Genomic DNA, 88,459 nt, shown 5'->3' on the forward strand with positions numbered 1-88,459 from the left:
TGGTGCTGGGGCGGGCGGCATGAAATACCTGGTCCTGTTCGCTGTGCTGGCCGTGGTCTACGCGGTGTGGCGCGCGCAGCGCCGTGCGTCTGCGCCGCGGCAAGGCAACACCCAGCGCCCGTCCATCGCACCGCCACAGGACATGGTGCGCTGCGCCCACTGCAGCGTGCACCTGCCACGTGGCGATGCCGTGCCCGAGGGGGCGCATATGTACTGCAGCACCGCCCACCGGGACCGTGGGCCCGCCTGAGCCGATGCCCTCCAAGCTGGCAGCCGCCGCCTCTCCCCTGCCCTTTCATCGCCTGTGGAATGCCTTCCTCACAGCGCGCGTGATGGTGGCGCTGGCGCTGCTGCTGCTGCAGTTGCTGGGCATTGCACTCAACCAGGCCGGCGAACCGCTGCTGTTCAGCATCTGCCTGGGCTACCTGGTGGCCACGGTGGCGCTGCGGGTGTGGGGGCACGGCGCCGTCCCTGATCCGCGGCCCGGCATCCAGTGGTTGCCGTCCATCGGGCTGGATCTGTTGCTGGTCAGCGTGCTGCAGGCGCTGCAGCAGTCGGGCGGCTTGAATTTCACGCCGTTGTTCGGACTTCCGGTCCTGATGGCAGGCGTGCTGGGATCCTTGACACTGGCTCTGGCAACCACGGCCGGCGCCACGCTGCTGCTGCTGGCCTGGGCCTGGTGGCTGGGCACATACGGCGGCGCCGGAGACGGCACGCAGCGCTACCTGCAGGCGGCGTTGACAGGCACCGGCTACTTCATCGTCGCCTATCTGGTGCACCTGCTGGCCGCCAAGCTCACCAGCGAGCAGCAGATGGCCCGGCGCAGCCAGATGGATGCGCGCACCCACCGCGCGGTCAGTGCCCTGGTGATGCAGCACGTGGCCGATGGCGTGCTGGTGCTGGACCTGCATGGCCAGGTCCGCCTGGCCAACCCCGCGGCATTGCTGATGCTCGGCCACAAGATCTCCGGAGATTCCTCCCTGACGCTCACCCACACGGCGGCCTTCAAACCCCTCATGGACCTGGCGTGCGCCACTTTCCAGATGGAGCGTCCCCAGCATGCCGATGTCAACGTCCTGCACGATGGCCAGATCCCCATGGCCCTGCGCGTGCGCGCATGGCTCACCCACACGCAGGACACCCCGGACGACTCTCCGGGGGAGCCGCTGTGCGTAATGTTCCTGCACGACCTGCGCGAGATGGAAGCGCACTTGCGCACCGAGAAGCTGGCCGCCATGGGGCGGATGTCGGCCGCCGTGGCGCATGAGATCCGCAACCCGCTGGCAGCGATCGTGCAGGCCAACGAACTACTGGACGAAGACCTGGACGACCCCACACAGAAGCGCCTGACACACATGGTGCGCCAAAACGCCGACCGGCTGGTGCGCATCACCGAAGACGTACTGGACATTGCGCGCGTGCAGCACCAGATCCACCAGGCCAGCTCCTCCACCGTGGCACTGGATGCCATGGTGCAGCAGGTGTGGAACGACTGGACGGCGCAGGACCCCGCACGCCGCCAGGGGCAACTGGTACTGGACGCGGGCTCGGCGCAGGTGGAGTTCGACGCCGAGCACCTGCGGCGCGTGCTGGTGAACCTGCTGGACAACGCATTGCGCTACAAGGGCCCCGAACCCGATTCGCTATGCCTCGCGACGCGCGCCACCCCCGGCGGGAAGGCCGGCGTGCAGGTGTGGAGCGATGGCGCGCCGCTGGACAAATCGGTGGAGCGGCATCTGTTCGAGCCTTTCTTCTCATCCGAAAGCCGCTCCAGCGGGCTGGGCTTGTACATCTGCCGCGAGCTGTGCCAGCGCCACGGGGCGGCCATCGGCCACCAGCGCACCACACGCAGCCTGGCGCGCGGCGAGGTGGCGGGAAACGCCTTCACTGTGACCTTCCGCAGTCTTTCGCGCCCTGCGGACAGCGCATCACTGTTTGACACAATCGTGGTCTGACACGGCCCACAGACCATGAATGCATCCACCGCCTCCATTCTTGTCGTCGATGACGAACCCGATCTGCGCACCCTCTATGAGCTGACCCTGCTGCGCGAAGGCTACCGCGTGGAGACCGCCGCCAGCGTGGACGACGCGCGCCAACAGCTGCAGACGCAGAAGTTCGACGTCGTGATCACCGACATGCGGCTGCCCGACGGCTTCGGCATGGACTTGCTGCACGACCTGCGCAGCCAACAGCGGCGTGAACGCTGCGTGGTCATGACGGCCTATGGATCGGCCGAGAACGCGGTGGAGGCGCTGCGCGCGGGCGCGTTCGACTACCTGACCAAGCCCGTGGACCTGAAGCAATTCCGTGCCGTGGTGGCCTCGGCGGTGCAGGGTATTGGCGCCGTACTGGCGGCGCCCAAATCCACCCGCCCCGGCGCACGCAATGTCACGCAGTGGCCGGACATGCAAGATCCTGTGCTGGATCGCCTGATCGGCGACTCCGAAGCCATGCGCAATGTGAAGCAGCGCATCGCCAAGGTGGCGCGCAGCATGGCCCCCGTGCTGGTGCGTGGCGAGTCAGGCACGGGCAAGGAACTGGTGGCCCGCGCGCTGCATGCCAGCAGCCAGCGCTCCGAAGGCCCACTGATCGCCGTCAACTGCGGCGCAATTCCCGAGAACCTGCTGGAGGCAGAGTTCTTTGGCGCGCGCAAGGGTTCCTACACCGGCTCTACGCACGACCGGGAGGGCTACTTCCAGGCCGCCCGTGGAGGCACGCTGTTCCTTGACGAAATTGGCGACCTGCCGCTGCCCATGCAATCCAAACTGCTGCGTGCGATCCAGGAGCGCACGGTACGGCCCCTGGGCTCCACGCAGGAAGAAGCCGTGGACGTGCGCATCGTCAGCGCCACGCACCGAGACCTGGCCGCTGACGTGCAGGCGGGGCGCTTCCGCCAGGATCTGTATTACCGGCTGAATGTCATCGAACTGCTGATCCCACCGTTGCGCGAGCGGCGAGAGGACCTGCCCGCGCTGTGCGAGGCCTTGCTGGCCCGTATCGAGCAAGAATCGGGGGTGGCCGTTCCCCACCTGACAGAGGAAGCGCTGCAGTGCATTGCACAGCACCCGCTCACCGGCAATGTGCGCGAGCTGGAAAACCTGCTGCACCGCGCGGTAGCCCTCAGCGATGGCCATGAGCTGCACGTCGAAGGCGCGCCAGCCTCCACCGTGGAGGCACCGCCACCCCTACCGCAGCCCGTACCGTCCGCACCAGCCATCGCGCAGCCTGCTGAGCCGCACGCGCCCCCTCGTTGGTCCGGCATCAGCGAAGGCATGCCCCTGCCCAACGACCTGCAAGCCTGGCTCGACCAGCAGGAACGGGAAATACTCGTGCGCGCCCTGCGCGAGGCGGGTTTCAACCGCACGGCCACCGCAGCCCGCCTGGGCATCAGCCTGCGCCAGATCCGTTACCGGATTGCCCGGCTGCACATCGAGGTACCGCAAGACGGCGACAGCCATGGCGACGCGCAGCCCTGAGCGTGCGGCCCGGCGGCCCGCCTGGCACGGCGGCTGGTACGCGAATGCGAGACGCATGGACTCGCCCAACCACGGGCCACGCCCCCCGCAGGCCAGCGTGGACCTCATCGTGGTGCATTCCATCAGCCTTCCCCCCGGGCAGTTTGGCGGGGACCATGTCCACCGGCTTTTCATGAACCAGCTGGACTGGGACGCCCATCCTTATTTCCAGCAGATTCGCGGCCTGGAAGTGTCGACGCATTTCTTCATCACGCGCGCGGGTGTGCTGTGGCAGTTCGTGGACGTGGGCCGACGCGCCTGGCACGCGGGCCGTTCCCACTACCGGGGGCGCGATGCCTGCAACGACGACTCGATCGGCGTTGAGCTCGAGGGGCTGGAAGGTGGGAGCTTCGAGCAAGCGCAGTACGCCACCCTTGTGACCCTTTGCAAGGCGCTGCGGCAGCGCTACCCCGTGCGCTACATCGCAGGACATGAGCACATCGCCCCTGAACGCAAACACGACCCAGGCCCTGGGTTTGACTGGCGTGTACTTCGTGGAGCCTTCGCCGGCACGGGTGTTCTTTTTCCGCCAGGGTGTTGATCCTCCCAGGCACCTGGACGCATTGCCGCACTTTGCGCCTTCGCCTCGCCTTCACTGCTCAGGATGAAGTTGCACGCGCGTTTGCGCGCAAGATCGGCCGGCATGCCGCACCATGGCTCAAGCCGTCGGATGCGGGCCTGATCCTACGGGGGCTGCGACGGCAGTAGAAGGCCCAGGCGTTCAATCACGTCGAAACGATCTCGCCAGCCTCTTACGGGGATACACTACCCCTAGTGTCTTGAGCCATCAACACACACTAGATATAGTGTGCGGCGACAGTCTACGCCGCCGTCTCGCCGGCCGAAGGTGACTGCCGTCCGCCTGGCCATTTCTCCGAACACCTCCGAGGACCTCCATGCACGCTGCGCCCCTATCCGCTCCTGTTGACACCCCATCGCCTGCACGGGCCACCCCGTCAGCCACGCCGACCGGGGCCCATCCACTGATGCACTACCAGATCATCCGCCGCAACGGCGCCGTGGTGCCCTTCGAGCCGCAAAAAATCGCCGTGGCGATGATGAAAGCATTCCTGGCCGTTCACGGGGCACAGGGAGCGGCCTCGGCGAGCGTGCGCGAAGTGGTGGATCAGCTGACCCAGGCAGTCGTGCGCGCGCTGATGCGCTCGCGCCCCGCGGGAGGAACGTTCCACATTGAGGACGTGCAGGACCAGGTGGAGCTGGGCTTGATGCGAGGCAGCCATCATGAGGTGGCACGCGCCTACGTGCTCTACCGCGAGCGCCGCGCGCAAGAACGCGCACAGAAGAAGGAACAACTGCTACCCCAGATGCCGGCCCTGTATGTACAGGACCAAGGTCAGCGCGTGGAGCTTGACATTCTGCGCCTGCAGAGCCTGGTAGAAGCCGCATGCACGGGCCTGGGATCGGACGTCCAGGCCGCGCCCATCATCGCGGAGACCATGCGCAACCTGTACGACGGCGTACCCATGGACGAGGTGTACAAGGCATCCATCCTCGCGGCGCGCACCCTGATCGAGAAAGATCCCGGCTACACCTACGCGACGGCACGACTGTTGCTGCACACCATCGTGCGCGAGGTGTTAGGCCGCGACGTGAATCCCGCCGACATGGCCCTGGCCTACGCCGACAACTTTCCACAATTCATCCGCCAGGGCGTGGACAACGAGTTGCTCGACCCGCGCCTGATGGAATTCGACCTGCAGCGCCTGGGAAGCACACTGAAGGCCGAGCGCGACCTGCAGTTCGACTATCTTGGCCTACAGACGCTGTACGACCGCTACTTCCTGCATGTGCGCAAAACGCGCATCGAGCTGCCTCAGACCTTTTTCATGCGCGTGGCCATGGGCCTGGCGCTGCGCGAGGACGACCGCAACGCCCGTGCCATCGAGTTCTACGAACTGCTCAGCTCCTTCGATTTCATGAGCAGCACGCCCACGCTGTTCAACAGCGGCACATTGCGCTCGCAGCTATCCAGCTGCTACCTGACCACGGTGCCCGACGAGCTGGAGGGCATCTACGAATCCATCAAGGAAAACGCCCTGCTGTCCAAGTTCGCGGGCGGCCTGGGTAACGACTGGACACGCGTACGCGCCCTCGGTGCACGCATCAAGGGCACGAACGGCGAGTCGCAAGGCGTGGTGCCGTTCCTCAAGGTGGTCAACGACACGGCCGTGGCCGTGAACCAGGGCGGCAAGCGCAAGGGTGCCGTCTGCACCTACCTGGAAAGCTGGCACCTGGACATCGAAGAATTCCTGGAGCTGCGCAAGAACACCGGCGACGACCGGCGACGCACACACGACATGAACACGGCCAACTGGATTCCCGACCTGTTCATGAAACGCGTAATGGAAAAGGGCCTGTGGACACTGTTTTCCCCCTCGGATGTCCCTGATCTGCACGACCTGTACGGACAGGCCTTCGAAAAAGCCTACATCGCCTACGAGGCCAAGGCCGAGAGCGGCGAGCTGCCTCTGTTCAAACGCGTACCGGCCGTCGACCTCTGGCGCAAGATGCTTTCCATGCTGTTCGAGACCGGGCATCCCTGGATCACCTTCAAGGACCCGTGCAACATCCGCTCTCCCCAGCAGCATGTAGGCGTAGTGCACAGTTCCAATCTCTGTACCGAGATCACGCTCAACACCAGCGATGCCGAGACGGCCGTGTGCAACCTGGGATCGGTGAACCTCGCGCGCCATCTCAAGGACGGAGGCATCGACCACGACAAGCTGCGCAAAACCGTGAGCACGGCCATGCGCATGCTGGACAACGTGATTGACATCAACTACTACGCCGTACAGAAGGCCAAGGATTCCAACCTGCGCCACCGCCCCGTCGGCCTGGGCCTGATGGGGTTCCAGGACGCGCTGTATGAACTGCGCATCCCCTACGCAAGCGACGCCGCAGTGGAGTTTGCCGATACCTCCATGGAGGCTCTCTGCTATTACGCCTACTGGGCCTCAACCGATCTCGCCCAAGAACGGGGCCAATACTCCAGTTACCAGGGTTCTCTGTGGTCCCAGGGCATCCTGCCGCTGGATTCACTGCAGTTGCTGGAGCAGGAACGTGGCGGGTACGTGGAGGTGGACCGTACGACCCGTCTGGACTGGGACATGCTGCGCGCCAAGATCGCGCAAGACGGCATGCGCAACTCCAACTGCATCGCCATTGCGCCCACAGCCACCATCTCGAACATCGTTGGCGTGGACGCCTCCATTGAGCCCTCCTTCGGCAATCTCTCCGTCAAATCCAACCTCTCGGGAGAGTTCACGGTCATCAACCAGTACCTGGTGCGCGACCTGAAGCAGCTGGGCCTGTGGGACGACGTGATGCTCATGGACCTCAAGCACTTCAAGGGATCGCTGCACGCGATCGACCGCGTTCCCCTCACCGTCAAGGCACTGTATGCCACCGCCTTCGAAGTCGCTCCCACCTGGCTCGTCGAAGCGGCGGCGCGTCGACAGAAATGGATCGACCAGGCGCAGAGCCTGAACATCTATATGGCCGGCGCCTCAGGCAAGAAGCTCGACGAGACATACAAGCTTGCGTGGATACGCGGCCTGAAGACCACTTACTACCTGCGCACGCAGAGCGCGACGCATGTGGAGATGAGTACCGTGAACACACGCCAGCTCAATGCCGTCGCGTCCGGCGCAAGCGACACGGGGGAGGGAACGATGGCACCAAGCTCGGCACTGAACGCTGCCGTGGCCGCAGCGCAAGCGCAGGCTGCTGCCATCCCTGCGACCGACGTGAAGTTCTGCGCCATTGACGACCCCGGCTGCGAAGCCTGCCAGTAATGCCGTGCGCATGCGGGCGCAGCGTGACACATCGTCGCCTCGTTCGCATGTGTCGTGAAGCAACAGATCACGCCTGGCAACGCTTCGGTGCTTTTCATTTTGAAGCACTGCTTCCATAATCCGACCACTGGAAAACCTATGCTCACCTGGGACGACGAAGTCAAGCCCTCATCGCAAAAACTCTTGGACGGCAGTCACTCCAACGACCGCCCTGTGGAGCCTCCGCCAAACGGTTTCCAAGCACCCGTGTTGCAGTCCGTCGCCAGCACTTCGACGCGCACTGCCCCTACCGCGTCTGCAGCACCCCAACACCGCCGCGTGTCTGCGGTCGACAAACGCATCATCAACGGCCAGACCGACGTCAACCAGTTGGTGCCGTTCAAGTACAAGTGGGCGTGGGAGAAATACCTCGCCACCTGCGCCAATCACTGGATGCCGCAGGAAGTGAACATGACGCGGGACATCGCACTCTGGAAGGACCCGAACGGCCTGACCGAGGACGAGCGGCGCATCGTCAAGCGCAACCTGGGCTTCTTCGTCACGGCCGACTCGCTGGCCGCCAACAACATCGTGCTGGGCACCTACCGCCACATCACGGCGCCGGAATGCCGGCAGTTCCTGTTGCGCCAGGCGTTCGAGGAAGCCATCCACACCCATGCGTACCAGTACATCGTGGAGTCACTGGGCTTGGACGAAGGCGAGATTTTCAACGCCTACAACGAGGTCCAGTCCATCCGCGACAAGGACGAGTTCCTGATCCCCTTCATCGAAGCGATCATGGATCCGCGCTTCACGACCGGCACACCCGAGAGCGACCAGACACTACTCAAGTCGCTGATCGTTTTTGCGTGCCTGATGGAAGGTCTGTTCTTCTACGTGGGTTTCACGCAAATCCTGGCACTCGGCCGCCAGAACAAGATGACCGGCGCTGCCGAGCAGTACCAGTACATCCTGCGCGACGAGTCCATGCACTGCAACTTCGGCATCGACCTGATCAACCAGCTCAAGCTCGAAAACCCACATCTGTGGACGGCCGAGTTCAAGGACGAGATCAAGGCCCTGTTCATCAAGGCAGTGGAACTGGAATACCGTTATGCCGAAGACACCATGCCGCGTGGCGTGCTGGGTATGAACGCCTCCATGTTCAAAGGCTACCTGCGCTACATCGCGAACCGCCGCGCCACACAGATCGGGCTGGAAGCGCTCTTTCCGAATGAAGAAAATCCGTTCCCCTGGATGAGCGAGATGATTGATCTGAAGAAGGAACGCAACTTCTTCGAGACGCGCGTCATCGAGTACCAGTCGGGCGGCGCCTTGTCCTGGGACTGACATCTTCGTAGACCAGGCCATGATTTTTCAACCACGCTCCGCGCACACAGCACCGTTCGGCGCTGCGGCCTTGGGGCGTTTCCGCATTCGTGGTGACGCATATTCAGTCGTCGCCATGGATCGCTCCACGCCCAATGCAGGCGTGGGGTGCTCTTTGCAAATCGACCCAAGGAGAAAATGATGGCAACTGCGAAGAAACCCGCTGCAAAGAAAGCAGCTCCCGCTAAGAAGACGGCTCCAGCCAAGAAGGCAGCCGCTCCTGCCAAAAAGGCCGTAGCAGCCAAGAAGGCAGCACCCGCCAAGAAGGCAGCCGCTCCTGCCAAAAAGGCCGTAGCAGCCAAGAAGGCAGCACCCGCCAAGAAGGCAGCCGCTCCTGCCAAAAAGGCCGTAGCAGCCAAGAAGGCAGCGCCCGCCAAGAAGGCAGCCGCGCCCGCGAAGAAGGCTAAGGCTCCTGCCGCAGCGCCTGCTCCTGTCGCGCAAACAACGCTGAACCCGCAAGCCGCATGGCCCTTCCCTACGGGTGGCAAGCCATAAGGCTACGGGACAGTCCAGCCTACGACCCGGTGCTTGCACCGGGTTTTTTTATGGCAAAGCCGCAGTCAGAAACGCTGCTTCAATCCCGGCGCTCGCTCAGTCAGGTTGAAAGTCCAGCTGGTAATTCTGCGGGCCGCGTTGCGCGATCTTGAGCGCGCCCAGCCGGTTGCCCAACTGAGCGCAACGTGCCAGGGTCCACCCCTTCTCCAGGCCGTAGAGCAAACCGCCACGCCAGGCATCCCCGCAGCCCGTGGGGTCCACCACCTGCGCCGGTTGAACAGGGGGAACATGCGTCCTGACACCCTGTTCCCAAATTTCACATCCCTGTGCTCCCAGTGTGACGATCAGGCCGCGGACCCGATGCGAGATCTCTGCCAGGCTCCAGCCCGTACGGTCGCACAACATCTTGCCTTCGTAGTCATTGACGGCGATCCAGCTCGCCTGCTCGATGAATCGACGCAGGTCTGCGCCATCGAACATGGGCAACCCCTGTCCCGGATCGAACACGAACGGAATGCCGGCCTCGACGAATTGCGCCGCGTGCTGCAGCATGGCCTCACGGCCGTCCGGCGCGATGATGCCCACGTGCGCACCCGCCCCGGGCGGGATGCGGTGCAGGTGGGCCTGCATCATGGCACCGGGGTGGAACGCCGTGATCTGGTTGTTGTCCCGATCGGTCATGATCATCGCCTGGGCGGTGTATGTATCCTCCACGCGGCCGACAAAGCGGGTGTCGACGCCGAGTTGCTGCAGTCGCGCCAAGTATTCGCCGCCATCAGCGCCCAGCATGGCCATGGGCAGCGGGTTGCCTCCCAACAGCTTGAGGCTGTATGCGATATTGCCAGCGCATCCTCCAAAGTCGCGGCGCAATGTGGGAACGAGAAACGACACATTCAGGATATGCAGTTGCTCGGGCAATATTTGCTCTGCAAAACGCCCATCGAACGTCATGATGGTGTCGAAGGCCAGGGAACCGCAAATCAGCGCAGCCATAGGGTCAAAGCTCAAGAGTAAAAAATCAGGGATAGAAGGCCACCAGCCGATAGCCAGCCACCTGCGCAGCGCCCTGGATCACCTGCAACGGCAGTGCACCGCTCCACACGAAACCTGGTGCCAATTCCAGGGGGGCCCCCAGTTCGTCACGCAGCAATACGCGCCGCACAATGGGTTGGTCTTGCGCATCCGTCAGCGTGAGTTCCAGCGCCGGCATCGCAACGGCCTGGGTCGACGTATTCTTCACGCTCATCTGCAACTGGTACCCGGACGGATCGTGGCGCGCCTTCAGAAACGATGAGCTGTCGATGACCACGGCCGTGATGTGCCGTGGAGGTTGCAGCACGCACTGCAAGCGCCCGCACAGTCGTTCCATCCAGGCGCGGGCCACGGGATGACGCGATGCGATGTCGTCCCGTTCCTGGATGGTGATTTGGAGAAGCAAGGCCACCACCAACGTCAAGCCGACCAAGGACAGGCCCACACGCACGGAGGGCCTGCGCCAGAACGCGTTGCGCCGCGCAGCCTTCACGAAGCCAGGTTCAATGACGGGATCCGTGCGGTCGTCGGCGTGCCCTTCTTCCCGCTCCAGCGATGGCGCGCCTGCATCCTCCGATGGCGCCAGGGACTCCAGCGGTCCAGCCGGGCTGGGCGCCATCTCTAGTGATTCGATGGTTTCCTGCGCCGCCCTCCCCGCAGCGGACGTGCCCCCCTCCTCTGTGGGCATCGGTGAAACCAGAACGGCAGGGGCTTCCGCGGATTCGTGGCTGCTGGGTTCCTCCGATTCCGCATCCTCCTCAAGAGGCGCCGCCGGTAACTCGTAACCCCGCGGGAGCGTATGGACTGGCGGGGCGGGAATATCGCGCGCGGCTGGAGACAGGGGCGCCGCATCGGCATCCACCGGGGGCGCAGCCATTGCTTTCGGCGTCTTCGCAGGCGCTGCGCCCTCCGGATTCGCCAGCAGAAAGGCGGGGACCGGGGGCGGTGGGGGAACCCATGGTGGAGGTTCGCTTTCCGTACGCAGGCCTTCATCCGCCGCGGGAACCACTTCCTGCGGTGCGCACGCGGCCGCTGCAGACATCACCGGGTCCGGCGCAAGCGACGTTGGAGCCTCCACATGCCGCGCGCTGCCCCAGACCTGAATGCCTTCCGAGGCTTTACCGACGGGCTGTGGCGGAGGCTTGAGCGCATCCAGAAGCAGGTCGGAAAGCAACGGCTCCGCCTCCTGCACCTGCAAGTGCTGCGATGCATCGAACACCTCCTTGCAGTGCCCGCATCGCACCCAGCCTTCCGATATCCGCAGCTGATCGGCAACCACCCGAAAGGTGGTGGAGCAGTGGGGGCAGCGGGTGATCTGGCTCATCGGCTGTGGATTGTAGGGGCCCCTCTACGGCCCCGCGCAGCCCGCGCAGCCCGCGCGGTTAGCGACGCGCGGTCATCAGGATCCAGCCATCCTCACGGTCCGACACCTGCAGCTGCAGCCACGGCGCATAGGCCTCCTGCAGCTCCTGCGCCTGCCGCTCCAGGATGCCGGCCAGCACAAGGTGCCCGCCCTGCGCAACATGGCCGCTGAGCAAGGGCGCCAGCACCTTCAGCGGCGTCGCCAGAATATTCGCCAACACGGTCTGGTATTGCCCTTGCGCCCGCTCGGGCAGACCCGCGTTCACCTGCACGCCGTTGGCTTGCGCATTTTGTCGCGTGGATTCCACGGCTGCCGCGTCAATGTCCACCGCGTCGATCTCTGTGGCGCCAAATTTCGCGGCGCCGATCGCCAGGATGCCGGAGCCGCAGCCATAGTCGAGCACGCGCCCCAGCGCCTGCCCGGCCGCGTCGCCATGTTTGGCAATCCATCGCAGGCACATGCGCGTGGTTGGGTGGGTTCCCGTGCCAAAGGCCAGCCCTGGATCCAGGCGGATGCTACGGCGCGCAGCCGCGGGCATCTCGTGCCACGTCGGCACGATCCAGAAATCGGGCGTGATGTCCACCGGCGCGAACTGGGATTGCGTGAGCCGGACCCAGTCCTGCTCCTGCACCACACTCACCCCCTGCACGATGCAGCCCTCGAAGAAATCCTGGGCCTGCAACAGTTGCCGCGCCTCCTCGGCCGCCTCTTGCGTAGGAAACAGGGCAGTGATGCGGCTACGCTGCCAACCCTCACGCGGGGCCGGCATGCCAGGTTCTCCAAAAAGCGCCTGCTCGGCATCGGTGTGCGCGTCGGCATCTTCCACCGAGACGCTCAAGGCTTCCAGCGCATCGAGCGCGTCGCTCACGGTCTCCACCCGTTCCTCGGGACACAACAGGTTCAGCTCGAACATGGGATCAGCCTCCTTGCACGCGATCCATGAAAAAAGCTGGCATCCGTTTCCGGATGCCAGCGGGCAGGTCAGAAGTGCTGACGATCAGCGCTGGCGCTGCGACAGCCACTCCTCCAGGTAGTGGATGTTGGTGCCGCCCGCTACGAACTTGGCGTCCACCATGAGTTCGCGGTGCAGCGCCACGTTGGTATTGATGCCTTCGATCACCGTTTCCGACAGTGCCGTGCGCATGCGCGCCAGGGCTTGCTCGCGCGTATCGCCGTGCACGATGATCTTGCCGATCATGGAGTCGTAATTCGGCGGCACGTAGTAGTTCGTATAGGCGTGCGAGTCCACGCGCACGCCCGGGCCGCCAGGCGCGTGCCACATCGTGATGCGCCCCGGCGACGGGATGAACTTGTAGGGATCCTCAGCGTTCACCCGGCACTCGATCGCATGGCCATGGATCTGAACCTGGCGTTGGGTGAACGGCAGTTTTTCGCCCGCAGCTACCATGATTTGCGTGCGCACGATGTCCACGCCCGTGATCCACTCGGTCACCGGGTGCTCCACCTGCACGCGGGTGTTCATCTCGATGAAGTAGAACTCGCCGTTCTCGTACAGGAACTCGAACGTACCCGCACCGCGGTAGCCGATCTTCTTGCAGGCAGCCACGCAGCGTTCGCCAATCTTCTCGATCAGCTTGCGCGGAATACCCGGTGCCGGCGCTTCCTCGATCACCTTCTGGTGGCGACGCTGCATGGAGCAGTCGCGCTCGCCCAAGTACACGGCATTGCGGTACTTGTCGGCCAGTATCTGGATCTCTATATGGCGCGGGTTCTGGAGGAATTTCTCCATGTACACGGCCGGGTTGCCAAAGGCGGCCTGCGCCTCGGCCTTGGTCATCTGCACCGCGTTGACCAGCGCCGCCTCGGTGTGCACCACCCGCATGCCACGGCCGCCACCACCGCCAGCGGCCTTGATGATGACCGGGTAACCGATACTCTTGGCAATGCGGCGGATCTGCACCGGATCATCCGGCAACTCGCCATCGGAGCCCGGCACGCAGGGTACGCCCGCGCGGATCATGGCCTGCTTGGCCGACACCTTGTCACCCATCATGCGGATGGAGTCGGGCGTCGGGCCGATGAACTGGAACCCGCTCTTTTCCACCCGTTCGGCAAAATCGGCGTTCTCCGACAGGAAGCCATACCCCGGGTGAATGGCCTCGGCGTCCGTCACCTCGGCCGCCGAAATGATGGCAGGCATGTTGAGGTAGGACAGCGGCGAGGGCGCGGGGCCGATGCACACAGCCTCCTCCGCCAGCTTGACATATTTGGCGTCGCGGTCGGCCTCGGAATAGACCATCACGGCCTTCACGCCCAGTTCGTGGCAGGCACGCTGGATTCGCAGGGCAATCTCGCCGCGATTGGCGACCAAAATCTTCTTAAACATGGTTGGCCTCGCGGCTCAAGGCCGCATGCAGACAAAAACCCGCGCCAGCGCCTGGTGCTGCCATGCACGCGCAACGAGCGCATGCGGCGGGGGCTGAAGCGCTCATGCGCGGCTTACTCGATGACGAACAGCGGCTGCCCGTATTCCACCGCCTGCCCGTTCTCACCCAGGATGCGGGTCACCGTGCCCGACTTGTCGGCCTCGATCTCGTTCAGGATCTTCATGGCTTCGACGATGCACACCGTGTCACCTTCCTTGACCTTGCTGCCCACCTCGACAAACGGCTTCGCGCCCGGGCTGGACGCGCGATAGAACGTACCCACCATGGGCGACTTGACGATATGGCCAGAAGGGGCCGCCGCCGCGGGGGCAGGCAATTCAGCGACGGGCGCGGTGGGCGCGGCCGCTACGGGCGCGGCGGCCATGGGGGTTTGGACGGGAGCGGCGACGAACTGCTGCACCACGGCCCCGCCGCTCTTCACGATGCGGACCTTGCCCTCGGCTTCGGTGATCTCGAGTTCAGAAACATTCGACTCGGAGACCAGATCGATGAGGGTCTTGAGTTTTCGCAAATCCATGGGGGCTCCAACGGCTAGAAACGGAATGGGGAGCGAATTTACCCTAATTTCGGACTATTTCACCGAAACGACCCCAATTGCCACCATCTCCATTGAGGAAACACAGGCTCTCACAACGTTGTGGACCAGCCTTGAAGATCCTGCGCCGTCAGTTGGCCCATTTTACGCTTCAAAATGCTGCCATTTGCACCAAACAGTACGGTAAAGGGCAGCCCGCCCTTTTCGTTGCCTAGCCCGCGTGCCAGGTCGGTGCCGCCCAGCCCCCCCAAGGCGATTGGGAAATCGAGAGGCATGCGCTCTAGAAATTTGCGCACGTTGGAAGGCTGATCGATCGCCAAGCCCACAACCTGCCACCCTTTGGCGCGGTGTTCCCCATAAAAGGCATTGAGCAGCGGCAGTTCTTCCACGCACGGGGGGCACCAGGTGGCCCAAAAATTCAACAGCAGGGGGCGACCCCGCAAGGCGGCCATGGACAGCACTTCGCCCGCCGGGCCTTCAAACTGCGCGCCCCAGACGGCGTTGGACACGCCCTCCTGCACCGGGCCCGGCCGCAGCCGCCAGGCCGCCAGCCCCGCGCCCCCCAGGGCGGCAAGGGCACCGGCCCCCACCAGCAGCCAGCGGCGGCGGCGGAGCGGATGGGCGCTCGGCGCCTTTGCGGAATCGGCAGACGCCGAAGAGGAAAGAGTGGGCTCGTTCATGAAGACAGGGTGGAAGTAGGCATTTCCTGCAGCAACCGGCGCACGGCTTGCAGATCACCCCGGGGCGCGCGCCCCCGGGCGTCGGGGCGCAGCGCGCCACGCAGGTCGTCCAGGTCATAGATCAGCAGATGCACGCCGATCTCTTCGTGCAACGCGGCGGATCGGCTGCTCAGACTCAAGGCATCGACCGGCTCGCCCCGGAAACCCATGACGGTGCGCGGCTCGTAATTCACATGGTGGTCGATGAGGGCAATCTCGGCCGATTTGGGATCGTCGCAGAACAGCGCCAGGTAGATGTCGGACAGCCGTGTGGCCGTGCCGTGCCAGACCGCACCGCCCAGGTAGGGGCGGAAGTCCTGCATGCGTTGCATCCACACCAGCGCCAATTCGCGCAGCGCCCGCAATTCGGAGGGTTGGGTATCGGCGCAAAACAGGCCGATGTACTCCCGCACGGCGTCCTCGACGAGGTCGTTGTCGGGCAGCGGCGTGCGCTGGGGCAGCCCCAGTTCCTTGACCGCGCGGCGCTTGGCCGCCCCCCACTCCAGCCCCTCCTCGACCACCAGGCGGGCTGCGGCATTGGCGATTTCGATGGCAAGGGCGTTTTGCATGGCGGCACGGTCCAGAACGCAGGACGCCCATTGTCACCCCAATGCCCCGCAATACCGTTGACGCAACCGTGACGGCGCACCCGCCGCAGGGGCAATGCACCATGCATCCGCCATTTGCTCCTTATTCGATAGCTGTTCGCGCTTGATCAACGGGCGTTAGACCCATTTTTCTCATAAATCCTGGAGTTTCCACCGAGGTCCATAGAATCGGGAGCCATGCATATACACATCCTGGGCATCTGCGGCACGTTCATGGGCGGCCTGGCCGCGCTGGCGCGCGAGGCGGGCCACCGTGTCACCGGCTGCGACGCCGGCGTCTACCCTCCCATGAGCGACCAGTTGCGCGCCTTGGGAATAGAGTTGATCGAAGGCTATGGCGCCGACCAGCTCGCGCTGAAGCCTGACATGTTCGTGGTGGGCAACGTGGTCAGCCGCGCGCGGCTGGCGGACGGCACGCCGAAGTTTCCGCTGATGGAGGCCATCCTCGACGCGGGCGCGCCCTATACCAGCGGGCCGCAATGGCTGGCCGAGCATGTGCTGCAGGGCCGCCATGTGCTGGCCGTCGCCGGCACGCACGGCAAGACGACCACCACGTCCATGCTGGCCTGGATTCTGGAATGCGCGGGCCTGGCGCCCGGCTTCCTGGTGGGCGGTGTGCCGATGAACTTCGGCGTATCCGCGCGTCTGGGCGCACCCGTACGGCCCCTGGCCGGGCCAGGACCGCTCGCCACGGCGCCGCTGTTCGTGATCGAGGCGGATGAGTACGACACCGCGTTCTTCGACAAGCGCAGCAAATTCGTGCACTACCGCCCCCGCACCGCCGTGCTGAACAACCTGGAGTTCGATCACGCCGACATCTTTGACGACCTGGGCCAGATCGAACGGCAGTTCCACCACTTGGTGCGCACGGTGCCGCCCTCGGGCCGCGTGGTGGTCAATGGGCTGGAGGAGAGCCTGGCACGCGTACTGCACGCCGGCTGCTGGAGCGGCGTGGCCAACTTTGGCACCGCGGTGAGCGACTTCGGCGCGCAAGGCGAGCCGCACGATTTCGAGGTGCTGCAGCGGGGCAGCACAGTGGCACGCGTGCAGTGGTCGCTGACGGGCGTGCACAACCAGCTCAATGCCCTCGCTGCCATCGCGGCCGCCGAGCATGTGGGCGTGACGCCTGCCCAGGCGGCCGAGGCGCTGGCGCGCTTCGAGAACGTCAAGCGCCGCATGGAGCTGCGCGGCATGGTGCGGGGCATCGCTGTCTATGACGACTTTGCGCACCATCCCACGGCGCTGCGCACCACGCTGGACGGACTGCGCCGGCGCGTGGGCCCCAAGGGCGAAGGCCGCGGGCGCATCCTGGCGGTGTTCGAGCCGCGCAGCAACACCATGAAGCTGGGCACCATGAAGGCGCAGTTGCCCTGGGCGCTGGAGCCGGCCGACCTGGCCTTCTGCCATACCGCCGGCCTGGACTGGGACGCCGCTGCGGCGCTGGCCCCCATGGGTGTGCGCGCGCAGACGGCGGGCGACCTGACCACGCTGGTGGGCCAGATCCGCGCGGCGGTGCAGCCGGGCGACCACATCGTCTGCATGAGCAACGGCAGCTTTGGCGGAGTGCACGCCCAACTGCTCGCAGAACTATCAAAACAATAGCTGCTAGCGCTTGATTAATAAGCGCTAGCAGCCTTTTTGGCTTGAGACTTAGAAGCTGACAGCCATGCCCGGCACGTCCACGCGCACGACGGGCCTGGCAAGCGCAGCGACGGTGGCGCGGGCAAACTGGCCGGACCATGCAGGATCGGCCAGCAGCGTCGCCCCCGCGGCGCGGGCCACGGTCAGCACCTTGTCGGCCAGCAGCACCTTGCCGCTGGCGCGCAGCGGCTCGCATTCCAGGCGTAGAAATTCATCGTCCAGCCAGCGGCGCGCGTCCTCGTGCGACAGGGGCTGTCCCCCCTGCGCGTCCAGACGGAATTCCTGATCGGGGCTCAGGGTGACCAATACTTCGCTGTGCATGAGCTGTCTCGCCTCTTGATGGAATAGTGTTGACGGGTGAACGGGACGGCGCGGCCGCGCCATTCCCGTGCCGCGAGCTTACACCGCGCCCGCTTCAACGCGCGCGCCGCGCTTGCACGGCGGCCGCCAGCTCGGCCAGGCAGGCAACGGAGTCGTCCCAGCCCAAGCAGGCATCGGTGATGCTCTTGCCGTATTCCAGCGTCGTGGCATCGTCCTTGCCCGGCGTGAACTTCTGCGCTCCGGGCTGCAGGTGGCTTTCCACCATCACGCCGAACACGCTGCGCGAGCCGCCTGCGATCTGCGCGGCGATGTCGCGCGCCACATCGCGCTGCTTCTCGTGCTGCTTGCTGCTGTTGGCATGGCTGCAGTCCACCATCAGCGACGCCGGCAGGCCGGCGGCCTCCAGGTCCTTGCAGGCCGCGGCAACGCTGGCTGCGTCGTAGTTAGGCGCCTTGCCGCCGCGCAGGATCACGTGGCAATCCTTGTTGCCCGCGGTGTGCACGATGGCCACCTGGCCGTTCTTGTGCACCGACAGGAAGTGGTGGCCGTGGCTGGCGGACTGGATGGCATCGGTGGCGATGCGGATGTTGCCATCGGTGCCGTTCTTGAAGCCGATGGGGGCCGAAATGCCGGAGGCCAGTTCGCGGTGGACCTGGCTTTCGGTGGTGCGCGCCCCGATGGCGCCCCAGCTGATCAGGTCGCCGATGTACTGGGGCGAGATCACGTCCAGGAACTCGCTGCCCGCCGGCACGCCCAGGCGGTTGATGTCGATGAGCAGCTGGCGCGCGATGCGCAGGCCCTCGTCGATGCGGTAGCTGCCGTCCAGGTAGGGGTCGTTGATCAAGCCCTTCCAGCCCACGGTGGTGCGGGGCTTCTCGAAGTACACGCGCATGACCACTTCCAGCTGGTCCTTGTACTGCTCACGCACCGCCTTGAGCTTGCGCGCATAGTCCACCGCGGCGTGCGGGTCGTGGATCGAACAGGGGCCGATGATGACGAGCAGCCGGTCGTCCTCGCCGCTCATGATGCGCTGGATGCTGCGGCGTGTGTTGGCAATCAGCGACTCCACCTCCGACCCGCGGATCGGGAAGAAGCGAATCAGGTGGTCTGGAGGAGGAAGCACGGTGATGTCCTTGATGCGTTGGTCGTCGGTCTCGCTGGTTTTCTCGACGTTGGGATACCAGGCATCGCTGCTGGAGACATGGGCGTTCATGGGTGCTTCCTCTCGGGTGTGTGGGGGGGGGTGAAGATGGAAAACGGAGAACAGATAACAAAAAAAACCGCCGGGCTTTTCAGCTTCGGCGGTTTCTTAGAGAAGGGGGCTCAGTCTGGGTGCGCGCGTACCTCTCATCCGCCAGGGACAGAGAACCAAAAGTAAAAGTAAAACGCGCTGTGAACTGACATGCGGACCAATGTAGCACGTATTGCGGCACCGCAACATAGGCACCCTGTTGCCGTCGCGCTACAACCGCTTACGGATGCCGTCCCTCGAACCACCACCGGCGCAGGCGCGCCAGCAGTGGCGCACGCGGTGGAAGCTCCGCGGCAGGCCGGGTGTCGGGCGCCGATCGCTCCATGCAGGGGTCGCCCTGCATATAGATGTCGAGCACCAGCCGCGCCTCTCCCAGCGTGCGCCACGCCTGCCGCTCAAAAGTACTGAAGCGCTCGGCCTCAGATGGGCTACGCTGCTGCAAGGCCTGCTGCCATTGCGCCAGGGCATCGCGCAATTCGCGCAACGCGCGCTGGTAGACACCGAATTCATACAGCGCATGCCAGGCCGACCCCAGGCCTGTGAGGTGCAGCTGGTGGCGCCTTGCGCAATGCGCCAGCGCCTCGGCGCTGCGCCGCACGGACTCGGGCCCCAGCTGCCCCCGGCGCGCGCGCGTGGCGGCCTCGATATGCTGGGCCAGCTCGCCCAGGCTGTCGCGCAGCGCACGCGCGTCCTCGTCCGCCTCGCCGCCGTGCGGATTACGGTCCGGATCGGTGAAAGTCTGCGGGCGGCTGGAGAGTGGCGTGGGCATGGCACACAACCGGCCGCGGCGCTCAGGCCGTGCCGCCCACCGTCAGGCCATCGATGCGCATGGTGGGCTGGCCCACTCCCACGGGCACGCTCTGACCCTCCTTGCCGCAGGTGCCCACACCGCTGTCCAGGCGCATGTCGTTGCCGATCATGGTCACCTTCTTGAGCGACTCCGGGCCGCTGCCGACGATGGTCGCGCCCTTCACGGGGTACTGGATCTTGCCGTTTTCCACCCAGTAGGCCTCGCTCGCGGAGAACACGAACTTGCCACTGGTGATGTCCACCTGTCCGCCGCCGAAGTTGGTGGCGTACAGGCCCTTCTTGATGCTGGCGACGATCTCCTGCGGGTCCTTGTCGCCGCCCAGCATGTAGGTATTGGTCATGCGTGGCATGGGGATGTGGGCATAGCTCTCGCGCCGGCCGTTGCCCGTAGGCTTGACACCCATGAGGCGCGCATTCATCGCGTCCTGGATGTAGCCCTTCAATATGCCGTCCTCGATGAGCACGTTGCGCTGCGTGGCGTGACCCTCATCGTCCACGTTGAGCGAGCCGCGGCGGTCGGCCAGCGTGCCATCATCCAGCACGGTGACGCCCTTGGCCGCCACGCGCTGGCCGATGCGGCCGCTGAAGGCACTCGACCCCTTGCGGTTGAAGTCGCCCTCCAGCCCGTGGCCCACGGCCTCGTGCAGCAGCACACCGGGCCAACCGGGGCCCAGCACCACGGTCATCTCGCCCGCGGGCGCGGGGCGCGACTCCAGGTTGACCAACGCAGCATTCACGGCTTCATGGACATACTGCCCGATCTGCTCGTCGGTGAAATAGGCCAGACCGAAGCGCCCGCCCCCGCCGGCCGAGCCCACCTCGCGGCGGCCGTTCTGCTCGGCGATGACGGTGATCGACAGGCGCACCAGCGGGCGCACGTCGGCGGCCATCAGCCCATCGGCACGCGCCACCAGCACCACGTCGTACTCGCTGGCCAGGCCCGCCATGACCTGCACCACGCGCGGGTCCTTGGCGCGGGCACATTGCTCGGCGCGCTCCAGCAGGCGCACCTTGTCGGTGCTGTCCATCGAGGCGATGGGGTCGATGTGCGGGTACAGCGAACGGCTGTTTGCTATCTTTTTGGAAGCTACTCGCGCACGTCCCACCTTATCCGCAGCCGAAATGGACCGCACGGTACGGGCCGCGTCGAGCAGCGAGGCCTCGGAAATATCGTCCGAGTAGGCGAAGGCCGTCTTCTCGCCGCTCACCGCGCGCACGCCCACGCCCTGGTCGATGGAGAACGAGCCCGTCTTGACGATGCCCTCTTCCAGGCTCCAGCCTTCGCTGCGCGTGTACTGGAAGTACAGGTCGGCGTCGTCCACGCGGTGCGCGCGGATCTCCGCCAGGGCGCGGGAGAGGTGGGACTCGTCCAGGCCGAAGGGGGTGAGCAGCAGCTCACGGGCCAGGCCCAGGCGTTCGATGGTGGGTTCGCGGGAAATCATCGGCCGATTGTAGGCAGGCGCCCTAGACCCTGCGTGCACGCAGGTTCCCCCCGCAGCCCCGCTACCGCGCCCGCGGCGGCCCCTGCTCGGGCTGGTGCTGTGCGCGTGCCACCGACATCAGCACCCCCAGCGCAAGCCCCAGCGTGACCATGGCCGTGCCGCCGTAACTGACGAACGGCAGCGGCACCCCCACCACGGGCAGGATGCCGCTGACCATGCCCATGTTCACGAAGGCATAGGTGAAGAAGATCATCGCCACGGCACTCGCCATGAGGCGCCCGAACAGCGTATTGGCGTTGGCCGCAATCGCCAGCCCGCGCCACACCAGCAGCACAAAGCAGACGATCAGGGTGAGGTTGCCCACCAGGCCGAACTCCTCGGAGAACGCGGCGAAGATGAAGTCGGTCGTGCGCTCGGGGATGAACTCCAGGTGCGTCTGCGTGCCGGCCATGAAGCCCTTGCCCCACACGCCGCCCGAGCCGATGGCGATCATGCCCTGGATGATGTGAAAGCCCTTGCCCAGCGGATCGCGCGTGGGGTCCAGCAGCGTGCAGATGCGCTGTTGCTGATAGTCGTGCAGCACCGGCCAGCGCACGCCCTCGGCGCACAGTTGCGGCTCGAACCAGACGATGAGCGCAATGCCCACCGCGCCCAGCAGCACCGGCGGCACCACCAGCTTCCAGGGCAGGCCCGCAAAGAAAATCACCGACAGCCCCGCGGCCATCACCAGCAGCGAGGTGCCCAGGTCGGGCTGTTTCATGATCAGCCCCACGGGCACCATGAGCAGCGCCCCCGCCACCACGAAGTCCAGCGCACGCAGCTGGCCTTCGCGCTTTTGGAACCACCAGGCCAGCATCAGCGGGGTGGCGATCTTCAGCAGCTCGCTGGGCTGGATCACCACACCCACGTTGATCCAGCGCTGCGCCCCCTTCTTGGTGATGCCGAACAGCGCCACGCCCACCAGCAGCGCCACGCCCAGCGTGTACAACGGCACGGCCAGCATCATCAGCCGCTGCGGCGGCACCTGGGCCACCACGAACAGGATGCCCGCGGCCAGCAGCATGTTGCGGCCATGGTCGTAAAAGCGCGTGCCATGATCGAAACCCGACGAATACATGGCCACCAGGCCGATGGATGACAACGCCAGCAGCAGCGCGATGAGCGGCCAGTCAAAGCCGCGCAACAGCGGCAGGAGGCGTTGCGGCAGGGAAGGTTTGTCGAAAGCGGCGGCCATGGGGCGCGATTATCGGGTGCCAGGCCAAGCCCCCTGCGTGATTCCAGGACTAAGCATCAGTCGGCCTGGCGAAACGCCAGCACCAGCTGGTTGCGCAGCGTGCGCAGCTGCCCCTGCACCTTGTCGTCCACCACCAGGCCGCCAGGGCGCTCATGATCGGCATAGATCAGCGCAAAGGGACGCTGCTTGATCGACAGCGGCAGCAGCAGAAAGCTGGTGGCATCGAAGCTGCCGAGGAACCATGCCGGCAGACGCGCTCGCACACGCTCCTCGGTGGCGTCGGCAATCAGGGTATCGGCGCCCCGCTGGCACACGGCGGCAAACAGGTCATCCGCGTCCTTCAGGGGCACGGCCAGGGCGCGCACGGCGTCTGCGCTGCCTTCGCCCAGTCCGAAGCGCCCGGTCATGCGCTCGGTCTTGACCTCGCGCAGGCAGAACACGATGCGCCGCGCGCCCAGCGCACGCAGCATGGTTTCCAGCACCATGCGCACGATGTCATTCAGGCGGAAGTCCTCCACCATGGCGTTGCTGACCTCCTGGATGCCAGCGGCCAGCACCTCGGCCGCCTGGCTGGCGGAAGGCGCCGCATCAGTGGACTGCGCCAGCGTCAGAGGCAGGGTCTGCAGGGCGTCGTAATGCAGCTCATGGCCCGTGGCCGGGTCGGCCAATACCGGCGGCGCATCCAGGGCGGTGGGCGGAGCCAGCAGGCGCGCCGCGGGCGAGCCCTTGTCCACGCGCAAGTCCAGGGCGTCGGCCATGGCGATGAGCTGCTCGCGTGCCAGCACCGTGGCCTTGACGAACTCCTGCTGCGTCATCGAGAAAGCGACCGCATAGTGCGCCGCCAGCCGCTGCAGGCGGGCGCCCGCGGGTTCCGGCTCATGCTGCAGCATGATGGTGGCTGCCTCGTTCGCGGCACGTCCCACCCAGCGCAACCGCTCCACGCCCTCGGGCGGCGCTGCGGCGGCCGCCCCTGCGGTGGCCGTATGCAGCGCTGCAGGGAATCGGGCAGGCTCCACACACGCGCCACGCCGACACCCAGGTCTTCCAGGCTCAGTCCTAGCACCTGCAAAGCCGCGGCTTCATCGCCCCCCGACGGCCGGTCAGAGGCCACCAGCGCACGGATCCGGGCCGCCTCCTCCGGGAAATAAAACGAGCACAGCATGCGCCCCAGGCCCTGGAACATCGCGCCGAGAAACGCTTCCTCGCGCTGGTCGCTCGGCCCGCACAGCTGCGCCGCCACGGCGCCGGCCATCATGGTGCGCAAGAATTCCTCGCGCATCTGCTTGGCGTGCCCCCGGTCCTGCATGTGCTCCAGCAGCACCAGCGACAGCGCCATGTTGCGCACCGCATTGAAGCCCACCAGGCTCACCGCGCGCGAGACCGTGCCGATGCCGCCCCCCAGGTGGGAAAAGGGGGCGCTGTTGACCAATCGCAGCAGCTTGTTGGTGAGGGCAACGCTCTTGAGGATCTCGTTGGTCAGATCGGCAATGCTGTCGTCCTCCGAGTGGGTCATGCGCTGGATGCGCGCCACCGAATCGGACAGCGCCGGAAAGTCGCTCTTGTGGCGCATGCGCCGCAGCAGGAAGTCCAGCGCGGCATTGCTTGCCGCGGTAGGGGCGCTGACCGGCGCCGCCCAGGCACGCAAGGCATCGCACATCTCCTGCGCGCTGGCGTAGCGCTCGGCAGGGTCGCGCGCCAGGGCCCGGCGCAGGATGGAGCGCAGGCCATCGTCCACACCCGCCCCCAGATCGTCGGGCAGCTGCGGCGCGTGCCGGGCGACATGCGCGAGCGCCTGCGCCGGATCGCGCTCAGTAATCAAACGCCTGCCGGTGAGCAGTTCCACGAGCACCAGCGCAGCAGCGTAGATGTCCGATGCGGGCGCGGGCGCCGCGCCCGCCACCGCTTCTGGCGCCATGTAGGCCGGCGTGCCGCGCGCAACGGGGCCGCCCGCAGGGCTGGCCATGGCCGCGGCGATGCCGAAATCCATGATCCGCGCATGGCGCTGGGCATCCACCATCACGTTCGACGGCTTCAGGTCGCAGTGCACGATGCCGGCCTCATGCGCCGCCTGCAGTCCTTCGAGCAGGTCCACCATCAGCTCCACCGCGTCGTGCACCGCACAGCGGCCCTGATGCGCCAGATGCTCGGCCAGCGTGCAGCCTGGCACATATTCGAACACCAGGTAGGGCTGGCCTTCGTGCACGTCGGCCTCGAACACCGGCACGATGCGCGGGTGCGACAGCCGGCCCACATGGCGCGCCTCGCGCAGCCACTGCTCCTGCGCCTGCGCGTCGCCGCCGTCGGCCAGCCACTTGACCGCGACCTCGCGGTGCAGGCGCGTGTCCCGCGCCAGCCACACGGTCGCCTGCGCGCCCCGGCCCAGCACGTGCAGCAACTCGAATCGCCCCAGGCGCTGGCGAGCGGGCATGGCGCCCGCTGCAGCGCCCAGGGTGGCCGGACGGGAAACGGAATCGGGCATGGCGTAAGCTGGCTACAAGATCCACGCATCATCCACCAAAACCCGTTGCCGGACCGGCATTTGCCTTTCGACAGCGCCGACGCTGACAGCCATGCCCACCACCCACCTGCTGTACCTGCACGGCTTTCGCTCCTCGCCCCAGTCCACCAAGGCCCGTCAGGTGGCCGCGCACGTGGCGCAGCACCACCCAAGCGTGACGTTCTGGTGCCCACAGCTGCCCCCTTCGCCGCGCGCGGCGATGGCGCTGGTCGCAGGCGGCATCGCCACCTGGCCGCAGGGACCGGGCATGGCGGTGGTCGGCTCGTCGCTCGGCGGCTACTACGCCAGCTGGGTGGCGCAACAGGCGCGCTGCACCAGCGTGCTGCTCAACCCCGCCGTCCACCCCGCGCGCGACCTGGAACGCTACATCGGCGAGCAGACCGCGTGGCACAACCCCGAAGAGCGGTTCTTCTTCCGCCCCGAGTACATCGCCGAGCTGCAGGCGCTGGACGTGCGCCACCTGCCGCCCGCAGGGCCGGAGCTGCTGATCGCCGCGCAGGGTGACGAACTGCTGGACTGGCGCGAGATGGTCGCGCGCTACCCGCAAGCCACCCAGCGCGTACTGCCCGGCGGCGACCACGCGCTGAGCGACTTCGCCCCGCACCTGCCCGAGGTGCTGGCGTTCTGCGACCTGGCCTGATCAGCGCTCCAGCGGCGGGCCACCGGAAGGCTGGCCGCGCTGCCAGCGCCCGAAGTCGTACGGATAGGCGCGGCGGTAGCGGTCGGTGTGTAGCGCCACCTCGTCCTCGCGGCCCAGCAGCCGCGCGCTGGCGATGAGCTTCTCGATCACGCGCGGCTCGGGCGAGTAGTGCAGCAGTTGCAACGCCAGGGCATGCATCTCGGCCGCATTGGCGGGCGTGACCACCGCAGTGGTGAGTTGCGCGAACTGCGCTGGCGCGCGGAAGAACCACACCTGCCGCGCCGCGTCGGCAGCCGTTAGCGCGCGCAGCGCCGCGGGCCGCTCGGCCGTGGGACGGTACAGCGCGCTCACGCGCGCGTAGTCCCGTACCAGTACGAACCCCATGGCCGGTGCCGCCAGCAGTGCCACGCCCGCCACCACCGCACCCACGGGGCGCCAGCGCGCCGCATGCGACAGCCAGGGCGCCAGCAGCACCAGCACGGCCAGCGCGGTGGCCAGCTGAAACGGCCCGTACCACAGCGGGAACTCCAGCAGGCTGTGCACGCCCACAAGGGCCAGCACGCCCCAGGCCAGTTGGCGGTGGGGCTGCGCCTCTCGCCAGGGGCGCGCGCGCAGCGCAGCCCACAGCGGCACGCCGCACAGCAGCAGCGCGGCCGGCAGGCCCAGTTCCACCGCCAGATGCAGCGGCAGGTTGTGGGCATTGTCCAGCAGCACGCAAAAACGCTCTCCCGCAAACGGGTGGATGTAGTGCGCGTAGTCCAGCTCGCCCCAGCCCCAGCCGGCCCAGGGCCGCTGGGCGATCAGCTCCAGCACGTTGGACCACAGCGTAGCGCGGCCGACGCAGGTCTGGGAGCCATCGGCCATCCGCATGAACAGGCCGTCCATGCGCATGCCCGTCCACCGCAGCAGCAGCTGCGGCAAGCCCCACGCCGCCACCGCATAAACCGCCAGCCCCACGCCGGCCATGCCCAGCGCCAGTGCGCCGCTGCTGCGCCGCCACACGGCGAGCAGCGCCAATACCACCAGCCACTCCAGCGCCCCCGTGCGCGAGGCCGTGGCCGCGCCCGCAGTGGCCAGCAGCACCATGGCCCAGGGCACCGCGACCGCCGCCAGCACCGGCCAGCGCGCGCCGCGCCCTCCCAGCACCGGGTTGCCGTCCACCTGCTCCTGCAGGCGCGCCACCCACCACAGCAGCGCCCACACGCCCAGCGCCAGCAACGTGGCCTGCTGGTTGCGCTGGCGCAAGTTGCCGAAGGCCAGGCCCGGACTGGAGGCATGCACCCACGGCGCCCACCCCGGGTCGCCCATGAAGAACTGCACCAGGCCGATGGCCGCGGCCACCAGCGCCGCCAGCAGCAGACCCGCCGCCAGATGGGCGCCCAGGCGCGCGGCACTGGGACGCCAGGCGCCGCACCAGGCCAGCGCCGCCAGCAGCCAGGCGCAGGCGCCGCTGGCCAGCAGCGGCCAAAAGTTGGAATACGGAGCCTCGGTAATGCCAAAGACGAAGGGCAGCGCCATCGCCAGGACCGCCAGCGGCGCGAAATCAGGACGCATGGCGGGGTGGTGGTGCAAAGGCGATCGTGGGCGTCATGGTGGCACCCATCATAGGCGCCGCCATGGCACTAGGGCCTGTTCACACTATTTTTGCCAGATGCGTTGCGATCAAAAAGGGCCAGGCGCAAGGCGCCAAACGAAGCTGGGGTGCTACCCCAGCGAGGCTTGGCAACGCCGCGAATGGCCCTTTTTGATCGCAACCCGGAGGGAACGGAGTGAAAACCGCGCCATTCGTCGTTGCCCTCCTAGCCAAGGCCCCGGCCTTGGCGTCGTCACGCGCCTAGATTGGCGCGGTTTTCACGCCATTCGCACTGGCAAAAATAGTGTGAACAGGCCCTAGCCGCACTTCAAGCCAAAAATGCCTCCAGCGCTTTTGCAGCAAGCGCTGGTAGCTATCAAAGGCAGAGCAATGGATTACCTGGGCGTGCAGGCACTCCCCGGCTGCGTAGCCTGGCGCAGCCAGGCGATGAGCGCCGCACGCTCGCCATCGTCCTTCACGCCCGCGTAGCCCATGGACGTGCCGGGCACGGTGGCTGGCGGGTCCTTCAGGAAGCGCTGCAGCGTGCGCTCGTCCCAGACGATGCCGCTGGCCTTCATGGCCGGGGAGTAGCCGTCGAACCCCGGCGCCGTGCCCGCGCGGCGGCCGAACAGGCCGCAGTGCTGCGGTCCCGTGCGGTGGCCCTCGATGGCGTGGCACCCCGCGCAGCGCGCGTAGATCTGCTGGCCGCGCGCCAGCTGCGCTGCGTCAGGCGCCATGGGCTGGGGCGCGGCCAGCGCTGGCGTTGCCGGTGCGGGCACGGCGACCGCCATGCCCGCAGCACCAAGCGCCAATCCGCCCACCAATGCCCAGGCCCGCCTACGCCCACCCGCCTGGGCGCGGGTCACGACAGGAACGCCGAGGGCACCGGCGCCTCACCCAGGGCCTGGCGCAGCACGGCCCAGTGCATGGCCTCGTCGCCCAGGATGCTGGCGGCCACCTGCGCCAGGGCACGGTCGGCAAACAGCGGCACCGCACCCAGGTAGGCCGACACGGCGCCGCGCTCCAGTCCGGCGGCAAAGCGCAGCACGTCGGCTTCGGCCTTGAGCTTGTCGGTCGGAAAGCCGTACTGCGCCTTGGCCTGCACGGGCTTGCCGCCCATCTTCTGCACGGCGCCGGCGATCGCGTCGGCATGCTCCTTGTGGTGGCCCTGGAACTGCTGCGCCAGCGGCAGCACGCCGGAGGTGAGCAGACCGCTCTCGGCGCCCACCTGGTAGGCGGCCACGGCCTCGTACTCCGCCGCCAGCGCGGTGTTGAGGATGCGCACGTCGGCCTCGTGCTGCCGCGCATCGGTCTTGGCAGCGGCGGCCAGCGCGTCGCGCCCACCCAGCAACGCCACGGCCGAGGCCGAGAGCACGGCCGCGCCCAACGTGCGGCGGCGCGCGAGCAGTGCAGAAGTAGAAGAAGGAGGCAGGAAGAAGGAAGAGCGGTTCATGGTCATCTCCTTGAAGAAAGGGACAAGGGCCGCGCCGGCGGCGCGGGTAATCGGCGCGGCGCGCAGCGGCGCACGGGCCATAGGCGTGGGCGGGGTGGCGCCGGCCCGTCAGGCCAGCAGCCCGCGCCGCGCCAGTGCGTCCAGCACCTGCTGCACGACCTGGTCGCAGCGAGAGCCCGCAAACGGAAAGACGCTGTCGGCGCAGGCCTCCGCCCGCGCGCCCAGCGCGTCGCGCAACATGGCGCGCGAGCGCAGGTAGCGGGTACGCACCAGCTCTTCGCTGATGTCCAGGCAAAAGGCCGCCTCCTGCACGCTCATCTCCTGCACGGCACGCAGGATGAACACGCTGCGGTACAGCGGCGGCAGGCTGTGCACGGCCGACTCCAGCAGGGCGCGCAACTGGGCACGCGCAAGTGCCTGGTCGGGCGCGTCGTCGGGCGGGGCGAAATAGGACATGGCATCCTCCGGCTGCGGCTCCTGGTCGCTGGCCTGCGCGGGATCGATGGCCACGCTGCGCGCACGCCGGCGCAAGACGTCCAAGGCCGTGCGCAGGCAGATGCGCGCCAGCCAGGTGCCCAGCGCGGCATCGCCGCGGAAGGCCCGCAGCCGCGTGAAGGCGCGCAAATAGGCCTCCTGCACCACGTCCTGCGCCTCGGCGTCGTCATGCACCACGCCGCGCGCGGCGCGAAACATCAGCCGGTTGTGGCGCCGCATGATGGCGGCGAAGGCTCCCGCCTCGCCGGCGAGGGCGCGTGTCACCAAGGCCGCGTCCGCCGCACGGTCGGCGATGGGGATGGCAGTGACAACCGCCGCCTGCGGTAAGTCCTCGGATGGGTGCATGGCTCGCCTCGCTTTCGTTGAGACCCTTTGCCCATTGGACGCACGCCGAAGGCCTGGCGTGACAAACACCCGCAATCACCTGCCGCGAACAGGGGCGCTGCCCGCCGCCATGGGAAAATCGCGCCCCTATGCATGCACTGTTCGACGAAGCCGGCAAGTTCCTGGCCGGCCGCATCCTCTCCGAAGCCGAAAGCTCGGCACAGATTGAGCTCGACTCGGGTAAACGCGTCAAGGTCAAGGCCGCCAACATCCTGTTGAAGTTCGACAAGCCCGCCCCGGCCGAGCTGCTGGCGCAGGCGCGCGAGATCGCCGCCGGCGTGGAGCTTCCGCTGGCCTGGGAGTTCGCGCCCGAGGAGGAGTTCGGCTTCGCCGAGTTGGCGCGCGACTATTTTTCTGCCCAGGCGCCAGTGACCGAGCAAGCCGGCATGCTGGTGGCGCTGTTTGAGGCGCCGCACTACTTTCGCCGGGCGGGCAAGGGGCGTTTTCGCAAGGCGTCGGCCGAGGTGCTGCAGCAGGCCCTCGCCGCCATCGAGAAGAAGAAGCAGATCCAGGCGCAGATCGACGCCTGGGCCGCCGAACTCGTCGCCGGCACCTGCCCGCAGCCTGTGCGCGAGCAGCTCTACAAAATTCTGTTCCGCCCCGACAAGAACGCGCCCGAGTACAAGGCCGTGGTCGAGGCCAGCCGCAGCGCGCAGAAGGCTCCGCTGGACCTGTTGCAGGCCGCGGGTGCGATCGACTCCAGCTACCAGTTCCACTGGAAGCGCTTTTTGTTCGACAACTTCCCCAAGGGCACGGGCTTTCCCCAGCTGGCGGCACCCCAGCCGCCGGCCGACCTGCCGCTGGCGGATGTACAGGCCTATTCCATCGACGATTCGGCCACCACCGAGATCGACGACGCCCTGTCGGTGCAGGGCCTGGGCACCGGCACCGTGACGCTGGGCATCCACATTGCCGCGCCGGGCCTGGCGATCCAGCCCGGGGGCGACCTGGACAAGCTGGGGCGCACGCGCCTGTCCACCGTCTACATGCCAGGCTACAAGATCACCATGCTGCCGGGCGACGTGGTGCAGATCTACACGCTGGACGAGGGCCGCGCCAACCCGGCCGTGTCGCTGTATGTGACGATCGACGAGGCCACGCTGGCCATCACCGCCACCGAGACGCGCCTGGAGCGCGTGCCCGTGACGGTGAACCTGCGCCACGACCAGCTCGACCACATCGTGACGGAAGAGTGGTTGGCCGACCCAACCATTCAACATGAAAACACGCCACAGGCCTTGCTGGATCTGCGCGAGCAGCTCTCCTTTTTGCACCGCCTGGCGAAAAGCCTGAAGGCCCAGCGCGAGGTGGTGCGCGGCAAGCCCGAGACCTTCAACCGGCCGGACTACACCTTCCGCCTGAGCGCCGCCCGGCCGCCCGAAGGCGCGAACGCCCCCGCGGGGGGCAGCGCAGCCAGCGAAGCGGCAAGCGTGGGGGCCCACAAGCCCCGCAACGACGGCGCCGAGCCCGATGGCAGCGAACAGGTGCACATCACCACCCGCAAGCGCGGCGCGCCGCTGGACCTGATCGTGGCCGAGGCCGCCATCGTCGCCAACAGCACCTGGGGCAACATGCTGGCCGAGCACGGCGTGCCCGGCATCTACCGCAGCCAGGCGAGCCTGGCGCCCGGTGTGAAGGTGCGCATGTCCACCAAGGCGCTGCCGCACGCCGGCATCGGCGTGAAGAGCTACGCCTGGGCCACCTCGCCGCTGCGCCGCTACGTGGACCTGGTGAACCAGTGGCAGATCATTGCCTGCGCGCGCCACGGCAAGACCGCTGCACTGGCCGCACCGTTCAAGCCCAAGGACGCGGAGCTGTTCTCCATCATCAGCAGCTTCGATGCCGCCTACAGCGCCTACAACGGCTACCAGGCCGGCATGGAGCGCTTCTGGACGCTCAAGTACCTGCAGCAGAACCAGATCACCGAGCTGGACGCCACCGTGTTCAAGGAAGGGCCGAACGGCAGCTTCCTGGTGCGCGCCGACACCCTGCCACTGGTGCTGCCCGTGCTGGGCGCGCAGCAGCTGCCGCGCGGCGCACGCGTGCGCGTCAAGCTCGGCGAGATCGACGAGATCACGCTGGACGTGGCGGGCACCCTGGTGGCGCGCCTGGACGACCCGCTGGATGCCAGCGACGACGGCCCGGTGGACGAGGACGAGGGCGACGAGGAGGCCGTGGCCGGCCCGATCGCCATCGCGGTCGATGTCAACGAGGCCGAGGGCGAGGGCGCCGGCGGCACCGCTGATAATCGGGCGCCGTGACAACCGCTCCCTTGCTCCACCGCCATGCAGCGCGCCGCCCCACAGGGGCGCCGCGGCCTGCAGTGATGGCGGCCCGACGATGAAAATCTCCACCCTGCTTCAACGCCTGACGACGCTGCAGATCGCGCTGGGCGTCTCCATCGCCGTGCATGCCGCACTGCTCACGGTGCGCTTCGTGGACCCCGAGAGCTTCAACCGCGTGTTCCAGGACACGCCGCTGGAGGTGATCCTGGTTAACGCGCAGTCCAACGAGCGCCCCGACAAGGCGCAGGCCATCGCGCAGGCGTCGCTGGCCGGTGGCGGCGAGGCCGCCAAGGGACGCGCCACCAGCCCCCTGCCCTACTCGGCCCTCACCACGATCGGCGACGACCTGGAAGAAGCCCAGCGCAAGATGGACCAGATGCTGGAGCAGCAGACCCAGATGCTGGCCCAGCTGCGCAAGCAGCTCGCCGTGCTGCCCGAGCCCGACCCGCGCAAGCCCAGCCAGAGCACCGACAGCCAGGCCCAGGACGAAAAGCGCCGCCAGTTGGTGAAGCTGCTGGCCGAGATCGAAAAGCGCATCAACGAGGAAAACGCCCGCCCGCGCAAGCGCTACATCAGCCCCGCCACGCGCGAAGAGGTGTACGCCGTGTACTACGACGCGCTGCGCCGCAAGGTCGAGGACAAGGGCACGCAGAACTTCCCCGAGCAGGGCGGCAAGAAGCTCTACGGCGAGCTGATCATGATCCTGACCGTGAACCATGACGGCCGCGTGCTGGCCACCGAGGTGGTGCAGGGCTCGGGCAACCGCCTGCTGGACCGCCGCGCCGAGGCCATCGCCCGCGCCGCGGGGCCCTTTGGCCACTTCGGCCCGGCGATGCGCGCCAAGGCCGATCAGATCGCCGTGGTCTCGCGCTTCAAGTTCACGCGCGACCAGACCCTGGAAACCGACCTGCGCTGATGACCGCCGCCGCCGACCTCTACTGCGTGATGGGCAATCCCATCGCCCATAGCCGCTCGCCGTGGATCCACGCGCGCTTTGCCCAACTGACGGGCCAGTCGCTGCACTACGAGCGCCGCCTGGTTCCGCTGGACGGCTTCGCCCAGGCGCTGCAGAGCTTCGCCGCCGAAGGCGGGCGCGGCTGCAACATCACCGTGCCGTTCAAGCTGGAGGCCGCGCAGCTGGCCACCACGCGCAGCGAGCGCGTGCAGTTGGCCGGCGCGGCCAATACCCTCGTGTTCGACGGCGGCAGCATCCATGCCGACAACACCGACGGCCTGGGCCTGGTGGCCGACATCACGCAAGGCGCGGGCGTTCCGCTCGCCGGGCGCGACGTGTTGCTGGTGGGCGCGGGCGGCGCGGCCGCCGGCGTGCTGGGCCCGCTGCTGCGGCAGCACCCCCGGCGCATCGCCGTCGTGAACCGCACGCCCGCGCGCGCCCAGGCACTGGTGGACAGCCACGCCGCGCTCGCAGCGCTACAAAAAACAGAGCTACTGGCGCTGGACATGCAAGCGCCAGGGGCCGATTTCGATGTGATCATCAACGCCACGGCCAGCAGCCTGGAAGGCGGCCCGGTGCCCGTGCCCGCCAGCGTGCTGCGCCCCGGGAGCCTGGCCTACGACATGATGTACGGCCCCGCGGCGCAGCCCTTTCTGGACTGGGCCACGGGCCACGGCGCCACCGCGCGCGACGGGCTGGGCATGCTGGTGGAGCAGGCGGCCGAGGCGTTCCTGCTCTGGCGCGGCGTGCGCCCGCCGTCGGCCCCGGTGCTGCAGGAGCTGCGCGCGGCCATCGCCGCGGGGGCCTGAGGCATGCGGGGCGCACTGCGCTGGTGCATGCTGGTGCTGCTGGCACTGCTGGCGCTGCAGCTGTTCTTCGTAGCGCGCATCGCGGCCATGGCGGTGATCGACCCGGAATCCACCACCTTCCAGCGGTCCGAGGCCTGGGCGCAATGGTCCCAAGGCAGCGGCATGCGCTGGCGCCAGCAGTGGGTGCCGTACGCACAGATATCCGACCACCTCAAGCGCGCGGTGGTCGCATCGGAGGACGACAACTTCGTCAACCACGACGGCGTGGACTGGGATGCCATCGAAAAGGCCTGGGAGCGCAATGCGCGCATCGAGGCGCAGCTGGCCGCCCGGCCGTCGGCCACGGGCCGCGCGCCCAAGATCCGCGGCGGCTCCACCATCACCCAGCAACTGGCCAAGAACCTGCTGCTGTCGGGCGAGCGCAACCTGGTGCGCAAGGGGCAGGAATTCGTGCTCACCCTGGCGCTGGAGCAGCTCCTGCCCAAGCAGCGCATCCTGGAGATCTACCTGAACAACGTGGAATGGGGGGCAGGCGTGTTCGGCGCCGAGGCCGCCGCGCAGCGCTACTTCGGCAAGAGCGCGCGCCAGCTCACCGCGCCCGAGGCCGCGCGCCTGGCCGTGATGCTGCCGGCGCCCAAACGCTTCGAGAAGGCGCCCGGCTCGGCCTACCTGGCCGGGCGCACGCGCGCGCTGCTGGCGCGCATGGGGCGCAGCGAGTTGCCCTGAACCACATGTCATTCATACAAGCAAAATCGGCCTCAAAACCAATAGCAGCAAGCGCGAACAGCTATAAATTTAATAGTCCATGAGAATCCTTGGCATCGACCCCGGACTGCAGACCACGGGCTTCGGCGTGGTGGACGTGGACGGCCATCGCCTGCGCTACGTGGCCAGCGGCACCGTCCGCACCACGGGGCGCGCCACGGGCCTCGCGCTGGGGGATCTGCCGGGCCGCCTCAAGGTGCTGTTCGACGGCGTGAGCGAGGTGGCAGCGCGCTACCAGCCCAGCACAGCGGCGGTGGAAATCATCTTCGTCAACGTCAACCCGCAGTCCACGCTGCTGCTGGGCCAGGCGCGCGGCGCGGCGCTCACCGCGCTGGTGAATGCCAATCTGCCCGTGGCCGAATACACCGCGCTGCAGATGAAGAAGGCCGTGGTAGGCCACGGCCGCGCGGCCAAGTCGCAGGTGCAGGAGATGGTGCGCCGTCTGCTGGAGTTGCCCGGCCTGCCGGGCACCGATGCCGCCGACGCCCTGGGCCTGGCCATCACCCACGCGCACGCCGGCGCGGCCATGGCCCGCGTGGGCGAGGTCGCGCAGCTCACGCGGCGCCAGCACGCCATGTACAAGGCCGGGCGCAGTTACTGAACGACTGAACGCGGCCCTTGCCTCTGGGGCCTTTCCCTACGCAGCAAGCGCGGGCAAGCCAACGTCCTTCTCCGCCATTTCCCGAGCGGTGGTTGCGCGCGCCAACGCCACGGCCCCCGGCTGCGGCGCGCCGCCCTGCAGCTTGAAGCGGCTGACCGCCTCGGTCAGTCGGCCCGCCTGGTCGCGCAGCGACTGCGACGCGGCTGCGGACTCTTCCACCAGCGCGGCGTTCTGCTGCGTCATCTGATCCAGGTGGCTGACCGATTGGCCCACCTGGCCAATGCTGCCCGCCTGCTCGGCGGCCGCGCTGGTGATCTCGGCCACGATGTCGGAAACCCGGCGGACGCTGGCCACGATCTCGGTCATGGTCTCGCCCGCCTGCGCCACCAGGCGCGAGCCGCCCTCCACCCGCTCGACGGAGGCGCCGATCAGCGCCTTGATTTCCTTGGCGGCGTCGGCGCTGCGTTGCGCCAGGCTGCGCACCTCGCTGGCCACGACGGCAAAGCCCCGGCCCTGTTCACCGGCGCGCGCGGCCTCCACGGCGGCGTTGAGTGCCAGGATGTTGGTCTGGAACGCGATGGAGTCGATCACGCCCGTGATGTCGCCGATGCGCCGCGAGCTGTCGGAAATCTCGCCCATGGTCTGCACCACCTGCGCAACCACCGCGCCGCCGCGCACCGCCACCTCGGCCGCGTTGGCCGCGAGCCCGCTGGCCTGGCGGGACGATTCGGCACTGTGCTGCACCGTGCCGGTGAGCAACTCCATGGACGAGGCGGTCTGCTGCAGGCTGGCGGCGGTCTGCTCGGTGCGCTGGCTCAGGTCCTGGTTGCCCAGGGCGGTCTCGTCACTGGCCGTGGCGATGCTGCCCGCAGCCTGCTGCACCTGGCCCACCAGGGTGCGCAGCGCATCCTGCATGCGGCCCATGGCAGCGACGAGGCTGCCGATCTCGTCGCGCTGGCGGGACTGCACTGTATGCGACAGGTCACCCGCGGCAATGCGCTCGGCCAGCGCACGCGCCTGCTCCAGTGATTGCGTGATGGAACGCACGCTGAACAACGTCAGCGGCACCAGCACCGCCAACCCCAACAGCACGGCTGCAGCAATCAGCGTGGACATGGTGGCGGTGCGCTGGTCCAGGGCGGCGCGCGCCTCTTCCATATGGCCGCGCGCCTGCGTGGCCAGGCTGGCCAGCAGGGCATCGGTGGTGTCCATGTGGGCCTTGAAACGCTCGGCATACGCCCCCGCACCCGCGCCATCAAGCAGGGCGCGCTCGATCTGGTCGAAGATCGGCACGAGCCCGCCTTCGTACTGCCCGACCTCGGCCAGCGCTTTGTCCAGTGCGCCGGTGAATTCCACGTTGCCGGCCTGCACCTCGCGCACCTGCGCCATGCTCTTGCGCAGCGCATCCAATTGGCGGCTCCAGCCCTCACGCAGCGCCTGCACCTCCACGGCGTTGTTGAAGTTGATGATGATGTCCTTCTCGGCGCGGCGCAGGTGCCCCAAGCCGGTGCGAAGTTCGGCCATGTCGGTGAGCGTCTGCACCTGGCGCGCGAACAGCTCTTGCAGCGTGCTGCGCGAGCGGTCGAGCGCAACGTAGCCCAGAGCGCCCACTGCAGTCAGCAGGACCAGGGAAAAAGTCGTGGCGAAATACAGCCGCGCGCGAATGGAAAGCTGCCCCAGAACCCTCATGGCATTCCTTTGCTGAACATGATGACCGGCGTGTGCAAGTTCCACGCCATGGCAGAGATACCGCCTCGTGGGCGGACCGGAATGCAACTGTGTGTTGCAAGCGCTCAATCCCAAGGCAGGGTAATCACGGTCCCGTTGTCTCTGGTGAGATGGGGCTTAGGGAACGCGGCAAGGCATGCCTAGAAAACATATTGTCACAATCTTTGTCCATAGTGCGGTTCGGCCCTAAGGCTTTGGTCACCCCGAACACGCGCATGTCCTTCTCTTCTTCCCCTACCCGCTCTCTTTCCATCGGCCCGCTGGGTCGCCGGCTGCTGGGCCTGTTCATGACGGTGCTGGCGCTGAGTCTGGTCGGCTCGGCCATCGGCGTGTGGTCGCTGCGGCACATCGGCCAATCGACGGACGACATGGTTCAGCACAGCGTGGCCAACGAACGGCTGGTGGCCGACGCCTATCGGCTGCAGGCCATCAATGCCGAGCGCTACAAGGCCGTGGCCTTGAGTTCAGAACCCGAGGTGGGGCAAGCCATCGGCGCCGACATTGCCGCTACGCAGCAGCAGTACGACAGGCTGGTAGCCACCCTGGCACAGCGGCTGGCCGGCACAGCCGACGAGGAACTGCTGTCCCGCGTGAAGGCGCGGGCCGCCGACTTCCACGAGGCCCAGGCCGCACTGGTGCAGGCACGCGACTTCGGCCTCACGTCACGCATTCAGCAGGTGTATGGCGAGCGCTTCCTGCCCGCGTCCCAGGCATTGCTGGGGTCGCTGGATGCGCTCACGCAGTCGCAGCGCCAGTCCATCGACACGGCCGCCCTGGCCGTGGGCGGCTGGAGCCTGCGGGCGCGCTGGTCGCTGCTGGCGTTCGGCAGCCTGTCCCTGGTGCTGGGCACCCTGCTCGCGCTGTGGCTGGTGCGCAGCATCACGCGGCCCATTGCACTGGCCAGCGACACCGCGCAGCGTGTTGCGGGGCTGGACCTACGCCAGGACATCGTGGGCCACGACCGGGATGAAACCGGGCACATGCTGACGTCCCTGTCGGTCATGCAGTCCGCGCTGCGCAGCCTGGCGGGACAGGTGAGCACCTCTGTGCACAGCCTGCACACGGCTTCGTCCGAGATGGCCAACGGCAACGCCCACCTGTCCACCCGCACCGAGGAGGCCGCAGCCAGCCTGCAGGAAACGGCCGCCGCGCTGGAGCATGTGACACGCGCCGTTCAACAATCGGCCGAGACCGCCGAGCATGCCGAGGCACGCGCCGCACAGGCGGCAGCCACCGCGCACGAAGGCAGCAACGTGGTGACGCGCATGGAGCAGACCATGCAGCAAGTGGCCCACAGCGCGCACCAGATCGGCGACATCACGGGCATGATCGACTCGATCGCGTTCCAGACCAACATCCTGGCGTTGAACGCCGCGGTGGAAGCCGCACGTGCCGGCGAACAAGGCCGCGGTTTCGCGGTGGTGGCCAGCGAGGTGCGCAGCCTGGCGAACCGCTCGGCCGAAGCCGCGCGCGAGATCAAGGCATTGATCCAGGCATCCGTGCAGCAGGTGGATGCCGGCGCCACCCTGGCCGCTGATGCGGGGCGAACCATGGCGCAGGTGGTGGCGGCCATCCAGGACGCCGCGCGCACGATGGCCGACATACGCTCCAGCCACCATGCGCAGCAGCAGGACATCCTCTCCATCCACTCGGCCCTGTCGCGGCTGGACCAGATGACCCAGCAGAACGCGGCCCTGGTGGAAGAGTCCGCGGCCGCCACCGAGAGCTTGCGCGGCCAGGCCCATGAGCTGGCGGCGCAGGTCAGCCGCTTCCGCCTGCCGGGTGAACTGGCGCACGCACTGCCGTCGCCCATGCCCACCCGGCTGCTGGCCGCGGCCTGATACGGTCACTTGGAGCCGGCCGGGCATGACAGGCCGGCGGCTTTGCGTGGGTCAGTCGGCGCGGTGGATGGGCACGTAGAGCTCGCCGCCCGTGCGGTTGAACTCCTCGGCCTTGGACTGCAGGCCCTGTTGGGCGAATTCGCGCACTTCCTGCGTGATCTTCATCGAGCAGAACTTCGGCCCGCACATGGAGCAGAAGTGCGCCACCTTGGCGCTGTCCTTGGGCAGGGTCTCGTCGTGGTATTCCTTGGCCGTATCGGGGTCCAGGCCCAGGTTGAACTGGTCCTGCCAGCGGAAGTCGAACCGCGCCTGGCTGAGCGCATCGTCGCGCGCACGGGCACCCGGATGCCCCTTGGCGACGTCTGCCGCGTGGGCCGCGATCTTGTAGGCAATGATGCCCTGCTTCACGTCGTCACGGTCGGGCAGGCCCAGGTGCTCCTTGGGCGTCACGTAGCACAGCATGGCCGTGCCCATCCAGCCGATCATGGCGGCACCGATGGCGCTGGCGATGTGGTCGTAGCCGGGGGCGATGTCGATGGTCAGCGGGCCCAGGGTGTAGAACGGCGCCTCGTGGCAGGTCTTGAGCTGCTCCGTCATGTTGGCCTGGATCATGTGCATGGGCACGTGGCCGGGGCCTTCGATCATGGTCTGCACGTCGTGCTTCCAGGCAATCTGCGTCAGCTCGCCCAGCGTGTGCAGCTCGGCAAACTGGGCTTCGTCGTTGGCGTCCGAGGCGCAGCCGGGGCGCAGGCCATCACCCAGGCTGAACGACACGTCGTACGCCTTCATGATGTCGCAAATGTCCTCAAAGTGCGTGTAGAGGAAGCTCTCCTTGTGGTGCGCCATGCACCACTTGGCCATGATGGAGCCGCCACGGGACACGATGCCCGTGCGGCGCGCGGCGGTGAGCTGGATGTAGGCCAGGCGCACGCCCGCGTGGATGGTGAAATAGTCCACGCCCTGCTCGGCCTGCTCGATCAGCGTGTCGCGGAAGATCTCCCAGGTCAGGTCCTCGGCAATGCCACCGACCTTTTCCAGCGCCTGGTAGATAGGCACCGTGCCGATGGGCACGGGCGAGTTGCGCACGATCCAGTCGCGCGTGGTGTGGATGTTCTTGCCGGTGGACAGGTCCATCACGTTGTCGGCGCCCCAGCGGATGGCCCAGACGAGCTTCTCCACCTCTTCCTCGATGCTCGACGTGACGGCGGAGTTGCCGATGTTGGCGTTGATCTTCACCTTGAAGTTGCGCCCGATGGCCATGGGCTCCACTTCGGGGTGGTTGATGTTGGCGGGAATGATGGCGCGGCCACGGGCGACCTCGTCGCGCACGAACTCGGGCGTGATGATTTTCGGAATGCTCGCACCCAGCGGGTTGCCGGCCAGGCGCTGCTCGCGCGCGGTGTCCTGCATGTATTGCTGCATCCACTCACGGCGACCGTTCTCGCGCAAGGCCACGTATTCCATCTCGGGAGTGACGATGCCCTTCTTCGCGTAGTGCATCTGCGTGACGTTGGCGCCGCTCCTGGCGCGCAGCGGCTGGCGCTGCAGCGCCGCAGCCTCGGCGCGCAGCTGGGCCAGGCGGTCGCCATCCTCGGCCTTCTGGCCGTCGTCCAGCGCCTTGCGCACGCGACCCTCATAGCCCTCGGTGTCGCCGCGCGCGGCAATCCATTCGCCCCGCACGCTCTCCAAACCCTTGCGCACGTCGATCTGCACCGCAGGATCGGTATAGGGGCCGGACGTGTCGTACACGCTCACCACTTCGCCGTTGGTGAGCTGAATGTCGCGCACCGGCACGCGCAGCCCGGGCTGGCTGCCGGCGAGGTAGGACTTGGTGGAAGCGGGAAAGGGTTCGCGCGTGAGCGCAAGCAGGCTGGCGAACTTGTCGGGGGCATTCATGGCGGGCAGCTCCTTCATCGGCGGGATGGATGGAATTGCTCCGCTATCGATCGGATGGACGGACGGAGCACGACCCTTCTTGCGGGTGTACCCGTTTCCCCCTATCCGACTGCAGCTCTTCTTACGCTGGCATGAACCAGATCAAGTTCGCGGTTCCGGCGGTCAGGTCCGCCATCTCAGCACGCCGTTACGTGCACCCCGGAGCGGGGCCGAGTATAGGCGACTTGACCGCCAGCAAGGTGCCTTACAGCAGACGCTCGAGGATCAGCACCAGGAAGAACATGGACGCCGCGATCACGGTCCATTTGACGATGACCAGTCCAAAACGCTTGTAGCGCTGCTGTCCCGTAGCGGCAAAAAAGGCAAACGACACGCCGGCAGCCAGCAGCAGCAGAAGGACAGCCCATCGGAAGATCAACATGCACGCGTCCCCCGTCCATTACCAGGCACGCACCGGCTGTGTGAAACCTGCGGGCGCCTGGCGCTCATTCTCGAAGGTCACGATCTCCCACGCATCCTCGTGGGCCAGCAGTTCGCGCAACAGCAGGTTGTTCATGGCGTGGCCCGAGCGGAAGGCGCTATAGGCCGCCAGCAGCGGCTTGCCGACGAGGTACAGGTCACCCATGGCATCGAGGATCTTGTGGCGGGCGAACTCGGCGTCGTAGCGCAGACCATCGGCGTTGAGCACCTTGTAGTCGTCCATGACGATGGCGTTGTCCAGCCCGCCACCCAGCGCCAGGCCGCTGGAGCGCAGCATCTCCACGTCCTTCGTGAAGCCGAAGGTGCGGGCGCGCGCAATGTCGCGCGCGTAGTTGCCTTCGCCCAGATCGAACTCCGCGCTCTGCCCGGTGGAGTCCACGGCGGGGTGGGCGAAGTCGATGTCGAAGCGCAGCTTGAAGCCATGGTAGGGCTCCAGCCGCGCCCACTTGAGCTGCTGGCCCGTGCCTTCACGCACTTCCACGGGGCGCTTGACCCGTATGAAGCGCTTGGGCGCGTTCTGCAACTCCACCCCCGCGCTTTGCAGCAGGAACACGAAGGAAGCGGACGATCCGTCGAGGATCGGCACCTCCTCCGCCGTGATGTCGATGTAGAGGTTGTCCAGCCCCAGCCCTGCGCAGGCCGACATGAGGTGCTCCACGGTATGCACCTTCGCACCGCCGGCGCCAATGGTCGAGGCCATGCGCGTATCCACGACGGCCGTGGCGGTAATGGGAATGTCCACCGGCTCCGGCAGATCCACGCGGCGGAACACGATCCCCGTGTCCGGCTGTGCCGGGCGCAACGTCAACTCGACCCGCTGGCCGCTGTGCAGGCCTACGCCCACGGCGCGGGTCAGGGTCTTGATGGTGCGTTGCTGAAGCATCCGCCGATTCTAGGCCGCCAGACACGGGCCGGCAGTACCCCTTTTCTATGACGTTGATAGCAGCGAAACGTTCTGCCGCCTGCGCTGCGCGTCGATCTGCAGAAGCGCTGACATACGGACAACGAGCGCGTCGCCGAACAAAATTGGAACAAATGCGGTAATTATGTTAATAAATGTTTACAAAACTCGCCATTTTGGCGAATTTCGGAGAAAGCCCCCCATGACCAAGCTCAGCCTCAAGATGAAGATTCTTGCCATGCTGGGAACGGCGCTGCTCGCGCTGATCGTGATGTCGACCCTGTCGTTGCTGCAGGAGCGCAAGCTCATCATCGACGCCCGCAAGGAAACCCTGACCACCGCCGTGCAGACGGCGCACAGCATCGTCGCCGCTTACAAGGAAGCGGCCGACAAGGGCGCGATGAGCGTAGAGGACGCGCAGAAGGCCGCCAAGGAATCCCTGCGCCTGTCGCGCTACGGCGGTGCGGAAGGCAAGACCGAGTATTTCTACATCTGGACCATGGACAGCCGCGGCGTGATGCACCCCATCAAGCCCAAGTGGGAAGGCCAGGACATGGCCGGCAAGCTCAAGGACGGCGATGGCAACGACCTGCTCAAACAGATCACGGACGCACTGCAGCGCAGCAAGGATGGCAAGGCGTATGTCTCTGCCAGGTTCATGCGCCCTGGCGAGCAGACGCTCGCACCCAAGCTGCAGTACGCCGTGCGCATCGATGGATGGAACTGGATGGTGGGCTCCGGCTTGTACACCGACGATATCGATGCCGCAGTGCGCCAGGCGCTGCTGACCGACCTGCTGGTGGTCGCGCTCGTCACCCTTGCCGTGGGAATGGTCGGTTTTGCGGTGTTCCGCTCGGTGGTGCGCCAGATCGGCGGCGAACCTGCCCACGCCATGAGCGTCATGTCGGAAGTCGCGCAGGGCCATCTGGACACCGCCATCCCTCCCGCGCCCGCAGGATCGCTGATGGATGGGCTGTCGCAGATGGTGGCCTCGCTGCGCCGCCTCGTGGTCGAGGTGCGCAGCGCCTCAGACAGCATTGCCACCGCGGCCAGTGAGATCGCGCAGGGCAACAACGACCTGGCCCATCGCACCGAGGACACGGCCAGCAACCTGCAGGCCACGGCCAGCAGCATGGAAGAGCTCTCCAGCACGGTGCGCCAGACCTCCGACGCCACCCAGACCGCCAACCAATTGGCCGCATCGGCCGCGCAGGTGGCGGCACGCGGCGGGGACGTGGTATCCCAGGTGGTGAGCACCATGGAAGGCATCAACGCCAGCAGCGGCAAGATCAGCGACATCATCGGCGTGATCGACGGTATCGCCTTCCAGACCAACATCCTGGCGCTCAACGCTGCCGTGGAGGCCGCGCGCGCCGGCGAACAAGGCCGGGGCTTTGCCGTGGTGGCCGGAGAAGTCCGCACGCTCGCGCAGCGCAGTGCGCAAGCCGCCAAGGAGATCAAGGCGTTGATCAACGATTCGGTGGAAAAGGTCCGCTCCGGCACGACACTGGTGGACAGCGCCGGCAGCACCATGACCGAGATCGTCAGCAGCGTTCAGCGGGTGACGGACATCATTGGCGAAGTGCGCGCCGCCACCTCCGAGCAAAGCCAGGGCATTGCCCAGGTCAGCACCGCCATGCACCAGCTTGACCAGATGACGCAGCAGAACTCCGCGCTGGTGGAGGAATCCACCGCCGCGGCGGCCAGCCTGCGCGAGCAGGCCATGAAGCTGACCGACGTGGTGGCGCTGTTCCGCGTGCAGGCAGGCGAGGTACAGCGGCCCCGCCCCGCCACGGCGATCACGCGTGCTGCACCCCCGCGGCGCGCCCGGCCGCAAGCGCACCTCGCGCTCTGTCCACTCCCGCGGCACCCGCGCTACAGGCCAAGCCCGCCAAGGCGCCCGGCGCCGGCCCGGACGACGGCGACTGGGAATCGTTCTGACGCCGATCCGTGCGGCGCCCGCAGGCGCCAGCGCGCGCCGTGTAGCGCACGTCATGCGGATGCGCGACCGCACATGAAAAAGCCGCTGGCACGCCAGCGGCTTTTTCATTCAGGCACCTTGGTCGTGGCGCCGGTGGAGCTTCAGTCCGCCTGCTTGCGCAGGAAGGCCGGAATCTCCAGTTCATCCATGCCGCCCGAAGACAGCGCATCCACGCGCGCCGTGGCCACGGAACGGTTGGTGCGCCAGACGCTCGGCACGGCCATGCTGCCGTAGTCGGCCTGGGCCGCACCGCCCACCATGCCGGCGGAAACTCCGACCGCTGCGCCGGCCATCGGCATCTGGTACGCCACGTTGTCCGTGCCGGTGCGCAGGCTGCCCTGCACCACCTGCATGGGCTGGCGGCGCGCGTTCTGGCGCGACAGGCCCGTGGCCACCACGGTCACGCGGATCTCGTCGCCCAGCGTGTCGTCGTATGCCGCGCCGAAGATCACATGCGCGTCCGGCGAGGCGTAGGCGTTGATGGTGTTCATTGCCAGCCGCGATTCGGCCAGCTTGAGGCTGCCCTTGCTTGCCGTGACCAGCACCAGCACGCCCTTGGCGCCCGACAGGTCGATGCCTTCGAGCAGCGGGCAGGCGATGGCCTGCTCGGCCGCGATGCGCGCGCGATCCGGGCCGCTGGCCGTGGCCGTGCCCATCATCGCCTTGCCGGGTTCGCCCATCACGGTGCGCACGTCCTCGAAGTCCACGTTCACCTGGCCGTACTCGTTGATGATCTCGGCGATACCGCCGACCGCGTTCTTGAGCACATCGTTGGCGTGCGCGAAGGCTTCTTCCTGGGTGATGTCATCGCCCAGCACCTCCAGCAGCTTCTCGTTGAGCACGACGATCAGCGAGTCGACGTTGGCTTCGAGCTCGGCCAGTCCATCGTCGGCGTTCTTCATGCGGCGCCCGCCCTCCCAGTCGAAGGGCTTGGTGACCACGCCCACCGTAAGGATGCCCATCTCCTTGGCCACGCGCGCGATCACGGGCGCAGCGCCCGTGCCCGTGCCGCCGCCCATGCCGGCGGTAATGAACAGCATGTGCGAGCCCTGGATGGCCTGGCGGATGTCCTCCTGCGCAGCCTCGGCGGCCTCGCGGCCCTTGTCGGGCTTGCTGCCCGCGCCCAAGCCGCTTGCGCCCAGTTGGATGGTGCGATGCGCCGTGCTGCGGGTGAGCGCCTGCGCGTCGGTGTTGGCCGTGACGAACTCCACGCCCTGCACGTTGCGCGAGATCATGTGCTCGACGGCGTTGCCGCCGCCCCCGCCGACACCGATCACCTTGATCTGCGTGCCCTGGTTGAACTCTTCGGACTCGATCATTTCGATGGTCATGATGGTGCTCCTGAAACTTGGGTTGTGATTTGCAATTGCCGTAGGTTGGTGTTTGTTAGGGGACGGTCATTGCCGTCGGGCGGAGGCGCGGTACTTCGCCATCGCCCGCGGCGCCGCGGCGGCGGACTGGCGCGTGCCATCCAGAGCGGGGGGAAGGTCATGTCAGAAGTTCCCCACGATGAAGTCCTTGAACCGGCCGAACGCGGTCTTCACCGAGCCGCTCTTGGCTGCCACCTTGAAGCCGCGCAGGCGCGCCAGGCGCGCCTCTTCCAGCAGGCCCATGACCGTGGCGGCGCGCGGCTGGGCAATCATGTCGGCCAGCGCGCTGGAGTACTTCGGGATGCCGCGGCGCACGGGCTTGAGGAAGATGTCCTCGCCCAGCTCCACCATGCCCGGCATGACGGAGCTGCCGCCCGTGATCACGATGCCCGAGGACAGCACCTCCTCATAGCCGGACTCGCGGATCACCTGCTGCACCAGCGAGAAGATCTCCTCCACGCGCGGTTCGATCACACCCGCCAGCGCCTGCTTGGACAGCATGCGCGGGCTGCGGTCGCCCAGGCCCGGCACCTCGACCTGCGCCTCAGGGTCGGCGAGCAACTGCTTGGCGTAGCCGCTCTCCACCTTGATGTCCTCGGCGTCCTTGGTGGGTGTGCGCAGCGCCATCGCGATATCGCTGGTGATCAGGTCGCCCGCGATCGGGATCACCGCCGTGTGGCGGATCGCCCCCCCGGTGAAGATGGCCACATCGGTGGTGCCCGCGCCAATGTCCACCACGGCCACGCCCAGTTCGCGCTCGTCATCGGTAAGGACGGCCTGGCTGCTCGCCAGCGGGTTCAGCATCAGCTGCTCCACTTCCAGGCCGCAGCGGCGCACGCACTTGATGATGTTCTCGGCCGCGCTCTGCGCGCCGGTCACGATGTGGATCTTGGCCTCCAGGCGGATGCCGCTCATGCCGATGGGCTCTTTGACATCCTGCCCGTCGATCACGAACTCCTGCGGCTCCACCAGCAGCAGCCGCTGGTCGCTGGAGATGTTGATGGCCTTGGCCGTCTCCACCACGCGCGCCACGTCCGCCGGCGTGACCTCCTTGTCCTTCACGGCCACCATGCCGCTGGAGTTGAGGCCGCGGATATGGCTGCCCGTGATGCCGGTATAGACGCGCTGGATCTTGCAGTCGGCCATCAACTCGGCCTCCTTCAGCGCCTGCTGGATGCTCTGCACCGTGGCGTCGATGTTCACCACCACGCCGCGCTTCAAGCCGTTGCTGGGGGCTACGCCCAGGCCGGCCAGCTTCAGCTCGCCCCCGGGCAGCACTTCAGCGACGACTGCCATGACCTTGGCGGTGCCGATGTCCAGCCCCACGACCACGTCTTTGTATTCTCTTGCCATAGTTCTCTGTCCTGCCCTCAGTTGTTCTGCCCCGCCCTGCGCGCACGCGACGCCGCGCGCAGCGCAGCCGCCTTCTGTGCGTCCGTACTCACGGTGGTGACGCCGCGCAGGCGCAGCGCATAGCCGCTTTCATGCCGCAAGTCGGCGTACTCCAGCGCATCCACGCGACGCCCCTGCCGCTGCGCCACGTCCGGCAGCGTGTGCACCAAACGCGACACGCGCTGCATCAGCAATTGCGTCGAGCCACTCCCCAGCTCCAGCACCGCCCCGCTGTCCAGCGTGACCCGCCAGCCTCCATTCCCCGTGAGCTGCAACGAGTCGATGCCGGAACCCAGCGGCGCCAACGCGGGCGCCAGCTGGCGGTACATCTGCAGCAACTCCGCGGAGCGCTCGGGCGTGCCCATCAGGCGCGGCAGGTTGTCCTGCTCCAGGTCGCCCGCGTCGGCTTCAAAGACCTCGCCCCGGCTATTGACCAGGGTGTCGCTGCCTTCGGCCCCCCAGTAGGCGACCACGTCGTGCTCCTGCAGCTGCACGCGCAGTCCACTAGGGAACTCGCGGCGCACATAAGCCTGCCGCACCCAGGGCACCTGCTCGAAGGCGCGGCGCGCGGCCTGCAAGTCGATGGTGAAGAAGTTGCCCACGAGTTGCGGCGCAACGTTGGCACGCAGGCTCAACGCGCTGGTGTGCACGAGGTCGCCCTCCACCACGATGCGCCCGATCGAAAACGCAGGGTGGCGCAGCAGCCAGCCTCCGCCCACCGCCAGCACGGCCAGGGCGCAGCCCAGGAACAGGACCGTAGCGGTCATGTTCATGAGGCGAACGTCCAGCGGTGCGGGCAGCGTGTTGTTCATACCGGCTCCCGTCCTCCTGCCGCACCGGCCCGGCCCTGCAGCGCGTCCAGCGACGCGCTCGCCAGGATGCGCAGGCACAGGTCGGGGTAGCTGACGCCGCTGGCATTGGCCGACATCGGCACCAGCGAGTGGCCGGTCATGCCGGGCGAGGTGTTGATTTCCAGCAGGAAGGGCTTGCGGTCGCTCGCGCGGATCATGATGTCGGCGCGCGCCCAGCCGCGGCAACCCAGCGTACGGTAGGCCTGCACGACGATGCGCTGGATCTCGCGCTCCTCGGCCTCGGGCAGGCCGCTCGGGCAGTGGTACTGCGTGACGTCGGTGAAGTACTTGTTCTGGTAGTCGTAGTTGCCCTGGGGCGCCTCGATGCGGATCACCGGCAGCGCGCGCGCCTCGGCGCCTTGGCCCAGTATGGGACAGGTGGTCTCGTCACCATCGATGAACTGCTCGCACAGCACCTCGGGGTCATGCTGCGCGGCCAGCAGATACGCCTGTTCGCACTGCCCCAGCGAAGTGACCTTGGTCAGGCCGATGGTGGAGCCCTCGCGCGAGGGCTTGACGATCATCGGCGCGCCCAGCTCCTGGAAGGCCTGGGCCGTCTCCGCACTGCTGGACACCAGGCGCCAGTCTGGCGTGGGCAGGCCGTCCGCGCGCCAGATGCGCTTGGTCATGATCTTGTCCATGGCGACGCTGGACGCCATCACGCCGGGACCGGTGTACGGAATGCCCAGCAGCTCCAGCGCGCCCTGCACCGTACCGTCCTCGCCATGGCGGCCGTGCAGCGCGATGAAGCAGCGGCTGTAGCCGTGGGCCTTGAGCTCCGACAGATCACTGTGCGCGGGGTCGAACGCATGCGCGTCCACGCCGCGCGAGCGCAGCGCCTGCAGCACGCCGCCGCCCGACATCAGCGACACCTCACGCTCGGCCGACGTGCCCCCCATGAGCACGGCCACTTTGCCCAGCGCCTTCACATCAATCTTGGGGTCATTTTGGCTCATTGCGCCCGTCCTTCCTGCGCTAGCAGCTCATTTTTTTGTAGCAAATCAACCACCTTGGCGGGTACGCCACCGATCGAGCCCGCCCCCATGCACAGCACCACATCGCCATCCCGGGCGCCCGCGGCAATGCGCTGCGGCATGTCGGCCACGTTGTCGATGAACACCGGCTCCACCGTCCCGGCCACGCGCAGTGCGCGTGCCAGCGACCGGCCGTCGGCCGCCACGATGGGCGCCTCGCCCGCGGCATAGACCTCGGTCAGCAGCACCGCGTCGGCTGTGCCCAGCACCTTGACGAAGTCCTCGAAGCAGTCGCGCGTGCGGCTGTAGCGGTGCGGCTGGAAGGCCAGCACCAAGCGCCGCCCCGGATACGCCCCGCGCGCGGCCGCAAGCGTGGCCGCCATCTCCACCGGGTGGTGCCCGTAGTCCTCGATGAACGTGAAGTGCCCCCCACCCTGCGCGGGCAGGTCGCCGTGGCGCTGGAAGCGCCGCCCCACCCCGGTGAAACCAGCGAGTGCGCGCAGCAGGGCCTCGTCGGGCACGTTCAGCTCGGCCGCCACGGCGATCACCGCCAGGGCGTTGAGCACGTTGTGCTCGCCGGCCAGGTTGAGCACGACCTGCAGGTCCGGCAGCGTCACGCCGTTGCGCCGCTGCACGGTGAAATGCATCTGCGTGCCCACGGCACGCACATCCACGGCGCGCACCTCGGCATCTTCGGACAGGCCGTAGCTCGTCACCGGGCAGGTCACCAGCGGCAGGATGTCGCGCACCGCCGGGTTGTCGATGCACAGGATGGCCGTGCCGTAAAACGGCATGCGGTGCAGGAAGTCCACGAATGCCTGCTTGAGCCGGCCGAAGTCGTGGCCGTAGGTCTCCATGTGATCGGCATCGATGTTGGTGACCACCGCCATCACGGGCAGCAGGTTGAGGAACGAGCCATCCGACTCGTCGGCCTCGACCACGATGTACTCGCCCTGGCCCAGCTTGGCATTGGTGCCCGCGCTGTTCAGCCGCCCGCCGATCACGAAGGTCGGGTCCAGCCCCGCCTCCCCCAGCACGCTGGCCACCAGGCTGGTGGTGGTGGTCTTGCCGTGTGCGCCGGCAATGGCGATGCCCTTGCGCAGGCGCATCAGCTCGGTCAGCATCAACGCGCGCGGCACCACGGGTATCTTGCGCTCACGCGCGGCCAGCACCTCGGGGTTGTCGGCCTGCACAGCGGTGGAGGTCACCACGGCGTCCGCACCAGCGATGTGCGCCGCCGCGTGGCCCACATGGGTGGCCACGCCCAGTGACTGCAGGCGGCGCAGCGTGGGGCTGTCGGCCAGGTCGGAGCCGGAAACCACATAGCCCAGGTTGTGCAACACCTCGGCAATGCCGCACATGCCGGAGCCGCCGATGCCGACGAAGTGGATGTGGCGAATGGCCTGCTTCATCGTGCCAGCCTTTCACATGCCGCGACGATGTCGCGGGTTGCGTTGATCTTTCGCATCGTGCGTGCCTTTTGCGCCTTGGCCAGCAGGTCCTGGCGCTTCATGTTCTGCAGCATCTCGGCCAGGCCGTGGGCGGTCAGGTCGGCCTGCTGCACCAGCCAGCCCCCGCCCACCTTCACCAGGTACTGCGCGTTGGTGGTCTGGTGGTCGTCCACCGCGTGCGGGAATGGCACGAAGACCGCCGCAGCCCCCACGGCCGCAATCTCCGTCACCGTGCTGGCGCCCGCGCGGCACAGCACCAGGTCCGCTTCGGCGAACGCGGCTGCGGTGTCCTCGATGAACGGCGTGAGCGTGGCCTCGACGCCCGCCGCCGCGTAGCTGCGGCGCAGCGCCTCGATCTGGGACTCTCCGCTCTGGTGGGTGACGATGGGTCGGTCCTGCTCATGGATCCATGCCAGCGCCTGGGGCACGATGTCGTTGAGCGCCTTGGCGCCCAGACTGCCGCCCACCACCAGCAGGCGCAGCGGACCTTCGCGCCCGGCAAGGCGCCGCTCGGGACGGGGCTGGCGCGTAAAGGCGCGCCGCATGGGGTTGCCCACCCACTGCGCATCGGGCAGCACATTGGGAAAGGCCGTGTAGACCCGCGTGGCCAGCCGCGACAGCAGCTTGTTGGCCATGCCGGGCACTGAGTTCTGCTCGTGCAGCAGCAGCGGCTTGCGCGCCAGGCGCGCGGCAATGCCGCCAGGGAAGGTGACGTACCCGCCCAGGCCGATCACCACGTCCGGCTGCAGCCGACGCACGACCGCGCGCGCCTGCAGGCATGCGCGCGCCAGCCGCAGCGGCAAGGCCAGCAGCGTCTTCAGGCCCTTGCCGCGCACGCCGGAGAAATCGATGGGCTCGAACGCAAAACCGCGCGGCGGCACCAGGCGCTCTTCCATGCTGCCGGGCGTGCCCAGCCAATGCACCTGCCAGCCACGTTCGCGCAGCGCCTCGGCCAGTGCCAGGCCAGGAAAGATATGTCCACCCGTTCCACCGGCCATGACCAGCGCCGTGCGTTGGCGCGCGGGAAGGGAGTGCGCAGAGCGCTCCAGGACCTGCGTCGCGGGAAAGTTGGACTGAACGCCCTCGCGCCGTCCGGCCCGCGCGCGCGCGGATCGCCCACGGCGGGGGTGCTGGCTGTGGCCGAAACGTGACGTCATGTCGGCACTCCTGGTGCGCGGCGCGCGCGCAGGGGCATGGCAAGCCGGCAGTACCGACGCACTGCCACAAGCCCGAGGCGGTGAATAAGGTTCCTCATGCACGGCCTCCGCGCATGAGCAGCTTGTTTTCGTAATCCACACGCAGGACCACCGCGATGGCGACCAGGTTCATCAGGATGGCCGATCCGCCAAAGCTCATCAGCGGCAGCGTCAGCCCCTTGGTGGGCAGCGCCCCCAGGTTCACTCCCATGTTGATGAAGGCCTGAAAGCCCATCCATATCGCCACGCCCTGGGCTACGAGGCCCGAGAACACGCGGTCCAGCGCGATGGCCTGGCGGCCGATGTGCATGATGCGCCGCGTCATCCACAGGAAGGCGACGATCAGCGTGAGCACACCCACCAGGCCAAATTCTTCGCCGATCACCGCCAGCAGGAAGTCGGTATGCGCCTCGGGCAGCCAGTGCAGCTTCTCGACGCTGCCACCCAGCCCCACACCGAAGATCTCGCCGCGGCCAATGGCGATCAGCGCATGCGAGAGCTGGTAGCCCTTGCCCAGGGCGTGTTGCTCGCTGAACGGATCGAGGTAGGCAAACACGCGCTCGCGGCGCCAGGGTGAGCTGGCGATCATGATGGCGAAGGCCGCCACCAGCACACCCGCAATCAGGAAGAACATGCGCGCGTTCACGCCCCCCAGGAACAGGATGCCCATGGCGATCACCGCGATCACCATGAAGGCGCCCATGTCGGGCTCTGCCAGCAGCAGCGCACCCACCACCGCCACGGCGGCGGCCATGGGCAGCACGGCGCGAAAGAACCGCTCCTTGACCTCCATCTTGCGCACCATGTAGTCCGATGCGTAGATCAGCACCGCGAACTTCGCCAGCTCGGACGGCTGGAAGTTCATGAACCCCAGGCTGAGCCAGCGCCGCGCGCCGTTCACCATGGTGCCCACGTGCGGGATCAGCACCGCGATCAATAGCACGATGGAGGCCACGAACAACCACGGCGCCATGCGCTCCCAAGTGTCCATCGATACCTGGAACGCGATCAGTGCCGCGACGAACCCCACGCCGATGGCAATCGCGTGGCGCAGCAGGAAGTGCGTGGGCGCGATGTTGCCAAAGCGCGGGTTGTCCGGCATGGCGATCGAGGCCGAATACACCATCACCACGCTGAAGGCCAGCAGCAGGACCACCACCCACAACAGCGCCTGGTCGAAGCCCAGCACGCGTGCGGGCGTGGCGGCCGTGCGACGGTATTCGGTGCCGCCCACGCGCACGGGCAGGACGTCGGCGTTTGCGGCCGGCGCGGCACCCGCCCAGGCCCGCATGCGCTGCCACAACGAGGGACGGGAAGCGGCGGTCGCGGCGGTCATGCCGTCCCTCCTTCCAGCGTCTGGCCGGCGTCTTCGGCCAGCGCCTGCACGGCTTCGCAGAAAACGCGAGCGCGGTGCGCGTAATTGTCGAACATGTCCAGGCTGGCGCAGGCGGGCGACAGCAGCACGGCGTCGCCCACATGGGCGCGCTGTGTGGCCAACTGCACGGCCTCGGGCAGCGTGGCGGCGTCCTGCAGCGGCACGCCGCAGCCCTGCAGCGCGGCGCGGATCTGCGGCGCGTCGCGCCCGATCAACACCACCGCGCGCGCATAGCGCGCCACGGGCGCGGCCAGCGGCGAGAAGTCCTGACCCTTGCCGTCGCCACCCAGGATCACCACCAGGCGCCGGTCGGCGCCCAGTCCGGTCAGCGCAGCCACCGTGGCGCCCACGTTGGTGCCCTTGCTGTCGTCGAAGTACTCCACCTCGCGCACGATGCCCACGGGCTCCACGCGGTGCGGCTCACCGCGGTATTCGCGCAGGCCGTAGAGCATGGGCGCGAGCGGGCAACCCGCAGCCTGGGCCAGCGCCAGCGCAGCCAGGGCATTGATGGCGTTGTGCCGCCCGCGGATGCGCAGCGCGTCGGCGGGCATCAGGCGCTGGATGTGCAGCTCGGCGTCCTGCGCCTTGCCGCGCTTGGCCGTTTCGTCCGCTTCGTGTGCACGCACCAGCCAGGCCATGCCGCTGACCACCTCGATGCCGAAGTCCCCCGGGCGCTGCGGCATGTCGCCACCGAAGGTCACGTGTGCGCGCAACTGGGGCTTTTGCAGCTTCACGCGCACTGGCGGCGGCAGCAGGGCCATGACTTCCGCGTCCTCGCGGTTGAGCACCATGAGGCCGGTTTCGCCGAAGATGCGCCCCTTGGCCTGTGCGTAGGCCTGCAGGCTGCCGTGCCAGTCCAGGTGGTCCTGCGTGATGTTGAGCACGGCCGCGGCCGTGGGCTCGAAGCCCTGCACGCCATCGAGCTGAAAGCTCGACAGCTCCAGCACCCACACCTCGGGCAGCGTGCCCGCGTCGATGTGCTGCGCCAGCGTATCCAGCAGCGTGGGGCCGATGTTGCCGGCCACCGCCACGCGCTTGTCCGCGCACTCCACCAGCAGCCCCGTGAGCGAGGTCACGGTGGTCTTGCCATTGGTGCCAGTGATGGCCAGCACCGCGGGCGCGTAGCCCTGACCGGCGCGCAGCTCGCGCAGCGCCTGCGCATACAAACCCAATTCGCCTTCCACGCTTATCTGGCGGGCGCGAGCAGCTATAACAACAGGAGCAATCTCATTCGGACTCAGACCTGGCGAACGGTATACCGCGTGCAGCGCGCGCCCCTGCACCAGGGTCTCATCGAAGGCGCCGGCGATGAACTCCACCTGCGGCAGTTCTGCGCGCAGCACCGCCAGCTGCGGCGGACTGCTGCGCGTGTCGGCCACGGTGACCTGCGCACCACAGCGCACACACCAGCGCGCCATGGCCAGGCCCGAGGCGCCCAGACCCAGCACCAGCACCTGCTTGCCGGCAAGCGCGGGCGGCGCCTGCGGGGCCTCCTCGGACGCGACGGCAGGCTCCTCAACGGCGTGGTCCGCAGCCGGAGAACCGGGGGGGTCTTCAGCAGACGTGCCAGCGCCACCCTCCGCCGGAGCCGCGTCGGCAAAGATGCGCGCCACGAACTCGGCAGCGGCGGCCGCGGCTGACACCGCGGGTGCGGTGTAGTCATAGCGCGCCGCTGCATCTTGCGCGGGCGCTGGCAAGGGCGATAGATCCTGCGGCGGACTGTCGTGCGCCGCATCCTGCGGCAACGCGTCGTCCCGCTCCCCGGGCGTGGGCGTGGACGGGGGCGCCGGGGGCACAGTCGTCGCTGCGGCGCCGAATGCGTCGGGGTGCAGGGGATCGTGGTGGCCAGTGTTCATCGCAGCTTCAGCGTGGTCAGACCCACGAGGCACAACAGCATGGTGATGATCCAGAAGCGCACGACGACCTGCGTCTCCTTCCAGCCGCTCTTCTCAAAGTGGTGGTGCAGCGGCGCCATCTTGAGGAGGCGCCGGCCCTCGCCATACTTGCGCTTGGTGTACTTGAACCAGGTCACCTGCAGCATCACCGAAAGCGCTTCCACCACGAAGATGCCGCCCATGATGGCCAGCACGATCTCCTGGCGCACGATGACCGCGATCGTGCCCAGCGCAGCGCCCAAAGCCAGCGCGCCGACGTCGCCCATGAAAACCTGGGCGGGGTGGGTGTTGAACCACAGGAAGGCGAGGCCCGCGCCCGCCATGGCGGCGCAGAAGATCAACAGCTCGCCCGAGCCGGCGATATAAGGGAACAGCAGGTATTTCGCATAGCCCGCGTTACCGGTCACGTAGGCGAAGATGCCCAGCGAGGCGCCCACCATGATCACGGGCATGATGGCCAGGCCATCCAGGCCATCGGTCAGGTTCACGGCGTTGCTGGAGCCCACGATCACCAGGTAGGTCAGGATCACGAAGCCCAGCACCCCCAGCGGGTAGCTCACTTCCTTGAAGAACGGCACCAGCAGGCCTGCCTTGGGCGGCAGGTCCATCGAAAAGCCGGACTGCACCCAGGTGATGAACAGCTCGAACACCCGCGTGTTGGAGTTCTCGGAAATGCTGAATACGAGGTACAGCGCGGCCAGCAGCCCGATCACCGACTGCCAGAAATACTTCTCGCGCGAACGCATGCCCTCGGGGTCCTTGTTGACCACCTTGCGCCAGTCGTCCACCCAGCCAATGGCGCCAAACCCCAGCGTCACGGCCAGCACGATCCACACGAAACGGTTGGACAGGTCGAACCACAGCAGCGTGGAGATGGCAATGGAACCCAGAATCAACACGCCGCCCATGGTGGGCGTGCCGCTCTTGGACAGGTGCGTCTGCATGGCGTAGCCGCGGATCGGCTGGCCGATCTTGAGCGAGGTCAGCATACGGATGACCTTCGGCCCCGCGATCAGGCCGATGAGCAGCGCAGTCAGCGCCGCCATCACCGCCCGCAGCGTGAGGTACTGGAACACCCGCAGAAAGCTCAGCTCGGGCGACAGGCCTTGCAGCCATTGGGTCAGCATCAGCAGCATGCGGCTCCCCCTTGCGCGGCCGCGCCTGCGGCGCCGTCCTCATGCAGTGCCTGCAGCGCCTGCACGACCTGTTCCATCTTCATGAATCGCGATCCCTTCACCAGCACGCTGCCCACCGTGGGCAGGGCCTGCCCCACTGCGGCCTGCAGCGTGGCCATGTCCTTGAAATGCCGTGCGGCCGTCCCACAGGCCTGCACGGCGTGGGCGCTCAGGTCGCCCAGCGCAAACAGCTGCTCGATGCCGCGCTCACGGGCATGCGCGCCGGCCTCGGCGTGGAACTGCGGCCCCTGGTCGCCCACCTCGCCCATGTCTCCCAGCACCAGCAGGCGCGGGCCAGGCAGTGCGGCCAACACCTCGATGGCCGCGTGCACCGAGTCGGGGTTGGCGTTGTAGCTATCGTCCACCACCGTGATGGAACGCCCCCCGCAACGCACGGCCAGTGCGCGCGAGCGCCCGTTGACCGGCGCGAAAGCCGCCAACCCTTGCGCAATGCTCGCCAGAGGCACCCCCGCCGCCAGCGCGCAGGCCGTGGCGGCCAGGGCATTGGTGACGTTGTGGCGCCCTGCGATGGCCAGCCGCGTATCGAATGCGCCGTTGGGGGTGTCAATGCGCACCTGCCATGCGCCGTCGCCCCATTGCGCAGCGGCGCAACGCACCTCGCCCGCGGTCTCACCAAAGGTCAGGCAGTGCCGCGTGCCGGCCAGCTCGCGCCACAAGGGCGTGAAGGCATCTGCCGCCGGGAACGCAGCCGTGCCATCGGCCGGCAGGGCAGACAGCACGCTGCCGTTCTCGCGCGCCACGGCCTCGACCGTGTGCATGAATTCCAGGTGCTCGCGCTGGGCGTTGTTGACCAGGGCCACGGTGGGCCGGGCAATGTCCGCCAGATTCGCGATCTCGCCGGGATGGTTCATGCCCAACTCGACCACCGCAGCCTCGTGGCCCGGCCGCAGGCGCAGCAGCGTGAGGGGTACGCCCACGTCGTTATTGAAGTTGCCCTGCGTGGCCAGCGCAGCGTCGCCTTTCCAGGCCCGCAGCACCGCCGCGATCATTTGCGTGACCGTGGTCTTGCCGTTGCTGCCGGTCACGGCGATCAGCGGCAGATCCCGCTGCGCGCGCCAGCCAGCGGCCAGCGCACCCAGGGCGGCCAGGGTGTCGGGGACCTCGATGCCGGGCAGACCGGCGTCGGCCAGGCCCGCATGCGCAATAGCCGCCGCGGCGCCGGCCGTTCGCGCCTGGGACAGGAACTGGTGCGCATCGAAACGCTCACCCTTGAGCGCCACGAACAGGTCACCTGCGGCCAGCGTGCGTGTATCGGTGTGCACGCGCGCAAGCGGCGTGGCACCTTCGCCGACCAGTCGCGCACCAGGAATGCGGGCGCGCAGCAGATCAAACGCCTGGTACAGCGTCATCATGGGGGAGTTGTTCTGGTGGTGGCTCATGCCACGCCTCCTCGGCGCGCGAGCGCTGCACGCGCGTGCGCCATGTCGGAGAACGGCACACGCTGGCCCGCCGTCTCCTGGTAGTCCTCATGGCCCTTGCCGGCAATCAGCACCACATCGTTGGCGCCGGCATCGGCCAGCGCTTGCGCGATGGCCGCGGCGCGGTCGACCTCGGCACGCACGCTGGTGCCTGCAATCGTGCCCAGCAGGATCTGGTGGATGATGGATTGCGGCTCCTCACCCCGCGGGTTGTCGCTGGTGACGATGACCTCGTCGGCCTCGCGCTGTGCCACGGCTCCCATCAGCGGACGCTTGCCGGCGTCGCGATTGCCACCGCAGCCGAACACGCACCACAGCCGCCCTCCGCGCTGCGCCGCCACGGGCTTGAGCGCGGCCAGCGCCTGGTGCAGCGCATCGGGCGTGTGGGCATAGTCCACAGCCACCAGCGGCTGGCCAGCGGCCGCCAACTGCTCCATGCGCCCGGGCACGGGCCGCAGGCGCGCGCAGGCCTGGAGCGCCTGCGCCAGAGGCACCCCCAGCGCACGCATGCCTGCAATCACGCCCAACAGGTTGGACACGTTGTACAGGCCGATGACCTGCGTTTGCAGCACCTCCGTATGCGCGCCTTCGGCCACCGTGAAGGCCAGGCCGGCACCCGTGTGCACGATGTGCTTGGCCTGCAGGCGGGCGGGGCCCTGCAGAGAGACGCTCCACAGATCCAGGTCACTGCCCTGCAGCTCGGCATGCAGAGCGGCGCCCTGCGGGTCGTCCACATTGACTACGGATGCGCGCAGCCCCGGCCAGTCGAACAGTGCGCGCTTGGCCTGCCAGTAGGCGGCCATGCCCGGGTGGTAGTCCAGGTGGTCCTGCGTGAAGTTGGTGAACAGCGCCACGTGAATGCGTGTGCCGTCCAGGCGGTGCTCGGCCAGGCCGATAGACGATGCCTCGATGGCGCAGGCGCGATGGCCCGCTTCCGCAAACTGCGCAAAGGCGCGCTGCAGGCGCACCGGGTCGGGGGTCGTCATGCCCGTGGTCTGCAACGCTGGCGGCACGCCCATGCCCAAAGTACCCACCAGCGCGCATCCAGCAAGCGCTGGCAGCTCTTCTTTTGATAGTTGATTGAGCGCATCCGCCAGCCACCAGGCCGTGCTGGTCTTGCCGTTGGTGCCAGTCACGGCCAGCACCTGCAGGCGCTGGGTAGGGTGGCCGAACCATTCGGAGGCAATCATGCCGGTCGCGGCCTTGAGGCCGCGCAGCGCCGCGATGTGGTCTCCCGCGAGGGCGAAGGGCTCCACGCCCTCGCACTCCACCAAGCAGGCGGCAGCGCCGCGCGCCACGGCGTCGCCCACGTGGGCGCGCCCGTCCGTGGCCGCGCCGGGCCACGCGATGAACCCATCGCCCGGCTGGATCAGGCGGCTGTCCGTCTGCAGCGTGCCCGTGACGCGCTGGCGCAGCCAGTCCACGGCCTCCTGCAGGGTGGTGAGCGTGTGCAGTGCGTTCACAGCGATTCCTCCACACCGTTGGAGACGATGAGCGGCTTGACAGCCATGTCGGGCGCCACGCCCATCATGCGCAGGGTCTGCTGCACCACTTCACTGAACACCGGTGCCGCGACCGCACCGCCGTAGATCACGCCGTTGCTGGGCTCGTCGACCATCACGGCCACGATGATGCGCGGGTGATCGATGGGCGCAAGCCCGGTGAACCAGGCGCGGTACTTGCCCGAGGCGTAGCTCTTGCCCACCTGCTTGCGCGCCGTGCCGGACTTGCCGCCCACGGAATAGCCCACCGTCTGCGCCTTCTGGCCCGTGCCGCCGGGCCCCGCGGCCATCTGCAGCATCTTGCGCACCTGGTTGGCGGTGCGTTCGGAGAACACGGGCACGCCCACGGGCGCTTCGTGGGTCTTCAGCATGGTGGCGGGAATCACCTTGCCGCCGTTGGAAAACACGGTATAGGAGCGCGCCATCTGGAACAGGCTGGCCGACAGCCCGTAGCCGTAGGACATGGTGGCCTGCTCGATGGGCCGCCAGCTCTTGTAGGGGCGCAGCCGCCCGCTCGCCACCCCCGGAAAGGCGATCTGCGGCTTTTGCCCGAAGCCGACGGCAGAGAAGGTTTCCCACATTTCCTGCGCCGGCAGCTGCATCGCGATCTTCGTGGTACCCACGTTGCTGGACTTCTGGATCACGCCCTCCACGGTCAACAGCCCGTAGTTGTGCGTATCGCTGATCGTCGAGCCGGTGATGGTCAAGCGGCCTGGCGTGGTGTCCACGCTGGTTTCGGGCTTGAAGCGGCCGCTCTCCAGCGCCAGCCCCACCGTGATGGGCTTGATGGTGGAGCCGGGTTCGAACACGTCGGTGAGCGCGCGGTTGCGCAGTTGCTCGCCCGTCAGGTTCTGGCGCTTGTCGGGCACATAGCTGGGGTAGTTGGCCAAGGCCAGCACCTCGCCCGTGCGCGCATCCAGCACCACCACGCTGCCGGCCTTGGCCTTGTGCGCCTGCACGGTGTCGCGCAGCTTCTGGTAGGCGAAGAACTGCACCTTGCTGTCGATGGACAGCTGCATGTCCTTGCCATCCACGGGCGGCACTTCGGCGCCTACGCCCTCCACCACGCGGCCCAGGCGATCCTTGATGACGCGGCGCGACCCTGGCTTGCCCGCCAGATCCTTGTCGAAGGCCAGCTCCATGCCTTCCTGACCATGGTCTTCCACGTTCGTGAAGCCCACCACGTGCGCGGCGGCTTCGCCCTCGGGATACTGGCGCTTGTATTCCTTGCGCAGGTAGATGCCCTTCAGCCCCAGGGCGGTGACCTGCTGGCCCACGTCCCAGTCGAGCTGGCGCTTGATCCAGACGAAGGTCTTGTCCTCGTCGGCCAGCTTGCCCTGCAGCGTGGACAGCGGCATGTCCATGAGACGCGCCAGGTCCTTGAGCTTGGCGCGCACCTCGGGTTTGGCCATTTCCACATCTTCAGGGATGGCCCAGATGCTGGCCGCCGGAACGCTGGAAGCGAGGATGAGGCCATTGCGGTCGAGGATGCGGCCCCGGTTGGCCGGCAGCTCCAGCGTGCGCGCAAAACGTACCTCGCCCTGGCGCTGAAAGAAGTCGTTGCCAATCACCTGCACGTAGGCGGCGCGCCCCGCCAGGCCCACGAAACCCAGCGCCACCAGGGCGACGATGAACTTGCTGCGCCAGACAGGTGTCTTGCTGGCCAGCAGAGGGCTGGAGGTGTAGTTGACGCTGCGGCTGCTCACGGCGCGCGCCCCTCGCCAGCTGGCACGACGACGTTACCGCCGTCGGTCACGTATTCGGTAATGGCCGGCGTGGCGGTACGCATCTGCAGCCGGTCGCGCGCCAGGCGCTCCACGCGCAGCGGCGTGGCCTGCGCGCGCTTGTCCACCTGCAGACGCTGGTGCTCGGTCTCCAGGCGGCGCGACTCAGCCACCGCGCGATCGAGTTCGGTGAACAGCCTTCGCGACTGGTATTGCGTATGCACGAGGTATAGCGCGCTGGCCATCACCGCCAGCAGCAGCACAAGGCTGATGCGCGTCATCGCCCGCCTCCCGTGTGCCCTGCAACGCTCGAAGGACTGTGCCGCGAAGCGAGCCCGCCCCGTGCATGCGCGTGCAGCGTGGCCACATGGCGCATCCGCGCGTCGCTCATGCGGGCACCTCCGTGCGTTCCGCCACGCGCATCACGGCGCTGCGCGCACGCGCGTTGGCGGCCACCTCGTCCGTGCTCGGCTTGATGCGCTCCAGCGCCCTGAGCCGCATCGGCTGGGGCGGCGCGAACGGCGCACGGCGGTCGTAGACCTCCTTGGAGTGCTGTGCGATGAACTGCTTGACGATGCGGTCTTCCAGCGAGTGGAAGCTGATGACCACCAGCCGGCCACCGGGCCGCAGCACGTGCAGGCTGCCCTCTAGCGCCTGCTGCAGCTCCTCAAGCTCGGCGTTGATGAAAATCCGAAGAGCCTGAAATGCGCGCGTTGCAGGGTTCTGGCCCGGCTCGCGGGTCTTGACCGCGCCAGCCACGATGTCGGCCAGTTCGGCGGTGCTTGCAATGGGGCCGCGTTCCGTGCGCCGAGCAACAATCGCCTTTGCAATGGGGCCAGCAAACCGTTCTTCACCGTAGTCACGTATCACCTCCGCAATCTGTGCCGCTTCGGCATCTGCCAGCCACTCGGCCACGCTCTGGCCGCGCGTGGTGTCCATGCGCATGTCCAGCGGACCATCGAAACGAAAACTGAACCCGCGCTGGGGGTCGTCGATCTGCGGGGAGCTCACGCCCAGGTCCAGCAGCACACCGGACACGCTGGCGGCGGGCAGCTCCCCGAGATGGCTGAACCCCTGGTGCCGAATGGAAAAGCGCGCATCCGTGATGCGCGCCGCTGCTTGAATGGCTTCGGTGTCCTTGTCGAACGCCACCAGGCGGCCTTGCGGCCCCAACCGCTGCAGGATGAGCCGCGAATGCCCTCCCCTGCCAAAGGTGCCGTCCACGAAGGTGCCCGCAGGCGCATCGCCCTCGCCCAGCAAGGCGTGCACCGCCTCGTCGAGCAGGACCGTGGTGTGTTGCAGGGGCTGGTTCACACGCGGCCCCTAGAAAGAGAAATCCTTGAAGACATCGGGCATCTCGGCCTGCATGGCCGCGGCTTCCTTGGCCTCGTAGGTGGCCTTGTCCCACAGCTCAAAGTGGTTGCCCATGCCCAGCAGGATGGCGTCCTTGGACAGGCCGGCCGCCTCGCGCAATTCGGGCGAGACCAGCACCCGGCCGGTGCCGTCCATCTCCACGTCCATCGCGTTGCCGAGGAAGATGCGCTTCCACCATTGCGCGGACATGGGCAGCTGGGCAATGCGCTCGCGGAACTTCTCCCACTCGGGACGGGGGAAGACCATCAGGCAGCCATCGGGGTGCTTGGTGAGCGTGAGCTGGCCGCCCGCCTGCGCCGTGAGGGCGTCGCGATGCCGGGTCGGCACGGACAGCCGCCCCTTTGCATCCAGACTCAGCGATGACGCCCCTTGAAACACCGATGGAACCCCTTGCCCGCTACTGCCGCTTTCCACCCCGAGAGAGGGCGCAAAGGGCACTTTTCACCACTTAATTGCACTTTTTTGCACTGTAGCAGGAAAAGAACACCAGGCAAGAGGCGCCGCAACAAAATTTTGCAATGAAATCAAGGACTTAGCGCCGATTTCCAAGGTGAAAATCGGGCAAATGTCCTTATTGATTAAGCACTTAGCTGCAGGTATGCAAGTGGTTTATGAAGGCTTGACGCCCCGCGCAACCAGGCATCACAGGATGTATCGGGACAAGTCTTCGTCCTGGCTCAGCGACTGCAGCCGCGCATTCACGTAGCCGGCATCCACCACCACGGTCTGCCCCGAGAGGCGCGTGGCGTCATAACTCACCTCGTCCAGCAGCCGCTCCATCACCGTGGACAGGCGGCGCGCGCCGATGTTTTCGGTGCGCTCATTCACCTCGAAGGCAATGTGGGCCAGGCGGGTGATGCCCTCGGGCGTGAAATCCAGGGTGACGCCTTCCGTCTCCAGCAGCGCCTGGTACTGCTTGACCAGCGACGCGTGGGTCTGCGTGAGGATGGCTTCGAAGTCCTGCACCGACAGGGAGGTGAGTTCCACGCGGATCGGGAAGCGACCCTGCAGCTCGGGGATCAGGTCGCTCGGCTTGGCGAGGTGGAACGCCCCCGAGGCGATGAACAGGATGTGGTCGGTCTTGACCATGCCGTACTTGGTGGACACCGTGGTGCCTTCCACCAGCGGCAGCAGGTCGCGCTGCACGCCCTGGCGCGAGACGTCGGCGCCGCCGGCCTCCTGGCGCGACGCAACCTTGTCGATCTCGTCGATGAAAACAATACCGTTCTGCTCGGCGTTGGCCAGCGCCCGCGTCTTGACCTCTTCCTCATTGACCAGCTTGGCGGCCTCTTCCTCGACCAGCAGCTTCATGGCCTCGGCGATCTTGAGCTTGCGCGCGCGACGCCGCTCCTGGCCCATCTGGCTGAACATGCCACGCAGTTGCTCGGTCATCTCCTCCATGCCGGCCGGGCTCATGATTTCGAACTGCGGCCGCGCATCCGCCAGGTCGATTTCGATCTCCTTGTCGTCCAGCTGGCCCTCGCGCAGCTTCTTGCGGAACACCTGGCGGGCCGTGCTGTCACCCGCGGGCTCGCCGGTGCGCGCGGTATCGACGCTGGCGCCGCGCGCCGGAGGAATGAGCACGTCCAGGATGCGGTCCTCGGCGGCGTCTTCGGCACGCACGCGCACCTTCTTCATGTCGGCTTCGCGCGTCTGTTTCACGGCCACTTCCACCAGATCGCGGACGATGGAATCCACGTCCTTGCCCACGTAGCCCACCTCGGTGAACTTGGTGGCCTCGACCTTGATGAACGGCGCGTCCGCCAGGCGCGCCAGGCGCCGCGCGATCTCGGTCTTGCCCACGCCCGTGGGGCCGATCATGAGGATGTTCTTGGGCGTGATCTCGTGCCGCAGGCTGGCGTCCACCTGCTGGCGGCGCCAGCGGTTGCGCAGTGCAATGGCCACGGCGCGCTTGGCGCCGTTCTGGCCGACGATGTGGCGGTCGAGCTCGGAGACGATTTCCTGGGGAGTCATGGAGGACATGCTGCAGCCTGCCTGTCTTTATGAGTCAAATGAGCCGCTAGCGCTTGATAGACAAGCGCAAACAGCTACAAAAAAGATAGCCAACCACACGACGCCTACAACGTCTCGATGGTGTGGTGCATGTTGGTGTAGATGCACAGCTCACCAGCGATCTCCAGCGACTTCTTGACGATCTCGGCCGCGGGCAGGTCGGTGTTGCTCAAGAGCGCCTTGGCGGCCGAGTGGGCGTAGGCGCCGCCCGAGCCGATGGCGACGATGCCCTGCTCGGGCTCCAGCACGTCGCCGTTGCCGGTGATGATGAGGGACGCGGAATGGTCCGCCACGGCCAGCATGGCCTCCAGGCGGCGCAGCACGCGGTCGGTACGCCAATCCTTGGTGAGTTCGATGGCCGCGCGCGTCAGTTGGCCCTGGTGCTTTTCCAGCTTGGCCTCGAAACGCTCGAACAGCGTGAACGCATCGGCCGTGGCGCCGGCAAAGCCCGCCAGGACCCGCCCCTGGTAGAGCTTGCGCACCTTGCGCGCCGTGCCCTTGACAACGATGTTGCCCAGGGTGACCTGGCCGTCGCCGCCAAGGGCGACCTGGATGCCGTCTGCCGTCTGGCGCCGGACGCTGAGGATGGTGGTGCCGTGGTACTGTTCCATAGCTCGTGCATATGGGGGCGCCGCGCCGCCTTGCAAGCACGGCAGAGCACCTTCTCGGCAACGGCCTCGGAGTAGCAAATAGCCGGTGCGGCCTCAGTTCTTGCGGGGCACCACCCAGGCGTGCTCGTTCACGCCGATCACGTTGAAGAACACGGCGACCAACCGGTGCAGGTTGGTGAACTGCACCACATGCCCTTGCGCCTGCTGGGTGGCCGCCCAGTTCAGCACCGAGCCCACGGCAGCGAAATCGATGCGGATCAGCCGGTCGCAGGCCACGTTCAGCGGCACACCGGGGCGCACGAGAGGCTCCAGCGGCTCCAGGACGGAGGCCGCATCCCCCTCGATGTGGCCTTCGAGCGTGGCGGCAGGCCCCTCGTCCACGCCGCCCGGCTGCGACAGCGCGAACCCCGACGCGTACAGCGCGCTGTCGGCCGCGTCTGGCGTGGCCGGTGGCTGCGCACCGTCGTCGCCGCTGTAGCCGCAGCGCGGAGGTACCCACGATGGCGGCGAGACCTCGTAGGTGACGCAGTAGTCCAGCGCGACGAGTTCGAATTCATCGGGCAGCCCCATGAGCCGCAGTGCCGCCATGCGCAGCCGCCACCACTGTGGATCGGCGCCGCGGTCCCCCGACTGGGTGTGGGCCTGCAGGACCCCCTGCAGCGCGGCGGTGCCAACGAAGTGGATCTGCACATCCCGCTCCGCGCAGGCCTCGAACAGCTCGGCCAGCGCGGTGACCGCCGGCAGATCGATCGCGGTCAGCCGCGTCCAGTTCAGGGTCCAGGGCGGCGCGGAACGCGCCAGCGAGGCCTGCAGCGCCGCAATCGACTGCTGCGTGAGGGTGGATTGCGCACTCCAGCTCAGTTCCCTCTGCGGGATGGCGGGTGCACCCACGTCAGGCGTCATGGCCTTCAAACCCAGCTGTTCGGGCAACGAGAACCACAGCGGCGCCGAGCGACCGAAACGAGCGGCATAGTCAATGGCCAGCGCGTCGAAAGGCTCCTGCTGGCCCGTGGCCCGGTACAGGTCAAACAGGGTCATCCAGATGTCATGCTGCTGCTGGGGGTCACTGTGCTCGTGTTGGACCAGCACTTCCTTCAGGCCCGACTCCGCGCCGGCATAGTCGCCATTGGCAAAGCGGATCGCGGCCTCTTCCAGGTCGGGTTCGTGCACGAACTTCTCCGGTTGGGACGGCGCGGGTTGCGGCGCGTCCTCCGCGAGCGGCGGGGGTACGACCACCGGGCTCGCGTCGTGGAACATCGGCACGACGGCGGGCGCCTTGTCGAGCGTCGGCGGCAGGCTCATCGGCGCCGTCGGCGCAAAGGCGCGCGCAGGGTCGCCGGCCAGCCCGCTGGAGGCCAGCGCCGCCGCCATGGCCGCGGCCGCAGGCGACGGTTGTCCTGCGGTGGGTGCGGCGGCAAAAGCCGCGGCAGCCACCGGTGCGGGTCGCGGCGCGGGGGCTGCGGACGCTGCGGGCAGCGCCGCACCGTCAGGCGCGGGCGCCGCAGGGGTTGGGGCCGGGGTTTCGCCCGACCCTTTGCCTTTCCACCATTGCTGCGACATCTGCGCCTCGATCTCGTCGATCTTCTTGAGCGTGACGGCCCGCTCATCGGGCGAGGTCATGCTGGTCTGGAAGAACGACGTGCGCGCAGTGATGTCTTCAGGGCGCTGGCCGTGCAAGGCCTCGCGCTGGCGCAGCTTGCGCAGCTGATCGAACTCGCGGCGGCGCACGAAATCGTTGCGCCGCTTGCGCTCGATCATCTCCTTGAGCATCTGCTTGCTGTACTGGCTCTCGCGGTCCGCCTCGACCGCATCGAGATCGGACCAGTTGACGGTGGGATTGCGCACGAACCGCACCATCTTGGACAGCAGGCCGCCGGATGTGGTGGTGTCCTCCTTGCTCATGGATGCTAATGGGCGTGCGCAGTGCGGGCGTCTCGCGGTAATCGACCGCTGGATCAGTCGCCAAACATTTTCTGCTTGAGTTCGCGGCGCTGCTGCGCCTCCAGCGACAGCGTGGCCGTGGGGCGCGCCAGCAGGCGGCCTACGCCGATGGGCTCGCCCGTCTCGTCGCAATAACCGTAGTCGCCGACGTCGATGCGCGCGATGGACTGCTCGATCTTCTTGAGCAGCTTGCGCTCGCGGTCGCGCGTGCGCAGTTCCAGCGCGTGCTCTTCCTCGATCGTCGCGCGGTCGGCCGGATCAGGGACCACCACGGTGTCCTCGCGCAGGTGCTCGGTGGTTTCGCCCGCGTTGTGGTGCATGTTCTGCTTGAGCTGAGTCAGCTTGTGGCGGAAGAACGCCAGCTGCTTCTCATTCATGTACTCGCTCTCGGGCATGGCCAGCACTTCGGCATCCGTCAGGTCTTCGGCAGACTTGGTCTTCCAGTTGTTGGCCAGCTTGGGATCTTTCTTGGCGGCCGCCACAGGGGTTTGCAGGGTCGTAGGCATAGTTTGGGTAAAGCTGGCTTCGGGGGCGCCGGGCGCCGCCGCGGTGGCCTTGGATGGTACGGTCAATTGCCCGGAACCGGAAGGAGAAGGCCGGAGGCGCCGCGCGGTTACCGGCGCGGGTTCGTCGCCCGCGCGCTTGGCCTGGGCCGCAGCCTGGGCTTTGCTGGACTGGGCTTTCACTTCCTGTCTCCTCGCAGTTCGGGCTTTTTCCGCCTGCGTGCGGGGCCCAGGGCCCCTCGTGCAGCACGGTGCGAATGGCACGCGCCCCAGGGGGCGTTTTTGCCGGGGCGCGATTGTATAGACCTGCGCTGGCCGAGCGCAAAACGTTGTGGATACCACACAGGCGTAGTGCACTTTACCGCCAGCCACCACGGGTCTCACACCAGGCACTGCTCCAGCCCCTGTTGCAGGATGTCCTGCGGCAGGTCGATGCCGATGAACACCATCTTGCTCTGGCGCGCCTCGCCTTCGGCCCACTGGGGACCCAGGTCGCTGCCCATGAGCTGGTGCACGCCCTGGAAGATCACCTTGCGGTCGGTGCCTTTCATATTCAGCACGCCCTTGTAGCGCAGCATGCGCGGGCCGTAGATATTGACGATGGCGCCCAGGAAGTCCTCCAGCTTGGCCGGATCGAAGGCACGGTCGGCGCGGTAGACGAAGCTCTTAACGTCGTCGTCATGGTGGTGGTGATGCGGGTGCTTGCAGTGCTCGTCGTGCTTGTGCTCATGGCCATGGTCGTGGCCGCCGTGCGCATGGCCATGACCATGGTCGTGCTCGTGTTCGCAGTGCCCGTGGTCATGGTCGCAATGGCTGTGGTCGTGCGCGTCTTCTTCCTTCAAGAAGTCCGGGTCGATGTCCAGCTTGGCATTGAGATTGAAGCCACGCAGGTCCAGCACCTCGGCCAGCGGCACATCGCCAAAATGCACCGCGCGGATGGGCGCGCGCGGGTTCATGTGCTTGAGGCGGTGGATCAGGTCGTTCTTCTCCTCCTCGCTCACCAGGTCGGTCTTGGACAGGAAGATCTGGTCGGCAAAGCCCACCTGCCGGCGTGCTTCCTGGCGGTCGTCCAGCTGCTGCTGGGCGTGCTTGGCGTCCACCAAAGTAATGATGGAATCGATGAGATAGGTCTCGGCGATCTCATCGTCCATGAAAAAAGTCTGCGCCACGGGGCCGGGGTCGGCAAGCCCCGTGGTCTCGATCACCACGCGGTCGAACGCCACCAGCCCCTTGCGGCGCTTGGCGGCCAACAGCTGCAGGGTTTCGCGCAGATCCTCGCGGATGGTGCAGCAGATGCAGCCGTTGCTCATCTGCAGAATCTGCTCTTTGGACTCGGTCTTGAGGATGTCGGTGTCGATGTTTTCCTCGCCGAACTCGTTTTCGATCACGGCGATCTTCTGGCCGTGCATTTCGGACAGCACGCGCTTGAGCAGCGTGGTCTTGCCGGAGCCGAGGAAGCCGGTGAGGATGGTGACGGGAATCAGGGCCATGGGTCGCTTTCCGTGGAGTGCAAACGCAAAACGGCGGCCTGGACGACCGCCGCATGGGAATCGAATTTCAGTGTACAGAGCCTGTCAAGACCTTCGCGCCCACAGCGTCATGCCGGCTTGCGCATGACGGCCAGACCCTTGAGGTACTCGCCCTCGGGGAACTCCAGCGTCATCGGGTGGTCAGGCGCGCCGGCCAGGCGCCCCAGCACGTAGCCGTCCACGCCCGCATCCGCACCCGCCGAGGCCACGATCTTGTGAAACAGGTCGGCGCTGATGCCGCCCGAGCAGGAAAAGGTATACAGCACGCCGCCCGGCTCCAGCAGTTGCAGCGCAAGGCGGTTGATGTCCTTGTACGCGCGCGCCGCACGCTCGGCATGCGCCGCCGTGGGGGCGAACTTCGGCGGGTCGAGCACGATCGCGTCAAAGCGCCGCCCTTCGGCCAGGAAGCGGCGCAGGGATCCATTCACGTCGGCATCCAGAAATTCGGCCCGCGCCGCGTCGAACCCGTTCAATTGCACGTGCGCCCGCGCACGCTCCAGCGCGGGACCGGAAGAATCGATGGACGTGACCTGCCCCGCGCCGCCGGCCAGCGCCGCCACCGTGAAGCCGCCCGTATAGCAATAGCAATTGAGTACGCGCTGCAGGCCCAGGCGCTGCACCGTGCCAAAGAAATGGTGCCGGCTGTCGCGCTGGTCGAGGTAGAAGCCCGTCTTGTGCCCTTCGGCAATATCGAGCGTGAGCCGCCAGCCATGCTCGCGGATCGTCAGCTCTTGCGGCCCCTGCCCGCGCAGCCAGCCGGTGGCGGGCGCCAGGCCTTCCAACTGGCGCACGCTGGCGTCGGAGCGCTCGTACAGGCGCGGCAGGCCTGTCGCCTGAAGCAGCGCATCGGCGATGACGGCCTTCCAGCGCTCCGTGCCCGCGCTGGTGAACTGGGCCACCAGCGTGTCCTCGTAGCGGTCGACGATCAGCCCCGGCAGCCCATCGGATTCGCCATGGACCAGCCGCACGCCATTGCTTTCAATGGGGAAACGGTCTCTAGCGCTTATGGATCGGGCGCAAGCAGCTATAAAAAAAGAAGCATCGATGCGCTGCTTCTCGTCAAAGCTCCACACCCGGGCACGGATGCGCGACTGGGGGCTGAACGCCGCCCAGGCAAGAAACTGGCCCTCCGCCGACTCCACCCGCACCGTCTCGCCGCTGTCGCCGCCGCCCTTGGCGATGGCACCTTCAAAAATCCAGGGATGGCGGCGCTGCAGCGAACGCTCCTTGCCGGGTTTCAGTCGAATGGTTTTCATCCCCGGATTGTGCGCGCGCGGGTGAGCGCTTTTGTCGCACCCGGCCGGACGCAGAGCGTGCGGGACCAGGCTACCGCCCGCCGCCCGCCACCTAGGGCTTGCGCCGTGCGCGCGGGTGCGCCGCGTCGTACACCCGCGCCAGGTGTTGGAAGTCCAGCCGCGTGTAGACCTGGGTGGTGGTGATGTTGGCGTGGCCCAGCAGCTCCTGCACGGCGCGCAGGTCGCCGCTGGACTGCAGCAGGTGGCTGGCGAACGAGTGGCGCAGCATGTGCGGGTGCACGGGCGTGGTCAGGCCCGCCACCTGGCTGCGCTGGCGCAGGCGCGACCAGACGGACTGCGCCGTGAGCCGCGCGCCGCGCCGGCCGATGAACAGCGCCGGCTCCAGCCGCGCCGCGCCCGTGGCACCCAACGGCAGCGCGCGCTGCGCCAGCCAGGCCTGCAGCGCCGCGGCGGCGGCGCGGCCCACGGGCACGCTGCGGCGCTTGGAGCCCTTGCCGAACACATGCGCCTCGCCCGCCTGCAGGTCCACCCAGCCGCGCCCCTGCTGGTGCGCGGCGGGGCTGGGCGCCACGTCCAGGCCCACCAGTTCGCCCACGCGCAGGCCGCAGCCGTAGAGCAGCTCGACGATGGCCGCGTCGCGCGCCTCCAGCCAGGGGTCGGCGCCCGTCTCTTGGTGCTCGGCCAGGCGCACCGCTTCGTCCACGGGCAGGGCCTTGGGCAGGGGCTTGGGCGCCTTGGGCGCGCGCACGTCCTGCACGGGGTTGTGCGGCACCAGCCCCTGGCGCGCAGCCCAGGTGTAGAACCCCCGCCAGCCCGAGAGGATGAGCGCGATACCGCGCCCGCTGCGCCCGCTGGCATGCATCTGCGCCACGAAGCGGCGGATGTGCGCGCTGGTCAGGCGCAGCAGCGGCAGATCCACGCCCGCGGCCATGGCGGCCAGGCGCTGCAGGTCCAGCGTGTAGAGCGTGAGGGTGCGCGCGGCCAGGCGCTTTTCCACGCGCACATGCTCCAGGTACTGCAACGCCTCAGGCGGCAGGTGCAGGGCAACTGGCGTGTCGTTCATTTGCTACTGAATAAGGAGCTTCTTGCGCTTGATGCGTGGTGTTTTCAGGCAAAAAACCTACGCAAATCCTTATCCATCCAGCGCAAGCCGCTCACTTTTTCATCGCATGCGCGACAGCGCCGAGCTGGCCAGCTCGGCCATGCGCGAGAGAAATTCCGTGCCCATGGTGGCCTCGAAGCGGTGCGGGTCGTGCGAGCCCAGCACGATCAGGCCGAAGGCCGGCTGGTCGGCGCTGTCGATCGCGCCTTCGCGCAGCGGCAGCAGCGCCAGCGACTGCACCTCGCCCGCCTCGGGCAGCCAGGCCGTGGCCTCGAAACCCAGGTTGGGCCCGCAGAACGGCATGGTCAGCGACGAGGCGAACAGGCGCAGGTCCTCGCTCACCGGCTGGGTGGCGACGAGGCCCGCGTGCTCGGGCGCGACGTTCCACACCCGCAGCGCGACCTGTGGCACGTCGAACAGCGTGCGCAGGCCGTTCTCCACGGCGCGCGGCAGGCGGGCCGCATCGCGCACGGCGGCCACCTCGCGCGTCCACTGGTGGATCTTCTGGGTGATGGCGGCGTTCTCGGTGCCGTGGCGCACCATCTCCATCACGCGGTGTTCCAGGCCCTTGATCTTCTCGCGCAGCATCTCGGCCTGGCGCTCGTGCAGGCTCACGGCGCGCTGGCCGTGGGGGCTGGCGATGGTGACACTGGCCAGCAACTCGGCATGGCGCTCGAAGAAGCCCGGCGTGTTCGCCAGGAAGTGCGCAATGTCGTCTTCGGTGATGGGGGATACGGGAGAGGAAGAGGTCATAAAGCGTCCGGAATGTCGATCTCGCCTTCGAAGACGGTGGTAGCGGGGCCGGTCATGAACACGGGGTCTTGCAAGCCGCCGGCCCAGTCGATGGTGAGCAGGCCGCCCCGCGTGTGCACCTGCACGCGCGCATCCAGCAGCCCCAGGCGGATGCCGGCCACCACGGCGGCGCAGGCGCCCGTGCCGCAGGCCAGCGTCTCGCCCGCGCCGCGCTCGTACACGCGCAGGCGCACTTCACCACGGTTCACGATCTGCAGGTAGCCCGCGTTCACGCGCTGGGGAAAGCGCGGGTGGCTTTCGATCAAGGGGCCGGTCTGCGCCACGGGGGCAGTGTCCACATCGTCGACCAACTGGACGGCGTGCGGGTTGCCCATGGACACCACTGCTACTAATAGCGTAGCTGCTGACGCCTGTCCATCAAGCGCCAGGGGCCATTTTTGGCCTGAACCTTGCGACACGGGCGCGAGGCCCGTGGTGTCGAACGGCACGCGCGCCGGCTCCAGCTCGGGGCGGCCCATGTCCACCGTCACACGGCCGTCGGCGGTCAGGTGCGGGGCGATCACGCCGGCCATGGTCTGCACGCGGATCGTGTCCTGCGCGGTGAGGCCCTTGTCGCGCACATAGCGCGCGAAACAGCGCGCGCCGTTGCCGCACTGCTCCACCTGGCCGCCGTCGGCGTTGTGGATCACGTATTCGAAGTCGATACCCGCGCCGGGCGAGGGGCGCACGGTGAGGATCTGGTCGGCGCCCACGCCAAAGTGGCGGTCGGCCAGAAAGCGGTACTGCGCAGGCGTCAGGCCCAGCAGCCCCTGGGTCTCGTCGAGCACCACAAAGTCGTTGCCCGCGCCCTGCATCTTGGTAAAGCGGATGTGCATGGGGGCGGATTATCGGCGCAGCATGGCGCGGGGGCCGGTGCGGCCGGGGCAGGCCGCCGCCAGTGCGCGTCGCGCAGGTCGGGTTTCTTTACATAGGCCTGCCTGCGCGTCGCTCTGGCTTGCCAAAAATGCAAACAAATCAAGCACTTGGCAGCACCAGGGCGCGCCCGCACGCTTCTTGCTTTGGCGTGGGGGCGCGGCCTTTGCGTCACCTGCTGTTCAAAGAGCGCCGCCGCGGCACACCCCAACCCCATGCCGGTTCACCCGAGGAGTGAAAAATGAAAACACTACGCTCACTTTTGCTTTCTGCCATGCTGCTGCCGCTGGGCGCATCTGCCGCCGTCACGCTGGTTCAGACCAGCGACCCGGGCTACTACAACAACAGCATCGGCACGCTGCTGAACCTGTCCAACACAGGCACCGACACCTGCGCGGAACCCTTCCCCACCTCCAATGACTGCGCCGCCACCTACCCCACCGCGCCCAATCTGTCGGCCGCCAGCGGGGTGCTGGGTAACTGGCTCACGAATCCTTTGAGCCTGAACTCCAACTGGAGCAGCGCGCCCATTCCCATCCCGAACTCGTGGGCGGTCGGCACCGAGGTCGCCGCGATCTACCGGTTTGACACCCTGGGCGCCACCGGGGTCACCGCCAGCTTTGGCGTGGATAACGGCATTTTTCTGTGGCTGGACGGGGTGTACCTGTTTGGTGCGCGCGGCCCGGGTTCCGTCACGCCGGGCGAATACAGCCTATCCCTTGGCGACCTGACGGCTGGCTCGCACTTCCTGCAGATCCTGCTGGAGGACCACGGCTCGGTGAACGGCTACAACGTGCGCATCACGGCCGACACCTACATCCCTGGCACGCCCGGCAATGGCGTTCCCGAACCCGCGTCGCTTGCGCTGCTGGGCCTGGGCCTGGCCGGGCTGGGGCTGGCGCGGCGCAAGGGTCTGCGCACGGAAAGCTGCTCAGTGCAGCACTAGCACGTCGATGCGCGGCACCACGGCCAGCCGCGCCGGCAGGCCGATGGTGCCCACGCCCGTGGTCACAAACAACGGCCCTGCGGGCGTGGCATGCAGGCCTTCAAACCAGCCCTGCTCGCTCATGCCCGGCAGCACCCAGTGGCGCGTGAGCCAGGGCAGCGTGATCTGGCCACCGTGCGTGTGGCCGCTGAGGACCAGGCTGGCGCTGCCCGCCGGCAGCAGCGTCGCCGTGTCGGGCTGGTGCGCCAGCACCAGCCGGGGCGCCGTGGGTGAATCCGGCGGCAGCAGGCGGGCTGCCTCGCTGCGCGGATCGCCGCCCCAGCGGTCGCTCAGGCCCACCACATCCCAGCCGCGCCACCGCAGGCGCCGCCCGTCCAGCAGCTGCACGCCGTGGTTCTGCAAGGCCTGGCGCAGGGCCTGCGCCAGCGGCGGGCCGGGCGCTGCAGTGTCGTGGTTGCCCAGCACGCCCCATACCGGGTGGCGCAGCCGGGCAAACGGCTGCAGCGCGGCGTGCAGGTCGCGCGGCGGGTCGTAGGTCCAGTCGCCCGCCACCACCACCGCATCCACATCCAGCGCATTGAGCCGGTCCACCAGCCGCTGCACCTGCCAGTCGCGCACGAACAGCCCGGCATGCACGTCGGCCACCAGCGCCAGCCGCAGCGGCTGCGCCGGGGACTGCGCCAGCCCCGGCACCTGCACCCGGTGCTCACGCACGGTCAACAGGCGCGGCTCCAGCAGGCCGCTGTAGGCCACCAGCGTCAGCGCCGCCAGCCAGGCCAGCCCGCGCGGGCTGCGGCCTGCCGCGTGGCGCAGCCCCAGCAGCGCCGCGCCCCACCAGGGCAGCACCGCCCACACGGCCCAGAAAATCCACAGCTTGATCAGCACGGCGCCCTCGCGCCCGGGCTCCATCCAGCGCCCGTCCCGGTCGAGCCAGGCCAGCACCAGCGCCAACGCCAGCCACACCCAACCCACACCCCACAAGACGCGCCGCGCCTGCGTGAGGTGGTCGGCGCGTGGCGCTGAAGCGGACGGGCGGGTGCTTGGGATCGTGAGTGGCTGATTCATGGCGACGCGCATTGTGCCCAGCCCCGGCACGCCGCCCCACCACCGCGCCGCCCCGCACTGCCCATAATGCAAACCATGCCACGCACCAGCCAACAACTACACCCCCACCGCGAGCCGGTCACCCCTTTGCATGCAGCCACCGTGCTGCTGCTGCGCGACGCGCCCCACCCCAATGGCGGCAGCGCGCTAGAAGTTTTGATGACGCGCCGATCGGACAAAGCCAGCTTCGCGCCCGGCGCCTACGTCTTCCCTGGCGGCGGCATCGAGGCGCAGGACGCCGACCCCGCCGCCCATGCCCAGGCCGACCACCGCCCCGCGCAATGCGCCCAGCGCCTGACCGACGCCCTGGCCGCCATCCGCGAAAGTTTTGAAGAACTGGGCGTGCTGCTGGCGCGCCACGCCGATGGCCCCCGCCAAGGGCAGATGGCCGATGCAGCCGACATAGCCGCGCTGCAGCGCCACCCGGCCGCGCCCGCCACCTTTGCCAGCCAATGCGCCGCGCGCGGCCTGCGCCTGGCGGCCGACCGCGTGTACTGGCTGGCCCACTGGACGGCCGACCGCAATTTACCGAAGCGCTTCGCCGTGCCCTTTCTCGTCGCGCGCATGCCCGAGGGGCAGGAGCCCGTGGCCGACGAGTCCGAGCAGTTCGAGCCCGTGTGGGTGAGCCCGGCCGACGCGCTGGCGCGCCACGAGGCGGGGCAGTTCTTCATGATCTTCCCCACCATCCGCACGCTGCAGCGCCTGGCGCAGTTTGCGGACGTGGACGCCGTGCTCGCCGCCGTCGCGCACGAGCAGCCCCTGTGGGTCAGCAGCCCGCGCTCGGGCCTGCTGGGCGGCAAGGAGGCGCGCTTCATGGAGGACGAGGCGCCCTTTGGCGAGCTGGCGCTGGTCACGCCCACGGGCCGCGGCGAGCATGCGCTGGACTGGCAGAGCGAGACGCCCGTGCCGCTGCTGAAGAACGTGCAGCGCCTCACCGCCCCCAACCCCGGCGTGATGACCGGCCCCGGCACCAACAGCTACCTGGTGGGCGACCCGGCCACGGGCTACATCGCCATCGACCCCGGTCCGGCCGACACCGAGCACCTGGACAAGCTCTGGCGCGCCGCGGGCGGGGACATCCGCATGATCGTGTGCACCCATTCGCACCCCGACCACTCCCCCGGCGCCGCGCCGCTGCAGGCGATGTGCGTGCGCGCCGGGCGCGCCACACCGCCCATCCTGGGCCTGCCCTCGGCGCCCACGGCGCGTGCGGCCAGTCAATTCACGCCCGATCGCTCGCTACAAGATAGTGAGCTGCTCACGCTTGCTGGACAAGGGCCAGACGGCGAAATCACCCATACCCTGCAGGTCATCCACACGCCCGGCCACGCGGCCAACCATCTGTGCCTGCTGCTGCGCGAGGACGGGTTGCTGTTCTCGGGCGACCACATCCTGAACGGCAGCACCACGGTCATCGACCCGCCCGACGGCAACATGGCGGACTACCTGGATTCGCTGGACCGGCTGGACGCGCTGTGCGCCGAGCACGGCGCCGATTTCATCCTGCCCGCGCACGGCTACGTGCTGGGAGGCCCGGAAGATGGGGCGCGCACCGCCATCGCACGCCTGAAGGCCCACCGCCTGACGCGCGAAGCCAAGGTGCTGGCCGCCATGCAGGCCCAGCCCGAAGGCAGCATGGACGACTGGGTGCGCCTGGCCTACGACGACGTGCCGCCGCGCATGTGGCCCATCGCGCAGCGCTCGCTGCTCGCGCATGTGGAGCGCATCCGCATGCTGGAGCCCGGCAATGACTGAATCCAGCCATCCAACGAACACGGTGCGCCTGTCCAAGCGCGTGGCGCAGCAGTTCCAGTGCTCGCGCACCACGGCAGAGCAGTACATCGAGGGGGGATGGGTGTCGGTGGACGGCCAGGTGGTCGAGCTGCCCGGTGCGCGCGTGACGTCCGCGCAAAGCGTGGTGCTGGCGCCAGACGCCAACCCGATGGAGCTCACCCCCGTCACCCTGCTGCTGCACAAGCCGCCGGGCTACGAGGCGGGGCTGGGCCTGGTCACTGGCGCGACGCACGGCGCACCGGGCGCGCACGGCAGCCGCAGCCAGGGCGCGCCGCAAGCCGTCGCGCTGCTCAACGCGCAGTCGCACCTGCCCGAAGACGCCGCCGGCACGCGCGTGCTGCTGCGCCATTTCAAACAGCTCGAATGCTTCACGCCGCTGCCCACCGAGGCCAGCGGCCTGGTGGTCTACACGCAGGACCGGCGCGTGGCCCGCAAGCTGCAGGAAGACATCGAAACGCTGGAACAGGAGTGCATCGTGGAGGTGGCAGGCCAGATCGCGGACGGCGGACTGCAAAAGCTCTGCCACGGCCTGAGCTTCAACGGCCGGCCACTGCCGCCCATCAAGGTCAGCTGGCAAAGCGAGACACGCCTGCGCTTCGCGCTCAAGGGCATCCGCCCCGGCCAGATCCCGGCCATGTGCGAAGCCGTGGGCCTGTCCGTGCGGGCCATCAAGCGCATCCGCATCGGCCGCGTGCCCCTGGCCAAGGTGCCCCAGGGGCAGTGGCGCTACCTGCAACCGTGGGAGCGGTTCTGAGGTCCGTGGCCCAAGCCTGAATTGCTACTCTAAACATAGCTGCTAGCGCTTTATTGACAACCGATACAGCCATTCTTAACAAGAAGATACAGCACTCCTAGTGCTGCGCTACACTGCGCGCCAACAACCACCAGAGAGGGAAAAACCATGGACGTCCAGGTATCGTCCGAGCGCGCGCGGGCGCGCTCTGGGCTGCGCTCGTCCTTCGAGTCACAGGACATCGAGCCACACGCCATGCGCTTCACGGGCAGCGGCGGCGAATACTTCCGCGTGTGGATCGTGAACGTACTGCTGAGCATTCTGACGCTGGGCCTGTACACCCCCTGGGCGCGGCGGCGTACGGCTCAGTACTTCTACGGCCACACGCTGGTGGCAGGCAGCCCCCTGGAATTCACCGCGCAGCAGCGGCGCATGGTGGTGGGCTTCGTCGTGCTGCTGCTGCTCACGGTCGCCTACCAGTTGGCCGTCAACACGGGGCAGGACACGGCCGTGGGCCTTTTCATCCTGGGCGGCGCGGCCCTGTCGCCGCTGATCTGGGGCAGCGCCATGCGCTTTCGCCTGGCCAACACGCGCTGGCGCGGGCTGCGTCTGCAGTTCGCGGCGAGCTGGCGCGAGGTCTACACCGCCAGCTGGCCTGTGTTCGCTCTGGCACTGGTGTGGCTGGGCGTGTTCTGGGGCCTGCAGTCCCTGGCCCCGGCCGCGGTGGTGAACGAAGAAACCGGCCGCAAGCTGCCCGAGGTCACCGCGCCGCTGATAGGTCTGGTGGCGCTGGGCCTGCTGCTCACGGTGCTGTGCATCATCCGGCTGGAGTTCAACTACCGCAGCCTCCTGGTGCTGCGCTCACGCATCGGCAACGAGGCCGGCCGCTGGAAGCCCGTGTACATGGATTTCGTGAAGCTGTGGCTGGCCACGCTGGCGGTGTTTCTCGTCTCGCTGCTGGTGCTCGTCGCGCTGGTCGCGGGCCTCTTCACGGGCTCGCTCGGACTCGTGTCCAAGCTGGGCAAGGGCGGGATGGGGCTGGGCATCTTCGTGCTGATCATGGCGGCCTTCGTGGGCGCGCTGCTGGCGATGATGCTGGCCACCGCGCCGGCACGCGCCTATCGCGAGGCCGCGCTGTTTCGCCTGACCTGGAGCAACATCGGTGTGAGCCGCATCGCGCGCTTCAAGTGCAACCTCAGCACGGGCGGCTATGTGCTGCTGCGGCTGCGCAACATGCTGCTCACGGTACTGACGCTGGGGTTCTTCCGCCCATTCGCCATGGTGAGCGAATATCGCATGAAGCTCGAATCCGTCACCGTCCATGTCAAGGGCGGCGTGGACCAGGTGGCGGGGCGCCTGGGCCGGCAGCAGCCGGGCGGCATCGGCGATGCGCTGGCTGACGCGGCGGGCCTGGACCTGATCGGATGACCGGCCGCCCCAAAACACCTTCGCCCGGCGCCCCCTCGCGGAGACGCCATTGACGGGCATGGTGCTCGCCCATTGGTTCGACGGGCGCAGCAGCCGACCGCGCGCGGTGCAGGTGCGGCTGCTGCCCGCGCCCGACGGCCCCGCGCTGGAACTGCATGTGCCCGGTGCGCCGCCGCGCCGCTTTGCCCACCGCGCCGTGGCCTGGCCCGAGGCCTGGAACGCCCGGCGTCCGCAACCAAAACTCGTGGCCGATCTGGGCGACGACGGCAGCCTGGAGATCGACGACCCCGCCGGCTGGCAGGCCGCGCTGGATGCGGCCGGCCACCGGCCGGGGCTGGCGCAGCGCATGCAAACGCGCTGGGGCGTGTTTGCCGTCGTCCTGGTGCTGGCCGTGGCCGGGTTGTTCGCGTTCTACCGCCACGGCACGCCCTGGCTGGCCGCGCAGTTCACGCGCCATGTGCCACTGGCCTGGGAGGTGGCGCTGGCCCAGAGTGCGCTGGCGCAGATGGACGCGGGCACGCTCAAGCCCACCACGCTCACGCCTGCGCGCCAAGCCGCGCTGCGCGCACGTTTCGATGCGCTGCTGGCCGCTTCGCCCGCGGCGCTGCAGCGCTATGGCGGTTACGCGCCGCACTACACGCTCGCGTTCCGCTCCGGCCTGGGGCCCAATGCCTTCGCCTTGCCCGGCGGCACGGTGGTGATGACCGATGCGCTGGTGGAAACCGCCCGCGCGCAACGCCTGGACGACGACGCGCTGGTGGGCGTGCTGGCGCACGAGATCGGCCATGTGGCTCATCGGCATACCACGCGCATGCTCGTCGAGCAGGGGGTGCTGCAGGTGGGTCTGGGGCTGGCGCTGGGTGAGGTGTCCGGCCTGGTGGCCACGGGCAGTTCGTTGCTCACGGGCCTGGCCTACAGCCGCAGCCATGAGCGCGAGGCCGACTGCCACGCGCTCGCACTGATGCGCCATGCCGGCCTGCCCACCGCACCGATGGGCGACCTGCTGTTGGCCATGCTGCGGGACGAGGATTCCACAACCCCCTCCCCGCAGGCCGGCAAGGCCCCGTCCACGCCCGAGGACCCGCCGCAATCCCACGGCCTGTGGACGCTGCTGAGCACCCACCCGGACACGCTGGAGCGCGCCAACGCGCTGCGCGCCGGCCGTGCGCCGTATTGCTCCTGAGTGCTCCTGAAAAAAGAGCTGCCAGCGCTTGACTGGCAAGGGCTGGCAGCTGTTTTGGCATAAAAGTGTGAAGCGCGCCGATAAGCCGGATTCTGTGCACTGCGGTTGCCCGCAGCGTGACCGCCATTAATCTGGGCCGGGTGTCACCACCACGGCTCGGTGCTACCTACCCGCCAGCTCCGCGGAACCACGTCAACGCTGGCCTACTTGGTATTGCTGCGCGTAGAGATTGCCCGTTTCACCCCCAGTGGTCTGCCTTCGCAGGCACTCCCCCGGGACTCGTCTCTGTTGCTCTGATCCTCACCTCACGGTGGGCAGCCGTTAGCTGCTACGCTGTCCTGTGCAGTCCGGACGTTCCTCCAGTGCCTGGTTTCCCAGATTGCACCAGCGGCGGTCTGGCGTGCTTCACGGGCGCAATTATCCGCGTTTCTCCGCTGCGGCGCGCGGCCGCGCGCTCAATGCGCGGGCAATAACTGGAAGATGTTGTAGGCGATGAGCAGCAGCGCGCCCACGATGCCCACCATCATCAGCGCCGGGCCCCAGCGCGACTCGCGCGCCGAGAAACCGATCAGCATCAGCGCACAACTCGCGGTGAGCATGAGCATGGTGGTGTGCAGCAAGGTCATGGCGCAGGAGGGAAAGTGAAGACGAGACCATTGTCGCGCGCGCACCCGACCGATGGCACAGGCGGGCGCGCACGCGCCGGCAAATCTTGATGCACATCAATCGAGTCGACCCACAGGCGGACGATTCACGCCGGCGCCATATCCACAGCGGGAATATCCATATCGCGACGCCGCTGAACGACTCCCCCACAATGGACGCCTCTCCCGCTTTGCCGGATTCCCACCCTCTACCCTGGAGACACCATGCGAGTCGACAACATCCTGCACACCATCGGCAACACTCCCCACGTGCGCATCAATCGCCTGTTCGGCGCGGGTGCCAACGTGTGGGTGAAGTCCGAGCGCGCCAACCCCGGCGGTTCCATCAAGGACCGCATCGCCCTGGCGATGGTCGAGGCGGCCGAGCGCAGTGGCGCGCTGCAGCCAGGCGGCACCATCATCGAGCCCACCTCGGGCAACACCGGCATTGGCTTAGCGCTGGTAGCGGCCGTCAAGGGCTACCAGCTGGTGCTGGTGATGCCTGACAGCATGTCCATCGAACGCCGCCGCCTGATGTTGGCCTACGGCGCCCGCTTCGACCTCACGCCCAAGGAAAAGGGCATGAAAGGCGCCATCGCCCGCGCGCAGGAACTGGTGGCCGCGACACCCGGCAGTTGGATGCCCCAACAGTTCGAAAACCCGGCCAACGTCGAGGTGCACATGCGCACCACGGCGCAGGAAATCGCCGCCGACTTCCCCGACGGGCTGGACGCACTCGTCACCGGTGTGGGCACGGGCGGGCACATCACGGGCGTGGCGCGCGTGCTCAAGGCGCAGTTTCCGCAGCTCAAGGTGTTCGCGGTGGAGCCTTCGCAATCGCCCGTGCTGTCGGGCGGCCAGCCCGGCCCGCACCCCATCCAGGGCCTGGGCGCGGGCTTCGTGCCGCAGATCATGGACACCAGCCTGCTGGACGGCGTGATCCAGGTCGAGGCCGAGCCCGCGCGTGAATACGCCCGCCGCGCCGCGCGCGAGGAAGGTCTGCTGGTGGGCATTTCCTCCGGCGCCACACTGGCCGCCATTGCCCAGAAGCTGCCCGAGCTGCCCGCGGGCGCGCGGGTGCTGGGCTTCAACTACGACACCGGCGAACGCTATCTGTCGGTCGAGGGTTTCCTGCCCGCCTGACACGCCTGGCGCACCTTTTTGACAAGGCCCCGCAAGGGGCCTTTTTTATGCCTTGCCGCCAACGCAACGACGCGGCATGTTCACGCACCGGCATGGTCCACCGTCCTACAGCCGCGTGCCGGCCGCCAGGGAAACAATGCCCCATCGCCCTCCGCTGCCGCGCTGCGGTGCGCCCCCGGCAGCGGGCCGGCATTGGATTTCCCCATGACTCAGAACCCGCCCTCTTCCTCCCCCGTCGCGTTCAAGGTGCTGACCGTGAACGTGCACAAGGGGTTCACGTCCTTCAACCGCCGCTTCATGTTGCACGAGTTGCGCGAGGCGGTGCGCCAGGTATCGGCCGACCTCGTGTTCCTGCAGGAGGTGCTGGGCACGCACCAGCGCCATGCGGGGCGCGTGACCAATTTCCCACAGGAGCCGCACTACGAGTTCCTGGCCGACTCCATCTGGACGCAATACGCCTATGGCCGCAACGCGGTCTACACCGATGGCCACCACGGCAACGCGTTGCTGTCCAAGTTCCCGATCGTGCACTACGAGAACCACGACATCTCGGTCAGCGGCCCGGAACGCCGCGGCATGCTGCACTGCGTGCTGCAGCCGCCCCAGCATGCACGGCCGGTCCATGCCATCTGCGTACACCTGGGCCTGCAGGAGGCGCACCGCCAGCAGCAGTTGCGCCGCGTGTCGGCGCTGGTGCATTCGTTTCCCGCGCAGGACCCGGTGATCGTCGCGGGTGACTTCAACGACTGGCGTGGCCGCGCGCACGACGTGCTGCAGCGCGAAGCCGGCCTGCATGAAGTGTTCGTGCAAGCCTGCGGGCGTGCCGTGCGCACCTTTCCCGCATCGCTGCCGCTGCTGCCGCTGGACCGCATCTATGTGCGCGGCACCTCGGTGCACACGCCGATGAGCCTGCCGCGCAGGCCCTGGAACCGCCTGTCGGACCATGCGCCGCTGGCCGCGGAGATCCTCCTGTGATGCGCCCGCGCCCGTCCTCGCGCTGGATACCCGGCAACCACTTTCGCCTGCTGGAGAACGGCGAGGAGTTCTTCCCGCGCGTGTTCGAGGCCATTGCCCAGGCGCAGCGCGAGGTGATGGTGGAGACCTTCATCCTGTTCGACGACCACATCGGCCAGGGGCTGCACGCGGCGCTGCTGCAGGCGGCGCGGCGCGGCGTGTCGGTGAACCTGCTGGTGGACGGCTTTGGCTCGCCCGACCTGCCTGATCATTTTGTCGACAGCCTGGTGCAGGCGGGCGTGCGTTTTCGTGTGTTCGACCCAGGGCGGCGCCTTTTCGGCCAGCGCCTGAACCTGCTGCGGCGCATGCACCGCAAGATCGTGGTGGTGGACGGCACGCTGGGCTTCATCGGCGGCATCAACTACTCGGCGGACCATGTGGCGGACTTCGGCCCGCAGGCCAAGCAAGACTATGCCGTCGAGGTGCATGGCCCCATCGTGGCGCACATGCACCGCTTCACCCGCTCGGCGGTCCTGCCCCCGTCTGTCCAGCGCACCCACCGCCACGAACCGCTGCCGCAGCTGCCCGCAGCGGGCTCAGCCCACGCCATGTTCGTCACGCGCGACAACCACCGGCATACCAACGACATCGAGCGCCACTACCGTATCGCCCTGCGCGCCGCGCGCGAGCGCGTGGTGATCGCCAACGCGTATTTCTTCCCCGGCTACCGGCTGGTGCGCGAACTGCGCCGCGCCGCGCGGCGCGGGGTGGACGTGCGCCTGATCCTGCAGGGCGAACCCGACATGCCCATCGTGAAGACCGCGGCCGGCCTGCTGTACGACCACCTGCTGCGCGCGGGAGTACACATCTACGAGTACTGCGAGCGCCCGCTGCACGGCAAGGTGGCGCTGGTGGACCGCGAGTGGTCCACCGTGGGCTCCAGCAACCTCGACCCCCTCAGCCTGTCGCTCAACCTGGAGGCGAACGTCGTCATCCGCGATGCCTCCTTCAATGCGCTGCTGTATCAGCGCCTGTCGCGCCTGATGCAGCGGCACTGCCGCCAGGTGGAGCCCGCTCCGCGCGGCGCCTGGGAGGCACTGCGCCTGCTGCGCGGCTACTGCGTGTACCACCTCATGCGCTGGTTTCCCGCCTGGGCGGGCTGGCTGCCGCGACACGAGCCCGCCATCGCCGTCATGCAGGCCGAGCCGCCCGCTGAACAAACGGCGCGCGCGTCCTGAGGCAAGGCAGCCCATGCACGGCCCTGCCACTTCGCCTGTCCACACCGCGCACCGCCGTCGCCGCAGCGGGTGGCGCCGGTTACGGGGCTGGCGCTGGCTGGCCGGGCTCGCCATGGCAGCGGTGGCCGCCCTGGTGGTATGGCTGCTGGTGCGCCAGGGCCTGCAGGTGGACTGGCCCGGCGTGTGGCAGGCGCTGCGCGCGCTGCCTGTGCCCACGCTGGCTGCAGCGGCGGCCCTGGCCTGGGCCGGCCACCTGGTGTACGGGTGCTTCGACCTGTTCGGTCGCCACGTGGTACGCCACGGGCTGGGCGTCGCCCGCACCATGGGCGTCACGCTGATCGCCTACCCTTTCACCCTCAACCTGGGCTCGCTGATCGGCGGCGCTTCGGTGCGCTACCGGTTGTATTCGCGCCAGGGCCTGGATGTGGGCCAGATCGCGCAGGTGATCAGCCTGTCCATCGCCACCAACTGGCTGGGCTACTGCGTGCTGGCCTGTGCGCTGTTCTGGGCCTGGACACCGCCGCTGCCCGAGGGTTGGCGCATGGGCAGCGGCCAGCTCCCTTGGCTGGGCACGGTGCTGGCCTGCGTGGCGCTGGGCTACCTGGCGCTGTGCGCGCAGCGCGGCGGGCACCGACCGCTGATGCTGCGCGGGCGACGCCTGCCGCTACCGACCTGGCGCGTGGCGCTGCTGCAGTTGGTGCTGTCGTGCACCCACTGGGCGTTAATGGCCGCGTCCGTGTGGGTGCTGGCGCGCCAGCAGGTGCCCTACGCCGCGGCGCTGGCCACGGTGCTGCTGGGCGCGGTGGCCGGGCTGGTCTCGCGCATCCCCGCCGGCCTGGGTGTGCTGGAGGCCGTGGGCACGGCCGTGCTGGCCGTGCACCTGCCCGTGAGCCAGGCGCTGGCCGTGGTGCTGGCCTTCCGCGCGGTGTACTACTTCGCGCCGCTCGCGCCCGCGGCGCTGGCCCTGCTGGCGACCGAGCTGTGGTGGCGGCGACATCAGCCGACCACCAGTTCTCAAGAAAAACAGCCCCTAGCGCTTTTCAGACAAGCGCAAGCAGCTATTAATACAATAGCAAATTGAGTTCTCCGCACCGCTCATGGCCGTGCGGCGCTCCCTTATGATCGCCCTCCTCTTTGGCACCGCCCGATAGTCACGGGCCGCACCCCATGATTCGCCTCTCCGAAATCAAGCTGCCGCTGGCAGCCCTGCCCGCCGACGCCTACGACGCCGACACCCACCCCGAGGCCCTGCTGCGCGCCCAGGCCGCACAGGTGCTGGGCGTGCCCGAGTCCGCCATCGCCGCCCTGCACGTGCACAAGCGCAGCTTCGACGCGCGCAAGGCCGACCTGATGGCGGTGTACATCCTGGACCTGCAGCTCGCGGACGCGTCCCATGCCGGCGCCCTGCTGGCACGCCATGCCGGCCACCCGCACATCCAGCCCACGCCCGACATGGCCTGGCGCCCGGTGGGCTGCGCTGGCGAAGCGCCCGCACAGCGCCCGGTGGTGGTGGGCTTCGGGCCCTGCGGCATCTTCGCGGCGCTGGTGCTGGCACAGATGGGGTTCCGGCCCATCGTGCTGGAGCGCGGCAAGCCCGTGCGCGAGCGCACCAAAGACACCTGGGGCCTGTGGCGCAAGCGCGAACTGAACCCCGAGTCCAACGTGCAGTTCGGCGAAGGCGGCGCCGGCACCTTCAGCGACGGCAAGCTCTACAGCCAGATCAAGGACCCGCGTCACCTGGGCCGCAAGGTGATGGAGGAATTCGTCGCAGCGGGCGCCCCGCCCGAGATTCTGTACGTGGCCCACCCGCACATCGGCACCTTCAAGCTGGTGAAAGTGGTGGAGTCGCTGCGCGCACAGATCATCGCGCTGGGCGGCGAGGTGCGCTTCGAGCAGCGTGTGGACGACGTGATCATCGAAACCGACACCGCCGGCCGGCGCTACCTGCGCGGCCTGCGCGTGCGCGATCTGGCCAGCGGCGCAGTGCAGGAGCTGCGCGCCGATCACGTGGTCATGGCCCTGGGACACAGCGCGCGCGACAGCTTCGCCATGCTGCACACGCACGGTGTGGCCATGGAGGCCAAGCCGTTCTCCGTGGGCGTGCGCATCGAGCATCCGCAGAGCGTGATCGACCGCGCGCGCTGGGGCAAGCATGCGGGCCACCCGCTGCTGGGCGCGGCCGACTACAAGCTGGTGCACCACGCCAGCCAGGGGCGCACCGTGTACAGCTTCTGCATGTGCCCCGGCGGCACCGTGGTGGCCGCCACCAGCGAGCCCGGGCGCGTGGTCACCAACGGCATGAGCCAGTATTCGCGCGCCGAGCGCAACGCCAACGCCGGCATGGTGGTGGGCGTGGACCCGCAGGACTATCCGCGCGACCCCGCGGCCTTCGAGGCCGCGCTGGGCGCAGCCCACGGCGTGGACACGTTGCCCGCCGGGCAGGTGCACCCGCTGGCCGGTATCGTGCTGCAGCGCCAGCTGGAGTCGAACGCCTACCGCCTGGGCGGCGGCAACTACAACGCCCCGGCGCAGCGCGTGGGCGATTTTCTGGCGCGCCGCGCGTCCACCGCGCTGGGGGACGTGCAGCCCTCGTACAAGCCCGGCGTCACGCTGGTCGGCATGGACGACGCCCTGCCCGCCTTCGCCACCGAGGCCATGCGCGAGGCCCTGCCCGCCTTCGGCCGCAAGATCCGTGGCTACGACATGCACGACGCGGTGCTGACGGGCGTGGAAACGCGCACCTCGTCACCGCTGCGCATCGGCCGCGGCGACAACTTCCAGAGCCTGAACACCGCCGGCCTGTACCCCGCCGGCGAGGGCGCGGGCTACGCGGGCGGCATCCTCTCGGCCGGCGTGGACGGCATCAAGGTCGGCGAAGCCGTGGCCTGTGCCATGCTGGGTCTGCCGCTGCCCTCCTCGGGCACGCGCGGTTCGGGCGGCGCGGCCTGAGCCGGGGCCAGTTCACTGCGGCGGCGCCTTTCTCCAGACCGGCGGAAGGCTCCACGAATACCGCAACGCCAGCAGACGCACGGCCAGGCAGACCGACGCGGCAAACCAGGGCGTCAGCGTCACCCACCATTCCATGTGCTGCCCCATCACCTGGATCGCCGCCGCCAGCAATGCCGGAAGCGCGTAGATCTCCTTGTGCAGGATGATCGGTACGCGGTTGAGCAGCACGTCGCGCACCACGCCGCCGCCGACGGCCGTCACCATCCCCAGGAGGATGGGTGTGCGTGTGCAACTGTGCCGCATTCTGTCGCCGCACGACACCACCGTCCGCGGTCGATGCGCAAAACACTACTGGCAGCACACGAATGCCGCTGGGGGCAGGCGGCGCAGCGCGATGCGGCCGGAAATGCCCACTCCGACGCCAAGCTGGGGGATCAAGAAGGTCCCGCGGATCGTCGCTCAGGAGCCTGAGGAAGAACGAGAGGTTCGATCCCGCACGGCACCCCAGTGCCGTGCGGGTGCGCCCGGTTACAACCGAGAGGCCATCTCCGGCACGGCCTGGAACAGATCGGCCTCCAGCCCGTAGTCGGCCACCGCAAAGATCGGCGCCTCCGGGTCTTTGTTGATCGCCACGATCACCTTGCTGTCCTTCATCCCTGCCAGGTGCTGGATGGCCCCCGAGATCCCCGCCGCGATGTACAGCTGCGGCGCAACGATCTTGCCCGTTTGCCCCACCTGCAGGTCGTTCGGGGCGTAGCCCGCGTCCACCGCTGCGCGGCTGGCGCCAATGGCCGCGCCCAGCTTGTCCGCCAGCGGGGTCATGACTTCGTTGAACTTCTCGCTGCTGCCCAGCGCCCGGCCGCCCGAGACGATGATCTTGGCGGCGGTGAGCTCGGGGCGGTCGCTCTTGGTGACTTCGCGTCCTGCAAAGCTGCTCTTGCCGGCGTCGGCCACGGCGGCGGTGGTTTCCACCGCGGCGCTGCCACCCGTGGCGGGCGCCGCGTCAAAGCCGGTGCCGCGCACGGTGATGACCTTGACGCTGTCCGCGCTTTGCACGGTGGCGATGGCGTTGCCCGCGTAGATGGGGCGCTCGAAGGTGTCGGCGGAGATCACTTTGGTGATGTCGCTGATCTGCGCCACGTCCAGCTTGGCGGCCACGCGCGGGGCGACGTTCTTGCCGCTGGCGGTGGCCGGGAACAGGATGTGGCTGTAGTTGCCGGCAATCTGCAGCACCTGGGCGGCCAGGTTCTCGGCCAGGCCGTCCTTCAGGCTGGCGCCGTCGGCGTGCAGGACTTTGGCGACGCCTGCGATTTGGGAGGCGGCCTGGGCGGCGGCCTGCGCGCCTTCACCGGCTACGAGCACGTGCACGTCGCCCCCGCAGGCGAGTGCGGCGGTGACGGTGTTCAGGGTGGCGGCCTTGAGGCTGGCGTTGTCGTGTTCTGCAATGACGAGTACGGTCATGTTGTTTCTCCTGTCCTGCCTTTAGATGACCTTGGCTTCGTTCTTGAGCTTGTCCACCAGCGTGGCGACGTCGGGCACTTTCACGCCGGCGCCGCGCTTCGGGGGTTCGGCCACCTTGAGGGTCTTGAGGCGCGGGGCCACGTCCACGCCGAGGTCTTCGGGCTTGATGGTGTCCAGCGGCTTTTTCTTGGCCTTCATGATGTTGGGCAGCGTGACGTAGCGCGGCTCGTTCAGGCGCAGGTCGGTGGTGATGACGGCCGGGGTGGTCAGTTGCAGGGTTTCCAGGCCGCCGTCGACTTCGCGTGTGACGCTCACTTTGTCGCCGGCGACTTCGACTTTGCTGGCGAAGGTGGCCTGGGGCAGGTCGGCCAGGGCCGCCAGCATCTGGCCGGTCTGGTTGGCGTCGTCGTCGATGGCTTGCTTGCCCAGGATGATCAGGCCCGGTTGCTCTTTGTCCACCAGGGCCTTGAGCAGCTTGGCCACGGCCAGGGGTTGCAGCTCGGCATCGGTTTCCACCAGGATGCCGCGGTCGGCGCCAATGGCCATCGCCGTGCGCAGCGTTTCCTGGCATTGCGCCACGCCGCAGCTCACCGCGATCACTTCCGTGGCCACGCCTTTTTCTTTGAGCCGCACCGCCTCTTCCACGGCGATTTCGTCAAAGGGGTTCATGCTCATCTT

General features: G+C 67.7%; 76 protein-coding genes, 1 other RNA gene, 2 pseudogenes and 1 riboswitch (1 of these 80 cut by a window edge). Of the genes and pseudogenes, 27 read left to right on the forward strand and 52 right to left on the reverse strand.

Going from position 1 to position 88,459, the window contains the following annotated elements; translation table 11 throughout:
• The 8 genes and pseudogenes from ccsA to BV908_RS22950 all read left to right on the forward strand — a co-directional run.
• Window positions 1–23: the end of a cytochrome c biogenesis protein CcsA gene (ccsA, locus tag BV908_RS02965; RefSeq protein WP_011806722.1), read on the forward strand. 778 nt of this gene lie to the left of the window's left edge; only the last 23 of its 801 coding nucleotides appear in the window; its start codon lies off the left edge, out of view; its stop codon occupies window positions 21–23.
• Window positions 20–250, forward strand: coding sequence for a PP0621 family protein (locus tag BV908_RS02970; RefSeq protein WP_047350672.1), 231 nt, complete (start codon window positions 20–22; stop codon window positions 248–250). Before ccsA ends, BV908_RS02970 begins: the two co-directional genes overlap by 4 nt.
• A gap of 4 nt (window positions 251–254) precedes the next feature.
• On the forward strand, window positions 255–1,955 hold the full coding sequence (locus BV908_RS02975; protein ID WP_103737164.1) for a histidine kinase dimerization/phospho-acceptor domain-containing protein: 1,701 nt from the start codon (window positions 255–257) through the stop codon (window positions 1,953–1,955).
• Window positions 1,956–1,970: 15 nt separating this feature from the next.
• Window positions 1,971–3,479 carry a sigma-54 dependent transcriptional regulator gene (locus BV908_RS02980; protein ID WP_103737165.1) on the forward strand — a complete coding sequence of 503 codons (1,509 nt, stop codon included), beginning with the start codon at window positions 1,971–1,973 and terminating at the stop codon, window positions 3,477–3,479.
• Window positions 3,460–4,059 (forward strand): 1,6-anhydro-N-acetylmuramyl-L-alanine amidase AmpD, encoded by a 600-nt coding sequence (gene ampD / locus BV908_RS02985; RefSeq protein ID WP_103737166.1) that lies wholly within the window; start codon window positions 3,460–3,462, stop codon window positions 4,057–4,059. The genes BV908_RS02980 and ampD overlap by 20 nt, the downstream gene beginning before the upstream one ends.
• A gap of 355 nt (window positions 4,060–4,414) precedes the next feature.
• Window positions 4,415–7,333: a ribonucleoside-diphosphate reductase subunit alpha gene (locus BV908_RS02990; RefSeq protein ID WP_103737167.1), complete on the forward strand. Its 2,919-nt coding sequence runs from the start codon at window positions 4,415–4,417 to the stop codon at window positions 7,331–7,333.
• A gap of 138 nt (window positions 7,334–7,471) precedes the next feature.
• The gene (locus tag BV908_RS02995) at window positions 7,472–8,662 is read left to right on the forward strand and encodes a ribonucleotide-diphosphate reductase subunit beta (RefSeq protein WP_011806728.1); all 1,191 of its coding nucleotides are present in this window, start codon (window positions 7,472–7,474) and stop codon (window positions 8,660–8,662) included.
• A gap of 174 nt (window positions 8,663–8,836) precedes the next feature.
• Window positions 8,837–9,196 (forward strand): annotated as a pseudogene (locus BV908_RS22950) (histone); the annotation flags it as partial.
• A 96-nt stretch (window positions 9,197–9,292) separates the two neighbouring features.
• On the opposite strand, the gene BV908_RS03005 reads toward BV908_RS22950, so the two are convergent.
• The 7 genes from BV908_RS03005 to BV908_RS03035 all read right to left on the reverse strand — a co-directional run bounded on the left by BV908_RS03005 (window position 9,293) and on the right by BV908_RS03035 (window position 15,822).
• A complete protein-coding gene (locus BV908_RS03005; protein WP_047350669.1) occupies window positions 9,293–10,189 on the reverse strand; it encodes a carbohydrate kinase family protein in 897 nt (298 codons plus the stop codon).
• A gap of 25 nt (window positions 10,190–10,214) precedes the next feature.
• Window positions 10,215–11,552 (reverse strand): zinc-ribbon and DUF3426 domain-containing protein, encoded by a 1,338-nt coding sequence (locus tag BV908_RS03010; RefSeq protein ID WP_103737168.1) that lies wholly within the window; start codon window positions 11,550–11,552, stop codon window positions 10,215–10,217.
• Between the two features lie 58 nt (window positions 11,553–11,610).
• Complete coding sequence (gene prmA / locus BV908_RS03015; protein WP_011806732.1) at window positions 11,611–12,504, reverse strand: 50S ribosomal protein L11 methyltransferase; 894 nt, start codon at window positions 12,502–12,504, stop codon at window positions 11,611–11,613.
• A gap of 84 nt (window positions 12,505–12,588) precedes the next feature.
• Window positions 12,589–13,938, reverse strand: coding sequence for an acetyl-CoA carboxylase biotin carboxylase subunit (gene accC, locus BV908_RS03020; protein WP_011806733.1), 1,350 nt, complete (start codon window positions 13,936–13,938; stop codon window positions 12,589–12,591).
• A 113-nt stretch (window positions 13,939–14,051) separates the two neighbouring features.
• Window positions 14,052–14,516 (reverse strand): acetyl-CoA carboxylase biotin carboxyl carrier protein, encoded by a 465-nt coding sequence (accB, locus tag BV908_RS03025; RefSeq protein WP_011806734.1) that lies wholly within the window; start codon window positions 14,514–14,516, stop codon window positions 14,052–14,054.
• Between the two features lie 110 nt (window positions 14,517–14,626).
• The gene (locus BV908_RS03030) at window positions 14,627–15,214 is read right to left on the reverse strand and encodes a TlpA disulfide reductase family protein (RefSeq protein ID WP_103737169.1); all 588 of its coding nucleotides are present in this window, start codon (window positions 15,212–15,214) and stop codon (window positions 14,627–14,629) included.
• Window positions 15,211–15,822 (reverse strand): hypothetical protein, encoded by a 612-nt coding sequence (locus BV908_RS03035; protein WP_103737170.1) that lies wholly within the window; start codon window positions 15,820–15,822, stop codon window positions 15,211–15,213. Before BV908_RS03035 ends, BV908_RS03030 begins: the two co-directional genes overlap by 4 nt.
• Before the next feature lie 216 nt (window positions 15,823–16,038).
• Here BV908_RS03035 and mpl point away from each other — a divergent pair, with 216 nt between their 5' ends.
• The gene (gene mpl, locus BV908_RS03040; protein WP_103737171.1) at window positions 16,039–17,463 is read left to right on the forward strand and encodes a UDP-N-acetylmuramate:L-alanyl-gamma-D-glutamyl-meso-diaminopimelate ligase; all 1,425 of its coding nucleotides are present in this window, start codon (window positions 16,039–16,041) and stop codon (window positions 17,461–17,463) included.
• 48 nt (window positions 17,464–17,511) lie between these two features.
• On the opposite strand, the gene BV908_RS03045 is transcribed toward mpl, so the two are convergent.
• The 7 genes from BV908_RS03045 to BV908_RS22960 form a co-directional block, all read right to left on the reverse strand.
• Window positions 17,512–17,823: a hypothetical protein gene (locus tag BV908_RS03045; RefSeq protein ID WP_011806738.1), complete on the reverse strand. Its 312-nt coding sequence runs from the start codon at window positions 17,821–17,823 to the stop codon at window positions 17,512–17,514.
• A 94-nt stretch (window positions 17,824–17,917) separates the two neighbouring features.
• Complete coding sequence (locus BV908_RS03050) at window positions 17,918–19,036, reverse strand: 3-deoxy-7-phosphoheptulonate synthase (protein WP_103737172.1); 1,119 nt, start codon at window positions 19,034–19,036, stop codon at window positions 17,918–17,920.
• Window positions 19,037–19,295: 259 nt separating this feature from the next.
• A complete protein-coding gene (locus BV908_RS03055; RefSeq protein ID WP_047350662.1) occupies window positions 19,296–19,844 on the reverse strand; it encodes a hypothetical protein in 549 nt (182 codons plus the stop codon).
• A 22-nt stretch (window positions 19,845–19,866) separates the two neighbouring features.
• On the reverse strand, window positions 19,867–21,327 hold the full coding sequence (gene tldD / locus BV908_RS03060; RefSeq protein WP_103737173.1) for a metalloprotease TldD: 1,461 nt from the start codon (window positions 21,325–21,327) through the stop codon (window positions 19,867–19,869).
• 61 nt (window positions 21,328–21,388) lie between these two features.
• The gene (gene rodA, locus BV908_RS03065) at window positions 21,389–22,561 is read right to left on the reverse strand and encodes a rod shape-determining protein RodA (RefSeq protein ID WP_011806742.1); all 1,173 of its coding nucleotides are present in this window, start codon (window positions 22,559–22,561) and stop codon (window positions 21,389–21,391) included.
• Between the two features lie 56 nt (window positions 22,562–22,617).
• Window positions 22,618–23,451: a hypothetical protein gene (locus BV908_RS22955; RefSeq protein WP_348639057.1), complete on the reverse strand. Its 834-nt coding sequence runs from the start codon at window positions 23,449–23,451 to the stop codon at window positions 22,618–22,620.
• Complete coding sequence (locus BV908_RS22960; RefSeq protein ID WP_348639058.1) at window positions 23,373–25,040, reverse strand: HDOD domain-containing protein; 1,668 nt, start codon at window positions 25,038–25,040, stop codon at window positions 23,373–23,375. The genes BV908_RS22955 and BV908_RS22960 overlap by 79 nt, the downstream gene beginning before the upstream one ends.
• Window positions 25,041–25,131: 91 nt before the next feature.
• On the opposite strand from BV908_RS22960, the gene BV908_RS03075 reads away from it, so the two are divergent.
• A complete protein-coding gene (locus tag BV908_RS03075; protein WP_103737174.1) occupies window positions 25,132–25,719 on the forward strand; it encodes a YqiA/YcfP family alpha/beta fold hydrolase in 588 nt (195 codons plus the stop codon).
• On the opposite strand, the gene BV908_RS03080 is transcribed toward BV908_RS03075, so the two are convergent.
• The 4 genes from BV908_RS03080 to BV908_RS03095 form a co-directional block, all read right to left on the reverse strand.
• Complete coding sequence (locus BV908_RS03080; protein WP_103737175.1) at window positions 25,720–27,273, reverse strand: Wzy polymerase domain-containing protein; 1,554 nt, start codon at window positions 27,271–27,273, stop codon at window positions 25,720–25,722.
• Window positions 27,274–27,687: 414 nt separating this feature from the next.
• Window positions 27,688–28,083 (reverse strand): c-type cytochrome, encoded by a 396-nt coding sequence (locus BV908_RS03085; RefSeq protein WP_246867432.1) that lies wholly within the window; start codon window positions 28,081–28,083, stop codon window positions 27,688–27,690.
• Window positions 28,084–28,154: 71 nt separating this feature from the next.
• Window positions 28,155–28,745 carry a ferritin-like domain-containing protein gene (locus BV908_RS03090; RefSeq protein WP_103737216.1) on the reverse strand — a complete coding sequence of 197 codons (591 nt, stop codon included), beginning with the start codon at window positions 28,743–28,745 and terminating at the stop codon, window positions 28,155–28,157.
• Between the two features lie 108 nt (window positions 28,746–28,853).
• Window positions 28,854–29,585 (reverse strand): RNA polymerase sigma factor, encoded by a 732-nt coding sequence (locus BV908_RS03095; protein WP_103737176.1) that lies wholly within the window; start codon window positions 29,583–29,585, stop codon window positions 28,854–28,856.
• A 128-nt stretch (window positions 29,586–29,713) separates the two neighbouring features.
• On the opposite strand from BV908_RS03095, the gene BV908_RS03100 reads away from it, so the two are divergent.
• The 5 genes from BV908_RS03100 (at window position 29,714) to ruvC (ending at window position 35,039) form a co-directional block, all read left to right on the forward strand.
• Complete coding sequence (locus BV908_RS03100) at window positions 29,714–31,885, forward strand: RNB domain-containing ribonuclease (RefSeq protein ID WP_103737177.1); 2,172 nt, start codon at window positions 29,714–29,716, stop codon at window positions 31,883–31,885.
• A 79-nt stretch (window positions 31,886–31,964) separates the two neighbouring features.
• Complete coding sequence (locus BV908_RS03105; protein WP_015914250.1) at window positions 31,965–32,825, forward strand: TonB family protein; 861 nt, start codon at window positions 31,965–31,967, stop codon at window positions 32,823–32,825.
• Window positions 32,825–33,673 (forward strand): shikimate dehydrogenase, encoded by an 849-nt coding sequence (gene aroE, locus BV908_RS03110; RefSeq protein WP_011806750.1) that lies wholly within the window; start codon window positions 32,825–32,827, stop codon window positions 33,671–33,673. The genes BV908_RS03105 and aroE overlap by 1 nt, the downstream gene beginning before the upstream one ends.
• Before the next feature lie 3 nt (window positions 33,674–33,676).
• Window positions 33,677–34,399, forward strand: a complete 723-nt coding sequence (mtgA, locus tag BV908_RS03115; RefSeq protein WP_103737178.1) for a monofunctional biosynthetic peptidoglycan transglycosylase — start codon at window positions 33,677–33,679, stop codon at window positions 34,397–34,399.
• Window positions 34,400–34,478: 79 nt separating this feature from the next.
• Entirely contained in the window at window positions 34,479–35,039 is a 561-nt protein-coding gene (ruvC, locus tag BV908_RS03120) for a crossover junction endodeoxyribonuclease RuvC (RefSeq protein WP_011806752.1), read from the forward strand.
• Between the two features lie 36 nt (window positions 35,040–35,075).
• Here the strand turns inward: ruvC and BV908_RS03125 are convergent, their stop codons facing one another.
• Window positions 35,076–36,728: a methyl-accepting chemotaxis protein gene (locus tag BV908_RS03125; protein ID WP_103737179.1), complete on the reverse strand. Its 1,653-nt coding sequence runs from the start codon at window positions 36,726–36,728 to the stop codon at window positions 35,076–35,078.
• Window positions 36,729–36,982: 254 nt separating this feature from the next.
• Here BV908_RS03125 and BV908_RS03130 point away from each other — a divergent pair, with 254 nt between their 5' ends.
• A complete protein-coding gene (locus tag BV908_RS03130; protein WP_103737180.1) occupies window positions 36,983–38,608 on the forward strand; it encodes a methyl-accepting chemotaxis protein in 1,626 nt (541 codons plus the stop codon).
• Between the two features lie 51 nt (window positions 38,609–38,659).
• Here BV908_RS03130 and thiC read toward each other — a convergent pair whose 3' ends face one another.
• The 3 genes from thiC to lpxC form a co-directional block, all read right to left on the reverse strand.
• Window positions 38,660–40,504, reverse strand: a complete 1,845-nt coding sequence (gene thiC, locus BV908_RS03135) for a phosphomethylpyrimidine synthase ThiC (RefSeq protein WP_103737217.1) — start codon at window positions 40,502–40,504, stop codon at window positions 38,660–38,662.
• 101 nt (window positions 40,505–40,605) lie between these two features.
• Window positions 40,606–40,715: riboswitch (TPP riboswitch) on the reverse strand.
• A gap of 33 nt (window positions 40,716–40,748) precedes the next feature.
• Window positions 40,749–40,925 (reverse strand): hypothetical protein, encoded by a 177-nt coding sequence (locus tag BV908_RS22400; protein ID WP_011806756.1) that lies wholly within the window; start codon window positions 40,923–40,925, stop codon window positions 40,749–40,751.
• A gap of 18 nt (window positions 40,926–40,943) precedes the next feature.
• Window positions 40,944–41,867: a UDP-3-O-acyl-N-acetylglucosamine deacetylase gene (gene lpxC / locus BV908_RS03140; protein ID WP_015914257.1), complete on the reverse strand. Its 924-nt coding sequence runs from the start codon at window positions 41,865–41,867 to the stop codon at window positions 40,944–40,946.
• 289 nt (window positions 41,868–42,156) lie between these two features.
• On the opposite strand from lpxC, the pseudogene BV908_RS03145 reads away from it, so the two are divergent.
• Window positions 42,157–43,485 (forward strand): annotated as a pseudogene (locus BV908_RS03145) (methyl-accepting chemotaxis protein); the annotation flags it as partial.
• Between the two features lie 482 nt (window positions 43,486–43,967).
• On the opposite strand, the gene ftsZ reads toward BV908_RS03145, so the two are convergent.
• The 24 genes from ftsZ to dapF all read right to left on the reverse strand — a co-directional run bounded on the left by ftsZ (window position 43,968) and on the right by dapF (window position 72,167).
• Entirely contained in the window at window positions 43,968–45,197 is a 1,230-nt protein-coding gene (gene ftsZ, locus BV908_RS03150) for a cell division protein FtsZ (protein WP_011806759.1), read from the reverse strand.
• Window positions 45,198–45,359: 162 nt separating this feature from the next.
• Window positions 45,360–46,589, reverse strand: coding sequence for a cell division protein FtsA (ftsA, locus tag BV908_RS03155; RefSeq protein WP_015914259.1), 1,230 nt, complete (start codon window positions 46,587–46,589; stop codon window positions 45,360–45,362).
• Window positions 46,590–46,606: 17 nt separating this feature from the next.
• Window positions 46,607–47,440: a cell division protein FtsQ/DivIB gene (locus BV908_RS03160; protein ID WP_015914260.1), complete on the reverse strand. Its 834-nt coding sequence runs from the start codon at window positions 47,438–47,440 to the stop codon at window positions 46,607–46,609.
• Complete coding sequence (locus BV908_RS03165) at window positions 47,437–48,435, reverse strand: D-alanine--D-alanine ligase (protein ID WP_103737181.1); 999 nt, start codon at window positions 48,433–48,435, stop codon at window positions 47,437–47,439. The genes BV908_RS03160 and BV908_RS03165 overlap by 4 nt, the downstream gene beginning before the upstream one ends.
• Window positions 48,432–49,865: a UDP-N-acetylmuramate--L-alanine ligase gene (gene murC / locus BV908_RS03170; protein ID WP_103737182.1), complete on the reverse strand. Its 1,434-nt coding sequence runs from the start codon at window positions 49,863–49,865 to the stop codon at window positions 48,432–48,434. The genes BV908_RS03165 and murC overlap by 4 nt, the downstream gene beginning before the upstream one ends.
• Window positions 49,862–51,061, reverse strand: coding sequence for an undecaprenyldiphospho-muramoylpentapeptide beta-N-acetylglucosaminyltransferase (gene murG / locus BV908_RS03175; protein ID WP_011806764.1), 1,200 nt, complete (start codon window positions 51,059–51,061; stop codon window positions 49,862–49,864). The genes murC and murG overlap by 4 nt, the downstream gene beginning before the upstream one ends.
• 94 nt (window positions 51,062–51,155) lie before the next feature.
• Window positions 51,156–52,436 carry a putative lipid II flippase FtsW gene (gene ftsW / locus BV908_RS03180; protein ID WP_011806765.1) on the reverse strand — a complete coding sequence of 427 codons (1,281 nt, stop codon included), beginning with the start codon at window positions 52,434–52,436 and terminating at the stop codon, window positions 51,156–51,158.
• On the reverse strand, window positions 52,433–54,331 hold the full coding sequence (gene murD, locus BV908_RS03185; RefSeq protein ID WP_210433985.1) for a UDP-N-acetylmuramoyl-L-alanine--D-glutamate ligase: 1,899 nt from the start codon (window positions 54,329–54,331) through the stop codon (window positions 52,433–52,435). The genes ftsW and murD overlap by 4 nt, the downstream gene beginning before the upstream one ends.
• The gene (gene mraY, locus BV908_RS03190) at window positions 54,328–55,506 is read right to left on the reverse strand and encodes a phospho-N-acetylmuramoyl-pentapeptide-transferase (protein ID WP_088888341.1); all 1,179 of its coding nucleotides are present in this window, start codon (window positions 55,504–55,506) and stop codon (window positions 54,328–54,330) included. The genes murD and mraY overlap by 4 nt, the downstream gene beginning before the upstream one ends.
• Window positions 55,497–56,945 carry a UDP-N-acetylmuramoyl-tripeptide--D-alanyl-D-alanine ligase gene (murF, locus tag BV908_RS03195; protein WP_103737183.1) on the reverse strand — a complete coding sequence of 483 codons (1,449 nt, stop codon included), beginning with the start codon at window positions 56,943–56,945 and terminating at the stop codon, window positions 55,497–55,499. The genes mraY and murF overlap by 10 nt, the downstream gene beginning before the upstream one ends.
• Entirely contained in the window at window positions 56,942–58,447 is a 1,506-nt protein-coding gene (locus BV908_RS03200) for a UDP-N-acetylmuramoyl-L-alanyl-D-glutamate--2,6-diaminopimelate ligase (protein ID WP_015914266.1), read from the reverse strand. The genes murF and BV908_RS03200 overlap by 4 nt, the downstream gene beginning before the upstream one ends.
• The gene (locus BV908_RS03205) at window positions 58,444–60,192 is read right to left on the reverse strand and encodes a penicillin-binding protein 2 (protein WP_103737184.1); all 1,749 of its coding nucleotides are present in this window, start codon (window positions 60,190–60,192) and stop codon (window positions 58,444–58,446) included. The genes BV908_RS03200 and BV908_RS03205 overlap by 4 nt, the downstream gene beginning before the upstream one ends.
• Window positions 60,189–60,491, reverse strand: coding sequence for a cell division protein FtsL (ftsL, locus tag BV908_RS03210; protein WP_015914268.1), 303 nt, complete (start codon window positions 60,489–60,491; stop codon window positions 60,189–60,191). The genes BV908_RS03205 and ftsL overlap by 4 nt, the downstream gene beginning before the upstream one ends.
• A 106-nt stretch (window positions 60,492–60,597) precedes the next feature.
• Window positions 60,598–61,524: a 16S rRNA (cytosine(1402)-N(4))-methyltransferase RsmH gene (gene rsmH, locus BV908_RS03215; protein WP_103737185.1), complete on the reverse strand. Its 927-nt coding sequence runs from the start codon at window positions 61,522–61,524 to the stop codon at window positions 60,598–60,600.
• A gap of 9 nt (window positions 61,525–61,533) precedes the next feature.
• A complete protein-coding gene (gene mraZ / locus BV908_RS03220; protein WP_011806773.1) occupies window positions 61,534–61,962 on the reverse strand; it encodes a division/cell wall cluster transcriptional repressor MraZ in 429 nt (142 codons plus the stop codon).
• A gap of 264 nt (window positions 61,963–62,226) precedes the next feature.
• On the reverse strand, window positions 62,227–63,567 hold the full coding sequence (gene hslU, locus BV908_RS03225) for an ATP-dependent protease ATPase subunit HslU (RefSeq protein ID WP_088888335.1): 1,341 nt from the start codon (window positions 63,565–63,567) through the stop codon (window positions 62,227–62,229).
• A gap of 95 nt (window positions 63,568–63,662) precedes the next feature.
• The gene (gene hslV, locus BV908_RS03230; protein WP_015914271.1) at window positions 63,663–64,208 is read right to left on the reverse strand and encodes an ATP-dependent protease subunit HslV; all 546 of its coding nucleotides are present in this window, start codon (window positions 64,206–64,208) and stop codon (window positions 63,663–63,665) included.
• A gap of 93 nt (window positions 64,209–64,301) precedes the next feature.
• The gene (locus BV908_RS03235; RefSeq protein WP_103737186.1) at window positions 64,302–66,110 is read right to left on the reverse strand and encodes an STAS domain-containing protein; all 1,809 of its coding nucleotides are present in this window, start codon (window positions 66,108–66,110) and stop codon (window positions 64,302–64,304) included.
• A gap of 53 nt (window positions 66,111–66,163) precedes the next feature.
• Entirely contained in the window at window positions 66,164–67,009 is an 846-nt protein-coding gene (gene dksA / locus BV908_RS03240; RefSeq protein WP_348639059.1) for an RNA polymerase-binding protein DksA, read from the reverse strand.
• A 23-nt stretch (window positions 67,010–67,032) separates the two neighbouring features.
• Window positions 67,033–68,142, reverse strand: coding sequence for a GTP-binding protein (locus tag BV908_RS03245; protein ID WP_103737188.1), 1,110 nt, complete (start codon window positions 68,140–68,142; stop codon window positions 67,033–67,035).
• 107 nt (window positions 68,143–68,249) lie between these two features.
• Window positions 68,250–69,437: a class I SAM-dependent methyltransferase gene (locus BV908_RS03250; RefSeq protein ID WP_103737189.1), complete on the reverse strand. Its 1,188-nt coding sequence runs from the start codon at window positions 69,435–69,437 to the stop codon at window positions 68,250–68,252.
• A gap of 91 nt (window positions 69,438–69,528) precedes the next feature.
• On the reverse strand, window positions 69,529–70,500 hold the full coding sequence (locus tag BV908_RS03255; protein WP_103737190.1) for a tyrosine-type recombinase/integrase: 972 nt from the start codon (window positions 70,498–70,500) through the stop codon (window positions 69,529–69,531).
• A gap of 99 nt (window positions 70,501–70,599) precedes the next feature.
• On the reverse strand, window positions 70,600–71,292 hold the full coding sequence (locus BV908_RS03260; protein WP_011806781.1) for a DUF484 family protein: 693 nt from the start codon (window positions 71,290–71,292) through the stop codon (window positions 70,600–70,602).
• Complete coding sequence (gene dapF / locus BV908_RS03265; protein ID WP_103737191.1) at window positions 71,289–72,167, reverse strand: diaminopimelate epimerase; 879 nt, start codon at window positions 72,165–72,167, stop codon at window positions 71,289–71,291. The genes BV908_RS03260 and dapF overlap by 4 nt, the downstream gene beginning before the upstream one ends.
• Before the next feature lie 278 nt (window positions 72,168–72,445).
• On the opposite strand from dapF, the gene BV908_RS22595 reads away from it, so the two are divergent.
• Window positions 72,446–73,150, forward strand: coding sequence for a PEP-CTERM sorting domain-containing protein (locus BV908_RS22595; protein WP_246867434.1), 705 nt, complete (start codon window positions 72,446–72,448; stop codon window positions 73,148–73,150).
• Here BV908_RS22595 and BV908_RS03275 read toward each other — a convergent pair.
• Entirely contained in the window at window positions 73,136–74,215 is a 1,080-nt protein-coding gene (locus BV908_RS03275; protein WP_172751342.1) for a metallophosphoesterase, read from the reverse strand. The genes BV908_RS22595 and BV908_RS03275 overlap by 15 nt on opposite strands.
• A gap of 75 nt (window positions 74,216–74,290) precedes the next feature.
• Here BV908_RS03275 and BV908_RS03280 point away from each other — a divergent pair, with 75 nt between their 5' ends.
• The 4 genes from BV908_RS03280 to BV908_RS03295 all read left to right on the forward strand — a co-directional run bounded on the left by BV908_RS03280 (window position 74,291) and on the right by BV908_RS03295 (window position 79,392).
• Complete coding sequence (locus BV908_RS03280) at window positions 74,291–76,009, forward strand: MBL fold metallo-hydrolase (protein WP_103737193.1); 1,719 nt, start codon at window positions 74,291–74,293, stop codon at window positions 76,007–76,009.
• Window positions 76,002–76,802: an rRNA pseudouridine synthase gene (locus BV908_RS03285; protein WP_103737194.1), complete on the forward strand. Its 801-nt coding sequence runs from the start codon at window positions 76,002–76,004 to the stop codon at window positions 76,800–76,802. Before BV908_RS03280 ends, BV908_RS03285 begins: the two co-directional genes overlap by 8 nt.
• Before the next feature lie 147 nt (window positions 76,803–76,949).
• Window positions 76,950–78,209 (forward strand): YjgN family protein, encoded by a 1,260-nt coding sequence (locus BV908_RS03290; protein ID WP_103737195.1) that lies wholly within the window; start codon window positions 76,950–76,952, stop codon window positions 78,207–78,209.
• Between the two features lie 58 nt (window positions 78,210–78,267).
• Window positions 78,268–79,392 carry a M48 family metallopeptidase gene (locus tag BV908_RS03295; protein ID WP_103737196.1) on the forward strand — a complete coding sequence of 375 codons (1,125 nt, stop codon included), beginning with the start codon at window positions 78,268–78,270 and terminating at the stop codon, window positions 79,390–79,392.
• A 65-nt stretch (window positions 79,393–79,457) separates the two neighbouring features.
• Here BV908_RS03295 and rnpB read toward each other — a convergent pair.
• An RNA gene (gene rnpB / locus BV908_RS03300) (RNase P RNA component class A) lies at window positions 79,458–79,799 on the reverse strand.
• Between the two features lie 48 nt (window positions 79,800–79,847).
• Window positions 79,848–80,018, reverse strand: a complete 171-nt coding sequence (locus BV908_RS22405) for a hypothetical protein (RefSeq protein WP_015914283.1) — start codon at window positions 80,016–80,018, stop codon at window positions 79,848–79,850.
• Window positions 80,019–80,261: 243 nt separating this feature from the next.
• Here BV908_RS22405 and cysK point away from each other — a divergent pair, with 243 nt between their 5' ends.
• From cysK to BV908_RS03325, 5 genes are all read left to right on the forward strand, one after another.
• A complete protein-coding gene (gene cysK, locus BV908_RS03305) occupies window positions 80,262–81,179 on the forward strand; it encodes a cysteine synthase A (RefSeq protein ID WP_011806815.1) in 918 nt (305 codons plus the stop codon).
• Between the two features lie 204 nt (window positions 81,180–81,383).
• A complete protein-coding gene (locus BV908_RS03310; RefSeq protein ID WP_103737197.1) occupies window positions 81,384–82,154 on the forward strand; it encodes an endonuclease/exonuclease/phosphatase family protein in 771 nt (256 codons plus the stop codon).
• On the forward strand, window positions 82,154–83,371 hold the full coding sequence (clsB, locus tag BV908_RS03315; RefSeq protein ID WP_103737198.1) for a cardiolipin synthase ClsB: 1,218 nt from the start codon (window positions 82,154–82,156) through the stop codon (window positions 83,369–83,371). The genes BV908_RS03310 and clsB overlap by 1 nt, the downstream gene beginning before the upstream one ends.
• 13 nt (window positions 83,372–83,384) lie before the next feature.
• Window positions 83,385–84,452 (forward strand): YbhN family protein, encoded by a 1,068-nt coding sequence (locus BV908_RS03320; protein WP_103737199.1) that lies wholly within the window; start codon window positions 83,385–83,387, stop codon window positions 84,450–84,452.
• A gap of 86 nt (window positions 84,453–84,538) precedes the next feature.
• The gene (locus BV908_RS03325) at window positions 84,539–86,320 is read left to right on the forward strand and encodes an FAD-dependent protein (RefSeq protein WP_103737200.1); all 1,782 of its coding nucleotides are present in this window, start codon (window positions 84,539–84,541) and stop codon (window positions 86,318–86,320) included.
• A gap of 12 nt (window positions 86,321–86,332) precedes the next feature.
• On the opposite strand, the gene BV908_RS03330 is transcribed toward BV908_RS03325, so the two are convergent.
• From BV908_RS03330 to BV908_RS03340, 3 genes are all read right to left on the reverse strand, one after another.
• Entirely contained in the window at window positions 86,333–86,584 is a 252-nt protein-coding gene (locus tag BV908_RS03330; RefSeq protein ID WP_234305472.1) for a TRIC cation channel family protein, read from the reverse strand.
• Between the two features lie 264 nt (window positions 86,585–86,848).
• Window positions 86,849–87,781: an electron transfer flavoprotein subunit alpha/FixB family protein gene (locus BV908_RS03335; RefSeq protein ID WP_011806821.1), complete on the reverse strand. Its 933-nt coding sequence runs from the start codon at window positions 87,779–87,781 to the stop codon at window positions 86,849–86,851.
• Between the two features lie 21 nt (window positions 87,782–87,802).
• A partial coding sequence (locus tag BV908_RS03340; RefSeq protein WP_103737219.1) for an electron transfer flavoprotein subunit beta/FixA family protein occupies window positions 87,803–88,459 on the reverse strand: 657 nt, incomplete at its 5' end.

Origin of the sequence: Diaphorobacter sp. LR2014-1 (genome assembly GCF_002916785.1) — a bacterium.
Taxonomy (GTDB): domain Bacteria; phylum Pseudomonadota; class Gammaproteobacteria; order Burkholderiales; family Burkholderiaceae_C; genus Diaphorobacter; species Diaphorobacter nitroreducens.

What these genes read in the sequence shown, in the direction of transcription:
- tldD (WP_103737173.1), bottom strand. Translation starts at nt 21,327, where the DNA reads ATGATTTCCCGCGAACCCACCATCGAACGCCTGGGCCTGGCCCGTGAG.
- BV908_RS03285 (WP_103737194.1), top strand. Translation starts at nt 76,002, where the DNA reads ATGACTGAATCCAGCCATCCAACGAACACGGTGCGCCTGTCCAAGCGC.
- murD (WP_210433985.1), bottom strand. Translation starts at nt 54,331, where the DNA reads ATGAACACTGGCCACCACGATCCCCTGCACCCCGACGCATTCGGCGCC.
- BV908_RS03165 (WP_103737181.1), bottom strand. Translation starts at nt 48,435, where the DNA reads ATGAGCCAAAATGACCCCAAGATTGATGTGAAGGCGCTGGGCAAAGTG.
- BV908_RS03095 (WP_103737176.1), bottom strand. Translation starts at nt 29,585, where the DNA reads ATGCACCCATCCGAGGACTTACCGCAGGCGGCGGTTGTCACTGCCATC.
- aroE (WP_011806750.1), top strand. Translation starts at nt 32,825, where the DNA reads ATGACCGCCGCCGCCGACCTCTACTGCGTGATGGGCAATCCCATCGCC.
- BV908_RS02990 (WP_103737167.1), top strand. Translation starts at nt 4,415, where the DNA reads ATGCACGCTGCGCCCCTATCCGCTCCTGTTGACACCCCATCGCCTGCA.
- BV908_RS03245 (WP_103737188.1), bottom strand. Translation starts at nt 68,142, where the DNA reads ATGGCCCTGATTCCCGTCACCATCCTCACCGGCTTCCTCGGCTCCGGC.
- BV908_RS02980 (WP_103737165.1), top strand. Translation starts at nt 1,971, where the DNA reads ATGAATGCATCCACCGCCTCCATTCTTGTCGTCGATGACGAACCCGAT.
- BV908_RS03005 (WP_047350669.1), bottom strand. Translation starts at nt 10,189, where the DNA reads ATGGCTGCGCTGATTTGCGGTTCCCTGGCCTTCGACACCATCATGACG.
- thiC (WP_103737217.1), bottom strand. Translation starts at nt 40,504, where the DNA reads ATGAATGCCCCCGACAAGTTCGCCAGCCTGCTTGCGCTCACGCGCGAA.
- mtgA (WP_103737178.1), top strand. Translation starts at nt 33,677, where the DNA reads ATGCGGGGCGCACTGCGCTGGTGCATGCTGGTGCTGCTGGCACTGCTG.
- clsB (WP_103737198.1), top strand. Translation starts at nt 82,154, where the DNA reads ATGCGCCCGCGCCCGTCCTCGCGCTGGATACCCGGCAACCACTTTCGC.
- cysK (WP_011806815.1), top strand. Translation starts at nt 80,262, where the DNA reads ATGCGAGTCGACAACATCCTGCACACCATCGGCAACACTCCCCACGTG.
- ftsW (WP_011806765.1), bottom strand. Translation starts at nt 52,436, where the DNA reads ATGACCGCCGCGACCGCCGCTTCCCGTCCCTCGTTGTGGCAGCGCATG.
- BV908_RS02970 (WP_047350672.1), top strand. Translation starts at nt 20, where the DNA reads ATGAAATACCTGGTCCTGTTCGCTGTGCTGGCCGTGGTCTACGCGGTG.
- hslU (WP_088888335.1), bottom strand. Translation starts at nt 63,567, where the DNA reads ATGTCCTCCATGACTCCCCAGGAAATCGTCTCCGAGCTCGACCGCCAC.
- BV908_RS03010 (WP_103737168.1), bottom strand. Translation starts at nt 11,552, where the DNA reads ATGAGCCAGATCACCCGCTGCCCCCACTGCTCCACCACCTTTCGGGTG.
- BV908_RS03080 (WP_103737175.1), bottom strand. Translation starts at nt 27,273, where the DNA reads ATGCGTCCTGATTTCGCGCCGCTGGCGGTCCTGGCGATGGCGCTGCCC.
- BV908_RS03045 (WP_011806738.1), bottom strand. Translation starts at nt 17,823, where the DNA reads ATGCACAGCGAAGTATTGGTCACCCTGAGCCCCGATCAGGAATTCCGT.
- BV908_RS03275 (WP_172751342.1), bottom strand. Translation starts at nt 74,215, where the DNA reads ATGAATCAGCCACTCACGATCCCAAGCACCCGCCCGTCCGCTTCAGCG.
- BV908_RS03325 (WP_103737200.1), top strand. Translation starts at nt 84,539, where the DNA reads ATGATTCGCCTCTCCGAAATCAAGCTGCCGCTGGCAGCCCTGCCCGCC.
- mpl (WP_103737171.1), top strand. Translation starts at nt 16,039, where the DNA reads ATGCATATACACATCCTGGGCATCTGCGGCACGTTCATGGGCGGCCTG.
- BV908_RS03100 (WP_103737177.1), top strand. Translation starts at nt 29,714, where the DNA reads ATGCATGCACTGTTCGACGAAGCCGGCAAGTTCCTGGCCGGCCGCATC.
- accC (WP_011806733.1), bottom strand. Translation starts at nt 13,938, where the DNA reads ATGTTTAAGAAGATTTTGGTCGCCAATCGCGGCGAGATTGCCCTGCGA.
- rodA (WP_011806742.1), bottom strand. Translation starts at nt 22,561, where the DNA reads ATGGCCGCCGCTTTCGACAAACCTTCCCTGCCGCAACGCCTCCTGCCG.
- BV908_RS03255 (WP_103737190.1), bottom strand. Translation starts at nt 70,500, where the DNA reads ATGAACGACACGCCAGTTGCCCTGCACCTGCCGCCTGAGGCGTTGCAG.
- BV908_RS03260 (WP_011806781.1), bottom strand. Translation starts at nt 71,292, where the DNA reads ATGACCTCTTCCTCTCCCGTATCCCCCATCACCGAAGACGACATTGCG.
- ruvC (WP_011806752.1), top strand. Translation starts at nt 34,479, where the DNA reads ATGAGAATCCTTGGCATCGACCCCGGACTGCAGACCACGGGCTTCGGC.
- BV908_RS03030 (WP_103737169.1), bottom strand. Translation starts at nt 15,214, where the DNA reads ATGAACGAGCCCACTCTTTCCTCTTCGGCGTCTGCCGATTCCGCAAAG.
- ftsL (WP_015914268.1), bottom strand. Translation starts at nt 60,491, where the DNA reads ATGACGCGCATCAGCCTTGTGCTGCTGCTGGCGGTGATGGCCAGCGCG.
- BV908_RS03330 (WP_234305472.1), bottom strand. Translation starts at nt 86,584, where the DNA reads ATGGTGACGGCCGTCGGCGGCGGCGTGGTGCGCGACGTGCTGCTCAAC.
- BV908_RS03055 (WP_047350662.1), bottom strand. Translation starts at nt 19,844, where the DNA reads ATGCCCACGCCACTCTCCAGCCGCCCGCAGACTTTCACCGATCCGGAC.
- BV908_RS03105 (WP_015914250.1), top strand. Translation starts at nt 31,965, where the DNA reads ATGAAAATCTCCACCCTGCTTCAACGCCTGACGACGCTGCAGATCGCG.
- BV908_RS03235 (WP_103737186.1), bottom strand. Translation starts at nt 66,110, where the DNA reads ATGAGCAAGGAGGACACCACCACATCCGGCGGCCTGCTGTCCAAGATG.
- ampD (WP_103737166.1), top strand. Translation starts at nt 3,460, where the DNA reads ATGGCGACGCGCAGCCCTGAGCGTGCGGCCCGGCGGCCCGCCTGGCAC.
- lpxC (WP_015914257.1), bottom strand. Translation starts at nt 41,867, where the DNA reads ATGCTTCAGCAACGCACCATCAAGACCCTGACCCGCGCCGTGGGCGTA.
- BV908_RS03335 (WP_011806821.1), bottom strand. Translation starts at nt 87,781, where the DNA reads ATGACCGTACTCGTCATTGCAGAACACGACAACGCCAGCCTCAAGGCC.
- BV908_RS03125 (WP_103737179.1), bottom strand. Translation starts at nt 36,728, where the DNA reads ATGAGGGTTCTGGGGCAGCTTTCCATTCGCGCGCGGCTGTATTTCGCC.
- BV908_RS03160 (WP_015914260.1), bottom strand. Translation starts at nt 47,440, where the DNA reads ATGAACAACACGCTGCCCGCACCGCTGGACGTTCGCCTCATGAACATG.
- BV908_RS22960 (WP_348639058.1), bottom strand. Translation starts at nt 25,040, where the DNA reads ATGCCCGATTCCGTTTCCCGTCCGGCCACCCTGGGCGCTGCAGCGGGC.
- BV908_RS03310 (WP_103737197.1), top strand. Translation starts at nt 81,384, where the DNA reads ATGACTCAGAACCCGCCCTCTTCCTCCCCCGTCGCGTTCAAGGTGCTG.
- BV908_RS03035 (WP_103737170.1), bottom strand. Translation starts at nt 15,822, where the DNA reads ATGCAAAACGCCCTTGCCATCGAAATCGCCAATGCCGCAGCCCGCCTG.
- BV908_RS02975 (WP_103737164.1), top strand. Translation starts at nt 255, where the DNA reads ATGCCCTCCAAGCTGGCAGCCGCCGCCTCTCCCCTGCCCTTTCATCGC.
- BV908_RS22400 (WP_011806756.1), bottom strand. Translation starts at nt 40,925, where the DNA reads ATGTTGATCTTCCGATGGGCTGTCCTTCTGCTGCTGCTGGCTGCCGGC.
- accB (WP_011806734.1), bottom strand. Translation starts at nt 14,516, where the DNA reads ATGGATTTGCGAAAACTCAAGACCCTCATCGATCTGGTCTCCGAGTCG.
- murC (WP_103737182.1), bottom strand. Translation starts at nt 49,865, where the DNA reads ATGAAGCAGGCCATTCGCCACATCCACTTCGTCGGCATCGGCGGCTCC.
- BV908_RS03050 (WP_103737172.1), bottom strand. Translation starts at nt 19,036, where the DNA reads ATGAACGCCCATGTCTCCAGCAGCGATGCCTGGTATCCCAACGTCGAG.
- BV908_RS22955 (WP_348639057.1), bottom strand. Translation starts at nt 23,451, where the DNA reads ATGCTGCAGCATGAGCCGGAACCCGCGGGCGCCCGCCTGCAGCGGCTG.
- BV908_RS03130 (WP_103737180.1), top strand. Translation starts at nt 36,983, where the DNA reads ATGTCCTTCTCTTCTTCCCCTACCCGCTCTCTTTCCATCGGCCCGCTG.
- BV908_RS03280 (WP_103737193.1), top strand. Translation starts at nt 74,291, where the DNA reads ATGCCACGCACCAGCCAACAACTACACCCCCACCGCGAGCCGGTCACC.
- BV908_RS02995 (WP_011806728.1), top strand. Translation starts at nt 7,472, where the DNA reads ATGCTCACCTGGGACGACGAAGTCAAGCCCTCATCGCAAAAACTCTTG.
- BV908_RS03075 (WP_103737174.1), top strand. Translation starts at nt 25,132, where the DNA reads ATGCCCACCACCCACCTGCTGTACCTGCACGGCTTTCGCTCCTCGCCC.
- ftsZ (WP_011806759.1), bottom strand. Translation starts at nt 45,197, where the DNA reads ATGACCATCGAAATGATCGAGTCCGAAGAGTTCAACCAGGGCACGCAG.
- BV908_RS03085 (WP_246867432.1), bottom strand. Translation starts at nt 28,083, where the DNA reads ATGGCGGTCGCCGTGCCCGCACCGGCAACGCCAGCGCTGGCCGCGCCC.
- BV908_RS03090 (WP_103737216.1), bottom strand. Translation starts at nt 28,745, where the DNA reads ATGAACCGCTCTTCCTTCTTCCTGCCTCCTTCTTCTACTTCTGCACTG.
- BV908_RS03295 (WP_103737196.1), top strand. Translation starts at nt 78,268, where the DNA reads ATGGTGCTCGCCCATTGGTTCGACGGGCGCAGCAGCCGACCGCGCGCG.
- BV908_RS22595 (WP_246867434.1), top strand. Translation starts at nt 72,446, where the DNA reads ATGAAAACACTACGCTCACTTTTGCTTTCTGCCATGCTGCTGCCGCTG.
- ftsA (WP_015914259.1), bottom strand. Translation starts at nt 46,589, where the DNA reads ATGGCAAGAGAATACAAAGACGTGGTCGTGGGGCTGGACATCGGCACC.
- BV908_RS03320 (WP_103737199.1), top strand. Translation starts at nt 83,385, where the DNA reads ATGCACGGCCCTGCCACTTCGCCTGTCCACACCGCGCACCGCCGTCGC.
- hslV (WP_015914271.1), bottom strand. Translation starts at nt 64,208, where the DNA reads ATGGAACAGTACCACGGCACCACCATCCTCAGCGTCCGGCGCCAGACG.
- prmA (WP_011806732.1), bottom strand. Translation starts at nt 12,504, where the DNA reads ATGTTCGAGCTGAACCTGTTGTGTCCCGAGGAACGGGTGGAGACCGTG.
- BV908_RS03250 (WP_103737189.1), bottom strand. Translation starts at nt 69,437, where the DNA reads ATGAAAACCATTCGACTGAAACCCGGCAAGGAGCGTTCGCTGCAGCGC.
- dapF (WP_103737191.1), bottom strand. Translation starts at nt 72,167, where the DNA reads ATGCACATCCGCTTTACCAAGATGCAGGGCGCGGGCAACGACTTTGTG.
- murF (WP_103737183.1), bottom strand. Translation starts at nt 56,945, where the DNA reads ATGAGCCACCACCAGAACAACTCCCCCATGATGACGCTGTACCAGGCG.
- BV908_RS03290 (WP_103737195.1), top strand. Translation starts at nt 76,950, where the DNA reads ATGGACGTCCAGGTATCGTCCGAGCGCGCGCGGGCGCGCTCTGGGCTG.
- BV908_RS22405 (WP_015914283.1), bottom strand. Translation starts at nt 80,018, where the DNA reads ATGACCTTGCTGCACACCACCATGCTCATGCTCACCGCGAGTTGTGCG.
- murG (WP_011806764.1), bottom strand. Translation starts at nt 51,061, where the DNA reads ATGACGTCACGTTTCGGCCACAGCCAGCACCCCCGCCGTGGGCGATCC.
- mraY (WP_088888341.1), bottom strand. Translation starts at nt 55,506, where the DNA reads ATGCTGCTGATGCTGACCCAATGGCTGCAAGGCCTGTCGCCCGAGCTG.